Here is a 110,661-nt window from a genome sequence, read left to right on the forward strand (position 1 = left end):
ACGTGCGGCGCTTCATGTCGCAGTCGACACGGGTGCCGGCGATCAAGGCGGCAACGCTGGGGGAGTAGGCGCGGCGAGGCTTGGGCGTCAGGCGTCCGTTTCGGCGTGGGCCTGCGCGTCGGCTGGTCGAGCGCGGGCTGTGGTCTACGCGGCGCGGGTGGCGCAGCTCGCCGCGAGGTCGGCGAAGAGCTCTTCGGTGAGCCGATACGCGAGCGCCACCTCGTCGAGAACGCGGCCTCGTTCCTCCTCGCTCCAGCCGACCCGGTCCAGCTGGGCTCGGTACGTCGACTTGAACTCCTTGGGCTTGGCGATGCCGGCGAAGAGGTAGAAGCCGACCCCGTTCGTCTCGAAGCCGAATCGGCGCTGCATGAGCGTCCGGACGATCGCGCACCCCGACAGATCGCCGAGATAGCGCGTGTAGTGGTGCGCGATGAATCCGCCCGCGGTCGTGGCGGCCACCGTGTCGATGCGCTCGACGTAGCGGGTTGTCGTGGGCAGCGGCACGATGATCTCGCGCCAGTCCTCGCCGAGCAGGAACCGCAGATCCTCCCGGATCGCCGGGATGCGCGTCAGCGCCGGCTCGATGAAGAGGCTGGCCACGGGGTCGTCGGCGCGCGCCGCCGCGGCGCGCTCGAGGGCGTCGTACACGAAGAAGTTCTGCGCGACCATCGCGATGTAGTCCTCGCGCGAGCCGGGGCCGGTCAACAGAGAGGTCATGAACCTCTCGGAGGCGCTCCGGCCATTGGCGCCGATGCCGTTGCGCTCCTCGTTCGCGCGCTCACGCAGGGCTTCGGAGAACGGGATGGCCACGCCCATCTGCCCCTCCTCGGTTAGGTGACCCTAACCCTAGCCTGGTCCGCGCGGGGGCGGTACCCGTCCGCCCCTCCGGCAATTCAGGTTCCGCGTGCGCGTGCCGCCTGCGGGCCCGCGAAAGTACGCGAGCCGGGCGCGGGCGTACCGGGCGGGGCCTGAATTGCCGGGCGGCGTGGCCGCCGTGAGCGCGGCGTGGGCGGGCGGGGCCTGAATTGCCGGGCGGCGTGGCCACCGTGCGTGCGGCGTGGGCGGGCGGGGCCTGAATTGCCGGGCGGGGTGCCGCGGCTCCTGCGATAACGCGGAGTGCTAGGCGGTCGCCGGCCGTGCCATGAGTCGACCCGAGGCCAGTCCGACGACGGCGAGCGCGAGGCCGAACAGCAGGTGCAGGACGATCGTGGCCGAGTTCTCGGCGATGATGTTGGCGCTCGTGTGAACGAGGAACACGCCGAAGACGCCGAGCAGGAACAGGCCGATGCCGACGAGCATGTTGACGACCTTCGAGACGCCGGCTGCGCCGAGGGCGGAGAGCAACATGAGCGCGCCGATCAGCACGTGGATCAGGGCGAGGAAGCCGTTGCCCGCGAACAGCCCGATCACGGTGGCGCCCTGAGTGCTCGCGAAGGGGAGCGGGGTCGCGACGAAGAAGCCCAGGAATCCCAGCAGCAGGAACACGATGCCGCCGAACAGGCCGAGCAGGCGGTTGGGGGACTGGATCATTGCGGGGGCCTCCACGAGCGAACAGGTCCCCTAAGCCTAAGCGGTCGCGATGCGCCCGTGCGACGGGCCGTGTCGCGCGGGGGCCAGGACGCGGCGCCGGACGAGCGGTCGAGGTGGCCTCGCGTGTGAGAGCCGTGTCGCGTCAGCGCCGCGTCGGCGGATCACCGGAAGGCGCCACCGCCGTCGACCTCCCGGACGAGGCGCGTCTCGCCGCGGCACGCTGTGGGGGAGCTCCGCCACGCCGACTCCACCGCTGCTCCGAACGTGCATGGCCACCGCGCGGCCGAGAGCTCTCTCGACCGACGCCCAGTCGCTCTCGATCATCGAGTAGGTGAGACGCAGGGGGATCTCGCCGTCCAGGACGATCTCGAGGTCCTTCCGGCGGTCTCGCTCGAACTTGTTCTCGTGGTACTCCTTGCCGTCGACCTCGACGCCGACCACGCCGTTGACCACGAGGTCGATTCGCTCGTTCGTTCGCAGGACTCGCTGGATCACGACGGAGTAGCCCGCCAGCCGGGCGCGCGTGCGCACGATGCTCTCGAGGAAGCTCTCGCACTTCGGATCGACCCAGCCGACGATGCCGCGGACGTCCGTGGGAAGGCCCTGAACGATCCTTTCCAGATCATCGAGACGCAGGATCTGGAAGTGCAACGCCCAGTCCAGTGCCGCCACCGCCTCCTCGAACGGCACCTCGGTGATCGCCTCGCGCAGGGCGTCCTCGAGCGCGACCGACCACGACGAGCCCCGACCGACGACCTCGGGGCGGACCCAGACGACTCGTACTCGCCTCTTCCAGCGGAGTCGAGCGGCATTCGCCGGGACCGACACCGTGATCCGCGGGTGATGATTCCAGGCCCACGCGCCCAGCTCGGCCAGGGCCGATGCCCCGGTCAGCCGGCCTCCGACCCGCACGGCGACGAATCGCCGATCGTGCGGCGGCCAGGTCGTGTACCACCCTCGCCGCGGCCGTCGGACCTCGCCGCCGCGAACGGCCTCGGTCAGGTGGTGGTCGGCCGCGCCCAGCCGCACCAGCTGACGCTTGTGCAGCAGCCCGCTCCCGTGGCGGTCGACGAGTTCGGCGATGGTGGTCATGGCAGCAGGATCACGCGGCACGGCCGGTCGCTCCTCGGACCCGGGCGCTGATCTGTGCAGCAGGGTCCCGACCTCGTCGATGTGGAGGAGTCGTTGGCGGACGTGTCCGCCCGCCCGCTTCGGCAATTCAGGCCCCACGTGTCGGCGTCGTGGGGGCAGCCGCAGATTTCCAGGACGGCGCGTCCATGCCGGACGCGTGGGGCCTGAATTGCCGAGGGGGTGCGACGCCGGCCGCGCCGGGCGGAGTGCGACGCGGGCGACGCCGGCCGGGCCGGGCGGAGTGCGACGCGGGCGACGCCGGCGGCGCCGGGCGGGGTGCGACGTCTGCGACGCGTCGGGCGCGGCCGGGCCACAGGGCCGCCCGCTACCGTGGAGCCATGCGCATTCTCGTGGTCGGCGCCGGCGCGGTCGGCGGCTATTTCGGTGCACACCTCGTCGCCGCGGGTCGCGACGTCACCTTCCTCGTCCGCGAGGCCCGCGCCGAACGTCTCCGGGCCGACGGCCTCACGGTGGCCCGCCTGAACGACGACCTCACGGTGACGCCCCGGGCGACGACAGCCGCCGACCTCGTCGGCGAGCCCCCATTCGACCTCGTGCTCCTCAGCGTGAAGTCGTTCGCCCTCGACCAGGCGATCGCCGACATCGCGCCCGCCGTCGGCCCCGAGACGGCGATCGTCCCGCTCCTCAACGGCCTGCGCCACATCGAGACTCTTCAGGCCGAGTTCGGCGACCGCGTCCTCGGCGGCCTCTGCTTCGTGGCGACGATGCTCGACGGCGACGTGGTCCGCCAGCTCAGCCCGCTGCAGACGATCATGTTCGGCGAGCTCGACGGCTCCCGGACGCCGAAGGTCGACGCGATCCTGGCCGACCTCCAGGACGCAGGATTCGAGGCCACGGCCTCCGACCACATCCGACACGCCCTGTGGGAGAAGTGGTTCATCCTGGCGTCCGGCGGCGCCGTCACCACCCTGCTCGGCGGCGACGTCGGCACGATCGAGAGCGTGCCGAACGGCACGTCGACCGCCCTCGCGATCGTCGCGGAGGCCGCGGCAGTGGCCGCCGCCCACGGCTTCGAGCCTCGCCCGGCCATGCGCGAGCGCGCCGAGTCGACGCTCACCGAACGGGGTTCGGACTTCACCACCTCGATGTTCCGCGACATGTCGCAGGGGCTCGAGGTGGAGTCCGACCAGATCCTGGGCGACCTGGTCCGCCGAGGGCTCGAGAAGGGCGTCCCGGTGCCGCTGCTCGCAGCAGCCTCCGCGCGCCTCGAGGTCTACCGCGCCGGTCGCGCCTGATCGGCGCAAGCCGCCGCCGCGAGCCGGCGCCCGCAAGCCGCCGCCGCGAGTCGGCGCCCGCTCAGCCGCCGGCGCGGGCCGGCGCCCGCTCAGCCGGTGCCCGGCGCGCGCCGCCGCAGCGCCCGCAGCCGCCCCAGGTAGTACCGCTGCGGCGCTGTCCGCACCACGGCGGGCAGCCGCGGGTACACGGCCGCCACGACCGTCCACAGCCGGTCGAATCGGCGCTGCCTGCGCGGAGACCACGAGAGCCCGAACCCGTCTCGCACGTCAGGCGGCAGCAGCCCCGCGGTGACGAACCGGTTGAGAGGCATGAGCCGCCGCACCCACCACGGGGCAGCGGTCGCGCGCCAGAGTTCATCGGCCTGGGCGCGGATCGCGGGGTCCACGTGCAGCGATTGCGAGGCCGATCGCCAGTAGGCCGAGAAGGCCTCCCGATCCTGCGGCCAGGCCTCGCTTGGCACGTCGAGCGCCGTGCCGAGTGCGGCGTAGCGCCGGTACAGTTCGTCCTCGATGCTTGTGGGCGGGTTGCCGAGCGCCCGGCGGTACACGAGCAGGGCCGTGTCGTAGAGCGTGGCGGCCACCCACAGTTGCAGCCCGGGGTCGCGGGCGTCGTACGCGGGCGCCTCGTCGTCGCCCGGGCCGTGCACGGGCGTGTGCATGCGCGAGACGAACGCCGCGGCGAACTCCCGATCGGCGTCCGAGCCCGTCATCACGGCGTACACGTACATCAGCGTGCCGTTCAAGCGGCCCATCGGGTTCCGCGCGAAGTCGCTGTGGCGGGCGACCCCGTACCCGACCTCCGGCCGAGCCAGCTGCAGCAGGATCGCGCGCCCCGCCCCGGCGAGGATCACTCCTTCGGCGACGGGATCGATGCGCGGCGACACAGGCGAGACGCTACCGGCTACCGCCTGAGGGCCACCAGGGATCGCGCGTACGACGCGAACCACTGCCCGGCCGCCGGCCCGCCGTTGCACGTGCCGTCGCTCGATCCCGGCGTCTTCACCCAGAGCAGGGCGTCGAGCCTGCCCGTGCCGGAGGTGACGTGCGGGTCTTGGCCGAGGCCGGCTCCGGGGGCATTGCACCAGGATCCGCGATACCCCTGGCCGTTCCGAGAGACGTCGATCACGAAGTGAGCCCCGCCCGTCAGCGCCGACACCTTGCCGGCGTAGGCGCGCTCGTCGTCGACGCCGATGTAGTTGGAGACGTTCGTGAAGAAGCCTCGGGCGTACTGGACGCCCGCCCGGTTCAGCAGCGACGCCATCTCCGCGGGCTTCAGCCACCGCGAGTTGCCGCCGTCGAGGTAGGTGGTGACGCCGTTCGACGCGAGCGTCTCGACGGCGCTCCGGACGAGCGCGATGCGGGACGACGCGATGCTCGCGCAGCCCGTGGTCGTCTGGCCGAGCGAGTCGGGCTCCACCAGCACCACGGCGCGATGGCCGCGGAGGGTGGTGGCGATGCTGCGGTTCCAGGAGAGGTACTCGGAGTCGCTGAGGCCGCCGGACGAGTAGCCGCCGCAGTCGCGGTCGGGTATTGCGTAGGTGACGAAGACCGGAGTCATGCCGGCCGCCTCGGCCGCGTCGACGTTCTGGCGCACGTAGTCGGTGAGTTTCGCGCCCTGGAAGTTCGGGCCGAGCCAGATCGCGACGGGGCGCTTCGCGATGTACGACGCGGCCGCTGCCTCCGCCGTGTCGCCCTGCGCGGACAGCCGGGCGGCCGCGATCGCCGCGACGCTCTGCGACTGCCGGTACAGGCCGCCGCGGTAGAGCGCGGTCGGCGTCGCGCTCCGGATCTGCGACTCGGTCAGCACCGATGAGCCAGCGGCGCTCGCCGACGTCGTCGCGGCGCTCGCCGTCGTCGTCGCGCCGACGGTCGCGGTCGCGACCAGAGCGGCGGCGAGGAGGAGGGCGACGCGCTGGCGGATCATGGGTCTCCCGGCGGGGTCGGTGGGGTGATGCGGCCCGGATATCCCACCATGCTGGCCGTCGTGCCTCTATGGGCATTTCGGGGGACATAGAGTCGACGGGTGACCTCCGACGACCGAACCCGTTCGTACTCCTGGCCCGATCCGCTGTCGATCGCTGCGACGGCCCCCACCACGTCGGGGCTCGAGTTCCTGCGCCGCCTCGTCTCGGGAGACGTGCCGCAGGCGCCCGTCTCCGCGACCCTCGACTTCGCGCTCGTCGCCGCCGACCTGGGCACTGCGACCGTCGAGGCGAACCCGGCGGAGTACGCCTACAACGCCATCGGCACGGTGCACGGCGGGGTGATCGCGACCTGGGCGGACACCGCCATCGGCTATGCGATCCAGAGCCATCTGCCGGCGGGTTCGGGCATCACCACGCTCGACCTGCAGGTCCGCTACCTGCGCGCGGTGCGGGCCGACACGGGAACGGTGACGATCGTGGCGACGACCGAGCACGTGGGTCGTCGCACGGGCACGGCGCGCGCGACGGTCACGGATGCGGCCGGCAAACTGCTGGCGACGGCGACCTCGACCTGTCTGGTGGTTTAGCCGGGCGCCTGAGGGACCTCCTCGGCGGCCGGGACTCCGCGCGCCGGGCTCCGACCGCCCGGCAATTCAGGCTCCGCTCGTCGGCCTCGGGCGGGGCTCCGCACGGCGGCGCGGCCTCGCGGGCATGCGGCGCACGTGGAACCTGAATTGCCGAGGGGCCCGACGCGGGACGGACGGTGCGGCCGGGCGGCCCGGGGCGGCGGGCTGTGCGACGGAGACGGCGGCGCGTCAGCCAGCCGCGTCGAGGGCCCTCAGGAGCTCGGCCCCCGTCATCGACCCCGGCCCCGCGCCCGCCCCGGCCGCCTGCCGGGCGAGCCGCTGCACGGTCGCGTTGAGAGGCGCCTGGTGCCCGACCAGCCGCGCCATCAGAGCGATCTCGCCGTTGAGGAAGTCCGATTCGATCGAGCCGCCGCGCTTCATCGACTGCCACGAGGAGCCGCCGAGGTCGCCGGTGACGCCCGAGACGGGCCGCACGTCGAAGGCGTCACCGCGCCAGGCCTCCTCCTCGGCGTCGCTCGGCCAGGTGATCCCCGAGGCCTCCAGGACGGAGCCGCCCTCGGCCGCGAGACGGTCGTGAATGGACTTCGGCGCTGATGGCCCGACGAGAGCCTGGACGGCGTTCCCCAGGTTCGACAGCAGTTTCCGGTGCTTCCACGCCATGACGTCGTCGGTGAGGAAGATCCGGAAGGTCGCGGCCGTCCAGTCGGCTTCGAGGGCGGCGAGGAGCGCCCTGTCGGCGTCGTCGGCGGCGCGCCCGTAGCGCCCGATGATGAAGGTGCCGCTCGACGGCGCGATCCGCACGACGACCTCGCCCGGCGTCAGATGCACCGCCGGCAGCCACACGCAGACTGCGAAGACGCGCGCGAAGTAGCGCGACGCGATGCGCTCGCTGGCGACGCCGTTGAGTGCCGTGAACAGCGGCAGGAGATCGCCGGCCGAGCCGAGCGAGGCCTCGGACGGGTCCGAGAACACCGGCTGGTCCACCCAGTCCTGCAGCGCCGCCTCGACGGACTGCGTCTTCGTGGCGATGACGAGCACATCGTCGACCAGCAGCCGGACGTCGTCGGGTGACGACGCCGTCACGACGGGCACCGTCACGTCCTCATCGGGCGAGCGCAACCGGAGACCCGTCGAGGCGAGCGCCTCGCCGTGGGCACCGCGGGCGATCAGCAGCGGGGGAGTGGACGAGTGCTGGGCCAGCCGGCCGCCGAGGGTGCCGCCGATGGCTCCGGCGCCGATGATCACGTATCGCATGCCCCCAGCCAACCACCCGAGCCCAGAAGCCCCGGGCCGAGAAGCCCCGGGCCGAGAAGCCCCGGGCCGACCGAGAAGCCCCGGGCCGACCGAAGAAGCCCCGCAGCAGAGCCCGACGCTCCCTCAGCCCCGGTGCACGATGAGCCACGTGGCCACCGCCGCGACGGGTCCGTCGTTGTGCATGCGGTGCGGCAGGTCGCACGGGAACGTGATCGAGTCGCCGCCCCGCAGCACGACGCGTTCGTCGGGGAAGTCGATCGTCAGCTCGCCGGCGGTCACCGTCCCGACCTCGTAGCCCTCGTGCGTGATCAGCGTGTTGAGGTCGGTGGCGACGGCGCCCGGCGGGTAGGTCGACTCGAAGAAGTCCACGCCGGTGGTGTGGGCGGGCGAGAGCCGTCGGAACACGACGCCGGTGCCGAGTTCCACCGGTTTCGAGGCGCCGGCCCGCGCGAGGACGTAGCCCGTCGGCTCCTGCGCCCCGGCCTTGGTCACGGAGGCGGAGGGCTCGTCGAAGACGTCGGCCAGCGGCTTGCCCAGCACCTGGACGATGGCGAGAAGTCGGCTGACGCTCGGCCGCCGCACCCCGCGCTCGATCTGCGAGACGGCGCTCGGCGAGATCTCGAGCGCGCGGGCGAGGTCGCGCAACGACATGCCCGACTCGAGGCGCAGCGCGCGCAGGCGGGCGCCCAGCGCAGCAGGGTCGAGATCGACAACGGATGTCGCGTTGTCGCTCATCGCATCCCTTCGGGCAGACCGCGCGGTGGATCGCTCGGCAGATCGCAGGCGACGTGTGAAGCAGGTGCTGTCACACGCTTGTTACAAAGCCGAAATGAGGGCGAAAGCGTGAAGCAATAGGTTCACATTCCAAGAACCAGTGAATGCCTCGGGCTCGCAGGAGCCGCGAAAACCCGCACGTCCTCTTTCTTGCCCGCAAGGGTACAACGTCACCCACGGAGGTTGCCTTGGCAACGAACACCGTCCCACCCACGAGCTCCACCGCACCTCTCACCGGCCCGCACGACATCGTCGAGGCGGCCGGGCACCCGGTCGGCGCAGGCCTGATCAAAGACACGTACGACCCCGCGCTCACTAACGAAGACCTGGCGCCGCTGCGCAAGCAGACCTGGGGCGGCTACAACTTCTTCGCCTTCTGGATGAGCGACGTCCACTCGGTCGGCGGCTACGTCACCGCCGGCAGCCTCTTCGCGCTCGGCATCGCCAGCTGGCAGGTGCTGATCGCCCTGCTCGTGGGCATCTTCATCGTCATGGCCTTCGCCAACCTCGTGGCGAAGCCGAGCCAGAAGACGGGCGTGCCGTTCCCCGTCATCAACCGCTCGGTGTTCGGCGTGCTCGGCGCCAACATCCCCGCGATCATCCGCGGCCTCATCGCAATGGCCTGGTACGGGGTGCAGACGTTCCTGGCGGCGCAGTCGCTCAACATCATCTGGCTGAAATTCCTGCCAGGATCCGAGGGTCTCCTCCACCACTCCTTCCTCGGCCTGTCCGCCCTCGGCTGGATCTCGTACGGGGTGCTGTGGATCGCGCAGGCCGCCCTGTTCTGGCGGGGCATGGAGACGATCCGCCGCTTCATCGACTGGGCCGGCCCGGCCGTCTACGTGATCATGATCGCCCTCGCGATCTACCTCGTCGCGAAGGCCGGCTGGGGCAACATCAGCCTCAACCTGTCGGTCGGCAAGCCGCTGTCCATGGCCGCGGCGATCCCCGTGATGATCTCGGCGGTGGCCATCGTCGTGAGCTACTTCTCGGGCCCGATGCTGAACTTCGGCGACTTCTCGCGCTACGGCAGGTCGTTCCGGTCGGTGAAGCGCGGCAACCTGCTCGGCCTGCCGCTCAACTTCCTCTTCTTCTCGATCCTCACCGTGCTGTGCGCCTCCGCGACCGTCCCGGTGTTCGGCAAGCTCATGACCGACCCGATCGAGACCGTGCAGGCGATCGGTGCGCCGTTCGCGATCCTTCTGGGCGGCCTCACCTTCGTGACCGCGACCGTCGGCATCAACATCGTCGCGAACTTCATCAGCCCGGCGTTCGACTTCTCGAACGTGGCGCCGAAGAAGATCTCGTGGCGCATGGGCGGCATGATCGCGGCGGTCGGCTCCGTCCTGCTGACCCCCTGGAACTGGTACGGCAACGCGCAGGCGATCCAGTACACCCTCGGTGTGCTCGGCGCTCTGATCGGCCCGCTGTTCGGCCTGCTCATCGCCGGCTACTACCTCGTCGCCAAGCAGAAGGTCGCCGTCGACGACATGTTCACGCTCTCGCCGACCGGTCGCTACTGGTACCGCAAGGGCTTCAACCCGAACGCGGTCTGGACCATGGTCATCGCCGGCGTCATCTCGGTCGCCGCGGCCCTGGTGCCGTCGATCGTCGCCCAGAACGGCGGGCCGAACTTCACCTGGCTCGGCAACTACGGGTGGTTCATCGGCTGCGGCCTCGGGCTCGTGATCTTCTGGGCCTTCGAGACGGTCTCGCCCCGCATGCCCGTGCTCTCGGGCGACGACCCGACCGTGAGCGACGGCACGCTCGACGAGGGCGACAGCGAGACGGCCCTGGCCGCGGCTGGCATGACAGCCGGCACGGGCGCAGCGACCGGCACCGGCTCGGCGGCGTAGGGGGCCGCCGTGCGCATCCGCGTCATCAATCCCAACACCACTGCGAGCATGACCGAGACCATCGGCCGGTCGGCGAGCGGGGTGGCGGGGCCGCTCACCCTCGTCGAGGCCGTCAACCCCACCATGGGGCCGGCGTCGATCGAGAGCCACTACGAGGAGGCGCTGGCCGTGCCGGGGCTCCTCGAGCAGGTGGCGATCGGTGAGCGGGAGGGCGCGGACGCCTTCGTCATCGCCTGCTTCGGCGACCCCGGGCTCGACGCCGCGCGAGAGATCGCGACCGGCCCCGTGCTCGGGATCGCCGAGGCGGCGATGCACGCCGCGGCGATGCTCGGGCGCTCGTTCGGCATCGTCACGACGCTCGGCCGCACGGTGGGGCGGGCCGGCGAGCTCGTCCATCGCTACGGGTTCGCCGACGTGTGCACCGAGATCCGGGCGTGCGAGATCCCCGTGCTGGCGCTCGACGATCCGGCCTCCGACGCCAGGAACGTCGTCGTCGACGAGTGCCGGAGGGTCGTGGACGCAGGAGCCGACGCGGTCGTCCTCGGCTGCGCCGGAATGGCCGACTTCTGCTCCTGGGTCTCGGGCGAGGTGGGCGCCCCGGTCGTCGACGGCGTCTCGGCCGCGACCGTCCTCGCCGAGTCGCTCGTGCGGCTGGGGCTGGCCACCGGCAAGCGCGGGGAGTACGCGTCGCCGCCCCGGAAGGCGATGACGGGGCTGCTGGCATCGTTCGAGTTGGGTGCCCCTGCTCCTGCGCCCTTCTGAACCGGCTGCGGGCGCGCGCGGCCTAAGGGCTGATCGCGAGGAAGACGAAGGCCGCCAGGATGATCAGGTGGATGATGCCCTGCAGCCGCGTCGACCGACCGGGCGCCACCGTGAGGACGCTGACGACCAGCGTCATCGCGAGGAGCACGATCTGCACCGGCCCGAGGCCCAGCACGAGCGGCCCCTCGATGAACAGGCTGGCCACGGCGATCGACGGGATCGTCAGGCCGATGCTCGCGATCACCGAGCCGTAGCTAAGGTTCAGGCTGATCTGCAGACGGTCGCCGAGCGCCGCACGCGACGCCGCGATGCCCTCGGGCAGGAGCACGAGGAACGCGATCACGACGCCGACGAAGCTCGCCGGGATGCCGGCGGCCGAGAGCCCCTCCTCGATGTTCGGCTGCACGGCGTGCCCGAGCTGCACCACGGCGAGCAGCGAGACCACGAGCAGCACGAGGCTGATGACGGTCGCGCGGGTGGTCGGCGGCTCGGCGTGCGCGCCGGAGTCGGTGTCGTCGGGCTCGGACGCACCCGACGCGAATCCGGCCGACGCGGGCATCGTCACGGGCAGGAAGAAGTCGCGGTGCCGCCCGGTCTGCGTGGTCACGAAGGCCACCCAGAGCGCGAGGGCGAGGACGGCGACGAAGGCCAGCTGGACGCCCGTGAAGCGGCCGCCCGACGCGCCGGTCGTGAACGCGGGCAGCACCAGGGTCACGCCGGCGAGCGTCGCGACGACGCCGAGCGCGGCGCCGGTGCCCTCGCGGTTGAAGCGCGGCAGCCCGTGGCGGAGCGAACCGAGCAGCAGCGAGATGCCGACGATGCCGTTGCAGCAGATCATCACCGCGGCGAACGCGGTGTCGCGCGCCAGGGTGGAGGCGTTGTGGCCGCCGCCGAGCATGATCGTCACGATCAGCCCGACCTCGATGATCGTGACCGACACCGCGAGGATGATCGATCCGAGCGGTTCGCCGACCTTGTGGGCGACGACCTCGGCGTGGTGCACGGCGGCCAGGACGGCGCCGATGAGGATCACGCCGACGAGGATCGCGACCCCGGTCGACAGATGGCGGTGATAGGTCGCGACGAGCGCGACGAGGGCGATGACGGGCATCGCGATCGGCGACAGGGCGCGAAGACGGGCGGCCATGGGTCTCCCTTCAGATGACCCTCAGCATACGGAATGTCGCCTGAGAGAGTGCGGCTAGCGCGCCTCGCTCATCACCACTCGCTCGGCCGTGAGCAGCAGTGACGCCACCTCGGCGGCCGACTCGGCCTCGCGGTCGTTCCACCGCGTGAGGTCGCGCACGTGCTGCATGCGGGTCATCGGCGGCGGGCCCCACTGCACGGGGACGCCCTCGGGCGCGTTGAGCGCGTGCCACACGGCGTCGAGCGCGCGCTGCACGGGCTGCTCCTGCACGGCGCCCGTGCCGCCACCCGCGCGGATGATCGCCCCGACGAGGCAGGAGCCGACGATCCTCGCGTCGTCGATCAGCAGAGCGCTCCCGCCCCGGACCAGCCGCTCGCGGCCGTCGTCGGTCCGCACCGCGAACCACGCCCCCTGGATCCAGCTCGTCTCGACGTAGGCCCGTGCCGCCGACAGGAGCGCCTGGAGCTGGTCTCGTTCGAGGGTCTCCTCCATCTCGATGCGCGCCCGGGCGACCTCGCGGCGTCGGCGCCAGCGGTCTCGCCAGGTCGGCGGCGCGGCCGGAGCGACCTGAGCAGGGGAGTGGACGGGCAGTCGGGGAATGCTCATGATGCTCCTTCGCATCGGCACGGTGACCTCCGCGTGATCGGGCGCGGTGGAGAAAAGCATCGTCCCGGAGAGCGCAGGATGCAAGGGGTTCAGCCGGTCTGCAGCCCCGGTTTTCGAACGGGTTCTCCGACGGGGGTGACGCGCCGGCCCGGCGAGGCGAATACTGAGCCCATCGGTATCCCCAAGCGGAGGGCAAGACAATGGCAGGCTTCGACGACATCGCGAAGAAGGCGCAGGAGTTCTTGAAAGACCCGAAGGTCGAGCAGGCGCTCCACAGCGAGCAGGCGGAGGGCGTCAGCGACAAGCTGCTCGACGCCGTCGCCGGCGCGGCCGACAAGGCCACGGGCGGCAAGTTCCACGACCAGATCGATCAGGCCAAGAAGACGGCCGACGAGAAGATCGGCGACAAGTAGCCGCTCTCACCACCGAAGGCCCGGCGAGCAGTGCTCGCCGGGCCTTCGTGCGTGGAGGCCGGTGCGGGGCCTAGTAGTCGTTGGGGCCGCTCTTGTTCATGGCCGAGAACGCCATGCAGACGAAGACGAAGCCGACCAGGGCGATCGCCCCGATGAGGCACCAGAGTGCGATGTCCATGTGAAGCCTTCCGACGAAACCTGTGCCGCCAGTCTATTGCTCTCCGGCTGTAGTGCTCTGCGGCCGTCTTGTTGTCCGGCCGGGGTCGAGGCCTGGCTCAGGAGCCGAGGCGCTCGCCCACGATCCGGGCCGCCGCCCCGGGGTCGAGGCGGTGGTCGACCGATTCGGGTGACACCACCAGCTCCGCGCCGGGCAGGGTGGCCGCGAGGCGATCCGCCGCCGTGATGAGCATGGGGAACGTCCGCTCCCCTCGCAGGACGGTCACAGGCACCGTGACAGCGAGCATCCCTGGCGTCGGCGTCGACACGGACGAGACGAGCGTCTGGTCGTACACCGTCGACTGGGCGAGGGGGAGGAGGTGCTCGAAGATCGGGCTCTGCCGGATCTGCTCGACCGCCTCGGCGGGGAGCCCGACGCCCTCGAGCTGGAACGCCGTGACCGCGTGGCCCGGGCGGCCCTCGTCGATCGACGACTGCATGCGGGCGGCGAGGTCGGCGGGGGGCTCGTCGACGCCGAAGCGGAAGGGCGGCTCGGAGAGGAAGAGGTGTCGGATCCTGCGCCCGCCCTGCTCTGACGCGGCCGCGAGCAGCGACAGGACGGCGCCGGACGAGTGCCCGAGCACGGCCGCCTCGCCCCCGACGGCGTCGATGACGGCCAGGAGGTCGTCGATCTCGCGTGCCGGAGCGTAGGGCGCGGTGTCGCCGGATTCGCCCCTCGCTCTGCGGTCGTAGATGATGGCCATGAGGTCGTGCTCGGCGAGGCGCGCGGCGATCTCGCGGGCGTCGCCCGACGTCGAGAACGCGCCGTTGACGATCACGACGGGCCGCCCCTCGCCCACGCCGTCGTACGCGATCGCGGTGCCGTCTGCCGAGAGTGTGCGCTCCATCGTCGTCTCCGTTCGCCTTCGTCACGCCGAGCGGAGTGACCGCCGACTGTGAGCCGAGTGTATGACGCCCGGACGGGCGGTCCCCGAACGGGGTCGTTGTCCCGGACTACGTAGTGCGGATAGGTTGCGAAGGCCGGCTGGTTACCGGCCCCGGTCGACGCCGGCGTGTGACGCCGGCTTCTCCTGATCCGAAGCGCGGACAGCGCCGTCGGCGTCGGCCCCATTCTTCCGCCGCCAGGCCGGTCCTCGGGCGCGCGCGAGACGCGCGGCTCGAGGGTGGTGAGTCCTCGGGCCGCGCGTGGCCCGTCCTGATCCGAACTCCGGGTGCAGCAAGTCTGCGCCCGTTTCGAGGACGCGCCATGCCCCCGTTCTGGGCGTCGACGTCGGTGATGTCATGTGACCTCGGCCGCACCGCTGTCGTTTTCTGACCGACTGCGCTAATATTTGACCATGCGGTCAGAAAACAACGTCACGCGGACTCAGCGAGCCCGTCGAGATGACATCCTCCGCGCCGCGATCGACGTGATCGCGGCCGAGGGCTATGCCGCCGGGTCGATCGCCGCGATCGCCGAGTCCGCGGGCACGAGCAAGGGCACCGTCCTGTATCACTTCGGGTCGAAGGCGGCCGTCGACGACGCCGTCGTCACGACGCTGTTCGAGTCAGGAGCCGAGTTCATGCGCTCGGCCATGAGTGACGCAGCCGGTCCTGCGGCCGAGTTCCGCGCGTACCTCACCTCGAACCTCCGCTTCATCGCCGAGAACGTCTCGCACGTGGTCGCCGTACACCGGATCCTCGAGAATCGGCCGCCGGTCGATCCGGCCCCCGCCGCGGTCGACCAGCTCGCGAGCCGGCTCCGCGCGGGCCAGGAGGCCGGCGTCTTCGGCGACTTCGATGCGGTCGTCGTCGCGAAGACCGTCCGCGCGGTCATCGACGCCGCGTCGTTCCACCTCACGGATCCGGACGGCCCGGGCGGCGACCCGGTCGACGTCGACCACCACATCACCGAGGTCGTGGCGCTCTTCGAGCGCGCGATCGGATCGGAGGAGTCATGAAGTCCCTCACACCGCTCGCCGTCGTCTACGCCGGCCTCAGCGTCGCCGCGGTCGCCGCGCTCGCCGTCCTGACGGCGGTCGCTCCGCACGAGGTGTCGTCGGCGGCCTGGATCCGCGGCGTCATCGTCGCACTCACGTCGCTCCTCACGCTGCGCTTCGCCGTTGCCGCGACGCGTCGTCGCCCCCGCGCCCTGCTGCGGCTCCGGATCGTCTCGGTGATCCTGATCGTGGCCTTCGCGGTGGTCCTGTTCGTGCTGCCGCTGCCCGCCTGGATGGTGGTCGAGCAGCTGGCCTGCCTCGTGGTGCTCGCCGGTCTGGCGGTGGTGGCGTTCCGCGCGCGGGCGAACGCCTGAAAAGCGCTGGCGCAGGCGGCTGAAGAGAGCGAGTGACGGGAATCGAACCCGCGCTACCAGCTTGGGAAGCTGGAGTTCTACCATTGAACTACACTCGCGCACCGCGACGAGCCGCGGTCGTACCAGCATAGCGAAGGCGGGCGGGAGGTCGTGCCGGGGCCGCGTTGTCGGCTCCTGCGTCACGACTCTGCGGCCGCGCCAGAGGCCGGAAACCGGCGCAATAGACGATTAATCGCCGGGCCATACGCGGGAAACGCCGGAGCGGTTGACTGGGCCTGACCTGCAAGCGCCCAACCAGAGGACACCCATGATCGTCACCGTCGTCGCCGGCAATCCGAAGCCCCAGTCGCGCACTCTCGAGGCCGCGCACCACGTGGCCGAGTCGCTCACCGGGCAGGCGGCCACCAGCGAGGTCGATGTGGTCACCCTCGGCCCGTCGCTGCTCGGCTGGGGCGATGACACGGTGAAGGCGGCCGTCGAGACGGTGGCCGGCAGCGACCTCGTGATCGTGGCCTCGCCCACCTACAAGGCGACCTACACGGGTGTCCTGAAGTGCTTCCTCGACCAGTTCGCCGGGGCCACGGGCCTCGCGGGCGTCACGGTCGTGCCGCTGATGCTCGGGGCCGGCCCGGCCCACGCGCTCGCCCCCGAGGTGCACCTCAAGCCCGTGCTGGTCGAGCTGGGCGCGACGTGCCCGACGCAGGGCCTCTACCTCAACGAGAAGGCCTACGCCGAGCCCGACGCGTACGCCGGCTGGCTCGGCCAGTGGAAGGACATCGTGCTGGCTTCGGCCTCCGCCACGTAAGGATTTCGTCACATCCTGGGAGGCGCCCATCGGGTTGAGTGAGAGTGTTCGCATCTGACATATCACTCCAGGAGCCCGCATGGCCACCGCCCACATCGTCGCCCCCGTCCCCACCGAGCCGCCTCGGGCTCGCAGCACCGAGCCGCACGCGATCGACCGTCTCCTCGCGGAGGTCTGCGGCACGTTCCTCCTCGTCTTCGCGGTGGTCGGCACGGCGACGTTCTCGGCGGTGTTCCCGGCGACCGCCGAGGGGGCCGTCATCAATCCGCTCGGCGTGGGCCTCGTGGGGGTCGCCCTGGCGCTCGGCCTGGCCGTGATGGTCGGCGCCTTCGCGTTCGGCCCGATCTCGGGCGGCCACTTCAACCCGGCCGTCTCGCTCGGCCTCGCCGTCGCCGGCCGGTTCGAGTGGTCGCGGGTGCCCGGCTACGTCGCGGCGCAGGTGATCGGGGCCTGTGCCGGCGCGTCGACCGTCTTCGTCCTGGCCGCAGGATCCCCGGGCGCCTTCTCCCTGCTCGCGGCGGCGCTCGTCGAGGTCGTCGCGACCGGCGTTCTGGTGACGGTGATCCTCCGGGCGACGTCCGCCCGCGGCGCCGGCCCGCTCGCGCCGATCGCGATCGGGTTCACGCTCACCGCGATGCTGCTGGTCTCGATCCCGATCGACAACGCGTCGCTCAACCCCGCCCGCTCGCTCGCGACCGCCCTCTACGGCGGCGGCGACTGGCTGGCTCAGCTCTGGGCGTTCGTCGTGTTCCCGGTCGTGGGCGCCGTGGCCGCCGGGGCGATCCACCGGCTCCTGCGTCGCTAGCGCGTCGCTCGCGTCAGCCGATCGCGACGACCCGCACCCCGACCTTCGCGGGCGGGAGGTCCTCGAGGTCGAGCCGCGCGAGCACGACCGTCGCCACCTCGCGAGCGACCGCAGGAGCCGACCGGTCGCCCCCGACGACCAGGTCGACCTCCAGCGTGGTCGCGCGGTCGTCCGCCGCGACGGTGATCGCGCCGTGCGACGGGGCGGCCCCGAGGGGGAGTGCCGAGGCCAGGCGGCGGGTCAGGCGGGCGAACGCCGGCCGATCCTGCGCCCGGATGACGCCGGGGACATCGAGGATGAGCGCCTCGAGCTCGCCGCCGAGGGTGCTGAGCGCTGTGGCGTCGATCACGGGCGTCCTCCGTCGGCGAGGAGGTGGACGTCGCCCACCACGATGTCGATGGCCTCGACGGCGAGCTCGGTCTGGGCGGCGAGGCGGAGGCCCACGGCCGCGCGGACCTCGTCGGCCATGGCGGGCACGAACTCGCCCCGGAGTGCGCTGATCGTGACCTCGACCCTCACGGGTGCGCCGATCGTCGACACGTCGCCGCGCAGCACGCACGAGATGACGATGGCGCCGTGCACGCCGTCTCCGGCCTCGCGGATGAGGCCGCGGACCGCGCCCTCGGTGACCTGGAGCACGGCGCGCGGGTCGTCTCCGGCGATCGGGAGGTCGCGGCCCGAGCGGGCCTCGCGGCGCACGCGCTCCATGACCCCGCTCAGCCAGCCCGAGTCGGGTGCCGGGACGGCGTCGGCGTCGTCCTCGACCAGACGCGCCGAGAGGGAGCGCAGCCGCGCGAGCGCGACGAGCTGCGCCTGGTTCTCGGGGTCGTCCTCGATCGCCGGGTCGTACGGCAGCCTGCCGGCGTCGAGGTAGTCCGAGATGCGCTCGAGCGTCACGGTGTCGTCGCTCATCTCCACTCCTCCATCTCGTTGGTCAGTGTCTCGCGGGCCCGGGCCAGCTGGCCTCGCGCGGCGGCGACGGACAGCCCCAGGTGCTCGGCGATCTCGGCGTACGACTCGCCGCCGATCTCCCGGAGCAGCCAGCTCTGCCGCTGCAGGTCGGGCAGCCGCGCCAACGCCTCGCGAAGGCCGTCGACCGCCGCCGTGGCGCCCACGATGCGGGCCGGGTCGGCGGCGTCATCCACCGGCAGGATCGCCGACACCGCCTCGTCGTCCACATCCGCGGCCGGCTTCCTCGCCCGGATCAGGTCGAACGCCTTCCGAGACACGATCTTCATCATCCACCCCTTGGCGGCGGCGGGCTCCGCGAGTCTCGGCAACTCCCGCCAGATCGTCACGGAGGCCTCCTGGACGGCGTCGTACGCGTCGGCCCGCGAGCCGGTCAGTCGCGTGGCGTACGCGGTCATGAGGGGGAGGTGTCGCCGCAGGAGGCTTTCGAACGCCGCCGCGTCGCCGTCCGCGGCCCGGATCGCGAGCGTGGAGTCGGGCAGGTCGGCGCCGGCGAGGGCCGCTCCGGTCGGGGCGGAGGCGCGCACGCGAGGCTCCTCGGCGAGGTTCATCGGCCCAGCCAACTCCCCGATCCTGCGTGCCCGAAAAAAATCTCGAGAAAGTGCGTGACGAATCGCGAGGTCGATGCGTCCTATCCATGAGGCGCCACCGATTCGACGCCTCGACGACTTCACGAAGGAGCACCACCATGGCTGACAAGACCACCACGCCGATCACCCCGACCGAGACCGCGCCCCGGGTCGACCGAGCCGCCACCGCGGTCACGACCACCAGCACGGGCACCGCGGCCCCCGGCAAGACCGTCATCGCCGACAGCGTCATCTCGAAGGTCGCCGGCATCGCCGCCCGCGAGGTGCCCGGCGTGTACGCGCTCGGCGGCGGCGCCGCTCGTGCGTTCGGCGCCATCCGCGACGTGATCGGCTCGACCGACCTGTCGCAGGGCGTGCGCGTCGAGGTCGGCGAGACGCAGGTCGCCGCCGACGTCACCATCGTCGTCGAGTACCCCACCCCGATGAACGCCGTCGCCGAGGCCGTCCGCGCCGAGGTGGCTCGCGCCATCGAGCAGCTCGTCGGCATGGAGGTCGCCGAGGTCAACGTCGCGATCAACGACGTGCACATCCCCGGTGACGACGACGACGAGCAGGCACGCGAGAGCCGCGTCGCATGAGTGCGACCGTGACAGGCATGGCCGTCGGCGCCGTCCTCGGCGTCGTGGCCGTGGCCTTCGGCTTCTGGGCCTTCGTGCTGGTCGCCGTCTTCATGGCGGTCGGCGCGCTCGTCGGCCGCATCGTGAGCGGCCGGATCGACGTCTCGAGTCTCGTCGACGCCCTCCGCGGACGGCGCTCGTCGTCATGACCGACCTCCCGACAGCCCGTGGCGACGGCGCCGGTGTCCGCACCGGCACTGCCGACGGCTACGGCTCAGACGGGTGGTCGCCGGTTCCTGATTCCCTGGCGGCCACCTCCCCCACCTGGGCGCTCCCCGGCCACGTCAGCATCGCTCCGCGGGTCATCACTCGCGTGAGCGGGGCTGTCGTCGGCGAGGCGCTCGACATCGACCGACGTGACGTACGCGTCGAGGCATACGACGATTCCGGTCGCCTGGGCCTGCGCGTGTGGACGCCGGTGGGGATCTCCCCGCTCGCCGCCGACGCCGACGTGCCGGCAGGCGGCGTGCTCGGACTGCTGCGAGAGCTGCAGGCCACCGTGGCCACGCGGCTCCTGAGCATCGCCGACCGCGAGGTGTCGCGAGTCGACGTCACGGTCACCGGAAGCACCGTCGAGCGACCGTCCACGAGGAGAGTCCGATGAGCGCCACCACACCCATCGTTACGGGCGTCGCTGCTCCGGACGACGGAGTGCGGCCCGGGGGAGACAATGCCCGGGCGTACCGTCGGATCCTGCGACGCGAGACCCATTCGTCGCGATCGCGAGCCACCATCACGGTGCTCGTCGCGCTGATCGTCGTCGCCGCCTGGACCGGCCTCGAATCCGTCTATGCCGCTCTCGGCATGAAAGCGATCCTGTACTCGCCCGTCGACGTGCTCTCCACGCTCGCCGCCGCGGCCCGCCACCAGGGGGCCCTCGTGATCGCCGTCGGCATCGCCTGCGCGATCGTCGGCGTGATCCTCATCGTCATCGCCCTCGCGGCAGGCCGTCGCGGCCGCCACACCATCGACGACCCGCGACTCGCCGTCGTCGTCGACGACCATGTGGCGGCCGCCGTGCTCGCCCGGAAGACCCGCGTGGCCGCCGGACTCGCACCCGGACAGGTCAACGCCTGGGTCGCCCGCCGGTCGGCACGAGTCACGCTCACCCCGTCGACCGGAACCACGGTCGACCGCGAACGCGTGCTCGACGCAACGCGCGAGCACCTGCTCGAGACTCCATATCTCCCCCCGATCACCGTCGACGTGCGCGTCACCGACTCCGGAAGGCTGGGCGCATGACCTCGTCGAACCGTTTCCTCAACCGCCTCTTCCTCGCGGTCGTCGGCATCGTCACGCTCGCCGTGGGCGCTGCGCTCGTGCTGGTCGCCCTCCCGGGCGTCGCTGCGGGGCGCGACGCAGTCTCGACCTGGTCCGATGCGCAGGCGACGGCCCTCCGCGACACCCCCCTGACCGGTGTCGGCTCGCTGACGGGCAGCTCTCTGCCGTGGCTCCTCGCGATCCTGTGCCTCGTCGTCATCGTCGTCGCGGTGCTCGCGGCGGCGACCCGGGGTCGTGGCCGGACCGACCGCATCCTGGAGTCCGAGAGCCCCGCGGGCGGCATCGTCATCGGCGCCCGCTTCGCCGAGACCGCCCTCGAAGACGCGCTCTCAGGCCGTCGAGACATCGCCGGCGTGAACGTCGCCGCCTATCGGCTGCGCGGCTCGGCCGCCCTCAAGGTCAAGGTGCGGCTGGCAGCAGGAGCCGAGCCCGGTCCCGTCGTCGACGCCACCTCCGGTGCGGTCACGGGGCTCGACCGGGTCCTCGGCGGCGGTGCGCACGTGCCGGTGCTGCTGGAGGTCGTCGGCGCCTCGGCGATCCGGCCGGGTGCGGACTCGCGCGTCCGCTAGCGACGCGCCCCGTTCGTCACCGGCGGTTGGGACGCCCTAGCTCTTCAGCGCACCCGAAGAAGGAACTTGCCGATGTGCCCGCCGGCCTCGAGCTGCCGGTGGGCCTCGGCCGCCTCGGCGAGCGGCAGCACGTGGTCCACGACGGGTCGCACGGCGCCGCCTTCGATCAGCGGCCAGACGTTCTCGCGGACTCCCGCGATGATGGCGGCCTTCTCGGCCAGGGGTCTCGGCCGGATGGTCGTGCCGTGGATCCTGCCCCTCTTCATCATCAGCGAGCCGAGCGCGAACGTCGACGGCTCGCCGCTCTGGTTCGCGATGACCATGACGCGGCCGCCGACCGCGAGGGCGGAGACATTGCGAGGCAGGTAGTCGCCGCCGACGAGGTCGAGGATCACGTCGGCGCCGTGGCCGTCTGTGGCCGCCTTGACCTCCTCGACGAAGTCCGCCTCGTGGTAGTTCAGGCCCCTCGCGCCGAGGCTCTCGACGAACGAGACCTTCGCGGCTGATCCCACGGTCGTGATCACGTCGGCCCCGAGAGCCCGGGCGACCTGGATCGCCATCGACCCGATGCCGCTCGTGCCGCCGTGGACGAGGAGAGTCTCGTCGGCGGCCAGCTCGCCGAGCATGAACACGTTCGACCAGACGGTCGCGGCGGCCTCGGGCAGCGCGGCGGCGTCGACCAGCGACACGCCCTCGGGTCGGGGGAGGACGAGTGAGGCGTGGACGGCGACCCGCTCGGCGTAGCCGCCGCCGGGCAGGAGGGCGCAGACCTCGTCGCCGACGGACCATCCGACCACGTCGACCCCGACATGCGCGATCGTGCCCGACACCTCCATGCCCAGCCACGCGGGCGCACCCGGCGGCGGTGGATAGCCGCCGGCCCGCTGCGACAGGTCGGCGTGGTTCATGCCCGCCGCTGCGACGTCGATCAGCACCTCCGCGGAGCCGGGTACGGGGTCGTCGACCTCGCCCGCCTCGAGCACCTCGGGTCCGCCGCTTCGGGAATTCAGGATCGCCAGCACACGCACGATTCTGCTCCGCCTGCCTTCGGGCCTTCGCAGGAGGGCGCGACGGGCGAAGCCTGAATTGCCGCACGGGGCCGGCCGTGACGCGCGGTGGCGCGACGGGCGGAACCTGAATTGCCGAACGGGGCCGACCGTGACGCGGGGCGGCGCCACGAGCGGAGCCTGAATTGCCGTCACACCCGGCGAGTCGCCCCGCCGTCGCCCTAGGCTGTTCCCGTGCTGCTCTCCGACCGCGACATCAAGGCCGAACTCGATCTCGGGCGCATCGGCCTCGACCCGTACGATCCGGCCCTGATCCAGCCGTCGAGCATCGACGTCCGTCTCGACCGGTACTTCCGGCTGTTCGACAACCACAAATACCCGTTCATCGACCCGGCGGAGGACCAGCCCGAGCTGACGCACCTGGTCGAGGTCGCGCCCGACGAGCCGTTCATCCTGCACCCGGGCGAGTTCGTGCTCGGCTCCACCTACGAGCTGGTCACTCTGCCCGACGACATCGCGGCGCGACTCGAGGGCAAGTCGTCGCTGGGCCGCCTTGGCCTCCTCACCCACTCGACGGCGGGCTTCGTCGACCCCGGCTTCTCGGGCCACGTGACCCTCGAGCTGAGCAACGTGGCGACCCTGCCGATCAAGCTCTGGCCCGGCATGAAGATCGGCCAGATCTGCTACTTCCGGCTCTCCAGCCCCGCCGAGAACCCGTACGGCTCGGAGATCTACGGCAGCCGCTACCAGGGCCAGCGCGGGCCGACGGCGTCGCGCTCCTTCCAGAACTTCACGCGGACCGACACCGGCGCGGCCCCGTCGCGGCAGTGACCGCCACCCGATGAGGTCTCGGTGACGTACCCGCGGCGACTCGAGCGGACCGGCGGCCCGCGACGACGAGCGCTCGCCGCCGCCGTCGCGCTGGCGGTCGCGGTGACGGCGGCCGGCTGCACGTCGTCCGACACGACCGCCGACCAGAAGGGCCCGACCCTCACCGTCGACACGGCGTTCGACCTCACCGCGCTCGACCCCGGCCGCATGTACGAGTCGACGGGCGAGCTGATCGACCACGCGCTGTATGAGACCCTGCTCACCTACGGCGGCGCGCACCACGACGACGTGACCCGCGTCGAACCGGGCCTGGCGACCCTGCACGAGTCGTCCGACGCGAAGACCTTCACGCTCACTCTGCGAGGCTCACCGCGGTTCTCCGACGGCACGCCACTCACCGCCGACGACGTCGTCTTCTCGCTCGATCGAGTGATCGGGCTCAAGGCCGGCCCGGCGTTCCTCCTCGCCGGCGTGCGGGTGAAGAAGCGGAGCCCGACGTCGGTCGTGCTCACGACCGCGAAGCCGACCCCGGCGCTGCCGGCGATCCTGGCGAACCCGGCCACGGGCATCCTGAACGCGAAGGTCGTGAAGGCGCACGGCGGCACGACCGGCCAGGGCGACACGGCGCGGCGGTATCTCGACCGCCACTCGGCCGGATCCGGGCCGTACGAGCTCGTCTCGTCGATGCCCGGCCAGCAGGTCGTGCTGCAGGCGAATCCGGACTACGCGGGCCCCGAGCCGACCTACGGGCGCATCGTGGTGCGCGACGCCGCGTCGACCAGCCAGGTGGGAGACCTGCGGCAGGGTCATGCCCAGGTGGCCCTTGACCTGTCTCCGTCGGACGCGAGCGGTCTCGGCCGCTCGGCGAGGGTGACCGCGACCGCCTCGTCGACCCTGGTGTTCCTGTTCCTCAACCAGGATCCGACGGTCTCCTCGATCACGAGCAACCCGTACTTCGTGCGCGCCGTGAAGGAGGCGCTGGACTACCCGGCCCTGGCGAAGGCCGCGGGCCGCGGAGCCCGCCAGGCGAACGGTGTCGTGCCCAGCCTCTTCGTCGGCGCTCTCCCCGACGCCGACGCCCTTACGCAGAACACCGCCGCCGCGAAGTCCGACCTCTCCCTCTCGGGCTACGCCGGCCAGCAGATCACCCTCGACGTCCCGAGCGACGTGACGGTCGGCGGGGTCTCCCTCACCGAGCTGGCGTCGCGCGTCTCCGACCAGCTCGCGGCGGTCGGAATCGACGTCGCCGTCGACGACGCCCCGCAGTCCACGCAGCTCGACGACTACCGCAACGGCCTCGAGCAGGCCGGGCTCTGGTATTGGGGCGCCGACTACCCCGACCCGAGCGACTACCTCGGCTTCACACCCGGCGGCGCACTCGGCACCCGGGCGGGTTGGGGCGCAGGAGCAGACGACACCGTCACCGACCTCGCCACCCTGGCGTCCCGCCCCGCCTCCTCGGCCGACCGGGCGAGTCGTTTCGGAGCCCTGCAGCGCGCCCTGAACGCCACCGGCCCGTTCGTCCCACTGATCCAGCCGGCCGCCACCATCGCCGCCCGCCCCCGCGTCACCGGTGTCGCGTACAACCCGGTTTGGACGCTGGACCTCGCCACCCTCGGGCGCGCGAAGGGCTGACCCCGGCCGCGCCTACTGCAGCCGCACCTACCGAAGCCGGACCTACCGCGGCAGCCCCGGCCACTGCTCGAGCTGCCAGCCGAGCCACGGGCTCCACGCGAACGGCGCCGCCGCGACGGCCTCGCGGAGCGCCGCGGGCTCGATCCACGCCCACTCCGCGACCTCGTCGGGCGAGGGGTCGGGGTCGCCGTCGATCACGGCGGTGAAGACGGGGCAGATCTCGTTCTCGACGATGCCGGAGGCGTCGACCGCGCGATAGCGGAAGTCGGGGAGGATCTCGGTCACCTGTGAGACGGTCACCCCGAGCTCCTGCATCGACCGTCTCTCGACCGCCTCGGCGGGCGTCTCGCCCGGGGCAGGGTGACCGCAGAACGAGTTCGTCCACACACCCGGCCAGGTCGCCTTGCTCAGCGCGCGTCGGGTGACCAGGATGTACCCCGTTTCGGAGTGGCGGACGTGGCAGGAAAAGGCCAGGTGAAGCGCGGTCTGTGTCGTGTGGACGTCTTTTTTGGGGTACGTTCCGGTCGGATTTCCGCGCTCGTCGAGCAATACCACCGATTCGTCGGAAAGGGTGGTCGCAGAAGGCTCAGCAGGCTGAGGAAGTGCCGGAGGTTCGGGTTTCATCGGGAGGTAGTCTGCCTGAATGGACGGTGATCACGTGCTCGCGAGGTCGCGGGCCGGGGGTGCCGCGTCTGGCCTGCACTCCGCCGACAGTACCCGCGGTCGGGCCGCCGAGCGCCCAGGCGCCGCCACCGCCGAGCGTCCCGACGCCACCGCCCGCGTCGACCGGGTGCTCGAGACGTTCTTCCGCGACGCCAAGAACCGCGCGCTCACTCTCGGCCCGCGCTACGTCGACCTCTGGTCGACGCTCGAGCGCGGCAGCGTCGGCGGCAAGCGGTTCCGGCCCCGGATGGTCATCGCCGCCTACGAGAGCCTCGGCGGCACCGACGACGAGTCGTGCGCGCTCGTCGGGGCGGCGTTCGAACTGCTGCACACGGCGCTGATCGTCCACGACGACGTCATCGACCGCGACTTCTCTCGGCGCGGGATCCCGAACGTGTCCGGGCGCTATCGCGACACGGCCACGACCGCCGGCATCCCCATCCCGACGGCGGAGCACCGCGGCATGTCCGCCGCCGTGATCGCGGGCGACCTGGCCTTGACCGGTGCCAGTCGGCTCCTGCTCGACGTCACCTGCGACCACGCCGTCCGCGCGGCCCTGCTCGACCTGCTCGACGAGGCGATCTTCGCGAGCGCCGGGGGCGAGCTGCTCGACATCGAACTCGCGCTGGCGACCGAGATGCCGAGCGTCCCCGAGATCCTGCAGATGGAGCGCGCGAAGACCGCGGTCTACTCGTTCGAGGCGCCGCTGATGGCCGGGGCGGCCCTGGCCGGCGCGGCACCGTTCGTGCTCGACGCGCTGCAGGAGTTCGGGCGTGAGATCGGTGTGGCCTACCAACTCGTCGACGACCTCCTCGGCGTCTTCGGCACCGAGGCCGAGACCGGCAAGACCACCCTCGGCGACCTGCGCGAGGGCAAGCGCACCGTGCTCGTCGCGCACGCCGCGACGACCGACGACTGGTTCGCGATCCGGCCGTTCATCGGCAAGCCCGACCTCACGGAGGACGAGGCCGCGCACGTCCGTTCGCGCCTCGAGCTCTGCGGCGCCAAGGCCGCCGTCGAGAGCCTCATCGCCGACCACGTCGCCCGGGCCCGGCTCGTGCTCGAGCGGTCGTTCGTGCCCGACGACCTCCGCGACGTGCTCCGCCCCGTCATCGACACCGTCGTCGAGCGGGTCCGATGAGCCGTCTCGCCCTCTACGACCGGGTCGCCGAAGAGACCTCGTCGGGCGTGATCCGCCGGTACTCGACCTCCTTCGGCCTCGCGTCGCGCCTGCTCGGGTCGGGCGTGCGCCAGCACGTCGAGAACATCTACGCCCTGGTGCGCGTCGCCGACGAGATCGTCGACGGCCCAGCCGCAGAGGCGGGGCTGGCCGGCGACGGCGAGGCCCGGATCCTCGACGGCCTCGAGGCCGAGGTCGAACGAGCGATCGACTGCGGCTTCAGTGCCAACCTCATCGTCCACGCCTTCGCCCGGACGGCCCGCGCCACGGGCTTCGGCAGCGAGCTCACCCGCCCGTTCTTCGCGTCGATGCGCGACGACCTCAGCGCGACCGTCCACGACCAGGAGTCGTTCGACACCTACGTCTACGGCTCCGCCGAGGTCGTCGGCCTTATGTGCCTCCGCGCGTTCCTCGCCGTCGAGTGCGGCGGCCCGGGCCTCGTCGCCTCTCACTACGACGAGCCGACGCGCGACCGGTTCGAGCGCGGCGCCTGTGCGCTCGGCGCCGCCTTCCAGAAGGTGAACTTCCTCCGTGACCTCCACGACGACTTCGAGACTCTCGGCCGCAGCTACTTCCCCGGCGTCGACCCCTCGTCGTTCTCCGACGCCGAGCGCGACCGGCTCGTCGCCGACATCGACGCCGACCTGCGTCTCGCCGGCTCGGTCATCCCGCAGCTGCCCGCCTCCTCACGCCGAGCCGTCGCCCTGGCGCACGGGCTCTTCGCCGAGCTCAACCGCCGCCTCGCCGTCACCCCGGCCTCCGAGCTGATGGTGAGCAGGATCCGAGTGCCGAACCCCGTCAAGCTCCGCATCGCCGCGGCGTCCGCCGCGGGCCACGTCACGCCGATCGGCGCAGGCGACCGGTCGGGCGCCCCCGCATGAGCCGCATCGCGATCGTCGGCGGCGGCATCTCGGGGCTGGCGTCGGCCGGGCTCCTGGCGCGCGAAGGCCACGAGGTCACGCTCTTCGAACAGGCGCCTCAGGTCGGCGGGCGCGCCTCGTCGTGGGAGCACGACGGCTTCCGCTTCGACCTCGGACCCTCTTGGTACCTCATGCCCGAGGTCTTCGACCACTTCTTCCGGCTCATGGGCACCTCCGCCGCCGAGCAGCTCGACCTGGTGCCGCTCGACCCCGGCTACCGCGTCTACTTCGAGGGGCAGCGCGAGCCGCTCGACATCCCGCACGGGCTCGAGCGCAACGTCGACCTGTTCGAGAGCGTCGAGAAGGGGGCGGGGAGCAGGATCCGACGCTATCTCGCCTCGTCCCGCGACACCTACGACATGGCGAAGAAGCGCTTCCTCTACACGTCGTTCCCCACGTGGGCGCCCCTTTTGCGCGCGGATGTGGTGAGGCGCCTGCCGACGCTCGCCCGTCTGCTCCTGCAGCATCTCGACACCTTCGTCGCGGGGACGGTCAACGACCCACGGCTCGCGCAGGTGCTGGGATACCCCGCCGTGTTCCTCGGATCGTCGCCGTACCGGACGCCGAGCATGTACCACCTCATGTCGACGCTCGACCTCGACGACGGAGTGCTCTACCCGATGGGCGGCCTGACCCGGGTGATCGAGCGGATCGCCGCGCTGGCCGTCGAGGCCGGCGTGCGCGTCGAGACCTCCGCGACCGTGACCCGCATCCGCACGAGCGACGCGGCGCCGGGGCGCCGACCGCACGCGACTGGTCTCGACTGGACCGACTCTTCGGGCGCGACCCGCTCGTTCGCCGCGGACCTCGTCGTCTCGGCCGCCGACCTGCACCACACCGAGACGGCCCTGCTGCCGCGAGAGTTGCAGACGTACGGCGAGGCGTACTGGCGGCATCGCGACCCGGGGCCGAGCGCTCTGCTGATGTACCTCGGGGTGTCGGGCGAGCTGCCCGAGCTCGAGCACCACACCCTGCTCTTCTCGCGCGACTGGCACGACAACTTCGAGCGGATCTTCGGGCGCTCGAAGAGCATCCCCGAGCCGCCGTCGCTCTACGTGTGCAAGCCGAGCGCCGTCGACGCGTCGACCGCGCCGGCGGGGCAGACGAACCTCTTCGTGCTCGTGCCGCTGCCCGCCGACGTGTCGCTCGGGGCGGGCACCGGTCTTGCGGCGTCCGCCGCCCCCGCCGCCCCCGGCACCGACTCGCGTTCCGGCAATTCAGGCTCCGCTCGTCTCGACCTCCTGGCCGACGCCGTCATCGCGCAGATCGCGGAGTGGACCGGCGTGAGCGACCTGAGTTCCCGGATCCTGTTCCGCCGGACCAGGGGCCCGCAGGACTTCGTCGACGACTACAACTCGTGGTCGGGCAGCATGCTCGGCCCCGCGCACACCCTGCGGCAGAGCGCGATGTTCCGCGCCGGCAACGTGTCGAAGAAGGTGCGCGGCCTCTACTACGTCGGAGGCTCGGTCCGGCCGGGCATCGGCCTGCCGATGTGCCTCATCAGCGCCGAGATCCTGGTGAAGAACCTGCGCGGCGACACCTCCACCGAGCCGCTGCCCGAGCCGACCGCCGAAGCCGCCCCGGCCCCCGTGCGCGCCTCCGGTTCCGGCAATTCAGGTTCCACGCTGCGCGCGTCGAAATCCTGAGGCCGCCGATCGTGGGCGTCCTCTACCTCCTCGGCCTGCTCGTCGCGCTGACGGGCATGGTCGTCCTCGACCGCCGCTTCCGCCTCTTCTTCTGGCGCGACTGGCGCCGAGCCGTCGTCGTCCTGCCTGTCGGAATCGCGATTTTCCTGGTCTGGGACGTCATCGGCATCCACGCCGGGGTCTTCTTCCGCGGCGAGACGTCATTCATGACCGGCGTCGAGGTGGGCCGCGAGCTCCCGCTCGAGGAGCCGTTCTTCCTCGCCCTGCTCTGCTACCTCACGATGAACCTGCTCGCCGGCCTTCCGATGCTGATCGAGCGGAGCCTGAATTACCGGAAGGGCCGGGCCGACCGGAAGGGCGGCGGCGACCGGAGCGACTCCACCGGCCGCAGACGCCGACGCGACGACCGGGCGACGGCGGGGCGCCGATGACGTACTGGGGCGTGAACGCGTTCTTCCTCGCGGCGGTGGCGATCCCGGGCATCATCGCCCTCGCCGTGCACGCTCGCCGGGCCCGAGCCGCGCTGACGGAGACCACGCAGACGCAGACGACGCCCACCACGGCCCGACGGGCCAAAACCCTCGGCACCGTCATCGCCGTCGCCGTCCTCCTCGTCATGACCGCCGTCTTCGACAACGTCATGATCGGCATCGGCCTCGTCGGCTACGACCGCGAGAAGATCAGCGGCGTCTTCATCGGCATCGCCCCGGTGGAAGACTTCTCGTACGCCGTCGCAGCCCTCGCCCTCCTCCCCAGCCTCTGGGTGCTGATGGGCGCAGGATCGCGGACACCCCGCCACCCGAAAGCCCCCTCCGCATGAGAACCCTGCGCGCCCTCGCCCTCGTCTCCCGGCCCCTGTCGTGGATCAACACGGCGTTCCCGTTCGCGGCGGCGTTCATCCTGGCGAGCGCGCAGAAGGGGTCTGGTGCGGTTCCCGGCGCGTTCATGACCCGAACGGCGGCTGGTCAGCCCGACTGGTTCATCACATTTCCGACAAGTCCGTTCGACTTCCACCAGGTCCCCTGGCTCACCGCCGTCGTCGGCATCGTCTTCTTCCTCATCCCCTACAACCTCGCGATGTACGGCATCAACGACGTGTTCGACTACGAGAGCGACCTCCGCAACCCCCGCAAGGGCGGCGTCGAGGGCGCGATGGTCGACCGGAGCTTCCACCGCACGATCCTCACGGCGGTCGTGGTGGTGTGCGTGCCGTTCGTCGTGTTCCTCGTGCTGGTCGGCGATGCTGCCTCCTGGCTGGTGCTCGCGATCAGCCTCTTCGCGGTCGTCGCGTACTCGCTGAAGGGCCTCCGCTTCAAGGAGCGCCCGTTCCTCGACTCGATCACGTCGTCGACGCACTTCGTGAGCCCCGCCGTCTACGGTCTGGCGCTCGCCGGGGCGACGGTGACGCCTCGCCTCGTTGCGTTGCTGGCGGCGTTCTTCCTGTGGGGCATGGCGAGTCATGCCTTCGGCGCGGTGCAGGATGTGATCGCCGACCGCGAGGGCGACATCTCGTCGATCGCCACGGTGCTCGGGGCGCGCACCGTCGTCCGGGGTTCGCTCGTCGCTTACCTTCTCGCCGGCGTCCTCATGCTGTTCACCAGCTGGCCGGGGCCTCTCGGCGCTCTGCTCGTCGTCCCCTACGCGGTGACCGTGGCGCCGTGGTGGAACGTCTCCAACGAGGAGGCCGACACGGCGAACCGGGGGTGGCGGCGGTTCCTCGCCCTGAACTTCGGCTGCGGGTTCCTGTCGACGCTCCTGCTGATCTGGTGGGTCGTCGCCGCCTGACCGGCCGGGGGCTGCCGCCTGACGACGCCACGGCGTACCCCTCCACCCGTACGTCCGCCCCGGATCTGGCCCTGCCGGCCGCCCGAGTGCCACCGTGGAATGTCAGACCGAACCCGAAGGAGAATCCCATGAGAGGCAGAATCCTGTTCGTCGCGGGCCTCGCGACCGGATATGTGCTGGGTGCCCGCGCGGGCCGTGCACGCTACGAGAAGATCAAGAGCCGCGCCGACCGCATCTGGCACGACCCAAGCGTGCAGCGGCAGGTCACCAAGGCGGAAGACTACGTGGCCGAGAAGGCTCCCGAGGTTACGAAGAAGCTGGCCGATGCCGCGCAGGATGCCGCCCACGCCGCCACCGAGAAGGTGAAGTCGGCGACGTCGAAGTCCGACCCCGCCACGAGCTGACGCCCGGCGACACGACTCGGCGACTTGACACAGGAGACACCCCGATGAAGGCGACCTTCACGCGGACGCTGCGGCAGTTCGGCAGCGACAGTTGCACCGACCTGGCGGCCGCGCTGACGTACTTCGCCGTGCAGGCGCTCTTCCCCGGGCTCCTGGCGGTCGTGTCGCTGCTCGGCCTCTTCGGCGAGGCGCAGAACACGACCGACACGGTGCTCGACCTCGTGAAGCACTTCGCGTCGCAGGACATCGTCAACGGCATCAAGGGTCCGATCGAGTCACTCACGACGTCGAGTGCCGCCGGCGTCACGTTCGTCGTCGGCGTGCTCGGCGCCGTCTGGTCGGCCTCCGGCTACGTGGGGGCGTTCGGCCGCGCGCTCAACCGCATCTACGGGCGGCCCGAGGGCCGCCCGATCTGGAAGCTCCGCCCGACGAACCTCCTGGTGACGGTCATCGCGGTGGTGCTCGTCGTGATCGCGGGGCTGATCCTGGTGCTCTCCGGTGGCATCGCAAAGAGCGTCTTCGACGTGATCGGCCTGGGCACCCAGGCGGAGTTCGTCTGGGGCATCTTCAAGTGGCCGGTGCTGGCGTTCGTCGTCGTGCTCGTGGTCGCTGTGCTGTACCACTTCGCCCCCAACGTGAAGCGTCCGCGCTTCCGCTGGATCAGCGCCGGCGCGATGCTCGCGATCGGCATCTGGCTTCTCGCGTCGATCGGCTTCGCCTTCTACGTCGCGAACTTCGCGCACTACAACAAAACTTACGGCGCCCTGGGCGGCGTGATCATCTTCCTGCTCTGGCTCTGGATCACGAACAACGCCCTGCTCTTCGGCGCCGAGTTCGACGCCGAGCGCGAGCGCATGCGCGAGCTCGAGGCCGGCGTGCACGCCGAGGAGGAGATCCAGCTGCCCCCGCGCGACACCCGCCAGAGCGACAAGAAGGCCGCGAAGCACGAGGAGGACGTCCGCGAGGCCGTGGAGGTGCGCGAGACGGCCGTGGCCGAGCAGCGCGCAGCCGCCGAGGCGGAGGCGGAACGCCCGCGCAACCCGGTCGGCGATCCCGCCGACTTCGTCTGAGGCTCCGCGCCGGACCGCGCCGCGACGCGACGCGCGGGAAGAGCGAACCGCCTACAGCGACGGCATGTCGGCGACGATCTTGAGGTACGCGCCGGTCGGGTCGGTGAAGGCGGCGAGACGGCCGAACGGGGTGTCCTCCGGCTGGTCGACGACGGCGCCGCCGAGCTCGACGGCGCGAGCCAGCGTGCCGTCGACGTCGGCCACCGCGATGTAGACGACCCACATGGCCGGGTCTCCGGCCGGCCAGTACGCGGTGGCGTCCATGACGCCGGCGTACGGCTGCTCGTCGACCATCAGCTGCGTGTAGCGGAACTCGGGGCTGTCGGACATCGTGTTGGTCTGCCAGCCGAAGGCCTGCCGGTAGAACTGCAGGGAGTCCTCGTAGACGGTCGTGTGCAGCTCGAACCAGGCGGGTGCGCCCGCCTCGGCCATGACCTGCATGCCGCGGTTGAGGCCGCGCTGCCAGGCGCAGACGATGGCGCGACCCGGGTCTTCGGCCACGAGCATCGAGCCGAGCGGCCCGACCTCCTGCGGCCCGAAGTGGACCATGCCCCCGGCGCCCGTGATCGCCGACGCGGTCGTGTCGGCGTCGTCGGTGGTCAGGTAGACCTGCCACAGGTCGGGGCGTGCGCTCTCGGGCGGTGCGTCGGCCGGGTTGGGGCCGATGCCGCCGAACGATTTGTCGCCGAGCTCGAGGCGGATGTAGCCGCCGAAGTCGGGCCCGGTGTCGGTCGCGGTCCACCCGAAGAGCTCGGAGTAGAACGCCGCCGACGCCTTCGGGTCGGACGAGGCGAGGTCGATCCAGAGCGGTGCACCCGTGGGGAAGTCAGTCGGCGTCGGCATGGCACCAGTGAACCAGTCCGCCGACCCCGCCGCCAGGTCAATCGGGGCAGGGATCCTCAGAAATCAGGATCGCCGAACACCCGCTGGTCAGAGGCCTCCCCGCCGTACACCGGCGCGTCAGAAGTACGTGATGCCGTAGACCGGCCGATCGGGCATGAACATCGCCGTCGCCAGTCGCACCGCCGCGGGGTCGCGGTGCTCCACGAGGCCGGCTGCGGCGAGCGCCGTGACGGGGGTCCCGCCGACGAAGGCGCGTGCGAGCGTGGCCGTGTCGAGGGCCAGGTCGGCGATGGCCGTGGAGTCGTTCGCGTCGATCCTGCGCACCGATGCCGCCCCGTGCGACACCGACAGCTCGAAGACGCCCGCGCTGAAGCCGAGGTCGTCGTGGATCTTGATCGTGAGAGTGCCGTCGCAGGCGTAGGGCCGGGCGGAGAGGGCGGCCACAGGGTCCAGGATCCGGAACCACACGTGGTCCTCCTCGCCCGTCGTCTCGAGCGTGCGGCTCTCGACGAGCGCCTCGAGAAGCGGGTCGACGACGGGGGCGACGCCGTAGGTGATGCGGTCCACGAGGTCGACCGTGCCGATGAACTGCCAGAGGCCGAGGTACGCCTCGTCGGTGGCCGGCACGAGGTCGATGACCTCGAGCGCGGCGGTGTGCCCCTCTTCTTTCAGGCGGTAGGTGACGTACCCGTCGATGTCGCCGGCGGGCGAGTAGTACAGCGCGGCGCGGACGCTCTCGTCGAGCTTCGGCTCGTCGCCGCCGAGGCCGAGGCGGCGGTTCCAGAGCTGGTGCTGGCGGTCGACCGAGCCGGGGGTGCGGGCGTGGAAGCGCGCGAACACGTCGCGGGCGATCTCCTGGATGTCCGACGCGCGAGCCAGCTCACAGCGCCCGGCCGGGGGCGTCAGGAGCTCGAACCGCTTCTCGGGGCGGATGCTGATGCGCCGCACCCGGGTCGACGCGCCGAACCCGAAGCGGCGGTAGATGCCGGACTCGCTCGCCGTGAGGGCGGCCAGGGGGATGCCGTCGTCGGCGGCGTGCGTGAGGCGGGCCGTCATCATCCTGCGCAGCATGCCCTTGCGCTTGTGGGTCGGGCGGACCGTCACGTCGGAGATGAGGAGGGCGTCGAGCAATGCCCCGCCGCCGACGTTGATCGTCTTGACGTAGTCGGCGTAGGTGGCGACCGGCCAAGTGGCGTCGAGCGAGCCGGTCAGGGGCCGGCGGTCGTAGATGCCGGTGTAGGTGCGGCCGTCGGCGACCGCGGCGACGGCGCCGACGGTGACGCCGGAGGCCGAGTTGGTCTCGTGGAACGCGACGCGCGTGGCGGCGATCCAGTCGCGCGTGGCGGCGTCGGGCTCGCCGTCGATCACCACCGGGGTGAAGGTGCGGGTCTCGTACTCGTCGTCGAAAGCGGCCATGCCCCGAGCCTATCGAGGCGACAGGGGGCACCGCCGAGCGGCCGCGCTCACGAGATCGTCGTCTGCGTCCCGCGCACGCGCAGCATGATCAGGAGCCCGGCCAAGAGCACGATGGCGATGCCGATCGCGCCGTACCGGGTGTCGCCGGTCGCCGAGACGAAGACGGTGAACAGCAGCGGCGCCAGGAAGCTGACGGCGCGACCCGTCGTCGCGTAGAGCCCGAACACCTCGCCCTCGCGCCCGGCCGGCGTGACCCGGGCGAGGAACGACCGGCTCGCCGACTGCGCCGGGCCCACGAACAGCGACAGGAACAGCCCGATGATCCAGAAGCCGAGCTGCGCGTGGCCGACGAAGAGGATCGCGACCGCCGACACCACGAGCCCGCCCAGCGACACGAGGATGATCGTGCGCGCCCCGAGCCGGTCGTCGAGGCTTCCCGCCGCGAAGGCCCCGGCGCCCGCCGCGACGTTGGCGACGACCGCGAAGTAGATCACCTCGGCCGAGGTGAAGCCGAACACCTGCGCGGCGATGATCGCGCCGAAGGTGAAGACGGCGGCGATGCCGTCGCGGAACACCGCCGACGCGATGAGGAAGGTCAGCACCTGCCGGTTCGTCCGCCAGAGGCCCGCGATGGTGCGGAACAGCCGCCGGTACGAGCCGATGACGCCGACGTGCTCGCGAACCCCGTCGTGCCGCGGGATCTCGGGCACCGACAGCATGAGCGGGATCGCGAAGACGCCGAACCACACCGCGGCCACCAGGATCGCGATGCGCACGCTCCACACCCCGCCGGCCGGCGTCGACGAGAGGCCCAGCAGGCCCGTCTGCCCCGCGACGCCGAAGCTCTGAAGGAACAGCACCAGCAGGATCAGCAGAAGCACGATCCCGCCCAGGTAGCCGGCGCCCCATCCCCAGCTCGACACCCGCCCCACCGTCTTCGGCGTCGACACCTGCACGAGCATCGCGTTGTAGTTGACGCTCGCGAACTCGAACACGAGGTTGCCGACGGCGAGCAGCGTGGCTCCGAGGACGAGGTACGGCGGCGCGGGCGCGACGAAGACCATGGCGGCCATGACCAGCACCAGGATCCCGGAGGTGATCCCGAGCCACCGCTTCCTCCGCCCCGAGCCGTCCGACCGCTGCCCGAGGATCGGCGCCAGGAGAGCGACGAGGATGCCCGCGATCGTCAGCGCCGTCGAGATGACGGTCGCGTTGTGCGACTTGGCCGCCACGAGGGCTGGGTTGGTCGTGTCGTCGCCCGCCGCCGCGACGATCGCCGGAGCCACGAACGAGCTCGATGCGAGGTAGGTCGAGAAGACGAACGTCGTCACCACGGCGTTGAACGCGGCCGAGCCCCAGTCCCAGAGGGCCCACGACACGATCCGGCGGCGCGGGATGGGGGCGGTGTCGGCGAGGGTTCCGGCGGCGTCCTGGGGCGCGGCGTCGGGCGTGACGGTCATGGCGTGACGCTACCGCTCAGCGGTGAACGGGCGGTAGCCCCGGGTCCGCCGCGATCGTCACGCGCTGCGTCTCCTCGCCGTCGGTGGCCAGCACGGTGGCGACCGTCTCGCGCCCATCTGGCAGCAGGCGCGCCACGACGCGCCCGCCCGTGGCCGCGTCGAGCTGCTCCACCAGCGCGGTCTCGATTCGGTGGCGCACGTGGCCCGGCACCTCGGCCCCGGCGCGGTCATCGAGGAGGGAGACGTCGACGCCGCGGTGGCGGGCCCTCGTCGCGGCCTCCGCGACCGGCGTCGAGACGAGGCCCCCGGCCCGCAGGGTGTCTCGCAGGGAGGCCTCGACGATGCGGAACCACCTCCGGTCGTCGTCGGTGAGCTCATCCTGCGACAGGATCTTCTCGAGCGCAGGCGTGGCGAGCGCGCGCAGCTGCTCGAGGCGGGCGTTCTGCTCTTCGAGTGCGGCTGAGGCGGACGCCTCGTCGCGCACGCTCTCGATCTCGGCGAGCTGGAGGCGCCGCACGCGGGCGCGGGTCCGGGCGAGGAAGGTCGCGAAGAGCGAGACCACGAGCACGAGTGCGGCCGAGCGGATCACGTAGTTGACGCCCTCGAGCACGCCTCGGCCGACCTCGGCGCACCAGACGAGGGTGACGGCGGTCATGAGGCCGAACCCGATCCAGGCCCAGAGCGTGCGGCCGCGCATCGAGAGCATGAAGGTGATGAACGAGACGGCGCCGAAGTTCCAGGTCGCCCAGCCGGTCGGCCCCGACGACGGCAGGTTGAAGACGTTGAACGAGCTCACGACGGCGAGCACCACCACCGGGATCGTGAGACGGGTCGGCAGGCGGTCGCCGTCGGTGCGCGTGAGGAGGAATCCGGACGCCAGGGTGCAGGCGAGCGAGACGAAGGTGAGGGCTGGCACGGTGTCGTAGCCGAGGCTGTCGAGCACAGCCGCGATGTGCACCACGGCGAACAGGCCGAAGAGCACGTTCGTCCCGACGCCGGTGAGGCGCAGGAACGACTCCTGCGACGGCGGGGTCGAGGCGACGGTCACGGGGGAGGGCGCCCCCGTCGCGCCGCTCACGCCGCAGGCCTCTCCGCGCCCGCGCGCCAGCCGATCGTGACGGCCGTGCCGACCCCGCGGGAGCTCTCGATCGCCGCGAAGCCGCCGTCGATGGTCTCCATCCTGCTCAGGATGCTGACGCGCACGCCGAGCCGCTCGGGCGGGATGCGGCGGCTGTTGAAGCCCTGCCCGTCGTCGGCCACGCCGATCTCGACGCCCTGCGGGTCGGCGCTCACGGTCACGGTGCGCAGGACGCCGGCGGCCCCGTCGCGGGGCTTCGCGTGCCGGAGCGTGTTCCGCACGGCCTCGGCCGCCGCCTCGAGGAGGGCCTGCGCGATGTCGGCCGGGACGGTGCCCGCTCCGTCGAGCTGCGTGACGAACCGGATGCCGTCGCTCTGCGACGTGACCGACGAGCGCAGGCGGCTGACGAAGTCGTCGTCGGTGAGCGGCTCGGCGCCGAGCGGGCTCTCGTCGCGGAGGGTGTCGAGGGTCGAGGCCGCCAGGGCCCGGAGGGCGTCGCGCGATGCCGGCGCCGGCCGCGAGGCGATCAGGAGGGCCGACAGCACGTGGTCGTGCACGAGGGCGTCGATGCGCACGCGCTGCTGCACCCGGGCCGAGGCCTCCGCCTCGCGCGAGGTCTCGAGCCTCGCCGCGACGGCCGCGGCGTCCTGTCGAGCGGCGCTCTGCCGCGTCACGACGACCAGCGCGGCGAAGGTGCAGTTCATGAGGAGGTTGTACGTGGCGTCGAGTGCCGCGAGCCGTGCGCCGACGGCGGGGTCCGACATCGCCCGCACGTAGCCCGACAGCGCCGCCGACAGGATCACGTAGACCCACAGCGGCCTCGTCCGCCAGCTGATGGCGACCGCGATGGCCGGCACGGTGAGGATGTCGTTCGTCCATGGAGAGTCGAGATGCGGCAGCCCGACCGAGATCTGCTGCGTCGGCCACAGCACGAGCAGCAGCAGGAACACGATCCCGTAGATCGAGCCGATCCATCGCATCACCCTCAGCGGCGCCCAGAGCGCCAGGGCCGCCAGGATCAGGGGACACCCCGACGTGAAGATCCACCCGCCCCAGCCGAACCACGGCGTGAGCAGCGGCAGCTGCGTCAGCGTCTTGCCGAGGCCGACCGCCGAGTAGACCAGGCCGCCGATGCCGACGGCGAGGTACAGGACCCGCAGGATGCGCTCGCTCGCGCCGCCCTCGTCCGCATGCCGCACGGCGGTCTCCGTCTCGGCGCCGATCCGCCGGTCCGCTCGCCCGAGGGCTCGCCGCACGCCGAGGGTCGTCATCAGGCGCGCCCCGGCCCCCGCCGGATCCCGTCGCCGAGCCGCTGTCCGCCCTCGGTGATCAGGCCGTCCTCGGCCGCGCGACGGTGGAGGTCGACCTTGGTGTGGGCCGGGCGCCCGGCGTTGGCGTACTTCGCCCGGATCCGGGAGACGTAGTTCGCGACCGTCGATTTCGACAGGTTCGTCAGGTAGGCGACCGACTGGGCCTTCTCGCCCGAGGCGTAGAGGGCGAGGATCTCGCGCTCGCGGGCGCTCAGGCCGGCGTCGGCGAGGCCGGCGTCGCCGTCGATGGCCGCCGCCCAGTCGAGACCGGCCACGGTCGCACCGCTCGCGGCGTCGCGGATCGCCTCGACGAGCTCCTCGACGGGCTGCGACTTGCGCACGATGCCGAGCACGCCCGCCTTGGCGGCGGCCCGGATGAGGTTGGGGTCCTCGGCCGCGGTGAGGATGAGCACGTCGACCCCGGCGTCGAGGAGGCTGCGGATGTTGTCCGTGGCGCTCGATCCGTCGCCGAGTCGGAGGTCGAGGACGACCAGGTCGACGGGGGTGGCGGCGAGATCGAGTGCGGTCACGGTCGACGACACGGTGACCACGTTGATGTCGGGGTACTCCCGCAGCAGTTCGGCGAATCCGACGGCGACGATCTGGTGATCCTCCACCAGCGCCACGCGCAGGACGGGCAGCTCGGCGGTCTCTCCCATGCATCTCCTCCAGTCGAAAGTCTAAAAGCCTCAGGTTCACCGTCCGACCCCACCGTACCCCCCGTTCGGGTGCCAACATTTCTGTCCCTACCGCCGAACTGAACAGGCTGGAAGACTTTCTCGAGTCGGACGCGACCCCTGGTCGAGGCCGACCTCGATGCCCGAACATCGAGAGCGCCGGAACACGACAGCGCAGAGGGGCTGCCGCGACATCTGCGGGGGAACGAGACACGATCGGTGGGGGGCCACGATTGCTCTCGTCGCCAGTCGCGGCAGCTCCAGCCGGCGCCTTCAGGCCGGGGGAATCAGTGCAAGGGGCAGGATCCGCGGATCCTGCCCCTTCTTCTCGTCCCCGGGCGCTCTCGATGCCTCTCAGCAGAAGTTGAGCCCGTTCGACTCAAGTTCTTGGCTTTCCGACTTGACTCCCCCACACGTGTGCGTAAACTTGAGTGCATCGGGCTCAACCCCGATCCTCACGCTTTCATCAGCCCAGGCAACACGCACAAAGGAGAACAGCCACATGGCACGTGCAGTAGGAATCGACCTCGGTACCACCAACTCGGTGGTCGCGGTCCTCGAGGGCGGCGAGCCCACGGTCATCGCCAACGCTGAGGGCCTGCGCACCACCCCGTCGGTCGTCGCGTTCACGAAGGACGGCGAGGTGCTCGTCGGCGAAACCGCCAAGCGCCAGGCCGTCACGAACGTCGACCGCACCATCTCGTCGGTCAAGCGCCACATCGGCACCGACTGGAAGGTCGACATCGACGACAAGAAGTACACGCCGCAGGAGATCTCGGCGCGCATCCTCGGCAAGCTCAAGCGCGACGCCGAGCAGTACCTCGGCGAAGACGTCACCGACGCGGTCATCACCGTCCCCGCCTACTTCAACGACTCGGAGCGCCAGGCCACGAAGGAGGCCGGCGAGATCGCGGGCCTCAACGTCCTGCGCATCATCAACGAGCCGACCGCCGCCGCTCTCGCCTACGGCCTCGACAAGGGCAAGGAGGACGAGCTCATCCTGGTCTTCGACCTCGGTGGCGGCACGTTCGACGTCTCCCTCCTCGAGGTGGGCAAGGACGACGACTTCTCGACCATCCAGGTCCGCGCGACCGCCGGCGACAACCGCCTCGGCGGCGACGACTGGGACGAGCGCATCGTCGAGCACCTCGTCAAGAAGTTCAAGGACGCCCACGGCGTCGACCTCTCGAACGACAAGATCGCGAAGCAGCGCCTCAAGGAGGCCGCGGAGCAGGCGAAGAAAGAGCTGTCGTCCTCCACGTCGACCAGCATCCAGCTCCCGTACCTCACGCTGACCGCCGAGGGTCCGCTGAACCTCGACGAGACGATCACCCGCGCGCAGTTCGAGCAGTGGACCTCCGACCTCCTCGACCGCACCAAGAAGCCGTTCAACGACGTCATCGCCGAGGCCGGCGTCAAGGTCTCCGACATCTCGCACGTCGTGCTCGTCGGCGGCTCGACCCGCATGCCCGCGGTCACCGAGGTCGTCAAGCAGCTCACCGGCGGCAAGGAGCCCAACAAGGGCGTCAACCCCGACGAGGTCGTGGCCGTCGGCGCCGCGCTCCAGGCCGGCGTGCTGAAGGGCGAGCGCAAGGACGTCCTCCTCATCGACGTCACCCCGCTGTCGCTCGGCATCGAGACCAAGGGCGGCGCGATGACCAAGCTCATCGAGCGCAACACCGCCATCCCGACCAAGCGGAGCGAGACCTTCACGACGGCCGACGACAACCAGCCGTCCGTCGCGATCCAGGTCTTCCAGGGCGAGCGCGAGTTCACCCGCGACAACAAGAACCTCGGCACGTTCGAGCTGACCGGCATCGCTCCGGCTCCGCGCGGCATCCCGCAGATCGAGGTCACCTTCGACATCGACGCCAACGGCATCGTGCACGTGTCGGCCCGCGACAAGGGCACCGGCAAGGAGCAGTCGATGACCATCACCGGCGGCTCGTCGCTCTCGAAGGACGACATCGACCGCATGGTCCGCGAGGCGGAGGAGCACGCCGCGGAAGACAAGGCGCGCCGCGAGGCCAACGAGATCCGCAACAACGGCGAGCAGATGGTGTACTCGATCGAGAAGCTCCTGAAGGAGAACGACGAGAAGCTGCCCGCCGACGTGAAGAGCGAGGTCCAGGCCGACGTCGACGCCCTGAAGTCCGCCCTCGCCGGCGACGACGACTCGGCCGTCAAGCCGGCCGTCGACAAGCTGTCGGAGAGCCAGCAGAAGATCGGCCAGGCGCTCTACGCCTCCGAGCAGGCGAACCCGCAGGCCCCGACCGACGGCGCCCCCGCGGGCGACGCTCCGGCCGACGACGAGGACATCGTCGACGCCGAGGTCGTGGACGACGACGACGACAAGAAGTAGTCGATGAGCGACGACAACACGACCCCCGACGGCAGCACCGGTCCCGACGACCGCGTCGACCCTCAGGCGGAGCCCCAGCCCCAGTCGGCCGGGGCCCCGTCGGAGGACGGCGGCACGGCCGACGTCGACGACGCCTCCGAGCTGATCGACGCCGAGGGCCCCGACGTCGAGCTCCCCGAGACCGAGGGTCTCAGCGCCGACGACGAGGCGATCCTCGATCAGGCCTCGGCGGACCTCGTCGCCGAGATGCGTCAGGACATGCTGCGCGCCCAGGCCGAGCTGGTGAACTTCCGCAAGCGCGTCGAGCGCGATCGGGAGGCCAATCGCGATGTCGTGATCGCCGAGGTCATTCGCGCGATCCTGCCGGCCCTCGACGACCTCACGCGAGCGGAGGCTCACGGCGACCTCGACGAGGGGCCGATGCAGGTCATCGCGCAGAAGCTCCGGTCGGGCTTCGACCGATTCGGCCTCACTCAGGTGGGGGCGAAGGGCGACGTGTTCGACCCGAAGTTCCACGAGGCGATCGTGCAGCTGCCGAACCCCGAGGTGACCGTCAACACGGTCGCCGACGTGATCGAGCCCGGCTACGTCCTCGGCGAGCGCGTGCTGCGCGCTGCCAAGGTCGCCGTCTCGGTCCCGGCGTAGCAACCCCCGGCGCCTCTGGCGCCACCGGCGGCGGGCTCCTCGACGGGGCCCGCCGCCCCCATACTCTTCACACACGCGAATCGCGTGTGCCCCACACGAAAGGCTGCGACGCTTGGCAAGCCAGGACTGGTTCGACAAGGACTTCTACGCCGTTCTGGGCGTCTCGAAAGACGTCACGCCCGCCGAGCTGAAGAAGGTCTACCGCAAGCTCGCGCGCCAGTACCACCCCGACTCGAATCCCGGCGACGCCGCGGCCGAGGCGAAGTTCAAGGAGATCAGCGAGGCGCACTCGGTGCTCTCGGACCCGGAGCAGCGCAAGGAGTACGACCAGATCCGCGCGATGGGCTCCGGAGCCCGGTTCACGGCCGGCTCGGGCGCACAGGGCGGCGGCGGCTTCGAGGACGTCTTCGGCGGCATGTTCGGCCAGGGCGGCGGCGGAGGCGGTCGTCGTGGCGGTTTCGAGGACATCTTCAGCGGCATGTTCGGCGGCGGCGGCTTCGGCCAGACCTCCGGCGGCTTCCGCGGCTACGGCGGCCCGACGAAGGGCAACGACATCGTCGCCTCGACGACCCTCGACTTCAAGACGGCGGTCACCGGCGAGACGATCACGCTCAGCCAGTCGCAGGGCAAGCCGATCAAGGTGCGGATCCCCGCCGGTGTCACGAACGGCCAGAAGATCCGTCTCCGCGGTCGCGGCGAGCCCAGCCGCGACGGTGGCGAGGCCGGCGACATCGTGCTCACCGTGGCGGTCCGCCCGCACCCGGTCTTCGAGCGCGACGGCCTGAACCTGCGCCTCGACGTGCCGGTCACCTTCGCCGAGGCCGCGCTGGGCGCGACCATCGAGGTGCCGACGCTGGCCGGCGACCCGGTTCGCCTCCGCGTGGCGCCCGGCACCCCGTCGGGCCGCGTCCTGCGAGTCAAGGGCCGCGGCGTCGACGCCAAGGAGGGCAAGGGCGACCTGCTCGCCACCGTCCAGGTGGCCGTGCCGTCGCACCTCAGCGACAAGGCCCGCGAGGCTGTCGAGGCTTTGCGCGACGCCCTGCCCGACGAGAACCCCCGTGCCGATCTGCTCGATCGGGCGCGCCAGTAGCTACCCTCGTGTGAAGGAGGCCAGGCAGTGGACGAGAACTCCCCGATCTTCGCGATCGCGGTCGCGGCCGAGCTCGCGGGCATGCACCCGCAGACGCTCAGGCAGTACGACCGACTCGAGCTCGTGGTGCCCACCCGCACCGCCGGCAAGAGCCGCCGCTACTCCATGCGCGACGTCAATCAGCTCCGCGAGATCGCACGGCTCAGCGGCGAGGGCGTGAGCCTCGAGGGAATCCGCCGGATCCTGGAGCTCGAGAACCACGTCACCGCGCTGACCACGCGCGTCCGCGAGCTCGAGTCGGCCCTAGCCGACGAACTCCTCAATCGCCCGGGCTCGCGCGTCTTCGCGGCCGGGTCGTCGGGCGGCGTCGTCCCGCTGCGCCACGGCACTCGCCCGCAGCGGCAGACCTCCGTCGTGCTCTGGCGCCCGAACCGGTGAGCCCGCGCCCGGTGGTGGCGCAGCTGCTGGGCCTCGGCGACGTCGAGACTCCGCCCCGTGTGGCCGAGCTCGCAGGAGCCGACACGGTCACCCCGGTCTGGCGCAACGAGGTCGGCGGCCTGACCTTCCAGCTCGGCGAGGGCCCCACACGTCGCTTCGCGAAGTGGGCGCCTCACGGCCGCGGGCTCAACCTCGTCGCCGAAGAAGCCCGCCTCCGCTGGGCCGTCGACTACGTCACGGTGCCGCGTGTGCTGGCCTCGGGCCGCGACGACGATGCCGGCTGGCTCGTGACGCAGGGCCTCGCCGGGACGAGCGCGGTCGTGCCGAGGTGGCAGTCGGATCCTGCGACCGCGGTGACGGCCTGCGGCCGAGCTCTCCGGGCCTTCCATGACGCTCTGCCCGTCGACGACTGCCCCTTCGACTGGTCGGTGTCGGCTCGCCTCGCGGCCAGCGACAAGGCCAGGGCGCAGGAGCCGACGCTGCCCCCGGTGCCGCCGATCGATCGTCTCGTCGTGTGCCACGGCGACCCCTGCGTGCCCAACACCCTCCTCGCCGACGACGGCACGTGGTCGGGCCACGTCGACCTCGACGCGCTCGGCGTGGCCGACCGCTGGGCCGACGTCGCCGTCGCGACGATGAGCCTGGAGTGGAACTACGGGCCGGGGTGGGACGGCGCCTTCCTCGACGCATACGGCATCGCTCCCGATGTCGAGCGCACGGACTTCTACCGGGCGCTCTGGAACGGCACGTAGGCCGGGCCACCCGCGCCTTTCACACGAGTGCGCCCGCCGGAAGCCGGTGCAGGGCCTCCGCGGCGAGCTCGGCGCCGATGGCGTCGCCGTCGACCGTCGCCTGACGCAGCCTCGAATAGGCGTCGTCGAGCGAGGACATGTCGAGCAGGTCGAACAGGTTCGGCAGCCGGAGGCGGTAGGCCAGCCCGGCGGTGATGTCGCGGCAGACGCGCTGCAGCTGCGAGTTGCCGCAGGCGTCGACGAACAGGTCGAAGAGGGCGATGGTTCGCGCGTTGAGCCCGAGAGCGTCGTGGCTCGCGAGGTCGTCGCGGGCTGCGTCGATCGTCATCACGATGGAGTCGCGTGCCGTGTCGTCGAGCCTGCCGACTGCCAGGCGGACTGCGCCGCCGTACAGCACACCGAGCGTCTGGAGCACCTCGAACGCCTCGTCGTCGCGGGGCTGGGCCACCCTCGTGTACTTGTTCGGCTCGATCTCGATGAACCCCGCGTGCATGAGATCGTTCAGGGCCTCGCGGATCGGCGTGCGCGAGCAGCCGAGCCATTCGACGAGCTCGTCGTCGACGAGTCGCTCGCCGGGCTCGAGCGTGCCGTTCAGAATCGCCTCGAGCAGTTCTTCACGGATCTGGTCGCGCAGCAGCCGGCGCGGGGCGAGCATCTGGGGTCGTGGGACGGGCATCGGTCATTCATCCTCTCGGCGAATAGCGGCGGGGGTTGTACGGCCCTCGATGTTCCCATCACACTTTCAGACTGATGTAATACCTGTCAAGTACTAACGCGGAACAAAATATTCCTAGTAATATCGTGATCATGAGACCACGCGATCAGGCCATCCGCACGTCCATGGCGCTCCGTCTCCGCGAGCATCGCGAGCGCGTCGGCCTCAGCCCGAAAGAGGCGGCAGACCGCGCCGGCGTTGCGCTCGGCAACTACTATCAGCTCGAGCGCGGCGACGGTAACCCGACGGTCACGACCCTGGTCAAGCTCGCACGCGGCCTGGGCGTCGACCCGTCCGACCTCCTCACCGGCCTGCACCCCTGAGACATGGGGCGTACCCCGTTCTGTCGGTGCCTCTGCGTACTCGACAAGCCGCGACGAGCACTCCTAGAGTCCCTGTATGAAGAAGCTGACTGGTGTGATGGCGCAGGCGCTGACCATCGACGAACCGGTCGTTCTCACCGGAACGGCTCCGCACGGCATCCTCGTCTGCGACGGCGGGTCTCTCGACCTCCGCGGCGGAGTCGACGACCGACTGACCATCGAACCGGGCGGCTACGTGCTCCTCAGCGGCTCGTGCCAGGCGACCGTCTCGATCCACGAGGGCGGCCTGCTCGAGGTCGCGGGCACGCTCTCGGGCGCCGTCTCGCGCAACGACGGTGAGCTGTGGGCCATGTCGGGCTCGTGCATCCACGGCCGGACCCTGAGCGCCGCCGGCTTCTTCATCGACCTCGAGGCCGACGCCACCCCGCAGGAGGACGCCCCGCGCTTCCGCCTCACCGGCACCGGCCACGACCTCGGCATCGCCGACTGACCACCCGCCCTTACGCTGGGTCGATGCCCTTCGACTTCGACACGCTCCGCCGACGCCCCGACTTCGAGGCGCCGAACCTCGTGGCCGTCGACGCCACCGACCGCCTGCTCCTCGACGAGGCGGCCACGTCGCTGGCCGCCGCCGAGCCGGGCGAGGTCGTCGTCATCGGCGACCACTACGGCGCGTTGACGCTGGGCGCGGCCGCGCTGCACGGTTCCACGGGCATCAGGGTGCACCAGGATCCCCTCGTCGGCGAACGGGCACTCGACCTCAATGCCGCCGAGTCGAACCTGTCCGCCGTCTTCACGCACCATGCGCTCGACGAGTCGCTCGTCGCGGGCGCACGCGTCGTGCTCCTGCAGCTGCCGCGGTCGCTGTCGGCCCTGGACGAGATCGCCGGCCTCGTCGCGCGGCACGCCCACCCCGAGGTCGCGGTCTTCGCCGGTGGCCGGATCAAGCACATGACGCTCGCGATGAACGACGTCCTCCGCGAGCATTTCCAGGTGGTCTACGCGGGCCTCGCCCGCCAGAAGTCCCGGGTCGTCACGGCGTCGGAGCCGGTCGTCCCACCGGTCGAGTCGACCTGGCCCCGCATCGAGCGGCACACGGACGTCGAGGTGCCGGGCGGCGCCCTCGCGGTGGCGGCCTACGGCGCGACCTTCGCAGGAGCCAGGGTCGACATCGGCACCCGGGCCCTCCTCGACGTCCTGCCGCAGGCCATGCCCGGCGCGGCCGTCGTGGCGGATCTCGGCTGCGGTTCCGGGGTGCTCGCCACCGTCGCGGCGCTGTCTCGGCCGACGGCGCGCATCATCGCGTCGGATCAGTCGGCCGCGGCGGTCCGCTCCACCGCCGAGACCGTGCGCCTGAACGGAGTGGCGGAGCGCGTGGAGGTGCTGCGAGAAGATGCGTTCGCATCGGTGTCCGCCGGATCCTGCGACCTGGTGCTTCTCAACCCGCCGTTTCACGTCGACGCAGCGGTCGAACCCGGTGTGGCTCGCAAGCTCTTCGAGGGGGCGGCGCGCGTGCTGCGGCCCGGCGGTGAGCTGTGGACGGTGTTCAACTCGCACCTCGGGCACCGGAGCGTGCTGGAGGAGACGGTGGGAGAGACCCGTCAGATCAGCCGCAACCCGAAGTTCACGGTGACGGCGTCGGTTCGTCGAGGCTCAGCGACGCCGTGATGTAGGCGAGCAGCGCCTTCCCGTAGGCGTTCTCGGCGTCGGCGTCGGTGTGATCGCCGTCGCGGGCAGCGACCGTGAAGCCGTCGCCGACGCGCGTCAGCGACCGGAACGACGGGCCGAGCAGCGTGCGCATCTGGTCCTCGCGCGGCAGCCAGAGCGAGTCGTCGGCCTCGACCGAGTCGAGTGCCCACTCCGTCGTCCCGTTGAATCCGAGCACCGTGGTGCCCGAGTAGTCGTGAGCCTCGATCGTCATCTCGCTGATCGTGAAGACCTCGTCGCCGAACTCGTCGCCGTCGATGGTGAAGCGGTCGCCGGGCACGGGATGCCACCTGAGGCCGGCTTCGCGGAGGTCACGGGCGAGAGCGACGCTGATCATCCCTCCATTCTGCCCGGGAGGGCGGCGGCCGCGCTCAGGTGCGGCCACCGCCCTGCCGGTTCACCGGCTCACTGAGCCCTGACCGTGAACGGGCCGATCGTGGTCGTCGCACCGGACGAATCCACCTGGACGAACTGGATCGTGTAGGGGCCCGAGCCCATGTTGCGCGTGAGGCTCCACGTGCCGTCGCTCGCGACCCGTGTCGTCACCGAGGCGAATCCGTTCGGCACCACGACCCGAAGGGTGACCGTGGCCTGCTGCTGACCGTTGGTGATCCCGTCGCCCGTGCCGGTGAACGTGACGATTCCCTCGCGATAGCGATCGCCGTCACGCGTCGTCGTCGTGAACTCCTTCTTCACACCTGCCCCTGCGGGGGTGAGGGTGATGCCGGTGATCGAATCGGTCGAGCCCTGCGCCGACTGCGTGATCGACATCACGTACGTGCCGTTGCCGAGATTGCGCGCGACGGACCAGGTGCCGTCCGTCTTGACCGTCGTCGACACTGATCCGGAGGCGAAGTTCGTGACGGCGAGCGTGATGGTGCCGCCGGGAGTGCCCGTGCCCGTGAACGTGTTGGTGCCCACTCTGAACGTGCTTCCGTCGAACAGGTTCGTCTGCCGGACGTCCGCGCGCGCCACGGCTCCGGGGTTGATGCGGATGGTCTGCGTCGTGACGTTGGCGCCCGGGGCCGTCTGCGTGACGACGTAGGTGTGCTCGTTGCGGTCGGCTGCGAACGGGGCGATCGACCAGCGGCCGTTCGCAAGCACCGTCGTGGCGCCCAGGAAGCCGGGCCTGCCCTGCTCCTGCACCGTGATCTGCGCGTCGTGCGCGCCCGTCCCGGTGAAGCCCACGGTGCCACCGGACACGATCAGGTCGTTGATCGGACTCGTCACGTCGAGCTCGTCGCCGTAGTCGATTCCGAGCAGGATCGGCGCAGTCTCATCACCGCCGACGATCTGCGCCACGCTCACGCTGACCGTGCCGGGAGCGTTCGGCGCCGCGATCGCGATGCTGTATCGCCCCGTGGTGCCGTTCGCCGTCGTCCGGCCCAGCTCGTGACCGCCGGCGTCGCGCACCACGACCGTGGCGCCGGTCTCGGCGCTACCGCTGACGGTGGCACGATCCGTGACCCGGGTGCCGAACGTGGCGGCGGCGGTGAGGGGTGTGACGTCGATGTCGGCGTTCGCGTACTGCGTGCCGAGGAGGTTGCCGCCGGTCCACGCCTCGACGCGCACGCGGTTGACACCGAGGTTCAGACCTCGCACTGTCGCCGTCCACGTGCTGTCGGCCGCCACGGTCACCTGCACGTCGTCGTCGAGCACCAGCACCTGGCCGGGGACGCCGTGGCCGGTGATCGAGGCCGTCCGCGTCGCGGGGTCGACACGCGACCCGTCGACCGAGAACGTGGAGAACACGATGCCCGCCGCCGCGCCGCCGAGCGCGATCGCAGTTCCACTCGGCGGCCCCCAGTACTGGACCTCCATGCCTCGAGAATCGACGTATTTCACTCCCGTCCCCCAGGCGACGGCCATGAACGACTGCGACGCCGCACCGGTGCAATCCTGGAGGTAGTAATAGTCGCTCCCCGTTCGAATCGTGAGGCAGCGGCCTCCCGTCGCAATGGTGCCCGTGTCGCCTGGGGCCGGCGCTGTGAAGATCGCGCCGTTCGAGGCGGCCGTGCCCCAGCTCGAGTATCTCTTGCCGAGCACGGAGCCGTCGCCGGCGACGGTTGTCGATCGGACACCGTCGCTCATCTGTTGCGTCAGAAGCGTCGTGATCGTCGTCTGCGCCCGCGAGTGATCGGCCGTCGCAGCCTCTGCAGCGGGGGCATGAAGGGCGCTGCAGGCCACGACCAGGGGCATGGCGAGCCCGATTCCGATCCAGCGTGGAATTCTCATCTCTTCCTCATTCCTTCCGGTAGACGAAGTCGTCTGTACTGGAGTTGAAGATGCTAGTGAAGTATTCCAGTCGAGCAAAGGGGCGCGGCAAAATTGCCACGCCCCTCGACGTGTGCGCTAGCCGCACCGTGCTCGCTTCTCAGCTCGACGGAGTCAGCGTGTACGGGCCGAGCACCTCGGTCGATCCATCGCCCTCCGTCTGCGTGAATGTGACCGTGTAGGGGCCGGACCCCATGCTTCGCCGGAGGGTCCACGTCCCATCCGGATCGACCGGAACCGTCACGGACGCGAGACCTGACGGGCTCACCACCTTCAGGGTGACTGTCGCCGTGTTGGTGCCGTCGCCCGTGCCGGTGAACGTGACGGTGCCCATGCGATATGTGTCGCCGTCTCGCGTGACCGTCGTGAAGGGCCGCTTCACCCCGGAGCCCTCGGGGCGGAGCGTGATGTCCGAGATCGAGTCGCTCGACCCCTTGGCATCCTGCGTGATCGTGAACACGTACGTGCCGCTGCCCAGGTTGCGGTCGACGGACCACGTGCCATCGGCCTTGACCGTGGTCGTCACAGAGCCCGACGCGAAGTTCGTGACGGCGAGCGTGATCGTGGCCCCGGGTGTTCCGGTGCCCGTGAACGTGTTGGTGCCCGGCCGGAACGTCGAACCGTCGAAGAGGTTCGTCTGCGTGACGTTCACCCGAGTGGCGTTGCGGGTCACCGTGAGGGTGTCGGTGGTGACGACGTTGCCGCGCGCTGTCTGGGTGGCCGTGAAGGTGTGTGCGCCATCCTGCAGCCCGGTGGCCTCGATCGACCAGGTGCCGTTAGCGGCCACCGTGGCCGTGCCGATCGTCGCGCCGCCTTCCTTCAGGATCACGGTGGCGCCGGGTGCTCCCGTGCCCGTCACGGCGGTGGAGGGGCCGCTGAACTCGGCCGTCGGGCCGGTCGCGTCGACCGCGGCACCGAAGTCGGCCGTCGCCGTCGTCGAGCCGGCGGCTGCGCCGTTCAGCGTCTGCGTCACGGTGAACGTGTGCGACCCGGCGCCGATGCTCGCGGGGATCGGCAGCGACCAGGATCCGCCCGAGACGACCACGGGTGATCCGATCGGGGTGCCGTTCACCGACACGGTGATCGTCGCGCCTTCGGCGCCGGTGCCGCTGATCGTCGCGAGGTCTGTGACCGCTGCACCGAACGAGACGGTCGCCGTCGGTGCATCCTCGTCGACGACGGGCGTCATCTTTGCGAGGTCGAGCTGTGAGGCGCTCGAGTTGATGATCCCGAGCGTCTGCCCGACGATCGCAGACGAGTCGTAGGCGATGACCCAACCTCCCGCACCGACGAGATTGATGTAGCCCTGCGAATTGACGACGAACGTCTGGGTCGCGGTCGCGGCGTCGAACGAACCGCACGGTTGGAGCGATGTATTGTTCACGATCGGGCTGCCGCCCGCGGCGGTGAAGCAGAGGCTCGGATCGCTGGCGGGGCTGATCGGACCCGTTGTCCCCACGGCGGGAAACGTGAACTGTTCGCCCGGAATAGCCGGTGTCGTCGCGCCGGGCGTCACGCTGACGTTGGCCAGTGGTTTGCCCGATCCTGCGCTCTTGAACGACAACGCGGTGCTTCCGGTCGCAGTATATGTGTACAGCAGGTTGAACGGCCCCTGCATGCGGCCTCCGTCGGCCGCGTGGGCGGCGCTGGCCCCGCCCAGGATCAACGCCGCGATTCCGGCGGCCGCCGCGATCTTCGCCCATGGTCGAATCGATCTCATCGATCTCTCCTTCTTCATTAATACGTAACATTCTGACCATACCGACAGTTCGGTCTAGTGTCCGCCGAAATCAGACGCTAAACTTGAGTCAGATCAACTCAAGTTTCGCGAAAGGGCCACCATGGCGAACATGCAGGGCGCACCCGCCTCCGACGAGAAGCAGAAGAGCGCCCTCGAGCAGTACGGCATCGACCTCACGGCGATCGCCTCCAGCGGCAAGCTCGATCCGGTGATCGGGCGGGACTCCGAGATCCGGCGCGTCAGCCAGGTGCTCACCCGTCGCACGAAGAACAACCCCGTGCTCATCGGCGAGCCCGGCGTCGGCAAGACCGCCGTGGTCGAAGGGCTGGCCCAGCGCATCGTCGCCGGCGATGTCGCCGACTCGCTCAAGGGCAAGCGCCTCATATCGCTCGACATCTCGGCCCTCGTCGCCGGCGCCATGTATCGCGGTCAGTTCGAAGAGCGTCTCAAGGCCGTTCTGAAGGAGATCACCGACTCCGACGGTCAGGTCATCACGTTCATCGACGAACTCCACACCCTCATGGGCGCAGGAGGCGGTGAAGGCTCGGTCGCAGCAGCCAACATGCTCAAGCCCATGCTCGCCCGGGGCGAGCTCCGCCTCATCGGGGCGACGACTCTCGACGAGTACCGCCAGTTCATCGAGAAGGACGCCGCGCTCGAGCGCCGATTCCAGCAGGTCTACGTCGGCGAGCCCAGCGTCGAGGACACCATCGCGATCCTCCGCGGCCTGAAGGAGCGCTACGAGGCCCACCACGGCATCACCATCGCCGACAGCGCCCTCGTCGCCGCAGCCGCTCTCAGCAACCGCTACATCACGGCCCGACAGCTTCCCGACAAGGCGATCGACCTCATCGACGAGGCCGGTTCTCGCCTCAAGATGGAAATCGACTCCTCGCCCGTCGAACTCGACGAGCTCTATCGGTCGCTCGCGCGAATGCAGGTCGAGGAACTCGCACTGAAGAAGGAGAAGGATCCCGCGTCCGAGGCCCGCCTGGCTGCGCTGCGCGAGGAGATGACCCTCCGCCAGCAGGAGTACGCCGATCTCAACCGCCGCTGGCAGGCCGAGAAATCGGCGCTGCAGGGCGTCGGCGAGCTCAAGGGCAAGCTCAACGACGCGCGCATCGACCTCGACCGCGCCATGCGCGAGGGGCGCTACCAGGACGCCTCGAAGATCAACTACGAGACGATCCCCGAGATCGAGAAGAGCCTGGCCGAGGCGGAGCGCATCGAGGAGTCGGGCGACCGTCTCGTCAACGACCAGGTCACCGACAGCGACATCGCCGAGGTCGTCGCGTCGTGGACGGGGATCCCGGTCGGTCGGCTCATGGCCGGCGAGACCGAGAAGCTGCTCCATCTCGAGACCGAGCTCGGCCAGCGCATCATCGGCCAGCGCGAGGCGGTCACGGCCGTCAGCGAGGCCGTTCGGCGCACCCGCGCAGGCATTTCCGATCCTGACCGCCCCACCGGCTCGTTCCTCTTCCTGGGCCCCACCGGCGTCGGCAAGACCGAGCTGGCGAAGGCGCTGGCGGCGTTCCTCTTCGACGACGAGAAGGCGATGATCCGCATCGACATGTCGGAGTACGGCGAGAAGCACTCCGTCGCCCGACTCGTCGGCGCCCCTCCCGGCTACGTCGGCTACGAGGCCGGCGGGCAGCTCACCGAGGCGGTGCGGCGGCGGCCGTACAGCGTCGTGCTGATGGACGAGGTCGAGAAGGCTCACCCGGAGGTCTTCGACATCCTGCTCCAGGTGCTCGACGACGGGCGACTGACGGACGGCCAGGGTCGCACGGTCGACTTCCGCAACACGATCCTGATCCTCACGTCGAATCTCGGAAGCCAGTTCCTGACCGACCAGACCCTCACGCGAGCGCAGAAGGAAGAAGCCGTCGACGCGATGGTGCGGCAGGCGTTCAAGCCTGAGTTCATCAACCGACTCGACGACATCGTGATGTTCGACTCGCTGTCGCAGGACGACCTCGGTCAGATCGTGTCGCTCTACGTCGACCGGCTCGCGCGGCGCCTCGCCGACCGCCGCCTCGAGCTCGCCGTCACGCCCGACGCCCGAGCGTGGCTCGGAGAACGGGGCTACGACCCGATCTACGGCGCGCGACCCCTGCGTCGTCTGATGCAGCGTCAGATCGACGACAACCTGGCGCGGGCTCTGCTCGACGGCTCGATCACGGACGGTGATACCGTGCTCGTCGACGTGGCGCCCGGCGGCGAGGCCCTCGTCGTGACGAAGTCCGACCTGAGCGATGAACCCCTCGACGTCGACGAGCTCGAGTCGTAGCGAGCCGGCCGGCGGTCGTCGTCGAGGCGGGACGCCGACGGGTGTGCTTGAACGTCACGCCACCGGCGCACCCGTGGCCTCGCGGAGGGCTGCGGCATACTCGCGCCGGTGGTTCTCCCACACCACGCGGTGATCGAACTCGCGACGGACGTGATCGCGGGCCGCGCTGACTAGGGCGTCGCGATCGCGGCGAGCCGCCTCGAGCGCTCGCGCGAGATCCGCCTCGTCGTCGACCCGCGCTCGGACACCCGTGACGCCGTCGTCGATGAGGGCGTCGAACGCCGCGACGTCGCTCGTGACGACGGGGACCTCCGCCGCCCAGGCTTCGAGCACGACGGTCGGGAGACCCTCGCGGCGTGACGGCAGGCAGAAGATGTCGAATAGCGTGAAGGCCTCCGACGGATCGTCGAGTTCGCCCAGTCGGAGAACCCATCCCTCACCCAGGTCGGCACGCGTGGCGGGAGTGAGCCCGGCCACTCCGTCGTCGGGCCCGACGAGGGCCACGACGACGTCGCGGCCACCGTCGCGAAGCCGCTTCACCGCGCCGAGGAGGGCATCGACGCCCTTGTCGGCCGTGAGTCGCCCGACGAAGCCCACCACGACGGTCTCGGGCCCGAGCTTGTGGTGCTCGCGGCACGCGCGTCGTGTCGCAGGATCGGCAGGCCCGAACCTCGCGAGGTCGACTCCCCCGACCGACCCCGACCCCACCACGGTCATGTGCGTCGTGTCGAGGCCCAGCTCGCGGCAGCGACGCACGAGCGAGTGCCCGACCGCGATAGTGCGCGTCGAGAGTCGAAGTGTCAGCGCCTCTGTGACGAGCAGGACGCGTCGGAGAAGACCCGTCGCTGTGTCGAGACGCATGCCGCGCAGGAGGTGGATCCGAACGGGCGTCTTCGTCATGACCCCCGCCAGGGCGGTCAGGAGGGAGGCCTTCGGTGTGCCGTAGACGACGACGGCGGGGCGCAGCGCTGCCAGGAGCGCGAGGAGACGGACGAAGCCGATCAGGTCGCTCAGCGGGGAGGGCTTGCGGCGGAAGGGCAGCGCGAAGGATCGGATGCCCTCGCGCGCGGCCACCGACTGCAGCCTGCCCGTGTCGGCCGCGGCGATCGCCAGGGGCGAGATGCCGTGCTCGTGGAGATACCTGAGCTGCCCGCGCAGCATCATGTCGATGCTGAGGTCGATGGTCTTGACGACTAGGACTCCCCGTCGAGCTTGCCGCGCGCGGCCGCTCATGCTGACAGTGGCTGCGCGTCACCGCGCACACAGCCGGCGCTCGAGCCGCGCGGGACGTAGCCGAGGAGCAGGCGGCGGTCGAGGTCTTCGGGGGCGAGCGGTTCGACACGAGTGTGCGAGATCTTGGGATGCTTCGAGCGGTGCACGATCTCGCCGGCGCCGATGAGCTCCTCGTGGATCTTCTCGCCGGGACGCAGCCCGGTGAAGATGATCTCCGTCGGCCGACCCGTCTGCTCGATGACGCGATTGACGACGTCGAGGATGCGAACGGGCTGCCCCATGTCGAGGACGAGGATCTCGCCCGGTTCGGCGATGGCGCCGGCGTGGATGACGAGCTGGCTCGCCTCGGGGATGGACATGAAGTAGCGCGTGGCGTCGGGGTGCGTCACGGTCACGGGCTTGCCCGCATTGATGAGGTCGACGAGCAGCGGGACAAGGCTGCCCCGGCTGGCGAAGACGTTGCCGAAGCGGACGGAGGCGTATCGCTCGCCCTGGTCGCCGGCGAAGGCCGCGGTCAGGCGCTCGGCGAGATGCTTGCTCGAGCCGAGCGTGCTGGTCGGGTTGGCCGCCTTGTCGGTGGAGATGTTGACGAATCTCTCGGCGCCGGCGGCGCGCGACGCACGGAGGACATTGAGTGTGCCGAGCACGTTGGTCTTCCACGCCTCGTCGGGATAGCGCTCGAGGAGCGGAAGATGCTTGAGCGCGGCGGCGTGAAACACGACGTCGGGTTTTCTGTCGACGAACGTGTCGGTGAGCGCGTCGCCGTCGCGGATGTCGGCGAGGAGGAGGTGGGGGGAATCGAGCAGCCCGTGGCCGGAGAGCGACACCTGTGTCTGCTGCAGGCCCGTCTCGTCGCGATCGAGCATGATCAGCTCACTCGGGCGGAAACGCGCGATCTGCCGACAGAGCTCACTTCCGATGGAACCGCCGGCGCCCGTGACCAGCACCCGGCGACCGGTCAGGAACGTCGCCGCCGACTCGACGTCCGTCCCGCCGATCGATCGACCCGTGATCTCGTGGAAGTCGATGTCGTCGGCCGAGAGGTGGATCGACGGCGCGAGGGGCGCGCCGGGAAGGTGGCCGGACCGGTTGGAGGCTGCATCGAGGGTCGTCACGGGGGCTCCTGCTGAAAGTATGAAATGTGGAATATGTCTAGTGTATGCCGGGCGATGTCGGATCGGAAGGGGTCAACGTGACTTCGTGCCGCGGAGGTAGTGCGGCCTGCGGAGCCCGAGGTGACGGACGAGCTGTGCCGACAACCACAGGGCGTCGTCGAGGCGCTGTGCAAGCCCCGATCGACCCAGGTGCGCAGCCAGACGGCGGCGCGACCGCAGGATCGTTCGGGTCGAACTGCCCCACGGCGGCGTTCGGCGGCTGTGCTGGCCCGGGTGGACGCGGTAGGCCGTGAGCGGTTGGGTAAGGACTTCGACGCGCCCCTCACGGGCCAGGCGGAGCCAGAGGTCGTAGTCCTGCATTCGCACACACGACGGGTCGTAGCCGCCCACGGCGCGAACGGCCGACCGACGGTACATGGTCGACGAGTGGGTGAGGACGTTGCGCCGCAGGAGCGCCGACGAGACATCGCCCCGGTGGGCTGCCAGGACGCCGAGATGTCTGCCCTGGCCGTCGATGATGTCGACCGCGGAGGCCACGCAGACCGTCGCCGGGGAGGACGCCAGCCGGTCGGCCTGGACATGGAGGCGCCCCGCGCGGGCGAGGTCGTCGGCATCGAGCCGCGCGATGAATTCCGCCGAAGCGGCTTCGATGCCCGCGTTGAGCGCGGTGGCCGTGCCTCGGCGCTCGGGCAGTTCGACGACGAGGATTCGTGGATCGTCCGGCAGGGGGGTGTCGCGGACGTCGACGCCGTCGAGCACCACGACCACCTCGAGGTCGATGTCGTTCTGTGAGAGGACGGAGTCGAGTGCGTCGACGAAATGACTGTCGGCTCGAACGGTCGGGATGATCACGGAGACTTCGGGACGGGTCATGAGGCTCGGCTTTCGCTGAGGGGGATTCGCGGACGGGCTCGGGCAGCGGACACCAGGGCCGGGATCGTGACGGCGAGGGCGCTCTCGATCCTGTCGATGGCCTGGTCGAAGGCGGCATCGCTGCGACCGAAGGGATCGGGCACCTCGTCGCTCTCCGGATCGGGCAGCGCCGGCACCAGCCCGCGGAGAGAGCTCGTCACGGAGACGAGGGCCTGCACCGAGTCGGCCACGGGCACGCCCGCGGATGTCGAGAACCGGATGAGGCGGGCGAACTCCGGGAGAGTGAAGGTGCGTCGGGTCGCGGCCGGTGCCAGCTGAACGACCTGGCGCCGCTGGTCGAACGACATCGTGAGGACCAGGTCGGCCGCTGCGGCCGACCTGTTCGTCAGACGGCGTGTGGCGTGGCCGGCGAGCGAGAGGCCGATTCGCCGCGCCGCTGCCTCCGACTGCGCTGCGGCGGGGTGGCCGTCGTCGGCCCGTGTGCCCGCGCTGGCGAAGGTCAGGACGCCTCGGGTGTCGCCTCGGGCTCGACTCGAGGCTTCGGCAAGGGGAGATCGGCACAGGTTGCCGGTGCAGACGAAAAGGACGCCGGCCGGCCTGCCCGTGGTCATCGGCCGTCGGCCTTCGCGCGGCGGGGCACTCGCTTCTCGGCCGGCGCGGCGACAGCCGACATCTCAAGCGTCTCAGGGCTGTAGGCGTACGCGTAGGCGTCGAGCTTCTTCGCCTTGGTCATGGTGAGGATCAGGCCGAGTCGAGGCGCCCCGGCGGCGTCGAGCGTCGCCACGGCCGAGGACAGCTGCCTGTGCGTGGTGCGGTTCATGGCGGTGACGAGGAGGGCGCCGTTGGTTGCATTCGCCAGGATGGCCGCGTCGGTGACGGGCAGGAGAGGCGGGGCGTCCAGGATCACGAATTCGAACGACTCGCTCAGCTCGCGCAGGACGAGCGCCATGCTCGGCGAGCCGAGCAGCTCGGTGGGATTCGGCGGGATCTGCCCGGCGGGAAGAACGGACAGGCTCCCGAGGCCCCAGGGCTGGAGGACGTCGACGAGCTCGGCGCGACCGGCGAGGACGTCGGTGAGGCCCGCGCCGCCCTCGATGCCCATGAGCGTCGCAACCCGCGGCCGGCGGAGGTCGGCGTCGACGAGCGCGACGCGGGCGCCCGATTCCGCGAGCGTGATCGCGAGGTTGGTCGCCGTCGTGCTCTTGCCCTCTCGCGGAAGGGCGGACGTGACGACGAAGCTGCGCGATTCGCTGCCGATGTCGAGGAACTGGAGGTTCGTGCGGAGGCGTCGGAAAGCCTCGGCGCGCGGCGACCTCGGATCCGTCTGGATGACGAGGGGTTTCGTGACGGCGGACCTGTCGAATGCCATCTCGCCGAGAATCGGGGACTTCGCGGCGGAGGCGACGTCATCTCGATCGCGCAGCTTTGTGTCGATCGCCGAGCGCAGAGCGAGGACGCCCACCCCGAGCATGAGCCCGACCATGCCGCCCGCGCCGATGTTCAGAAGCGGGCGGGGCGACGTCGGCGCCGTGGGCGTCGTGGCCGGCGTGACGACGCTCAGGCCGACGGGCGTCGACGCCGCTCCGCTCGACGGCTCGAGCTGCTGAGTCACGACGGCTGCGAGCTGCTTCGAGATGGCGTTCGCGATCTGAGCGCTCAGGACCGGATCGAGATCCTCCACGCGGATGTCGATGAGGACCGTCTGAACCGGGGTCGAGGCGGTGACACGCGACGCGAGATCGGCGGGAGTGGTCTTCAGGTGGAGCTCGTCGATGACCGGCTGGAGAACTCGCGTGCTCGTCGCGACGCTCACGTACGACTGCACCTTCTGCTCGGCTGCGCTGCCGCCCTGGAGGAGGTCGATCGCTGTATTGCCGCCGCCGACTGTGACGTAGAGCTCGGCTGTGGCCGTGTACTGAGGGGCTGCGAGCGACGTCATGCCGTAGCCGGCACCGAGTCCCGCGGCTACGCCGAGCGCGAGGACGACCCAGCCGCCTCGGAGGAGCCGGAGCAATCGTGCGATGTCCATGGGGTGTCCCTGCGGTCGAGAGGGCCCGCTCGGGTGACCGGGCATTGGCCCATAGAATATCAGATATAAATGCGAATGACTAGTGCGCGGCCGCGAGCGCCAGCATGTCGGTGTAATGGCCGAATCGGAATCCTGCGACGACGACGAACGCCACGACGCCGACGGTGGCGACCCGCGATCGCGCGCTCTGGCTGCGCGCAAGAGGCGCAGCCAGGAGCAGCGGTGCCAGCAGCCAGGAGTAGGCGCCGAGCCGGTCGGAATAGGCGATGAAGCCGAAGAGCAGGAAGTAGACGTTGAGGCACGCGAACAGGGTGACCAAGCGGGTGTACCACGCGGGGGTCGTCGACAGTCGCCGGAAGAAGAGTCCTGTGGCGAGAAGGATCGCGCTCAAGAGGAGGAAGTCGAGCCGATTGACGCCTCCCGTGTAGTGGGCGACGACCGACGGGTCGGTGTACTCGGCGATCTCGGGCATCGCGGTGGCGATCGGCCCCAGCACCCGCGTCTGTAGACCCGTGAGGAAGAGCGCCGCGGCCAAGCCCCAGACGACGAGGGCCACCCGGAGGGGAAGTCGGATGAGCGCGAGGAGCGCGAGCAGGATCGTCAGCGGCAGCACGGAGTGATGGAACAGGGTCGCCACCGCGAGGAACGGCGCCCAAGCCCATCGATGGCCGCGCAGGATCAGGCAGATGGCGATGAACATGAACGACATCGCCATGCCCTGCCGCACCACCACGCTGGCGAACGAGGGCATGAACCCCAGGCTCACGGAGACGAAGAGCACCAGCGGAAGGCGCCACGTCGGCAGAAGGAGGCGCGCCCCGAGCACGACCGCGACGACGCTCACCAGCCCTACGACGCCGAAGAGACCCGTCGATTCGATGCCGAGTCGGCTCAGGACCCAGAAGAAGATGACGTACGCGGGCTCGCCGGACGTCGTCAGTCGCGCCGAGAACGCCTGCGAGAGGGTCCCGGCGCCAATGGCGCGCAGCTCTCGCACGTAGATCCACTTGTCGGGTGTTCCCGGATTGGCCTGGAGCGCGTAGACGACGGTGAACCAGCCGAGGACGGTCAGCGGGATCAGGGCGACCACCGAGGAGCGCAGCAGCGACCGCGCGCGGCTCCACAGCGGAAGGACGCTGGCGAACGCGGAGGAGAGACCGAGGGCGATGATCACGCTGCCGCCCTCGAGACGCGTGCGGCATTCACCCGGACCAGGATCAGTGCGCTGAGGCTCGCCCGCACAGGGATGGTGAGGACGTAGGCCCAGAGCGCCCCGGTGTGTCCGGCCCACGGGACGATGGCCAGGGCGAGCGCGAGTGCCGCCAACGTGGTCAGGGCGCTGACCAGCAGCGAGGACGAGTACCGGTTGAGCGAGCTGAGGGCATTGGCACCCGCGAGGTTCAGCGGCAGCGCGATCGCGGCGAGGAGGATCGCTGCGGCGTCGGCGAGCGAGAGCGCGTAGTCGGGAGTGAAGACGAGCGGCAGCAGGAGCGCGCCCGCCACGACCGCCCCGAGAGCGAGGGGCGTCGTGATCCTCGCCCACGTCAGGCCCGCGTGGGCGGCGTCGCGGACCGTGAGCCGGCCCTCGAGCGCGAGACCGCGTGCACGCGGAAGCCAGGACTGAGCCAGCGCGCTGGCGACGACCTGGAGGGCGACGATGAGGTAGAGGTGCACGGACAGCACGCTGAGGTCGGTCGGCGACGCGTGAGCCGCCAACACGTACTGAGGGATCGCCGTGAGGAGCGTCACGAGCCCGGAGGCGAGTCCGGTCGGGAGGCCGGCCCGGAGCAGTGTTCGCCAGTCGGCGAGTCGACTGGATGCGGGTCGGGCGTTGTCGCGGGTGCCCGGGGACCTCAGGACCAGGCCGAGGGCGACGAGGACCACCGCGGACATCGTCGCCGATGCGAGCAGAGTCTGGACCAGCGTCGCGTGCACGAGAGTCGAGACGCCGACGGCCGCGAGCTGGCAGGCGGCCGTTCCGGCCGTGAGGGCGGGGATGAGGCCCGCGCGACGGTCGGCCTGGAGGAATCCCGACCGGAGATCGGTGAAGGCGTCGACCACTTTCTGCAGACTCACCGCTGCGACGATCCCTGCCGTCGCGGGCGCCACCGCGACGGCGATGACGACCGTCACGAGCAGAACGGTGCCGCTCGCGGCTGCCCTCAGCGCCAGGTAGCGCGAGGCCGGGATAGGGCGGTGCAGGGTGAGCCGGACATCCCGGAGCCCCAGGTCGAGGACGATGAACCCCGGAGCCGTGACCGCGAGCGCCAGCGCGTACTCGCCTGCGGCCCCGCTGCCGAAGACGCGAACGACGATCACGAGCACGCCGAGTTGCGCGGCGTACCGGGAGGCGCTCGCCGCCATGAGGAACACCGGAGTGAGGCGGCGGTTCATCGCGTCGCGGACTCTCGCTCGGATGGTGCCGCCAGGAGCTCGTGCAGGCGGTCGGGGCAGGGGGATTCGTCGTAGTCCGGCCAGGTCGCGGGCTGTCGCTGCCCGAACCACATCATCTCGAGGCGTCGTGTGAGACCTCGCGCGCGGGCGCTTCCGAGCCGGCCGACGCCCTCGCCGAGGGCGACGACGATGCGGCACAGGATCGCGGGAAGCACGATCGGGGGCCTGCCGCCCGCCGCGTGGAGCACCGACGCCGCACTCGCCCCCTCCCAGGGCTGCAGTGCGATGGTCGGGGGGTCGGGAAGGACTCCGGCGGAGTGGATGAGGTCCACGAGCCCGTCGATCGAGCTCACGGCACTCGGCTGAGTGCCCGGCGAGGCCACCGAGGCGAGGCGCGATCGAGCCACGCGCTGCAGCGCGAGAGTCGTGGGGCGGCCCGGACCCTGCACCGAGGTGGCACGCACGATCGTGAGGCGCGGTGCCGAGTGGCCCAGTCGGTCGAGGGTCTCGAGCAGAGCGGCCTCGCCGAGCGCCTTGCTGCGCGAATACGGGCTGAACGGGAACGTGGGTTCGTCGGCTGACAGCTCAGGGGCGTGACCGAGAACGGCGGCGGAGCTGAGGTGGATGACACGAGAGACGCCGGCGGCGGCGGCCGCACGCAGGATCGTGGCCGGCACGAGCGCGTTGGCGCCAGTCAGCACATCGCTCTCTGCGGCGTCGGGGGTTGCGAGGCCACCAGCGATGACGATCACGCGAGCGCCGGCCAGGGCGGCGGTCAACGCCGAGCCGGCTTCGGCCTCGGCGCGCCTCGCGATGCCCGCGGCGCTGAGGGTCGGCTCGGCTCGGAGGCGCGGCGTCGGCACCTCGCGGACCTGGTGACCGGCCGCGCGGAGACGCGCGGCGACGGCGCGCCCGACGAAGCCGGTGGCGCCGACGACGGCCCATTCGGTGCGCTCGACGTTCACGGTGCGCCCGTCGCAGTCGGCACGCGTGCGGCGGCCGTCGCCGGACTCGACGCGGAAGACGTGTCCGCGTCGGCGCTGAAGGCGGAGAGCGCGCGCGGCAGGACGACGTGCACGACACCGAGCGCGAGGACGCCTGCCAGGCAGGCTGCGACGCCGAACGGCGTGGCGCCGAGGGAGGCGAGACCGAGGAGTCCGCAGCCGACGGTGAGGACGAAGGTGAGCGCGGCCGAGAAGAGGTGGCTGCGGCCTGCCACGACGTGAGCCTGGTAGGCGTGTTCGCGGTGCGCCTCGTGCCAGGAGGCACCTCGCGCGAGCCTGCGGAAGAATGTCGATGCGGTGTCGGCCAGGTAGACGGCGAGCGGGGCGAGCGCGGCCAGCGGAGGGACGCCGGTGGCGACCGCCACCAGACTCAGCGACGCGACCGCGGCGCCGAGCGCGTAGCTTCCGACGTCGCCGAGGAACATGCGGCGCCCGAAGAGGTTCCAGGGCAGGAACGCGAGATAGGCGGCTGCGAGAGCGAGCCCGGCCACGACGAGCCACGAGGTCTGCGTGACCGCGCCGACGAGTGCGAAGACACCGCCAGTGGCCAGCCCGTGCAGTGACGAGATGCCGTTCACGCCGTCCATGAAGTTGGCGACGTTGATGTAGCCGGCGACGGCGATCGCTCCCAGCGGCGCGAGCCACCACGGTGCACCGTGGACGAGGACGACGCTGAGGGAGCAGCCGAGTCCGATCGCCAGCTGGCAGGCGGCGCGGACGCGCACGCTCACACCCCGGATGTCTTCGAGGGCGCCGAGGACAGCGGCCGACAGGACGGTCAGTGCGACGATGGCCACTCCGTGCGGGGTGTGGCCGAACAGGATGGCCCAGGCTGCGGCGACCGCGGCGACGACACCGCCCGCGGGGGCGATGCCGCCGCCTCGGAGGACGGTCGTCGAATGCGACGATCGGTGATTCGGCGTGTCATAGGTGCCGAGGGACCGGAGCAGCGGCCGGAGGAGGGCCGGTGCCCCGAGACCCACGAGCAGAGCGACTGCTGGCACGAGGATGAGGTTGTGATCCATGCGCGGTCGGGCTCCCTGCTCTCGGCATCGATTGTTACATGATACATCCAGAATATCAGATTGATCGGTTCGAGAACAGCCCTGTCAGGAGGCGGGTGTGAGGGTGACGCCCGTGATCGTCGTCGACACGCCTCCTGCGGTCTGCGTGATGTCGAACACGTAGGCGCCGTCTCCCATGACGCGGAGGAAGCTCCAGTGACCGGTGTCGTCGACGGTGGTGGTGACCACGCCGGTGCTGAAGTTGGTCGCGGTGATCGAGACCTCGGCTCCTGGTGTCCCCGTGCCCGTGAACTCGAGGTGGCCTGGGGTGAACGTCGAACCGGAGGCGGGCGACGTGAGACGGAACGTCGAGTCGACCGCCAGGTCGACGGCGACCGTGACGGAGTCCGTGCGGTCCGTGCCGACCCACTCCTCGAAGGTGATGCGAGTCCGCCCGGGCTGGAGCGCCGTCGCCGAGTACGACCACACTCCGTCGTTCGCCACCGGGACTCTTAGGGTCGGGTCGCCGTCGATGAGGATGGTCGAGTTCGGGCGCGCGCGGCCGGTGATCGCAGCGGTACGCGCCGCCGAGTCGACCGACGAGACGGTCGCCCGGAGGGGGAGCATCCTGTTCTCGGCGCCCTTGAAGATCGTGTACTGGGCGCCGGCCGCGAGCATCGCGATGCCGAGCGACGTCGGGTACGCGTAGGTGAGGGCCGGCTGCCCCGCGACCACGGGGTCTGCGGTGGACAGCATGGAGGCGTTGACGGTCCACAGCTGTCGAGACGGAGTCGGGGACGCACAGGGGCGGGCGGCCGCGCGCTGGCCGGTGCCGTCGGCGATGTTCGTCAGGCATGAGCCGTCGGCGAGGACCACCTTGGTCGGCTCGGAGAGGGCGTCGACGTGCACCCAGCCGGCCTTCCGTCGGGCCTCGTCGAGCGACAGATAGCCGACGGCCTGGAGGTCGTCGTCGAAGGCGAAGTAGAGGCTGGGATCCTTCGTGCCGAAGATCAGGGGGACCAGCATGGCCTCTTGTTTGGCCGAGGCTGGAGCGATGCTCGTCGAGGCGGCGAGGAGGGCTGCGATGCCCAGTGTGGTGAGGCCGGCTGCTGCGCTGCGGAGGCGATTCACGATTCTCGTTTCTGCCGGGGGTACGGATCCGGCGTCAGACAGGCTGGCGTGAAAAACGAGGCATATCAAGTACTAGACGGAATCTCCTGTCGATGGCAGACTGATCGACGTGACGACGACGCTCTGGGTCAAGATCTGCGGCCTCTCGACGGCAGAGGCGGTCTCCGCGGCCGTCCTCGGCGGTGCCGATGCCGTGGGCTTCGTGCTCGCCCCGGGCAGCCCTCGAACGGTCTCGCCCGAGGCAGCGTCGGCTCTCGCGGCGCTGGTGCCCGACGGGGTCGAGAGCGTCGGCGTCTTCCGTGGCCAGACCGCTGTCGAGGTGATCGCATCGGCTCGAACCGCCGGTGTGCAGACGGTCCAATTGCACGGCGGCGAGGCACCCGACGTCTTCGACGCTGTGCGGTCGGCCGGGTTCGGCGTCATCCGTGCCACGAGCGCCGAGACCTACGGGCTCGAGGCGCAGGAGCACCGAGAGCTCTACGGCGACGCTCGCCTCCTCCTCGACGCACCCGATCCCGGGGCCGGCGAGACCTTCGACGCCGACGCGCTCACCGGCGTCGAGCCTCCGTCCGGCTGGATCCTCGCCGGTGGCCTGCGACCGGGCAACGTGGCGGCGCTCGCCGAAGCGCTCCGACCCGGCGGCGTCGACGTGTCGAGCGGCGTCGAGATCGCGCGCGGTGTGAAGGACCCCGAACTGATCCGCGAGTTCCTGGCCGCCGCGCGCGCGTGAACGACGAACGCCGCCGCCCCGAGGGGCGACGGCGTCGAAGAAACAGGTCGCGGCTCAGTCGCGGGCGAGCACCAGCTCGTCCAGCGCGAGGCGGGTGCGCGGCAGTACCTCGCGCTCGGCCAGCTTCTCGGGCAGCTTGTCGGCCGTGTCGACGACGCCGATCGCGGTGACGGTGACGGGCAGCAGGTTGGGCGCCAGGTGGAAAGCGGCGCGCAGGCCCTCGACCTCGATGCCGGCCATCTGGTGGGTGTGGAGGCCCTCGGCGTGCGCCTGCACGCTCAGGGCGGACACGGCGAGGCCGAGGTCGTACTGGGCCCAGGCGCGCGGCTTGCCCTCGGCGTCCGTGGTCTCGGCGACCGCGACGAGCAGGGCGGCGGCGTTGCCGGCCCAGACGGTGTTGAAGCCCATCAGGTTGGCGAGGATCGTCTCGAAGGTCGCGGTGCCGCGCCGGCCGACGAGGAAGCGTCGGGGCTGCTGGTTGGAGGCCGACGGAGCCCAGCGCGCTGCCTCGAGGAGGGCGGTGAGCTGCTCGTCCGAGATGGTGGCCCGGGGGTCGTAGGAGCGGGGGCTCCAGCGCTCGTCGAGGAGCGGGACCAGCGGCACGCTGGTGTCGGATGTGCGGGTGGTGGAGCTCAGGTCGGTCGTGGTCATCGTGCCTTCTCGTGAGTGCTGGCTTGCGGGGAATCGTTCGCGAGCCCCGCACCCTTGAGGAGCTTCGATGCATGCAACACCCTACGCGGCGGAACTATGCCCGCAACAGGTGTCGGGTGGAGGTGCTCCGGGGCGCCTAGCCGACGGAGTGGTTCAGCACCGCCTGGTCGAGCATGGCGCCGGTCACCGAGTAGAGCGCGACGATGAGGATCATGGCCATGACCGGCAGCCAGAACGCCAGCCGCCGCCGCAGGATCAGGAGGATCGAGAACACGGTCGAGAACACCGCCAGCACCAGGGGCGCCACCACCGCGAGGATCGTCGCGAGCGTCAGGCCCCCCGTGAAGGCGGCGTGCTGGTGCCCCCGGTCGATCGCATAGACGACGTACTGCTCCGTGAGGGCGTAGAGCACCACCGAGAGGATGATCGTGAGGACGAGGTCACCCTTGCGAGGGCGGCGGCGGCCGGGGTAGCGGCCCAGGGATTCGACGGTCGTGGTGTCACGGTGCTCCTGCGGCCTGAAGCGGGGGTCGGTCACGCGGCTGCCTCGATCTCGGCGCGGACGGAGGCCAGCAGAGCGTCGACGTCGGCCTCGGTGGTGTCGAACGAGCACATGAGGCGGACCTCGCCGGTGTCGCGGTTCCAGTCGTAGAAACGGTGCTTCGCACGGACGGGCTCGATGGCGTGCTTCGGCAGGATCGCGAACACCGCGTTGGCCTCGACCGCCTGCGTCACCGTCACGCCGGGCAGCCCGACGAGGCCATCGCGCAGCCGGGTCGCCATCGCGTTCGAGTGCGTGGCGGAGCGCAGCCAGAGGTCGCCTTCGAGCAGCGCGACGTACTGCGCCGAGACGAAGCGGAGCTTGGAGGCGAGCTGGGCGTCCATCTTGCGGATGTAGGTGATGCCGGGCAGCTCGACGTCGGTGAGGCTGACGACCGACTCGCCGAGCATGAGCCCGTTCTTGGTGCCGCCGAACGAGACGACGTCGACGCCGGCGTCGCGAGTGAACTCGCGCAGGCCCGTGCCGAGGGTGGCGGCGGCGTTGGCGATCCTGGCGCCGTCGAGGTGGACTCGCATGCCGAGCGAGTGCGCATGCGCCGTGATCGCGCGGATCTCGTCGACCGTGTAGGCCGTGCCCATCTCGGTCGTCTGCGTGATCGTGACGGCGAGGGGCTGCGGCCTCTGCTGGTCGCCCCAGCCGTAGGCCTGCCGGTCGACGAGCTCGGGCGTGAGCTTGCCGTCGGGCGTCGGCACGGTGAGCAGCTTGATGCCGCCGAGACGCTCGGGAGCCCCGCCCTCGTCGGTGTAGACGTGCGCGGTCGTCGCGCAGATCACCGCGCCCCACCGCGGCACGAGGGCCTGCAGCGCCACGACGTTCGCGCCCGTTCCGGTGAGCACCGGGTGGACGGTCGAGCCCTCGCCGAAGTGCTGCACGACGAGCTCGGCGAAGCGCGCGGTGTAGGGGTCGGCGCCGTACGACCCGACGTGGCCGCCGTTCGCGTCGGCCACCGCCTGCATCACCTCGGGGTGCACCCCCGAGTAGTTGTCGGACGCGAAGCTCTTCAGGGCGGGGTCGTGCAGCATGCTCACTCCGGCATTCTCCCGCACGCGGCCGGGAGGTCCGTCCAGGCCCGAGGCTCGAGGCGCAGGATCAGGTACCCGCCCTCACAGACCGTGCTCGGCCAGCCACCCTCCGAGGGCTCGCGCGAACTCCTCCGGCCGCTCGACGCTCGGCAGGTGAGCCGAGTCGGGGAACCGGGCCTCGGTCGAGTCGGGCACCGTCGACAGGAGGTACTCGGTCGCGGCGATCTCGCCCGCGAGGTCGTGCTCGCCGATCACGAAGAGGGCGGGCACCTCGATGTCGACCGTGCGGTCGTAGGCGGGCGGCTCGATCTGGAGGGGTCTGGCCTTGACCGTGGCCTGCTTCACGTTCTCGGCGTTCAGCGCGTAGGCCAGCTGCAGGAAGTGGTCGTCGACCTCGACGACGTCGCGGGTCGGGCCCACCGCCCAGAGCTCAGCCTCGCGCCGGTACATCTCGTCGAAACGCCCGGCGGCGAGCAACTCGTCGAGCTCGTCGAAGAGCTCGTTCTCGCGTTCGGTCAGCTCGGTGTCGGGAAATCCGCTGGGCGTGGAGCCGATCGTGACGAGGCCGGTAACCCTACGAGGAGCTTCGACCGCGGCGTCGATCGCGATCCTGCCGCCCCTCGACGCGCCGATGAGGGTCGCCTTCTCGAACCCCGCCGCGTCCATCACGGCCAGCAGGTCGTCGAGGTCGCTGAAGTCGCCGTCGTCGGCCATCGAGCGGCCGAAGCCGCGGGTGTCGTAGCGCAGGATCCGATGGGTCGCGGCGAGGCTCGGCACGAGGTCGTCCCACATGCGCAGGCTGGCGACGCCGGCGTGGATCAGGACGACCGCAGGGCCGTCGTCGCGGCCCTCCACCTCGTAGTGGATGCGGGCGCCGGGGAGTGTCAGCTCAGGCATGACCCGAGGCTAGCCCGGTCAGAAGATCATCGGGCGGTCGTCGTCGTCGCCCGAGTCGACCGCGAGGTCGACGACGACCGGGACGTGGTCGCTGGGGGCGTCGCCCTTCCGCTCGTTGCGGTCGATGCGCGCACTCGTGACGAGGTCGGCGAACGGCTTCGACCCGAGGATGAAGTCGATGCGCATTCCTTCGTTGCGCGGGAAGCGGAGTTGCTTGTAGTCCCAGTAGGTGTAGCCGTCGGGCAGGCGGGGGCGAACGACGTCCGCCAGCAGCCCTGGCTCCTGGAAGGCGGCGAAGGCGGCGCGCTCGGGCGGGCTGGTGTGCGTGTGGCCCTCGAACACCGCGGGATCCCACACGTCGGTGTCGAGCGGCGCGACATTCCAGTCGCCCATGAGCGCCAGCGGGAGGTCGGGCTGCGCCTTCAGCCAGCCCTCGGTCTCGTCGCGGAGGCGCGCCAGCCAGTCGAGCTTGTAGGCGTAGTGCGGGTCGTCGAGCTCGCGGCCGTTGGGAACGTAGAGGCTCCACAGCCGCACCCCGTCGACCGTGACGCCGATCGCCCGCGCCTCCTTCGGCGCGTCGGCGGACTCGACGCCCTTGGCGAAGCCGGGCTGCGACGGGAAGGTGATCTCGACGTCGCTCATCGGCAGTCGGCTGGCGAACGCCACGCCGTTCCACTGGCTGAGGCCGTGCAGCTCGATGTCGTAGCCCGCCTCGGTGAAGAGGTCGTAGGGGAACTGCTCGGGCTTGCACTTGATCTCCTGCATGCCGAGCACGTCGACGTCCTCTCGGACGAGCCAGTCGACGACACGGCCCGCCCGGGCGCGGATGGAGTTGACGTTCCAGGTGGCGACACGCATGAGAACACGGTATCGCCCGCCACCGACGCCCCGGTGACCGATCCCGAGGCTCGGGCCCGTGTCGGCCGTCACGCCCGGCCACAGCCGATCAGGCCACGGTGAGGAGTGCGATATTGCAGGGGCAGGTACCATGGCGGCGTGACCGACGCACGCCAGAAGCTCATCGACTACATCTCGGAGCTCGCCGTCTTCCACGGCGACTTCACGCTGACCAGCGGCAAGAAGGCGACGTACTACGTCGACCTGCGCAAGGTGAGCCTGGACCACCGCGTCGCCCCGCTGATCGGCCAGGTGATGGTCGACCTGATCGAAGACGTCCCCGATGTCTTCGCCGTCGGCGGCCTGACGATGGGCGCCGACCCGATCGCAGCGGCCGTCCTGCACCAGGGCGTCGCCCTCGGCAAGACCTACGACGCCTTCGTCGTCCGCAAAGAGCCCAAAGACCACGGCCGCGGGCGCCAGGTCGAGGGCCCCGAGCTCGAGGGCAAGCGCGTCATCGTGCTCGAAGACACCTCGACCACGGGCGGCTCGCCGCTGAAGGCGATCGAGGCGCTGAAGAAGGTCGGCGCCGAAGTGGTCGGCGTCGCCGTCGTCGTCGACCGGGCCACCGGCGCCCGCGAGGTCATCGAGAAGGCCGGCTACCCCTACTTCGCCGCGATCGGCCTGGAAGACCTCGGGCTCGAGCCGTGAGCGACGAGCGGCCCTTCGGCGACGAGACGCCGGGCGACGAGAGCGAGGCCAGGGCGCAGGATCCGAACGCGTCCGCGACCGACACGCCCTCGTCGGCGCTCGGTGCGCCCGGGGAGCCGCAGCCGTCGTCCGGGCCCGAGTCGCCGGCGCCCACGACCCCGCTCTCGGACGACGACGTCGAGCCGGAGTTCGGGCAGACGATTCCGATCGTGTCGCGCCGCCTCCCGTCGGCGTCGTCGTACTTCGGCGAGCCCCGGGCGCCGCGGCACTCGGCGCACGTCGAGCCGCCGGCGTCGGCTCCCGGCGCCCCCGCGACGCCGGCCGCGCCGAGCACTCCGGCCGCCGCGCCCGTGACGCCTGCCGCCGTCGAGCCGCCGGCGGGGCTGCCGCGGGAGGAGCCGGCGGAGGAGGCCCCTGCCGAGGAGGCCTCCGCTGCTCCTGCGCCCGAGGCCGACGCCGTCGAGACCGCACCCTCGGCACCGGCTTTCGCCGTGCCGCCCGCCCCGAGCGAGCGGGTGACGTCGACCGCGCCGCACCCGATGGCGCTCGATCTCTCGGCGCTTCAGGGCGGCGAGGACCTGGTCGGATCGCCCCGCCAGCCCGACGAGGCCGGCCCGCCGCCGCAGCCGTGGCACCTGGGTGACGACGCTCCGGTGCTCGACACGGGTGCGCTGCCCACGCACGACGCCGCGGGCGAGACTCCGACGGCGGCCTTCGGGGCGCTGTTCGGGTCGACGCCCACCGCGTCGGTGCCCCACGTCGCCACGCCGCCTGAGTCCGTCGACCCCGCCGAGGCGGTCGACCCCGCCGAGGCTTTCGCGAGCCCCGGCGTCGACGACCCCGCGCCCGAGACCGCGGGCCCGACGTCGTTCACCGAGCTCATCTCGGTGCCCGAGGCCGCTCCCGTGCCGTCCGCCGAGCCGGCCAGCTTCAACTGGAGCGAGCTGCCCGAGCCGCGCACCTCCGAGATCAGCCTCCCCGGCCTCCACCACGACGTCGTCGACCCCGGGGCGCAGGAGCCCGCGACACCCGCCGAGCCCGAGGCCGAGCCGACCGCCGAGTCCGCCGCCCCGACGGCAGCATGGTCGCTCGGGGACGACGTCGCGGCCGCCGAAGCGCAGCCCGCCGACGTCGAGTCCGCCGCCGCCGAGCCCGTTGACGCCGGTCCTGCCGAAGCGCAGCCCGCCGACCCCGAGCCCGCCGACGCGGAGCCGTCCGCGCCCGACGAGCGCCGCCCGGCGACCTTCACCGAACTTCTGGGGCTGATCCCGCAGGACGATGCACCGGCAGCCCCCGCCGCGTCGCCCGCGGGCGAGCCTCCGCTGCCCGACGAGTCCACGCCGACCACGGTCTGGTCGCTCGCGGACGACGACGACTGGGATGCCCCGGCCTCCGACGAGTCGGCTGCGCCTGCGGTCTCGGCGGAGGCCGAGCCCGCCCCGGCCTTCGACGGGCCGGCCGAGTCCGGCCCCGCCGCGCCGTCCCCGGCTCCTGCGACCCCTCCGGCCGCGACACCCGCGGGCTGGGACGACGCCTCGAGCCCCCTCACGGACCCGTTCCAGGCTCTGTTCGGCGACCAGCTCGACGACTCCGCCGACACCGCCGCGGCGCCGCATGCCGACCCCGAGGCCACCGCCGCCTGGCCGATCGTCCCCACCGAGTCCGGCGGCCCGGACAGCTCGTGGGCCGACGAGGTGCGCGACCCGATTCCGCCCGCACTCACCGAGGAGGAGCAGCGCGCCGCGGCCGAACGCGCCGCGCTCGCCGAAGCCGCGGCGTCCGGGCTCGAGCCCGCGCCCGCCGCGGAAGCAGCGGAGCCCGCCGCCGCCGCCGAGCCGACCGACGACCCCTTCGCCACCCAGCTCATGCCCGTCGCCCCCGAGCCGACGACGCCACCCGCCGCCGGCGACGCGCCCACCACCGCGTACTACCCGTCGACGTCCGACGACCCGACGGCGAATCGCTTCACCCCGCCCGCCGTCTATCGCGGTCCGAGCTCGCGGTCGGTGACCCCGATCGATGCCGCCAACGTCCCCGCCTCGTGGGCCGCCGCCGCACCCGCGTACTCGCCGCAGGGGTCCACCCCGGCGACACCGGCCTGGCAGCCCGCCCCCGGCGAGAGCGGCGGGTCGTCCGGCGGAGGCTCGGGCGCGGGCGGAGGGTTCGCGTCGTGGCCGCGCGAGCGCCGGCTCCTGCTGTTCATCGGCATCGTCGCCGCGTTCGTCGTCGTGCTCGCCGTGCTCCTCCTGTTCCTGCTCGGCCGGTCGCTGGCGAGCAACGGCGCGACGCCGGCCGCGCCTCCGACGACGTCCGCCGCGAGCACGCCGAAGCCCACCCCGACGCCGACGAAGACGAGCACCCCCTCGCCCTCCTCCACGGCGGCGAGCGGCCCGGCGTCTCCGGGCACGCACCAGTGGAACGAGCTCAACGGCGGCGAATGCCTCTCGTCGTTCTCGAACGCCTGGCAGCAGACCTACGACGTCGTCGACTGCTCGACGGCGCACGCGGCGCAGATGATCGCCAAGGGCTCGGTGACGGCCACGACCTTCCCCGGCTCGGCCGCGCTCGCCGCGCAGATCGCGCCGCTGTGCCAGTCGAACACCGTGATCGACTTCAGCAAGGCCGCCGCGTACACCGACATCCAGGTGTCCGAGAGCTACCCCGCGACGCAGGCCCAGTGGGACGCCGGCAACCGCTCGTACTACTGCTTCGTCAGCCGTGCGTCCGGCCAGGCCATCGACGGCAGCCTGAAGGCGGGTTCGTAGGGCCGGCCGGCGCCGCCCGGCTCAGGCGCTCAGGGCGCAGGATCCGAGACGCTCCCGGCTACAGCCGCCCGTCGGCGTCCGGCCCCTCGTTGAGGGTCGGCTCCGCGCGCACGAGCTCGTGGACCCCCGCCACGATCTCGGTCGGCCGGAACGGGTAGCGCTCGATCTCGGCCTGGTCGCTGATCCCGGTCAGCACGAGGACGGTGTGGAGGCCTGCCTCGATGCCGGCGATGATGTCGGTGTCCATGCGGTCGCCGATCATCGCGGTGTTCTCGGAGTGCGCCCCGATGCGGTTCATGGCCGAGCGGAACATCATCGGGTTCGGCTTGCCGACCACGTAGGGCTCCTTGCCGGTGACCTTCGTGATCATGGCGGCGATCGCGCCGGTGGCGGGCAGGATCCCTTCGGCGCTCGGGCCGGTCGCGTCGGGGTTCGTCACGATGAAGCGCGCGCCGCCCATGATGAGGCGCGCGGCCTTCGTGATCGCCTCGAACGAGTAGTTGCGGGTCTCGCCGACGACGACGTAGTCGGGCGCCGTCTCGGTCATGATGAAGCCGGCCTCGTGGAGCGCCGTCGTCATGCCGGCCTCGCCGATGACGAAGGCCGAGCCGCCGGGGATCTGCGAGCGGCAGAAGTCGGCGGTCGCGAGCGCGGAGGTCCAGATGCGGTCCTCCGGCACCTCGAGCCCCGAGGCGCGGAGTCGAGCACTGAGGTCACGCGGCGTGAAGATCGAGTTGTTGGTCAGCACCAGGTAGGGCGTGCCTTCGTCCTGCCACTGCTGGATCAGTTCGGCGGCGCCCGGCAGGGCCTGGTTCTCGTGGACGAGCACGCCGTCCATGTCGGTCAGCCAGCATTCGACCTCGTCGCGGGGAGCCATGCGTGAAGCGTAGCGCTCCGGCCGGTGCAGCCGATTCCACCGTTGAGGATATAAATATCAGACAGTAGACTGGGGTCATGCCCGAGTCCCGAGAGCCCGCCGCCCACGATCGTGTGCTCGTCGTCGGCGCATCCGGGGCCCTAGGCGCGAGTGTCGTTTCGGCGCTGGGCGCCACCAGGCGGTGGGACGTCGTCCGGGGCGGCCGTCGGCCGGATCCTGCGACCTCGACGCGACCCGCCGTGACCGTCGACCTCGCCGACGAGGCCTCGGTGCGCGCGGCGATCAGGCTGGTGAGGCCGCGCGCCGTGGTGATCGCCGCCGGCGTCGAGCCCGAGCTCTGCGGCGCCGACCCCGAGCTGGCTCGCCTCGTGCACGCGACGAGCCTGGGCTGGGTGCTCGAGGAGGGCCAGAGCTGCGGCGTCGAGCGGGTCGTCGTGCCGTCGAGCTCGGCGGTCTACGGCGACGCGTACGACGTGCCGGCGCGCGAGGACCACCCGCTCGACCCCCGTACGCTCTACGCCGAGACCAAGGTCGCCGCCGAGGCGGTGGTCTCCGCGTGGAACAGCTCGCACTCGCCGCTCCGTGCGACGGCCCTGCGAATCTTCAACGTGTACGGCGACGGCTTCTCGCGGTCACTCGTCCAGCGCCTCCTGCACTCGCGCGCGGCCGAGCCCGTCGGGCTCGCTGGCCTCGACGGCTTCCGGCGCGACTACGTCAGCTCGCGCGACACCGCCGACGCCGTACTGCGAGTCCTGGAGTCGCCGGGCGACCTGCCCGACGTCATCAACATCGGCTCGGGCACCGCCGTCTCGAATCGAGAACTCGTCGCCTCGCTGTCACGCAGGGTCGTGATCGCCTGGCGCGAGACCGCAGCGCGCTCCAGCTATTCGTGCGCCGACATCAGCCTGGCCCGACGCGTGCTCGGCTTCGCCCCTGCGAGCATCCTGGCCTGAGGTCGCCGGGCTCCTGCACGCTTGCAACAATGGGGTGTGAGCGACGACACGGAGGCGTTAGAGGGCACGACGCCGATCAAGGGCACAGCGGCGATCGACGACACGACGACGATCGAGCGCACGACGCCCGTCGCCTCACGACCGGAACCCAGTGTCGAGCGGACCACCCACGGCGTCGGCCCGTGGCCCGCGCCCGAGGCCGAGTGGCCCGCCGACGACCGCTACGACCGCGAGCTGCTGGCCGAGGGCGACACCCGCAATGTCATCGACCGCTACCGCTACTGGACCATGGAGGCGATCGTCGCCGACATCGACGCCCACCGCCACCCGTTCCACGTCGCCATCGAGAACTGGCAGCACGACCTCAACATCGGCTCGATCGTGCGCAGCGCCAACGCCTTCGCCGCCGACACCGTCCACATCATCGGGCGCAGGAGATGGAACAAGCGCGGCGCCATGGTCACCGACCGCTACCAGCACGTCCTCCACCACGAGACCATCGCCGACTTCACCGCCTGGGCTCGCGAGCACGACCTGCCCGTGCTCGCCGTCGACAACGTCGACGGCTCCGTGCCGATCGAGACGTTCGACCTGCCCGAGCGCTGCGTGCTGCTCTTCGGTCAGGAGGGCCCGGGGCTCTCGGCCGAGGCGATCGCCGCCAGCGACGCGATCGTCGAGATCGTGCAGTTCGGCTCGACCCGCAGCATCAACGCGAGTGCCGCCGCCGCGGTGGTCATGCACGCCTGGATCCTGCAGCACGTCTCGTTCACCTGAGGCGCAGGAGCCGAGGCGCCTCCCGGCCGCTACCGTGGTCTCATGCCTGCCACCAATCTGCTCGGCGTGCCCGAGACCCTCCTTCCCGAAGAACCCGAGGTGCTCTCCGCGCTCGCCGCGGGCACGCCCGTGGCCGAGGTGGTCGCCGCGCACCCCGAGTCGTCGCTCGCGTGGGCGCTGCTGTCGGACGAGACGAGCGCGGCAGGTCGCGACCTCGAGGCCTACGCGTACGCACGGGTCGGCTATCACCGCGGGCTCGACGCCCTGCGGAAGGCCGGCTGGCGAGGTCAGGGCCCGGTGCCGTGGTCGCACGAGCCGAACCGCGGTGTGCTCCGGGCCCTCTACGCGCTGCGTCGCGGGGCCGCGGCGATCGGCGAGGCGGGCGAGGTCGAGCGCCTCACGACCTTCCTCGACGACTCCGACCCGACCGCGGCCGCGTCGATCGAGGCCGCGTGACGCCCCTCGCTTGACGCGCGTGCCCCGCGGAGGCGGGGCTGACGTGCGCTCGACCCTCCCGCTACAGTGAGCGGATGCCGACCCGAACGACATCGAACCGAACGGTCGCCCTCATCGGCACGCGGGGGTACCCCAGCTACTACGGCGGATTCGAGACCGCCGTCCGACGCATCGCGCCGTACCTCGCCGACCACGGCTGGGACGTCACCGTCTACGGACGCGACGGCGCGCAGCGTGAGGACGACCCCACCCGCGACCCGCGCGTGGCGACTCGGATCACGCGCGGCGTCGAGACGAAGTCGCTCTCGACGCTGTCGTACGGGTTCACCGCGGTGCTCGACGCGGCCCTGCGCAAGCCCGACGTGGCCCTGGTCATGAACGTCGCGCACGGATTCTGGCTGCCGCTGCTGAAGCTCCGCGGCGTGCCCACCCTCGTCAACGTCGACGGCATCGAGTGGGAGCGCGCCAAGTGGGGCACGCTCGCCAAGGCCGTGTTCCGTGCGGGCGCCCGCACCACGGCGTGGTGGGGCGACGGGCTCGTCTGCGATGCGAAGGCGATCGCCCGCTACTGGTCGCGCGTCTTCGGGGTCGACGGGACCTTCATCCCCTACGGCGGCGACGAGCCCCGATCGTTGCCGGTGCCGCCGGAGTCGACGCATCGCGGCTACGCCCTGGTCGTCGCGCGCTTCGTGCCGGAGAACACGATCGAGCCCTTCATCGAGGCCGCAGCGGTCATCGCGAAGACCCACGACGTGATCATCGTCGGGTCGAGCGGCTACGGCGGCGAGCTCGACGAACGGGTCGCGCAGCTCGCCGACGCGAACGACCGGGTGCACTGGCTCGGCCATGTCAGCGACGACGACCGGCTCTTCGCGCTCTGGCAGCACGCCGGCGCGTACTTCCACGGGCACAGCGTCGGCGGGACGAACCCGGCCCTCGTCCAGGCCATGTTCTGCGGCATCCCGATCGTCGCCCGCGACACCGTCTACAACCGGGAAGTGCTCGACGACACCGGGCTGTTCGTCGAGCCGCGCGCCGACGCGATCGCCGAGGCCGTCACCGCCGTCCTCGACGACCCCGCGACGCAGGATCGACTCGCCGCCGCGGCTCTCGCCCGGGCCCGCGAGCACTACACCTGGGACGGCGTCTGCGCGCGCTACGAGGAGGAGCTCGCCCGCCTGGCCGGCCGCTGACCCGCCCCCGCGCCGCTAGCCGATCAGGCTCGGGCGGAGGTCTCTCAGGGTGCGGCTCTTCGTCATCCTGCGAGCCGCGACGAAAGTCACGAGCAGGGCTCCGAGGAGCCAGGCGAGAAGCACGAGCGCGTCATGCCCGGCCGCAGCGCCGCTGCCCCCGTACATGAGCTGCCGGATTCCGTCGACCGCGTAGCTCATCGGCAGGGCGAAGTGCAGCGCGGCGAGCGGCCCCGGCAGCGTCTGCCAGGGGAACGTGCCGCCTGCCGTGACGAGCTGGATCAGCATGAGCACGAGGCCGAGGAACTGCCCGACGCTGCCGAGCAGCACGTTGAGCATCATGATGATGGCGGCGAACGTGGCCGACGCGAGGATCATGATGCCGATCATCCCGGGCCAGGAGTGCACGTCGAACCCGAGCGCGAACTTCACGATGGCGAAGAGGGCGAGCATCTGGACGACGCCCAGCACGACGGGGGTCAGCCATCCTGCGAGCGTGATGCGCGCCGGCGCCTTGATCGCCGTGATCGCCCGCTTCGAGATCGGCTTGATGATGAGGAACAGCGCGTACATGCCGATCCACGCGGCCAGGCTGATGAAGAACGGTGCGAGGCCCGCGCCGTAGTTGCCGGCGCTGGCGATCGAGGAGTCCTTGATCGACACCGGGTCGGCGATCGCCGCGGCCTGCTTGTCGCGCGTCGCGGCCGTCGTCGCCGGGATCTTCTTCACGCCGTCGTTGAGCCCGCCGGTGAGCTTCGCGGTGCCGTCGACGAGCTGCCCCGCGCCGGTGTCGAGCGTGCCGAGGCCGCTCTTCAACGATGCCGCGCCGCTGGCGACGGAGGCCGCGCCGCTCGACACCTGCTCCGACCCCGATGCCGCCTGCGAGATGCCCGAGGTGAGCGCAGGAGCCGAGGCGGCGAGCGTGGCCGCACCGCCCGAGACCTGCGCCGAGCCCGTCGCGAGCTGATCCGTCGCACTCTTCAGCGTCTTCAGCTGCCCGTTCGCGGCGTTCGCCGCGTTGCTCAGCTGGGCGTACGAAGCCTCGCCCGCCGACGTCGCGTAGCCCTCGATGAGTCTCTGCTGCTCGGGAGTGAACGGCGTGCCCGCTTCGGCGGCCTGCGTGAAGATCGCGGTGAGCGCTTTCGTCTGCGCGGCCGTCGCGGCCGCCTTCGCGGCGGGCAGCCCGTCGACGGTCTTCTGCGCGGTGGAGGCCGCGTCGTCGACGGACGACGCGAGCGACTTGTCGCCCTGCGCCACCTGCGCCGCGCCCGTCGCCAGCTGCTGCGTTTGCGACGGCAGCGCCGCGGTCTGCGACTTCAGCGACTGCAGCCCTCCGTTCAGGGAGGCGGCGCCGGAGGCGAGGGAGGCTGCTCCCGACGAGAGTGTCGCGGACGCTGCGCTCGCCGTGTCGAGCCCCGACTTCAGCTTCGTGGCCCCGTCGACGAGCTTCTGCGACCCGTCGGCCGCAGTCGCGAGGTTCGTGCGCACGTCGTTCAGCCCGACGAGGAGGGTCTTCGCGGCGGTCTTGCCGACCTCGGCCGTGACCGCGGCGCGAATGGTGTTGCCCGCCTGGTCGGCGATCGTCGACGAGAGGTAGCTCGTCGTGTCGTTGGTGGTCAGGTGGATCTTCGCGGCCGTCGGGTCGGTCGACGATGCCGAGGTGAGGTCGCGCGAGAACGACGAGGGGATCGTGAAGACGAAGTCGTACGTCTCAGCCGCAAGGCCCGAGGCGGCCTGCGAGGCGCTCACGACGTGCCAGTCGAAGTCCTTGCCGTCGACGAGCTGCTTCTCGACCTTGTCGCCGTAGTTGACGGCGTGGCCCGCGGAGTCGGTGCCGCCCGAATCCTGGTTCACGATCGCGGCCGGGATGTGGTCGAGCTTCGCGTACGGGTTCTGGTTGGCCCAGAGGTACATGCCGCCGTAGAGGAGCGGCACCGTCATCAGCGCCACGAAGGCGAGACGGGCGAGCGACGACGCCGTGAGGCGGGCGAGCTCGGAGCGGACGAGGGTGACGATCTTCATCGTGCAGAGCTTTCGGGTCGGAGGTTCTCGATGTGGAGGGCGGCGGCCACTCCGGTGACGACGAGCACGGCGTAGCCGCGCGCCGACATGTCGGTGACGACGCTCCACCACGCCGACGTGTCGCCGCCGTGGCGCTCGGGGCTCGTGACGATCAGGCCGCGCACTCCGGGGCGCAGGATCGCCAGCTCGCACAGCAGCCGGATCCGCGCCTCGGTCGGCAGCGCGCGCACGCGGGTGCGCTCGTGCTCGGCGAGTCCGATGGCGTCGAGCAGGAGCCGCGCATTCTCGCGCGACGACACCTGGTCGGCGAGCGCGAGCTCCTCCCGCACCACGGTCGCGACGGTGAGGTCGGCGAACGGCTCGGCGACGGTCGGCGTGTCGACGAGGGCGAACGCCTCGCGGATCGCGGCGGGGTCGTCGGCGTCGTCGAGGAGCACTCGGCCGGTCTCGGGTCGCATCCTGCCCCCTGCGATGAGCGAGGCGAGCGTGGGGGCGCCCTCGGTCTCGACCGCGGCCACACCCGGGCGGTCGGCGGTGGCCTCGGCGCTCGTGGCGGGAAGGGCGGCACCGGGGCCGTCGCCGATGCCGATGCTGTCGAGGGTGAGTCTCACGGGAGGTCTTCTTTCTGAGTGTCGAGAAGCAGGGCGGCCTCGAGGTAGGGCGCGGCCTCGCCGTACGAGAAGCCGGCCATCGAGAGGGCGGAGAGGGCGACGAGTCGCCGCCCCTCGCCGGTGGTGAGCCCGTGCCGGGTCGCCTCGTCGAGCACCGAGATGGCGGCGCTCTCGACGAGTCGCGACAAGCGCTCTGGGTCGATGTCGGTGCGGAACGAGCCCGCCTCGACGCCTCGCTCGACGATCCCCTGCACGTGCTGGCGCAGCGGCGCGAGGGCGTCGCCGACGAGCAGCATGTGGGGCCCGCGCACGGTCACGAGGGCCATGGTGCGCACGTGGTCGACCTCGTTCCAGAGGCGCACGGCGACCAGGGCGAGCCGGGTCGCAGGATCGGTGGGCTCGTCGGGCGCTCCGTCGCTCACCACGGCCGCGTTGATCCGCGCCGCCCCGTGCAGGGCGAGCTCGCGCAGCAGGTCGTCGCGCGTGGCGAAGTGGCCGTAGACGGCGCGGCGCGAGAGTCCGGCCTCGGCGGCGATGGCGTCGAGGGAGGCACCGGGGTCGCGATCGAGGAGCGTCGCGGCGGCCCGGATCAGGGACTCGCGGTTCTCGGCGGCGTCGCGGCGGGGGGCGCGGACGCGAGCGGGCGCGTGATCCTGCGAGGTCATGCTTTGAGTGTACGCCTAAAGTGCACGCTCATGTGCAAGTTAAGGATGGGGGTGCAAGTGCCCACACTCCAACAGGGGGCACCCGCACTGGGAGGTCCGAAACATACCGTGCGGTCAGTAGCGTCTGAGGAATTGTCGTCTGCCGTTGCGAATGTAGGGATTCCACCGACGTGAAGAAAATACTGACGGGGCTGAAGTACGCCTCCGCCACCGTGGGCGCGCTCGCGCTCGCCTTCGTGAGCCTGACCGTCGTCGGTCAGGCCGAGCCCGCGCAGGCGGCCACCGACGGCCCCGCCTTCTCGTGCACGGCCGACTTCTATCAGGCGTCCGCGGGCAACATGTACAGGTACTCGCCCTCGTCGAACACCTACACGCTGCTGCCGAACAACAGCACCATCGCGAGCCTCAACGGAATCGGCTACAACCCCGCCGACGACTACATCTACGGCGTCTCGGGCTCCACGCTCTACAAGATCGCGAGCGACGGCAGCCACACGAGCTCCGCCCTGAGCGGCGTCACGGCCCAGAACACGGGTGGTGACTTCATCGCACCGAACCAACTGCTCACCGCGAGCGCGAAGAGCGCCTGGACCAGCATCGACGTGACGACCGGAGTCGTGTCGACATACGGCTCGTCGGGCACGTGGGCCGCCTACGACCTCGCCTACAACCCGACGAACGCCACCGTCTACGGCATGGGCGGCACGAACATCTACATCGGCGTCGTCAACGCGCAGAGCAACACCGTGACGGTCACGTCGAAGCCCGTCTCGAACTCGGGTGGATCGTCGGGCGACTCGTGGGGCGCCGCGTACGTCGACTCCGCCGGTAACACGTACTTCTTCGACAACACGACGCACGCCCTCGTCGAGATCTCCGCGTCCCAGCTCACCCAGGCGAGCCCCGCCGCGGTGCAGATCACGACGGCCAACTCGCTCAACACCCCGAACGACGGCGCCAGCTGCCCCACCGCCTCGTCGCCGCTCGCTCCGACTTCCTCGGCGCCGGGGACCTCGGACGTCGGCACCACGACCGCCACGCTCACGGCCACCGTGACGACGGCGAACACCACCGGAGCAGACGTCCCCGCGGGCGGCATCCAGTACTGCTACTCGACCAGCGACACGCTGACGAACGGTGCTCTCTCGGACTCTCCGATCTGCTCGGCGACCACGCCGTCGGCGGCCGCCGCGAACTCGACGACGAACGTGTCGCTCGCCGTGGCCGGCCTGCAGCCGGGCACGACGTACTACACGCAGGTGAAGGCGACGAACTCGCAGGGCCTCACCGGCTACAGCTCTCTCGGCACCTTCACGACCGACTCGCAGCCGCAGACGCTCCAGGTGCCGACGACGACGTCGATCGGACTGCTCGGCGGCGACCCGTCGATCGGCGACAGCGCGACGATGCGAGCCACGATCTCGACCATGCCGTCATCCGGCACCGTGACCTTCACCGACCAGACGACGGGCGCGACCCTCTGCGCCGACGTCGCCGTCTCGAACGGCTACGCCGACTGCGACTACACGCAGGCCGGCCCGATCGGCTCGCACACCGTGCACGCCGCCTACTCCGGTGACGACGCCGATCTGGCCTCCGACGGCTCCTCCACCTACCCCGTGGGCAAGACGGCCGCCCCGACCCTCACCGGCACGGCCACGCCGAGCACCGTCGCCTTCGGCTCGACCTCGACCCTCGCGGCGTCGGGAATCCCCACCGGCTACCCGGGCACGGTGACCTTCTCCGCAGGATCCGCGACGCTCTGCACCGCCACGCTCCCCGCGACCTCCTGCCAGACCGCGACCGACCTGGCCGCCTCCGACTACACCGTGACGGCCGCCTACTCGGGCGACGACACCCACACCGGAGCCACGAGCACGTCGTTCGACCTCGCCGTGACGAAGGCCACAGCCTCCCTCGAGGCGTCGGTCGACTCGAAGTCGTCCGACACGGTGGTCTACGGCACGAAGGCGACGTTCGACTCGACCGGCTTCGCCGCTGGCTCCATGGGCAAGGTCCAGTACGCCGTCGGCGACACCGTCCTGTGCACGGCGACTCTGCCCACGACGACCTGCCAGTCGTCCGCCACCCTCGTGCCGGGCACGTACCAGGTCACCGCGAACTACCTGGGCGACGCGAACCACGCCGCCGCCTCCAGCGCCGCCGTGCAGCTCACCGTCGCGAAGGCGTCCTCCACCCTCTCCGACACCGTCGACGGCGCTTCGTCGGCCACCGTGCCGTTCGGCTCCGCGGCGACGCTCGCGGCGACCGGCGTCGCTTCCGGCGCGACGGGTACCGTCGAGTTCACGGACCAGAGCGGGAACCAGCTCTGCATCGCGACGCTGCCCGCGAGCTCCTGCGCCACTGCGGCCACGCTCGCCCCGGGGTCGTATCAGGTAACTGCGACCTACCTCGGCGACGCGACGCACTCGCCGTCGACCACGGCGGTCACGGCGACGCTCGGCGTGACGAAGGCGGGCGCGCCCGACCTCGGCACCACGGTCAACGGGCTCCCGTCGGCCACGACCGTCCACGGCACCGCCGCGCGGCTCACCGCCACCGGCATCCCCGCAGGAGCCACCGGAAAGGTCTCGTTCGAGCTCGCCGACGGCACGGTCCTCTGCACGGCGACCCTGCCCGACACCTCCTGCGCGACCCCGGCCGGCCTCGCCGGCGGCAGCTACGCGGTGACCGCGCACTACTCGGGCGACGACAACCACTCGGCCGCGGTCGGGCCCGTGATCCGTCTCACCGTGGCGCCGCAGAGCACCGTCGTGAAGGGTGCCGCTGCTCCTGCGCCCGCCGGCTCGGCCATGACGACCTCGACCGGCACGACGCTGACCGCGAAGGGCCTGCCCGCAGGAGCCACCGGAACGGTCACGTTCAGCCTGCCCGACGGCACCGTGCTGTGCACCGCGACGCTGCCCGACACCTCGTGCTCGACCACCGACCTCGCGGCCGGAACCCACAGCGTCGTCGTGTCGTACTCGGGTGACCCCTCGTTCGCGGCCAGCCGGTCGACCGTCTCGGTGACCGTGCCCGCGACGGCCGTGGCGGCCGCAGGATCAGCGCTCGCCTTCACGGGCTCCGAGTCGGTCGGCCCCTGGCTCGCCGCCGGGGTGCTCCTGCTGCTGCTCGGCGGAGTGCTCGCGATCGGCTCGCGTCGCCGCCGCGGGGGCGCGCACCGCGCCTGACGCTGACACGTCGAGGGCCCCGCACCGTGTGGTGCGAGGCCCTCGGCATCTACGCCGCAGATCTGAGAGAGCCTCTTCCGTTCCGCGACGGAGCACCGCTAGGCTCGGTTCTCCGTGCCGATCCCGGCACGTGCCCCCGGAAGGAGTCGTCATGGCGAAACAACGCCTGATGCACCCGCGCTATGAGCTCGAGCTCAACCAGCGCGACTTCCGCGAACCCATTTCGGGCTAGGGCCCCTCGCCGACCACGTGTCGGCATCCGCCCCGGCCCGTCATGAGGCCCGGGGCTTCTCGTTCTGTTCGACCACTGCAGGGTCGAGCCGGATGCGCCTCCCCGGGTGCATCCCGCTCCACCTCACAGAATCGAAAGGACAATGAAGAAGATCACGAACCGGCTCATCAGCTGGGCGAGCATCCTCGAAGAGAACACCGAGGCCCAGGCTCGCACCACGTCGACGATGCCCTTCATCTTTCCGCACCTGGCGCTCATGCCCGATGCCCACCTGGGCCTCGGCGCGACCGTCGGGTCGGTCATCCCGACCCTCGGCGCGGTCATGCCGGCTGCCGTCGGCGTCGACATCGGCTGCGGCATGATCGCCGTCAAGACGCAGTTCACGGCGTCCGACCTCCCGACCGATCGGAAGCCGGTCCGGGAGGCGATCGAGCGCGCCGTGCCGACGTCGGCGGGCTCGTACAACAGCAAGATCGTGGCCACCGCCGAGCCTCGAGTCGCCGAGCTCACCGCGAAGGCGGAGGCCGCGGGATTCGACCCCGGTCAGTACGCCGGCAACTGGGCTCTGCAGCTCGGCACCCTCGGCTCCGGCAACCACTTCATCGAGATCTCGCTCGACGAGAACGACGACGTGTGGCTGTTCCTGCACTCGGGGAGCCGGGGAGTGGGCAACAGGATCGCGCAGAACCACATCAAGGTGGCCAAGTCGCTGATGAAGCGCTACTGGATCACGCTGCCCGACGACGACCTCGCGTACCTGGTCGAGGGCACGCGGGAGTTCGGCCGGTACATCTCGGAGCTGAACTGGGCGCAGCACTTCGCCCTGCTCAACCGCGAGGAGATGATGGACCGCGTCGTCAGGCAGGTCTCGGAGTGGGTCGGGACGCCCGTGCAGGAGCTCGAGCGGATCAACACGCACCACAACTTCACGCAGAAGGAGCACCACTTCGGGCGTGACGTCTGGCTGTCGCGGAAGGGCGCGATCTCGGCGCGGAAGGGTGAGGCCGGGCTGATCCCCGGCTCGATGGGCACGGCGTCGTACGTGGTCGAGGGCCTCGGTAACCCGGTCGCGCTCGAGTCGTCGCCGCACGGCGCGGGCCGGCAGTACTCGCGGTCGAAGGCCCGGAAGACCTTCACGCACGAGCAGCTGCGGGAGGCGATGGTCGGGATCGAATTCCGCGACACCGACGCGTTCCTCGACGAGATCCCGCAGGCGTACAAGCCGATCGACCAGGTGATGGCGGACGCCGCCGAGCTGGTGTCGATCCGGCACACGCTGTGGCAGATCGTCAACGTGAAGGGCGACTGATGCGCGAGGGCCCCGCACCGTGTGGTGCGGGGCCCTCGTGTGAAGGTGCGGCAGCTCAGACGGCGGCGCGCACCACGATCGGGAAGTGGTCGGACGCACCCTTCGGCAGAGCGCGGAGCTCACCGAGCGTCGCCCCGATCGACGTGACCACGTCGAACTTGCCGCGCACCACGCCGTAGTTACGGTACGTGCCCGACGACGGCCGCGTGAGCGTGTGGCCGGTGCCGACGAGCATCTTCGCCAGGCCGCCGGCGAACCACGGGTAGTTGTAGTCGCCGATCATGATGTGCGGCAGGCCCTCGCCGAGGTCGGCGAGGTGGTCGTGCGCGGCTCGGATCTGCGCGCGACGGACCGAGTTGCGGGCGCTGAGCGGAGCGGCGTGGAACGACGCCACCACGAACTCGCGCGACGTCGACCGGTCCAGCAGGCGCGCGGCGACGAGACGCTCGGCCGTCGGCGACATGACGCGGTCGTGCATCGACTTGCCGAGGGCGATGGTGCGGGTGTCGACGACGGCGAATCTCTCGTCGCGGCTGTAGATCGCGAGGCCCAGCCGGTTCGCCCCGGTCGCCACGACGCGGTGGAGACCGTGCAGGGTCTCGGGAAGAGCCGCGGTGGTGGCCTCCTGCAGGCACAGGATGTCGGCATCCTGCGTCTCGACCAGATGCCCGAGTTCGGAGGCGCCCTTGTTGTGCCAGAGGTTGTAGCTGACGATCGTGAAAGCGTGGGGGTGATGCGGCTCGTCGGGGCCGGGAGCGGACGACGACGGGCTGGGGGAGGTTCGGGACACCAAGGTTCCTTCCGGGAGGGCTCTGCAACCGTATTCGGAGCGGACCCCGGATGCGAGGTGCCGCGCAGACGAACGGGTGTCGAGTGCCCTAATCTTTGGCCAGAGCGAGCGCGCCTGGTCGCGCCTGAGCACTCCGGAGGTGGGCGCATGAGCAATCCGCTGATCGTCGTCGGCGTCACGTCGCACCAGTCGTCGGCCGTGATCGACCAGGCCCTCGTCTTCGCCCGGAAGTTCGACGCGACCCTCCTGTGCGTCCACGTCGACGCCTCGCGCTTCGTCGTCGAGACCCGCGACGACGGCACGGTCGTCGCGGCGCCGTACGACCCCGACGCCGGCGAGGCCATCGACGAGGTCATGGACCCAGCGATCGTCGAGCGCGCCGGCGCCCAGGCGGCCGCGGCGTCGACGCTCATCGAGTTCCTCGAGACCGCCGGCGACCCCGCGCGCACCCTCGGCCGCATCGCCGACGAACGCGACGCCGCCCTCATCGTCGTCGGCGCCCGCCGTGCGTCGCTCGGCGGCAGCATCCGCGAGTTCTTCGCACGCTCGGTCGCGGCGAACCTCACGCATCGTCAGACCCGCCCGGTCGTCGTGGTCCCGGTCGAGACCGTCGGCCCGAAGGACGCCCTGCCGTGGGACGAAGCGCGGTGAGGCCGCTTCACCAGAGGCCGTCTCTGATCCTGCTGGTCGCCCTCGGCGGAGCCTTCGGCACGGGTGTCCGCGAGGCGCTCGCCCTCGCCTGGCCGGCCTCGACGACGGGCTTCCCGTTCACGGTCTTCGTGATCAACGTCGTGGGGGCGTTCGCCCTCGGCCTGCTGCTCGAGACCCTCACCCGGCGCGGGGCCGACGAAGGCGGTCGCAGGATCGCCCGACTCGCCCTCGGCACCGGTGTGCTCGGCGGCTTCACCACCTACAGCTCCCTCGCCACCGACGTCGCCTCCCGACTGCCGCACGCGACCGGAGTCGCCCTCGGCTACGCCGCGGCGTCGCTCGTGCTCGGCGCTCTGGCCGCGTTCGCCGGAGTCGCCGTGGCCGCCGCCGCGAGGTCCGCGGGCGCATCCCGTCGCCGCGTCCCGGAGACCACCCCGTGACCGCACCGCTCGTCTTCGCCGCCATCTGCGTCGCGGGCGGCGTCGGTGCCGCGCTGCGCTTCGTGGCCGACGGGCTCATCCGCTCGCGGATCGCGCTCGCCTACCCCCTTGCCACGACGATCATCAACGTGACCGGGTCGTTCGGGCTCGGGGTGTTCACAGGCCTGGGGGCCACGGCGGGCCTTCCGCACGAGTGGGTCTTGATCCTCGGCGGGGGAGTGATGGGCGGCTACACCACGTTCTCGACGGCCTCCGTCGAGACGGTGCGCCTGATCGAGCAGCGGCGGTGGGGCCTGGCGCTCCTCAACGGCGTCGGAATGCTCGTCCTCGGCGTCGCCGCGGCCGCTCTCGGCCTCGCCGTCACCGGCGCCCTGCGATTCTGTACCACAGATAAATCATCTGTGATACGTTTTTGCGTCGTGATCGGGCCGCCTCACGGGCAGACCGATCGGCTCCTCGAGATCCTCGTGCGCGCTCTCCCCTCTGGAGACAAGCGCGTGTTCCACGCGATGGAGCTCGGGCCGAAGTATCGACCGTTCTACGAAAGGGCACTGGGTTGATGGACAAGCACACCGACGAGGAACTCTCCGATCCTGTACGCCCTGTCGACGAGTGGGCCGAACGTCCCGAGGCCGTCACGGGTCTCGAAGCGGTTGCCATCGGCCGACTTCTCCTCGACGACGTGGTGCCCGGGAGCGAGGTCGTCCGTCGGGCGCGTCGAGGTCCGGCGTCACTCAGCCGGAGCGGCGCCGAGTCACCCGTCCTGCGGTTCCGCGTGCCCGCCGAGGACGCCGACGAACTCGATGCGGTTGCTGCCGCTTCGCACCTCCAGAAGAGCGAACTCCTCCGTCAGGGGCTCCGGCTCGTGCTCGACCAGTACCGCGACGTCGAAGGGCGCGTCGCAACGCGCCCCGCGGCCGAAGCGGCAAGAACGATCGAGCTCAGCGAGACCGAGGCCGCAGTGCTCCGGGCCGTCGCTCAGCGGGTCGCTTCCTAGCGGCCGCAACAGGGCAGGGCGCAGGGGCAGGAGCCCGCACAGGGCCGCACCGGGGCAGTACTCTCGCGGCATGGACCCCGTCACCGCGATCGCCTGGATCGTCGCGTTCGTCGTCGTCACCGTCGCCATCACCGGGCTCACCGGCCGCTTCGGCCTGTCCGCCCCGGTCACCCTCGTCGTCGTGGGGGCGATCGCGTCGTTCGTGCCCGGCGTGCCGCGCGTCCACATCGAGCCCGACCTCATCCTGTTCGGGCTCCTGCCGCCGCTCCTGTTCGCGGCGGCCATCCGCACGTCGCTCATCGACGTGCGAGCCCGCAACGACAGCATCCTGCTGCTCTCCGTCGCGCTCGTCGCGTTCACGGTCGTGACGGTCGGCTTCGTCGCCTGGTGGGCTGTGCCCGGCATCACGATCGCGGCCGGGCTCGCGTTCGGCGCCGTCGTCGCGCCGACCGACGCGGTGGCGGTCACCGCGATCACGGGGAAGGTGCCGCTGCCCCGACGGGTCGTGACGATCCTCGAGGGCGAGAGCCTGCTCAACGACGCCACCGCCCTCGTCGCCCTGAACGCCGCCGTCGCCGCGATCGTCGCGCCCGTGACGCCGTTCCAGGTGGGCGGCGACTTCGTCCTCGCCGTGGTCGTCGGCGCGGCCGTGGGCCTGGCCGTCGGCGTCGGCATCGCCTGGATCCGCAAGCGCCTCCACTCGGCCGTCCTCGACACCTCGCTCTCGCTCGTGACGCCGTTCATCGCCTTCCTTCCGGCGCAGGAGCTGCACGGGTCCGGCGCACTCGCCGTCGTCGGCGCCGGGCTCTACCTCGGCTACCGCTCGCCCGTGGTCCTCAGCGCCGAGGCTCGCGTGGCCGAGCGGCTCAACTGGAAGACGATCCAGTTCCTGCTCGAGAACGCCGTCTTCCTCTTCATCGGCCTCAACCTCGCCGGTGTCCTCGAGGGCGTGGTGAAGCACGGCCCCGGCCTCTGGCCGACGGTCGGCATCAGCTTCGCCCTGCTCGCCGCCGTGATCGCGTCGCGCTTCGTCTGGATCTTCGCCACGATGATGCTGTACCGCTACGGCCCTCAGCGGCTCCGCGAGCGCGCCTGGAACATACCGTCGTCGACGGTGACCGCCGCGGCCGGGATCCGCGGGGTGGTGACGCTGGCAGCCGCATTCCTTCTGCCGGCGGACACGCCGCAGCGCCCGCTCCTGCAGTTCCTCGCCTTCGTCGTCGTGCTCGGCACCCTGCTGCAGGCGCTGCCGCTGCCGCGCCTGATCCGCGCGGTGCACCTGCCGGCGCCGAACCTCATGCAGGAGTGGACCGAGCGCCAGATGCTCACGGTCGAGGCGAAGTCCGCAGGCCTCGAGCGCCTCGACGAGGTCGCCACCGACGACGACGAGGAGCGAGTCGTCGAGCAGCTGCGCGCCGCGTCGAGCTTCCTCGCCGACGCCCTCGAGAACCCGGCCGCCGAGGGCCGCGAGCCGCTGTCGGCGGAGTTCAACCGCCTCCGCAGCGCCATGATCGACGCCGAGCGCAAGGCCGTCCTCGACGCGCGGCACGAGGGCCGCTACCAGGAGAACGCCGTCCAGGCCGTCCTCGCGGCGATCGACGCCGAAGAGACGGCGCTGCGGGCGCGCCACCCGAAGGCGATCGGCGAGTAGTCGCGCGGCTCTCGCCGGGTGCGGGTCAGTCGAGGTGCGACAGCAGGATCCGGGGAACGTCGACCGGGCGGACCACTGTGCCCGCTTCGGCTCCTGCGCCCACCGCCTCGACCCCGCTCGGCGTGAACCGCGCCAGGGCCAGGAACGACGACGTCAGCACCGGGTCGTCACCCCCGTGGCCGCCCTGGTCGAGGTGGCCGTGGTCGGTGGTGACGCCGACGAGCCAGTCCTCGTCGGCGCTCGCCGCCCGGGCACGCACGACGTCGACGATCGAGCCGAGGTGCTCGTCGACGCGACCGATCGCCGCCGTGTACTCGGGCGAGACGCCGCCGTAGAGGTGGCCGGCCTCGTCGACCTCGCCGAGGTAGACGAAGCTCGCGTGCGGCCCGGCGTCGCGGATCGCCAGCCGGGCGAACGCGGCCACGTCGCCGTCGGCGTAGCGGTAGCCGTATGTCTCGCCGTCGCGGATCACGATGCGGTGCAGGCCGACCCGCTGCTGGTCGAGCCGCGTCGCGATGATCGGCCCGGGCCCCTGCGGGTCGGCGATCGGCGGCCATCCGGTCGCGACGAACGTGCCGCGGAGGGGGTCGCCGGCGAACGCCTGCGTGAGCAGGTCCGTCCCGCGGAAGAGCGTGTGGCCGTGGAACGAGTTGTCGAAGACGCCGTGCTCGGCGTGGCTGAGGCCGGTCAGCAGCGACGACCAGCCGGGGCCCGAGATGGTCGGCACCTCCATCGTGAGGCGGTGCAGCACGCCGTCGGCGAGGAGGGCGGCGAGGTGGGGCGCTGCTCCTGCGCCCAGGGCGTCGTCGAGGCGCAGGCCGTCGATTCCGATCAGCAGGATCTTGCGGGTGCTCATGTCGGCGAGTGTGGCCGCGCGACATGACCCTGCGGTGAACGCGCCACTGCCCGAAAGGCCGCCTGACCCCTACTCTCGTGTCATGGACCAGGCTCGCTGGCGCAAGATCTCGGACGTCCCCCTCATGGTCGTCTCGGTGGTGTTCCTCGCCGCCTACTCGATCGAGGTCATCGCGAACCTGCAGGGGCACGCCTCGGATGGCGTCGAGGTCATCATCGCGATCACCTGGCTCCTGTTCGTCATCGACTACGTCGTGAACCTCGTGCTCGCCGAGCGCCGCGGCCGCTGGTTCTGGCGGCACCTGCTCGACCTCGCCATCGTCGCGCTGCCGCTGCTGCGCCCGCTCAGGCTGTTGCGGCTGGTGACCCTCCTGGCGATCCTGCAGCGGACCGCGGGCCGGACGTTCCGCGGTCGCGTCGTCGTCTACGTCGTCGGATCGGCCGCACTGCTCGTCTACGTGTCGGCGCTCGCCGTGCTCGACGTCGAGAGGCCGCTGCACGGCGCGACGATCGTCAACTTCCCCGACGCCCTCTGGTGGGCGTTCGTCACGATCACGACGGTCGGCTACGGCGACTACACCCCGATCAGCCTCGAAGGGCGGATGATCGCGGTCGCCCTCATGCTCGGCGGCATCGCCCTGCTCGGAAGCGTGACCGCCACGCTCGCTTCGTGGATCGTCGAGCGCGTCCAGATCACCGAGGACTCGTCGCAGGCGGCCACCCGCGGCGACCTGCGCCGGCTGTCCGAGCAGGTCGACGAGCTGAAGGCGATGCTTGCCGCGAGGGACGAATCGCCGTCGCGCGAGGTCGACAAGGGCTGACGCCTGATCTCTCGGGCCTGTGGACAACTCGCCGGGCCTCGCAGTCCCATTCCGTATCATGACGGGGTGACCCACCAGATCGACGATCTCGACTTCGAGACCCGGCAGCTGTCGCTGTCGTCGTCCGGTCGTGGTGCGGGCACGGACGGCGCTCCCGAGCGACGCACCTCGACGGTCGCGTGGGTGCTCGGCCTGTGCATCCCGCTGGGCGCCGGTCTCGCGCTGGTCGCCATGTACTACAGCGGCGCCTTCGCGGGCCTCATCTCGTCGCCCGGCGCCGTCGTCAGCAACGGCCTGCCGCTCGTCACGGCGCTCTTCGACGGCAGCGCCACCGTGACCATCGGGCTCCTCGCCATCTCGGCGCTCGCTCTCCCCGGTCAGCGGAAAGACCCCCGCCAGGCCAGCTTCTCGCAGTGGTACGCCTCGCAGTGGGCGATCGTGGCCGCCGTCGTCTGGCTCGTCAGCGCCATCGCGACGCTCATGTTCACCGCGGCCAACACGCTCAGCGTCCCGTTCACCTCCCCGCTCTTCCGCAGCCAGTTCCTCTTCGTGACGTTCCAGCTCGAGATCGGGCAGACGTGGCTGGTCACGATCGGCTGCATCCTGGTCACGCTCGTGATCCTCCTCGCGACGAAGAACGTCTCGTGGCTCGCGACGGCCGCCGTGTTCTCGATCCTCGCCCTCCTTCCTCTGTCGCTGTCCGGCCACTCGGCGGGCACGCTCGAGCACGTCAACGCGGTCAACAGCCTCGCGATGCACCTCGTGGGCGTGACGCTGTGGATGGGCGGGCTCATCGCCGTGATCCTGCTCCGCAAGAAGGCCGGCAAGAACCTAGCCACCGTCGTCGGCCGCTACTCGACCATCGCGCTCTGGTCGTTCGCCTTCGTCGCGTTCTCGGGTGTCATCAACGCCAGCCTCCGGCTCACCGGCCCGCTCGACCTGTTCCGCACGACCTACGGGCAGCTGATCCTGGCCAAGTCCGTGATCCTCATCGGCCTCGGCATCGCGGGGGCGTATCAGCGGCGCCGGATCATCCCCGCCCTCGTCCGAGAGCCCACCCGCACGCGCTCGTTCGTCCGCCTCGCCGTCAGCGAGGTCGTCTTCATGTCGATCGCGATGGGCCTGTCCGTGGCCCTCTCGAAGAGCCCGCCCCCGGTGCCGCAGACGACGTCCACGAACCAGCAGTCCGCGCTCCTGGGTTTCCCGTACCCGAAGCCGGTCACGCTCGAGCGCTTCCTCACGGCGGTCCACCCCGACTGGTTCTTCATCGCCGTCGCCGTGATCATGGCGGCGCTCTACCTCGCCGGGGTGCGCAAGCTCCGCGCGCGCGGCGACTCCTGGCCCCTCGGCCGGACCATCCCGTGGCTCGTCGGCTGCTTCGGCGTGCTCTACGCCACCAGCGGCGGGCCCAGCGTCTACGGCGCCGTGAACTTCTCGACGCACATGATCCAGCACATGGTGCTGATGATGTACGTGCCGCCGCTGCTCGTGCTCGGCGCCCCGATCCTGCTCGCCCTCCGCACCCTGCCCAAGCGGCGCGACAACAGCCGCGGCGCCCGCGAGTGGATCATGATCATCACCCACTCCCGCTACGCGTCGGTCATCACCAACCCGGTCGTCGCCGCCGTCATCTTCGCCGGCAGTCTCGTGGCGTTCTACTACACCGGCTGGTTCGAGGCCTCGCTGCAGACCCATCCCGGCCACTTCATCATGGAGGTCCACTTCCTCCTCGCGGGCTACGTCTTCTTCTTCGTCGTGATCGGCGTCGACCCCGGCCCGAAGCGACCGCCGTACCCGCTGCGCATCATCCTGCTGCTGGCGACCCTCGCCTTCCACGCCTTCTTCGGCCTGGCGCTCATGTCGGGCACCGACATCCTCGCCGCCGACTGGTGGCACGCGCTCGGCAAGACGAACTACCAAGAGCTCCTGCAAGACCAGCACACCGGCGGTGCGATCGCCTGGGGCGCAGGCGAGTTCCCGACAGTCCTCGTCGCCCTGATGGTGGTGCGTCAGTGGGTGCGCTCCGACGAGCGCATCGCGAAGCGCTACGACCGCCGGGCCGACGTCGACGGCGACGCCGAGCTCACCGCGTACAACGAGCGACTGGCCCGCATGGCCGGCCGGCCGTCGAACGTCGAGGCCGTCTCGGCGCAGGAGCAGGCGGACACCTCCACACCCACCCCTCGCGGGCCCGAAGACTGACCCGGCCACGGCGATGAGCACGACGTCGACGACATCGCGGGCCGCCCGCGTCGCCCGCGGGCTCGGCATCGCCGTCTCGTCGGTCGTCATCGCGGCGTTCTCGCACGTGGCCGCGGGCGGCGCCGCGCCCGGCGTGCTCGGCGCGGTCCTCGCGCTCGTGTTCGCAGCACTCGTCAGCATCGCCCTCGCCGGGCGCCGGCTCTCAGCCCCGCGCGCCGTGGTCGCCGTGACGCTCAGCCAGGTCGTCTTCCACGTCCTGTTCAGCCTCGGCGCCGCGATCCCCACGGCGCACGGCCACGACGTGAGCATGCTCGGCATGGTGATGTCCGGCGGTACGACGTCGACCCTCCCGGCGCTGTCTTCACCCGGCGCGACGTCGGCCCTCGCCGCCGAGGGCGCGCGGATGTGGGCCGGGCACACGGTGGCCGCGGCTCTCACCGTCGTGCTGCTGTTCCAGGGCGAGCGCGGGTTCTTCGCCGTGCTGCGTGTCGCCACCGAGCGGCTGGCGGTGCTGGTGCGAGCGGCGGAGGCCGTGCGGCCGCGCCCGGCGGCGGTGCCGCGACGGGCGGCTGTGGCGGCGGCGGAGTCTCGGATCCTGCGCCCTCTCGAGGTCTTCCTCTCGGCCCGGCCTCATCGTGGGCCGCCGCGGGTGCTCTGACACCCCAACCCACCATTCGCTGCGACGGCAGTGCACCCGCCCGACCCGGGCGGGTCGTTCGCGCGTGCCGTCGCGACAGCAGAGAGAACCCATGAAGAAGAGAACACTCGTCCGTGCCGCCATCGCCCTCCCGGCGGCCGGACTCCTCGCGCTCGCCGCGCCGCTCTCGGCATCGGCGCACGTGCACATCGCGCCCGAGACGGCGCCGCCGGGCGACTACGCGACGATCGCGTTCAAGGTGCCGACCGAGTCGGCGACCGCGTCGACCGTGAAGCTCGAGGTCGACTTCCCGACCGATCACCCCTTCACCTCGGTGGAGTACCAGCCGATCGACGGCTGGACCGCCGTCGTCACGACGTCGAAGCTGCCGAAGCCGGTCACGGCGTCGGGCGGCACCATCACGACCGCCGTGACGAAGGTGGTCTGGACGGCGGAGGCGGGGCACGGGATCCAGCCGGGCGCATTCCAGCAGTTCTACGTCACGGCCGGGGCCGTCCCCGACACGGGCAAGGTGATGCTGCCCGCGACGCAGACGTACAGCGACGGCAGCGTCGTGAAGTGGAACGAGCCGACGCCCGCCTCGGGGGACGAGCCCGAGCATCCTGCGCCGACGCTCTACATCAACGACACCCCGCCCGCCGACCCCGACCAGGGCGTCGTCGCGGCGACCAGGACCGCGGCGCCGGTCGCGGCGGGTGCGTCGGCCTCCACCGGGAACGGCCTCGGGCTGGGGCTCGGCATCGGCGGCCTCGGCCTGGGCGTCATCGCGCTCGTCGTCGCGGCGCTCGCCTACGCCCGGGCGGGGCGTTCGCGCGCATGACCCGGTCGGCATCCCCGCGTCCCGGTGCCGGTCGGCGCGTCCGCGGTTCGGGCGGTCTCGTCGCCCGGGTCGTCGCGGCGGCCGGCGCCCTCGTGGTCGCGGGGGTGCTGGCCCTGGCCCCCGCGGCCTCGGCCAGCGCGCACGACTACCTCGTCGCATCGACCCCGAAGAGCGGCTCGACGATCACGGCCCCGCCGAAGAAGATCGTGCTGACCTTCGACGACCGGGTGCTCGATCTCTCGGGCGACGGATCGTCGAACGTGGTCGAGGTGACCTCCGGAGCGAAGCACTACGAGACCGGATGCCCGGTGATCGCCGACACGAACGTGACCGTGCCGGTGTCGCTCGGCGACTCCGGGAAGTACACGGTCACCTGGCAGATCGTCTCGGCAGACGGCCACGTCGTCTCCGCCTCGATCTCGTTCACTTACGACCGGCCGCAGGATGCACCAGCCGCCGCAGGGAAGCCCTCTCGTCCGGCCTGCGGCGACCAGGCCACGTCCGGCTCGGGCTCGTCGGCCGCGGGGTCGTCGGGCTCGGGATCGTCGTCGGGCTCCGCGAGCACTTCGGCGTCGTCGAGCTCGGCGCTCCCGATCGCCCTCGGCGTCGGCGGAGGCATCATCGTGGTGGCGCTCGTCGCCGTCGTGCTCGTGCTGCGCCGCAGCCGCGCCGCGGACGCGGCCGGCGCCGGCGCCCGCACCGAATCCGACGGCCACGGCGAGTCGGGCCAGCGCGCCCAGCCGCGCCGCGCCCCGCGCAGCCGGCGGCAGCCGCCGCCCCCGCCCGGCGACTAGCGCACGCCCCTGCGGCCTACCTGGCGCAAAATCGCGACCGATTCCGGCGTCGCGCCCCCGTTTTACGGTCACGGGTCTGGCGACGAGCCGGAATCGGTCGCGAAATGCGGCGACGGGAGGTTCGAAGGCAGGGAATACGGCGGGCTACGAGGGACGCGACACCGACCCGAGCGCCTGCGCCTCGCGGTAGCGCTCCCGGATCGCGGGCACCACGTCGGGCGTGAGCGTCGCGGCGATCGACAGCTCCCACGCGGGGCGCGCCCCCGTGAGCACCCACGCGGCCTGGCGCGCGGCGCCGTCGGCGACGTACTCGCCCGGGGCGGGCACAGCGACCGGCACGTCGAACACCAGCGCCGCCACGGCCTGGACCGCCGGGTTGAGCGCGGCACCCCCGACGAGCAGGACCCGAGACGCCGACACCCCGAGAGCCCGAACGGCGTCCATCCCGTCGGCGAGCGAGCACACGAGACCCTCGACGGCGGCACGGGCCAGGTTCTCCCGGGTGGTTCCGGCCAGCGTCAGCCCGGCCAGCGTCGCCGTGGCGTCGGGGAGGTTGGGCGTGCGCTCGCCCTCGAAGTACGGCACGAGGGCGAGTCCGCCGGATCCTGCGCCCGCCGCCAGCGCCAGCCGCGCGAACTCGTCGTGGTCCACGCCCAGCAGGGTCTCGACGGAGGTGAGGATGCGCGCGGCGTTGAGCGTCGCGATGAGCGGGAGGAAGGCGCCCGTCGCATCGGCGAAGCCGGCCACGACACCCGACGGGTCGGTCGTTGGCGACGACGTGACGGCGAAGGCGGTGCCGCTCGTGCCGATCGAGATGACGACGTCGCCGACGGTGGCGTCGAGCCCGAGGCCGGCGCCCGCGTTGTCGCCCATTCCGGGCCCCACGACGATTCCCGCGGGGACGCCGGGCTGGGCCACGGTGGTGCCGGCCGGCTCGGAGGGGCCGAGGACTCGGGGGAGCACGACGGCGTCGGCCGATCCTGCGACCGAAGAACCGGCCGACCCCGACGACCCAGAAGAACCCGACCCCGCCTCGCGCGCCGGCCGCCCGAACGCGTGCTCGAAGAGCTCGAGGTCGTACGTTCCGGTCGACGGCGTCCAGTACGACGTGCCGCTCGCGTCGGAGCGATCGGTGACCAGAGCGTCGAGGTCGGGCCCGAGCGGCGACGACGACTGCGAATCGTCCGCAGCGGACGGCCCGTAGCCGAGCAGCCGCCAGGTCAGCCAGTCGTGCGGCAGCGCGACCGCGGCCACGCGCGCGGCGTTCGACGGCTCGGCGTCACGCAGCCACCGCACCTTCGTCGCCGTGAACGACGCGACGGGAAGCGATCCCGTGCGCGAGGCCATGGCGTCCGCCCCGATCTCGTCGAGAAGCGCTGCGGCCGCAGGAGCAGAGCGAGTGTCGTTCCACAGCAGTGCGTCCCTCACCACCGCCCCCGACGAGTCGAGAGTGACCATGCCGTGCTGCTGCCCGGCGACCGAGATCGCCGCGACGTCGTCGAGCCCGCCCGCGGCGGCGACGGCCTGCTGCAGGGCGTCCCACCAGGTGTTCGGGTCGACCGAGGTGCCGGCGGGGTGCGGCGCGCTGCCCGAGCGGACGAGCGCGCCCGTTCCGGCATCGCGGACGACGACCTTGCAGCTCTGCGTGGACGAGTCGATGCCGGCGACCAGCGTCATCGGCTAACCCCGAGCGCCCATGAGGTGCTCGACGGCCAGCTGCTGCAGGTGCACGAACGCGAACGACTTGCCGCCGAAGTAGGGCTCCGGGTCGAAGTCCTCGAACGCCGAGCGGTCGGCGAGCAGGTCGTCGTAGGTCTCGCCGTCGTTCAGCGTGGGCACCGAGAGCTCGGGCACCTTCGACGCCTCGAGCGCGGCCTGCACCTCGGGGTCGGCGCGGAAGGCCTCGGCGCGCTCCTTGAGCAGGAGGTACATGCGCATGTTGGCCGCGGCCGACGCCCAGACGCCGTCGATGCCGTCGGTGCGCGAGGGCTTGTAGTCGAAGTGGCGCGGGCCGGTGTAGGCCGGCCCGCCGGCGGGGCCGCCGTGCTCGAGCAGGTCGACGAGGGCGAAGGCGTTCTGCAGGTCGCCGTGGCCGAAGACGAGGTCCTGGTCGTACTTGATTCCGCGCTGGCCGTTGAGGTCGATGTGGAAGAGCTTGCCGTGGTAGAGCGCCTGGGCGATGCCTGCGGCGTAGTTGAGGCCCGCCATCTGCTCGTGGCCGACCTCCGGGTTGATGCCGACGAGCTCGGGGCGCTCGAGCGAGTCGATGAAGGCGAGCGCGTGGCCGAGCGTCGGCAGCAGGATGTCGCCGCGGGGCTCGTTCGGCTTCGGCTCGATCGCGAACTTGATGTCGTAGCCCTTGTCGGTGACGTAGTCGCCGAGCAGGTTGACGGCCTCGCGGTAGCGGTGCAGGGCCTGCTGGATGTCCTTCGCCGAGTCGTACTCGGCGCCCTCGCGGCCGCCCCACATGACGAAGGTCTTTGCGCCGAGCTCGGCGGCGAGGTCGAGGTTGCGGAGCACCTTGCGCAGGGCGAAGCGGCGCACGTCGCGGTCGTTCGAGGTGAAGCCGCCGTCCTTGAAGACGGGGGCCGAGAAGAGGTTCGTGGTGATCATCGGCACGATGAGGCCGGTGGAGTCGAGGGCGCCCTTGAGGCGGTCGATCTGGTTCTGGCGCTCGGCGTCGGTCGAGCCGAAGGCGAAGAGGTCGTCGTCGTGGAAGGTGAGGCCGTAGGCGCCGATCTCCGAGAGCTTGTTGACCGCCTCGACCACGTCGAGCGGCGGACGGGTCGGCCCGCCGAAGGGATCCGTGCCGTTGTAGCCGATGGTCCAGAGTCCGAACGAGAAACGGTCTTCGCGGGTGGGCGTCGCTGCCATGATGATCCTCAAAGTCGTGGTGATTTGTTGTCCCGCAGAACATATCGCGGCATCATGGGAGTTGCAAGAGCGGATAGCCTGCACCTAGGCCGTGCCAGAGAACCACGCCCCGACTGACGAAGGAGTCATCCATGCCAGAAACGCCCCTCAGAGTCGCGATGGTCGGCCACGGCTTCATGGGCGCAGCCCACTCGCAGGCGTTCCGCGTCGCCCCCCGGTTCTTCGATCTTCCGCTCGCCCCGGTGATGTCGACCCTCGTGGGGCGCAACGTGGCCGCGACGAAGGCCGCCGCCGAGAAGTGGGGCTGGGCGAAGACGGCGAGCGACTGGCGCGACGTCGTGAACGACCCCGACATCGACCTCATCGACATCTGCTCGCCCGGGTCGACCCACGTCGAGATCGCCGTGGCCGCCCTCGAGGCCGGCAAGCACGTGCTCTGCGAGAAGCCGCTCGCCAACACCGTCGCCGAGGCCGAGCAGATGGCCGCCGCCGCCGAGAAGGCCGCCGCGAAGGGCGTCTTCGCCATGGTCGGCTTCACCTACCGCCGCGTGCCCGCGATCACGTTCGCCCGAGACCTCGTGCAGGCCGGCCGGCTCGGCGAGATCCGCCGCGTGCAGGCGAACTACCTCCAGGACTGGCTCGTCGACGAGGACGGCCCGATGACCTGGCGTCTCGACAAGGCGAAGGCCGGATCCGGGTCGCTCGGCGACATCGGAGCCCACGCGATCGACGCGGTCCAGTTCATCACCGGCCAGACCCTCGACTCGGTCTCGGGCCTCCTCCACACCTTCGTCACCGAGCGGCCCCTCCTCGACGAGTCGGCGACCAAGTCCGGCAGCATCGCAGGAGTCGCGGGTTCCGAGTGCGGTCAGGTCACCGTCGACGACTCCGCCCTCTTTACGGCCAGGCTGTCCGGCGGCGCGGTCGGTCAGTTCGAGGCCACCCGCTTCGCCACGGGCCGCAAGAACGCGTTCCGGATCGAGATCTCCGGGTCGGAGGGGGCGCTCGCATTCGATCTGGAGCGGGAGAACGAGCTGGAGTTCTACGATGCCGCGGCTCCTGCGAACGAGCTCGGCTTCAAGCGGATCCTCGTCACCGAGCCCGAGCACCCCTACTTCGCCGCGTGGTGGCCCACCGGGCACACCATCGGCTACGAGCACGGCTTCAGCCACCAGCTCGTCGACCTCGTGAACGACCTCGCGGCTGCGCGTCAGCCGCACCCGTCGTTCGCCGAGGGCCTGCAGGTGCAGCGCGTGCTCGACGCGGTCGAGCGGTCGTCGGACGACGGCAGCGCCTGGACCTCGACGAACTGACGCCTCGAACCCCGAGCAACCCCCACCTCGCGAAGGAGCGACACGCATGGCCAGCATCACCCGTCCCGTCACCCTGTTCACCGGCCAGTGGGCCGATCTGCCGTTCGAGGAGGTCTGTCGGCTCGCCGGCGAGTGGGGCTACGACGGCCTCGAGATCGCATGCTGGGGCGACCACCTCGACCCCGACCGCGGCGCCACCGACGACGAGTACATCAAGAACCGCAAGGAGATCCTCGAGAAGAACGGCCTGCAGGTCTTCGCGATCTCGAACCACCTCAAGGGGCAGGCCGTCTGCGACGACCCGATCGACCAGCGCCACCGCGACATGCTGCCCGACTCCGTCTGGGGCGACGGCGACCCCGAGGGCGTGCGCCAGCGCGCCGCCGAGGAGGTCAAGAACACCGCCCGCACGGCCGCGCGTCTGGGCGCCGCGACGGTGACCGGCTTCACCGGCTCGTCGATCTGGAAGTACGTCGCGATGTTCCCGCCGGTGCGCGACGAGCTGATCGAGGCCGGCTACCAGGACTTCGCCGACCGCTGGAACCCGATCCTCGACGTGTTCGAGCAGGAGGGCGTCCGCTTCGCCCTCGAGCCGCACCCGTCCGAGATCGCCTACGACTACTGGACAACGCAGAAGACTCTCGAGGCGATCGGCCACCGCAAGTCGTTCGGCATCAACTGGGACCCGTCGCACATGGTCTGGCAGGACCTGGATGCCGTCGGGTTCCTCTGGGACTTCCAGGACGTCATCTTCAACGTGCACTGCAAGGACACCAAGAAGCGCCTCAACGGGCGCAACGGCCGCCTGTCGTCGCACCTGCCGTGGGCCGACCCGCGTCGCGGCTGGGACTTCATCTCGACCGGCCGCGGCGACGTGCCGTGGGAGAACGCGATCCGCATGCTGAACGCGATCGGCTACACCGGCCCGCTGTCGGTCGAGTGGGAGGACGCCGGCATGGACCGCCTCGTCGGAGCACCAGAGGCGCTCCAGTTCGTCAAGGGCCTGTCGTTCCCGCAGTCGTCGACGGCGTTCGACGCCGCCTTCGCACAGGAGCGCTAGCGGCGACCTCGATCGGGGCGGCCACGGGCGCAGGATCCGAGAGCAGCACGCTCGAGGCCTCCTCGCGCACCGGCGCCGCCCCCGTCGACTCCGCCACCTCGAGCTTGCAGGTGATGAGCACGTGCGGCATCTCGGCGAGAGTGCCCTCGAGCTGCCCGATGAGGCTCTCGGCGGCGAGCTGACCGAGCTCGCGGCTGGGCGAGACCATGACCGACATGGCGGGCTCGTGGTGGGCCCCCTCGGCGCTCGACGAGGCGAGCGACAGGACGGAGACGTCTTCCGGGATCCGCTTGCCGAGCTCGCGGAGCCCGGCCATGAGGCCGAACGTCGACTCGTCCTTCATGATCAGGATGGCGGTGACGTCGGGGTCGCGCTCGAGCAGCTGCTTCGCGGCCTCGCGGCCTCCGGCGGTCGAGTACCCGCAGTATTGGATGGTCGACGTGAGGCGCCGCCGCCTCGTGGACTCGACGAACGTCGCCTGCGTGCGCAGGTGCGGCGCGTAGCCCGCCATGACGGTCTTCTCGAGGTCTTCGATCACGAGGCCGAAGTGGCTGTGACCGAGTCGCTGGAGGTAGTCGAGGCTCTCCTCGACGGTGTTCTCGAAGTCCATGTCGACGAACGGCAGGTCGGTGGTGTCGCGCGTGCGACCGATGGCGGCGAAGGGGACTCCCAGTTCGCGGAGTTTCACGATCCTGGGGTCCTCCATCCGGACCTCCATGAGGATCACACCGTCGACGAGGCCGCCCGAGATGAGGTCGTCGAGGTCGTCGCCGGAGGGGGCGTCGGGCCACAGCACCAGGTGGTAGCCGAGCTCGGACGCCCGGTCGACGGCCGCCATGAAGAACTCCAGGGCGCTGCCGCGCATGCGGTTCTCTGCGGTGGGGAAGAGGAGGGCGATGATTCTGGTCCTGCGACTCGCCAGAGCCCTCGCCACGACGTTGTTGCGGAACCCCAGCTCTTTCATCGCCTTGTGCACTCGTTCGGCGGTCTGGGGGGAGACGCGCTTGGTGCCGTTGACGACGAACGAGACCGTGGCGATCGAGACGCCCGCGCGGTCGGCGACCTGCTGCATGGTGGCCACGCGCGGCTCCTTCCGCTCGATCGGACGACGCCGGTCGGAGTCGTGTCGGCCAGCGTAGCCGTTTCGCGACGAAAAGAAATGGCTGAAAAAACTTTAGCAAAGCGCTTTACCATCTAAGCGCTTTACTGCTAGCTTCACTGCCACAGAGAACGCAGCGAGGCGCTCAGCTCCGCTGCGAACCCGCACCTGCAGTGTTCAGCAAAGGAGCTCACTAGCATGAAGAAACCCCGCCTCATCGCCGCGGTTGCCGCCGCGGCGTTGATTCCTCTCGCGCTCGCCGGTTGTTCCGGCTCCGGGTCGTCCTCCGGCAGCGCGAAGTCCCTCACGATCGAGGACTACTTCACGTCCTCGTACAACCCGATCTACAACAAGTGCGCCAAGCAGCTCGGCATCACTCTGAAGATCAACCACGTCGCCGGCGCCGGCCTCATCTCGAAGGTCCTGCAGCAGGCCTCCTCGAAGACGCTCCCCGACGTGCTCATGCTCGACAACCCCGACGTGCAGCAGATCGCCGAGTCGGGCGCCCTCTCGCCGCTCTCCGACTACGGTCTGAGCGCCAAGGGCGACGTCCCCGCTGTCGAGAAGGCCAACACCTACAAGGGCAAGCTGTACGGCCTCCAGCCGGTCACCAACTCGATCGCGCTCTACTACAACAAGAAGCTGCTCTCGGCCGCCGGCATCACCCCGCCGAAGACCTGGGACGAGCTGCGCGCCGACGCCAAGAAGCTCACCAAGGGCTCGACCTACGGCTTCGCGATGAGCAACATCAACACCTACGAGGGCACCTGGCAGTTCCTGCCCTTCATGTGGGGCAACGGCGGCGACGAGAAGAACATCGACACCACCGCGACCACCGAGGCGCTCCAGTTCGACCTGTCGCTGCAGAGCGACGGCTCGATGTCCAAGAGCTCGGTCAACTGGGCCCAGGCCGACGTGAACAACCAGTTCATCGCCGGCAAGGCCGCCATGATGATCAACGGCCCGTGGCAGCTGCCCGCGCTGAACGCCGCCAAGGGCCTCGAGTTCGACTCGGTGCCGATCCCCACCAAGACCGGCTCGCCGACCGTCGCCCCTCTGGGCGGCGAGGCGTTCACCGTTCCGGAGACCGGCAACAAGGCCTCGATGACGACCGCCGGCAAGTTCGTCGGCTGCCTCAACACCTCGAAGATGCAGACCTACAACGCCGGTGTGACGGGCAACGTGCCCACGAACATCGTCGCGTCGAAGGCCTGGGGCGCCTCGCACCCGCAGGTCGCCTCGTTCGTCACCACGGTCCAGACCGCTCGTGCCCGCACCGGTGAGCTCGGACCCGACTGGCCCAAGGCCGCGACGAAGATCTACACCGCCGTGCAGCTCGCGCTGACCGGCAAGGCGACTCCGGCCGCAGCCCTCAAGCAGGCGCAGTCTCAGAGTCAGTGAGTCGAGGGGGAGCCGGCCAGACCGGCCGGCTCCCCTTCCCCCACCCGCGTCGAGGCAAGAGGAGAGAGTAATGAGTGTCACCGCACAGCCGAGGGTCCGGCCGACGGCCACCCCGCTGCCGATGAGGCCCGGTCAGCGCCGAGCCAGGATCCTGGCGAACACCATGCGATGGCTGTTCGTGATCCCGGCCGCGATCTTCGTGGCCGTCTTCTTCGGCTACCCGATCGTCAAGAACATCGTCATGTCGTTCCAGGACTACGGAACGCGCACCTTCTTCACGGGCGAGGCCCCGTGGGTCGGAATCAGCAACTACGTCCAGGTCTTCTCGAGCTCGTTGTTCACCACGAGCCTCATCAACACCGGCCTCTTCACGGTCGGCTCGATCGTGATGCAGTTCGCGATCGGCCTCGGGCTCGCCCTCTTCTTCAAGCGGAACTTCCCGCTCTCCGGATTCCTCCGCGGCCTTCTCCTCCTGCCGTGGCTGATCCCGCTCATCGCCTCCAGCGCCATCTGGAAGTGGCTGCTCGACCAGGGGTCGGGCGCCCTCAACCAGGGCCTCGCGCTCTTCGGCATCCCCGCGGTGCCGTGGCTCGTCGACCCGAACCTCGCGCTCGTCGCCGTCATCGGCGTGAACATCTGGCTCGGGATCCCGTTCAACACGACCATCCTCTACTCGGGCCTCCAGGCGGTCCCCGAGGAGCTCTACGAGGCGGCGTCGCTCGACGGCGCGACCGGCTGGAAGGCGTTCCGCCACATCACCTGGCCGAGCATCCGCTCCGTCGTCAGCGTCGTGATCGTCCTCGGCGTGGTCTACACGCTCAAGGTGGTCGACCTGATCCTGGGCCTCACCGGCGGCGGCCCTGCGAACTCCACGCAGACCCTCGCCACGAACGCCTACCACCAGTCGTTCGTCAACTTCGAGTTCGGCGTCGGCGCCGCGGTCAGCAACGTCCTCATCGTCGTGTCGTTCGTCTTCGCGATGGTCTACCTCGCTATCACCCGAAAGGCGGTCGACGAATGAGCGTCGGAGTCGTCAACCCGTCCGAGAGCCGTCGTCGCGCTGCTGCGACCACTCGCGAGGTCACGGCCACCGGCCGCCGTCCTCGCCGGAGCAAGCGCGCCCGGACCCTCCCCATGACCATCCTCGGGTGCATCTTCCTCGCGATCATGATCTTCCCGATCTACTGGATGATCAACACGAGCCTGCAGAACACCTCGGGCGCGGCCACGGCGACGTGGCTCCCGTGGCACCCGACCTTCGCCGCCTACCAGGCCGCGCTGTCGCAGCAGGGCCAGAACTTCGTCACGAGCCTCGTGATCGGCCTCGGCACGGTGCTCATCACGCTGATCATCGCGACGCCGTGCGCCTACGGGCTCGCGCGCTTCAAGATGAAGGGCACGGGCGCGCTCCTCCTCGTCCTGCTCATCACGCAGATGGTGCCGACGATCGTGGTCGCTAACGCGCTCTACACGCTGTTCAACAACATCGGCCTGCTGAACTCGTACGTCGGCCTGATCCTCGCCGACAGCGCGGTGCAGATCCCGTTCGCCGTGCTGCTCATGCGCGCCTTCATGGAGTCGCTGCCGCCGAGCCTCGTCGAGGCGGCGCTGGTCGACGGCGCGGGCGACTTCCGGGCCTTCGTCTCGATCGTGATCCCGATCAGCCGCAACGCGATCGTCACGGCCGCGCTGTTCACCTTCCTCGGCGCCTGGGGCGACTTCCTCATCGCCCTGACACTGACGTCGACCGATGCCGTCCGCCCGATCACCCTGGGCATCTACAACTACATTGGCTCGAACGTCACGGCCTGGGGCCCGGTCATGGCCACCTCGGTGCTGGCGTCGCTGCCGGCGGCCGCCCTGCTCGTGTTCGCGCAGAAGTACATCGCGGCGGGAGCCCTCGGCGGAGCGGTCAAGTGACCTTCCCGACGATCCCGGGCGACGGGCCGCTGCCCGTCGTGCTGGTCGGCGCCGGGCTGATGGGGCAGGCGTGGATGCGCATGCTCCAGACCAGCCCCGACGCCGACCTGGTCGGGCTCGTCGATCTCGACCAGGAGCTCGCGCACAGCGCCGCGGCAGAACTCGGCTACGACGGCCTCGTCATCGGCACGAGTGTCAGCGACGTCGCGTCGCGGTCCGGGGCGAAGGCCGTGATCAACGTCACGGTTCCCCGGGCCCACGTGCCCGTCACCCTGGAGGCGGTGTTCGCGGGTCTTCCTGTGCTCTGCGAGAAGCCGCTCGCCCCGACGGTCGGCGAGGCCCTCGCCATCGTCGCCGCCGCGGAGGCGTCGGGTCAGCTCGTGGTCACGAGCCAGAACCGGCGCTTCTACGACTCCCTCGCCTCCTACCGGCAGGCGGTAGCGGAGGTGTCGCCGCTGGCGCTCCTCACGACGGACTTCGCCCGCGAGGCGCACTTCCCCGGCTTCCGCGAGACCATGAGGCACCCGCTCCTGGTCGACATGGCCGTCCACGCGTTCGACGTGTCGCGCTACCTGCTGCTCGACGACCCCGTGTCGGTCTGGTGCGAGACGTTCAACCCGTCATGGAGCTGGTTCGACGGCGACACCGTCGCCACGGCCGTCTTCGAGTTCGCCGGCGGCGTGCGCTACCGCTACACCGGCAGCTGGACGACCCGCGGCCTCGTCACGAGCTGGAACGGCTCGTGGCGCGCGGCCGGCGAGCACGGCACGGCGACCTGGGACGGCGAACGCGAGGTGCGCGTCGAGCGCGCCGACGCCACCCGGTCGCTTCCCGGCACCGGCCACAGCGTCGTCACGTCGTCCGGGCTGTCCGCGCCCATGGCCGCCGGCGGGGCCGAGGAGATCGCCGGGTCGCTCGCCGACTTCGTCGACGCCCTCCGCACGGGCCGCACGCCGGAGAGCGAGGTGCACTCGAACGTGCACAGCCTCGCCATGGTCGAGGCGGCGGTCAGGTCGGCCGACACCGGTGAACGCGTGCACTTCGACGACGTGCTCGAGGAGGGCCATCGCGAGGCGCTCGCCCTCGACCTGCCCGAGGCCGTCGCGTCGGCTCTCGCCGGGTGGGGTTCGGCGCGAGCGGCAGTCGACCGAGTCGCCGTCGGATCCTGAGCCCCCAGATTTCTCATCACTTCCCTGCGAACAAGAAGGAACACCCATGAGCGACACCACCGCACCCCTCCGCGTCACCGTCTGGGGCGAGAACATCCACGAGAAGGTCGAGGCGCACGTCGCCGAGCGGTACCCCGACGGCATGCACGGCGCGATCGCCGCCGGCATCCGCGAGAACCTGCCGGGCGCCGAGGTCCGCATCGCGACGATGGACCAGCCCGAGCACGGCCTCACCGACGAGGTGCTCGAGAACACCGACGTGCTCACCTGGTGGGGCCACGCCGACCACGCCGGCGTGGACGACCTCATCGTCGATCGCGTGCACCGGCACGTGCTCAGCGGCATGGGCCTGCTCGTGCTGCACTCGGGTCACTGGTCGAAGATCTTCGGCAAGCTCATGGGCACGACCTGCACCCTGCGCTGGCGCAGCGAGCACGACCAGGAGCTCGTGTGGACGGTCAACCCGCAGCACCCGATCACCATCGGGGTGCCGAACCCGATCGTGATCCCCGAGCAGGAGATGTACGGCGAGTACTTCGACGTGCCCACCCCCGACGAGCTCATCTTCATCTCCGGCTTCACCGGCGGCGAGGTTTTCCGGTCGGGCATGACCTACCGTCGCGGCTTCGGCAAGATCTTCTTCTTCTCGCCCGGCGACCAGGACTTCCCCGTGTACCACCACAAGGACATCCGCCGCGTGATCGCGAACGGCGTCGAGTGGGCCCGCCCCGAGCGCGAGCGCGTCATGCCGAACCTCAAGCGCTACGACCTCGGCGAGTACTTCGACGGCCAGCACTACGCCGGCCCGTTCGACCACCCGCTCGAGGCTCCGGTGCAGGCATGAGCACCTTCCGCACGCTGGCCTCCGCCGACGCGCCCGTCCGCGTCATCCAGGTGGGCGCGGGCGGCATGGGCCAGGCGTGGCTCCACAACGACCGCGCCAACCCCGACGTCGAGCTGGTCGGCATCGTCGATCTCAACCTCGAGGCGGCGCGCGCAGGAGCCGAGGTCTACGGTTCACCTTCGCTCCCCGTGTCGACGGACCTGCTGTCGCTCGTGGCTTCCGTCGAACCGGACGCGATCCTCGACATCACCGTGCCCGTCGCCCACCACCCGGTGACGACCGACAGCCTCTTCGCCGGCCTGCCCGTGCTCGGCGAGAAGCCCGCGGCCCAGAACGTCGCCGAGGCGCTGTCGCTCGCCGCCGCCGCCGAGGTCACCGGCGAGCTGTTCATGGTGTCGCAGTCGCGCCGCTACAACGACCAGCTCGTCGCGTACCGGCAGCAGGCGGGCCTCCTCGGCTCGCTCGGCACGGTGTCGACGCAGTTCGCCAAGGCGCCGCACTTCGGCGGGTTCCGCGAGGAGATGGACAACGTCCTCCTGCTCGACATGGCGATCCACCCGTTCGACTCGGTGCGGTACCTGCTCGACCGCGACCCGATCGCGGTCTACTGCGAGTCGTACAACCCGTCGTGGAGCTGGTACCGCGGCGACGCCGCCGCCAGCGCGATCTTCGAGTTCGAGGGCGGTATCCGCTACACCTACGACGGCTCGTGGTGCGCGCCCGGGCTCGAGACCTCGTGGAACGGCGCCTGGCGGCTCTCGGGCTCGCAGGGGTCGGCGCTCTGGGACGGCGACCACGAGCCGACGGTCGAGGTGACCGACTCCGCCTCACGGCCGGTGGCTCCTGCGGAGTCGGGCGCTGCCGATCTGCCCACGCTCCCCTCCGTCGGCGACGGGATCGAGGGGTCGCTCGCGGCGTTCGTCTCCTCCCTGCGCACCGGTGCGGTGCCCGACGGCGAGGTGCACGGCAACGTCATGAGCCTGGCGATGGTCGAGGCGGCGATCGAGTCGAAGGAGTCGGGCTCTCGGATCCTGATCGACGACGTCCTCTCGCGCGCCTACGAGACCGCGCTCGCCACCGAGAAGCGCGACGACGTGCGCGCGCAGCTCGAGTCGTGGAGCTCGGTGCGCGGGGCGCTGCAGGCGGTGGCGGTCAGCGCCTGAGCGTCTGCACCCCTCCCGTGTGCGACAAAACGCGACACCTGCGACGCCCTCATGCGTCGCAGGTGTCGCGTTTTGTCGCAGTACGCTCGCTAGAAGTGCGTGCTGTGTGTCGTGCGTGTGCAGAGGAGGCGACGTGAGCAGTGACCGGGTGCGGCAGCGCAACCTCTCGACCGTGCTCTCGCTCGTCCACCGCGCCCAGGGCGCCTCGCGCTCGCAGCTGACGCAGGCGACCGGCCTCAACCGCTCGACCATCGCCGCGCTCGTCGGAGAGCTCGCCGACTCGGGGCTCGTGGTCGAGACCGAGCCGCCCGCGTCGAACCGGGTGGGCCGCCCGAGCCCCGTCGTCACCGCCGACCCGTCGGTCGTGGCGTTCACGGTCAACCCGGAGATCGACGCGGTCACCGTCGGCGCCGTCGGGCTCGACGGCACGGTGCATCGCAGGATCCGTTGCGAGACCGACCGAGTGCCCTCGGCCGCCGAGGCGGTCTCCTTGGCGGCCGCGACCATCGGCTCCCTCGCCTCGTCCCTTCCGCCCGGAACCCGCGCCGTGGGGGTCGGAGTCGCGATGCCCGGCCTCGTCCGCCGCGACGACGGCCTCGTGCGCCTCGCCCCGCACCTCGGCTGGGTCGACGAGCCGTTCGTCGACCTGCTGCAGAGTGCGACCGGCCTGCCCGTCGTCGCCGCGAACGACGCGTCGCTCGGGGCGCGCGCCGAGAGCATCTTCGGGGCCGGTCGCGGGGTCGGCACCATGGTCTTCCTCAACGGCGGCGCTTCGGGCGTCGGAGGCGGTGCGATCGTCGACGGGGTGCCTCTCGCCGGAGTGGACGGTTACGCCGGCGAGCTCGGCCACACCCTCGTCAACTCGAATGGTCGCCGCTGCCACTGCGGCGCGATCGGCTGCCTGGAGACCGAGGTCGGGCAGCAGGCGCTGCTGGCGGCCTTCGGCGTGGCCCGCGGCGACGACGACGACCTCGACGCGCTGCTCGCGTCGTCGCGCGACTCGGCGGTGCTCGACGAGGTGACGCGGCAGGTGGGCTTCCTCGCCATCGCGCTGCGGAACATCATCAACGTGTTCAACCCCGAGGTGATCGTGCTCGGCGGGTTCCTCGGGGCGCTCCACGGTGTCGCCGGCGATCGGATCGCCGAGCTGGCGACGGCGACGGCGCTTCCGGGGCCGCGCGAAGGAGTCGTGATCAGGCGTGCGGAGCTGGGGAGCCGGCGGCTGCTGATCGGGGCGGCCGAGCTCGCGTTCGCCGGGCTTCTCGCGGATCCTGCGCCCGTCCCCTAGCCGACGCACCCCGCTGCCACCGCGCCCCTGGCGCCATCGCGCTTCTCCGCGCTTCTCCGCGCTTCTCCGCGTTGCCCCGCCCTCGGCGACTCCTGACTCTGCGGGAGGAGAAGGGCGCTGGGGGAGGAGAACGCGTCCTCGGGAGGACGTCGCGCTATCGCGGTGGCGCGCCTCGGGAGGAGAACGTCCGAGTCGATCCGTTTGAAGCGGTGACATCGGTTGCGAATCCCTCCCGCAGGCTCGTGGAGGGCGGGATCCCCTCCCGGGCGAGACACACTTCCGCCCGAGGGTGACGGAGCCGCCGCCCGATGTTCCTCCCTGACCGGCGAACTCCTCCCAGAAGTGCGGCGGCGCGACTACGCGAAGAGGACGCAGCTCGGCGAGCCGAGGCGGATCCGCGCGGCGACGGGGCCGGGGATGCCCGAGACCGGGTCGAGCGGCAGCACGGTGACGTCGTCGGAGAGCTGGTTCGCAACGTACAGAGAACCCGCGTCGACCGCGAAGTGGCGGGGCCAGTGGCCGCCGCACGGCACCTCGGCGCGCACCGCGAGTCGGCCGTCGGCGCCCCGCGCGAGCACCGTGATCGTGTCTCGGCCTCGCACCGCCACGTAGACGACGGGAGTGCCGTCGTCGAGAGCGCGGACCTCGACGTGCGAGAGCAGCGCCTCGTCGGTCGCGTCGGCCGAGGTCGACGGCGTGGTCGCGCCCTCGGCGTACGCCGGCACGGAATGGTCGACGACGAGCGCGCCGTCGGCCCGTCGCGCGAGCACGTGGACCCGCCCGTCGAGCTCGCCCGCGATGACCAGCCGGGCGCCGGAGCCGGCGGACGCGTCGCCGGTCGTCGAGCCGACCGCGCCCAGAACGCCCGAGCCCGAACCGCCCGAGCCCGAACCGCCAGAGCCCGAACCGCCCGTACCCGGCAGCCACGCGAAGTGCCGCGGACCCGACCCGGACGGCAGCGCGTGCGTCGCCACGATGGACGGGTCGAGCGTGACCGGGTC

111 protein-coding genes, 1 tRNA gene and 1 pseudogene (2 of these 113 only partly in view) are annotated in these 110,661 nt (G+C 70.9%); 62 read left to right on the forward strand and 51 right to left on the reverse strand.

From position 1 onward, the window contains the following. Positions 1-68, forward strand: partial view of an ATP-dependent DNA helicase gene (locus C8E83_RS15890; RefSeq protein ID WP_425454771.1) — the 3' end only. The gene continues 1,255 nt to the left of window position 1, outside the view; 68 of the gene's 1,323 nt are visible here — the last part of the coding sequence; its start codon lies beyond the left edge, outside the window; its stop codon occupies positions 66-68. Positions 69-144: 76 nt separating this feature from the next. Here the strand turns inward: C8E83_RS15890 and C8E83_RS15895 are convergent, their stop codons facing one another. From C8E83_RS15895 to C8E83_RS15905, 3 genes are all read right to left on the reverse strand, one after another. Then, positions 145-816 carry a biliverdin-producing heme oxygenase gene (locus tag C8E83_RS15895; RefSeq protein ID WP_121370970.1) on the reverse strand — a complete coding sequence of 224 codons (672 nt, stop codon included), beginning with the start codon at positions 814-816 and terminating at the stop codon, positions 145-147. 303 nt (positions 817-1,119) lie between these two features. Beyond that, positions 1,120-1,530 (reverse strand): DUF4383 domain-containing protein, encoded by a 411-nt coding sequence (locus tag C8E83_RS15900; RefSeq protein WP_121370972.1) that lies wholly within the window; start codon positions 1,528-1,530, stop codon positions 1,120-1,122. A gap of 36 nt (positions 1,531-1,566) precedes the next feature. Then, positions 1,567-2,622, reverse strand: coding sequence for a glycyl-tRNA synthetase (locus C8E83_RS15905; RefSeq protein ID WP_121370974.1), 1,056 nt, complete (start codon positions 2,620-2,622; stop codon positions 1,567-1,569). 377 nt (positions 2,623-2,999) lie between these two features. On the opposite strand from C8E83_RS15905, the gene C8E83_RS15910 reads away from it, so the two are divergent. After that, positions 3,000-3,917 carry a ketopantoate reductase family protein gene (locus C8E83_RS15910; protein WP_121370976.1) on the forward strand — a complete coding sequence of 306 codons (918 nt, stop codon included), beginning with the start codon at positions 3,000-3,002 and terminating at the stop codon, positions 3,915-3,917. An 89-nt stretch (positions 3,918-4,006) separates the two neighbouring features. On the opposite strand, the gene C8E83_RS15915 is transcribed toward C8E83_RS15910, so the two are convergent. After that, a complete protein-coding gene (locus C8E83_RS15915) occupies positions 4,007-4,801 on the reverse strand; it encodes an oxygenase MpaB family protein (RefSeq protein ID WP_121370978.1) in 795 nt (264 codons plus the stop codon). A gap of 17 nt (positions 4,802-4,818) precedes the next feature. Then, on the reverse strand, positions 4,819-5,841 hold the full coding sequence (locus tag C8E83_RS15920) for a glycoside hydrolase family 6 protein (protein WP_121370979.1): 1,023 nt from the start codon (positions 5,839-5,841) through the stop codon (positions 4,819-4,821). Positions 5,842-5,940: 99 nt separating this feature from the next. Between C8E83_RS15920 and C8E83_RS15925 the strand changes: the two genes are divergently transcribed. Then, positions 5,941-6,429, forward strand: a complete 489-nt coding sequence (locus C8E83_RS15925) for a PaaI family thioesterase (RefSeq protein ID WP_121370981.1) — start codon at positions 5,941-5,943, stop codon at positions 6,427-6,429. 228 nt (positions 6,430-6,657) lie between these two features. Here C8E83_RS15925 and C8E83_RS15930 read toward each other — a convergent pair whose 3' ends face one another. Next, a complete protein-coding gene (locus C8E83_RS15930) occupies positions 6,658-7,683 on the reverse strand; it encodes a ketopantoate reductase family protein (RefSeq protein ID WP_121370983.1) in 1,026 nt (341 codons plus the stop codon). Between the two features lie 123 nt (positions 7,684-7,806). Further along, entirely contained in the window at positions 7,807-8,418 is a 612-nt protein-coding gene (locus tag C8E83_RS15935) for a helix-turn-helix domain-containing protein (protein WP_121370985.1), read from the reverse strand. Between the two features lie 227 nt (positions 8,419-8,645). Between C8E83_RS15935 and C8E83_RS15940 the strand changes: the two genes are divergently transcribed. Both C8E83_RS15940 and C8E83_RS15945 read left to right on the forward strand, forming a co-directional pair. Then, positions 8,646-10,313, forward strand: coding sequence for an NCS1 family nucleobase:cation symporter-1 (locus tag C8E83_RS15940; RefSeq protein ID WP_245981745.1), 1,668 nt, complete (start codon positions 8,646-8,648; stop codon positions 10,311-10,313). A 9-nt stretch (positions 10,314-10,322) separates the two neighbouring features. After that, positions 10,323-11,075 (forward strand): aspartate/glutamate racemase family protein, encoded by a 753-nt coding sequence (locus C8E83_RS15945; protein WP_121370989.1) that lies wholly within the window; start codon positions 10,323-10,325, stop codon positions 11,073-11,075. A gap of 22 nt (positions 11,076-11,097) precedes the next feature. On the opposite strand, the gene C8E83_RS15950 is transcribed toward C8E83_RS15945, so the two are convergent. Then, positions 11,098-12,222, reverse strand: coding sequence for a calcium:cation antiporter (locus C8E83_RS15950; protein WP_121370991.1), 1,125 nt, complete (start codon positions 12,220-12,222; stop codon positions 11,098-11,100). A gap of 54 nt (positions 12,223-12,276) precedes the next feature. Then, positions 12,277-12,828: a DUF6197 family protein gene (locus C8E83_RS15955; RefSeq protein ID WP_147430209.1), complete on the reverse strand. Its 552-nt coding sequence runs from the start codon at positions 12,826-12,828 to the stop codon at positions 12,277-12,279. Between the two features lie 200 nt (positions 12,829-13,028). On the opposite strand from C8E83_RS15955, the gene C8E83_RS15960 reads away from it, so the two are divergent. Continuing rightward, positions 13,029-13,241 (forward strand): Rv0909 family putative TA system antitoxin, encoded by a 213-nt coding sequence (locus tag C8E83_RS15960; RefSeq protein ID WP_121370994.1) that lies wholly within the window; start codon positions 13,029-13,031, stop codon positions 13,239-13,241. Between the two features lie 275 nt (positions 13,242-13,516). On the opposite strand, the gene C8E83_RS15965 is transcribed toward C8E83_RS15960, so the two are convergent. Continuing rightward, on the reverse strand, positions 13,517-14,305 hold the full coding sequence (locus C8E83_RS15965; RefSeq protein WP_121370996.1) for an alpha/beta fold hydrolase: 789 nt from the start codon (positions 14,303-14,305) through the stop codon (positions 13,517-13,519). Between the two features lie 450 nt (positions 14,306-14,755). Between C8E83_RS15965 and C8E83_RS15970 the strand changes: the two genes are divergently transcribed. Beyond that, positions 14,756-15,358 carry a TetR/AcrR family transcriptional regulator gene (locus C8E83_RS15970; RefSeq protein ID WP_121370998.1) on the forward strand — a complete coding sequence of 201 codons (603 nt, stop codon included), beginning with the start codon at positions 14,756-14,758 and terminating at the stop codon, positions 15,356-15,358. Beyond that, positions 15,355-15,711, forward strand: a complete 357-nt coding sequence (locus tag C8E83_RS15975) for a hypothetical protein (protein WP_121371000.1) — start codon at positions 15,355-15,357, stop codon at positions 15,709-15,711. Before C8E83_RS15970 ends, C8E83_RS15975 begins: the two co-directional genes overlap by 4 nt. 27 nt (positions 15,712-15,738) lie before the next feature. On the opposite strand, the gene C8E83_RS15980 is transcribed toward C8E83_RS15975, so the two are convergent. Continuing rightward, positions 15,739-15,809 (reverse strand) — tRNA-Gly (locus C8E83_RS15980). A gap of 209 nt (positions 15,810-16,018) precedes the next feature. Between C8E83_RS15980 and C8E83_RS15985 the strand changes: the two genes are divergently transcribed. Both C8E83_RS15985 and C8E83_RS15990 read left to right on the forward strand, forming a co-directional pair. Beyond that, positions 16,019-16,516 (forward strand): NADPH-dependent FMN reductase, encoded by a 498-nt coding sequence (locus C8E83_RS15985; RefSeq protein ID WP_121371001.1) that lies wholly within the window; start codon positions 16,019-16,021, stop codon positions 16,514-16,516. Positions 16,517-16,595: 79 nt separating this feature from the next. Then, entirely contained in the window at positions 16,596-17,321 is a 726-nt protein-coding gene (locus C8E83_RS15990) for an aquaporin (RefSeq protein WP_121371003.1), read from the forward strand. A 13-nt stretch (positions 17,322-17,334) separates the two neighbouring features. Here the strand turns inward: C8E83_RS15990 and C8E83_RS15995 are convergent, their stop codons facing one another. Genes C8E83_RS15995 through C8E83_RS16005 form a run of 3 tightly spaced genes read right to left on the reverse strand, consistent with a single transcriptional unit; the run spans position 17,335 to position 18,841 of the window. Further along, entirely contained in the window at positions 17,335-17,670 is a 336-nt protein-coding gene (locus C8E83_RS15995) for a hypothetical protein (RefSeq protein WP_121371005.1), read from the reverse strand. Continuing rightward, positions 17,667-18,233 carry a hypothetical protein gene (locus tag C8E83_RS16000; protein ID WP_147430210.1) on the reverse strand — a complete coding sequence of 189 codons (567 nt, stop codon included), beginning with the start codon at positions 18,231-18,233 and terminating at the stop codon, positions 17,667-17,669. Before C8E83_RS16000 ends, C8E83_RS15995 begins: the two co-directional genes overlap by 4 nt. Continuing rightward, positions 18,230-18,841: an RNA polymerase sigma factor gene (locus C8E83_RS16005; RefSeq protein WP_121371009.1), complete on the reverse strand. Its 612-nt coding sequence runs from the start codon at positions 18,839-18,841 to the stop codon at positions 18,230-18,232. Before C8E83_RS16005 ends, C8E83_RS16000 begins: the two co-directional genes overlap by 4 nt. Before the next feature lie 137 nt (positions 18,842-18,978). Here C8E83_RS16005 and C8E83_RS16010 point away from each other — a divergent pair, with 137 nt between their 5' ends. The 5 genes from C8E83_RS16010 to C8E83_RS16030 are packed head-to-tail and all read left to right on the forward strand — an operon-like array spanning position 18,979 to position 21,347. After that, positions 18,979-19,458 (forward strand): Asp23/Gls24 family envelope stress response protein, encoded by a 480-nt coding sequence (locus C8E83_RS16010; RefSeq protein WP_121371011.1) that lies wholly within the window; start codon positions 18,979-18,981, stop codon positions 19,456-19,458. Then, entirely contained in the window at positions 19,455-19,646 is a 192-nt protein-coding gene (locus C8E83_RS16015; RefSeq protein WP_121371013.1) for a DUF2273 domain-containing protein, read from the forward strand. The genes C8E83_RS16010 and C8E83_RS16015 overlap by 4 nt, the downstream gene beginning before the upstream one ends. Further along, positions 19,643-20,101 carry a hypothetical protein gene (locus tag C8E83_RS16020; RefSeq protein WP_121371015.1) on the forward strand — a complete coding sequence of 153 codons (459 nt, stop codon included), beginning with the start codon at positions 19,643-19,645 and terminating at the stop codon, positions 20,099-20,101. Before C8E83_RS16015 ends, C8E83_RS16020 begins: the two co-directional genes overlap by 4 nt. Next, a complete protein-coding gene (locus C8E83_RS16025; protein ID WP_121371017.1) occupies positions 20,098-20,739 on the forward strand; it encodes a hypothetical protein in 642 nt (213 codons plus the stop codon). Before C8E83_RS16020 ends, C8E83_RS16025 begins: the two co-directional genes overlap by 4 nt. After that, entirely contained in the window at positions 20,736-21,347 is a 612-nt protein-coding gene (locus C8E83_RS16030) for a hypothetical protein (protein ID WP_121371019.1), read from the forward strand. The genes C8E83_RS16025 and C8E83_RS16030 overlap by 4 nt, the downstream gene beginning before the upstream one ends. A gap of 44 nt (positions 21,348-21,391) precedes the next feature. On the opposite strand, the gene C8E83_RS16035 is transcribed toward C8E83_RS16030, so the two are convergent. Next, positions 21,392-22,369 carry an NAD(P)H-quinone oxidoreductase gene (locus C8E83_RS16035; protein WP_121371021.1) on the reverse strand — a complete coding sequence of 326 codons (978 nt, stop codon included), beginning with the start codon at positions 22,367-22,369 and terminating at the stop codon, positions 21,392-21,394. A 219-nt stretch (positions 22,370-22,588) separates the two neighbouring features. Between C8E83_RS16035 and dcd the strand changes: the two genes are divergently transcribed. Continuing rightward, positions 22,589-23,185, forward strand: a complete 597-nt coding sequence (dcd, locus tag C8E83_RS16040; RefSeq protein WP_121371023.1) for a dCTP deaminase — start codon at positions 22,589-22,591, stop codon at positions 23,183-23,185. Between the two features lie 21 nt (positions 23,186-23,206). Beyond that, positions 23,207-24,820, forward strand: coding sequence for an ABC transporter substrate-binding protein (locus tag C8E83_RS16045; protein WP_121371025.1), 1,614 nt, complete (start codon positions 23,207-23,209; stop codon positions 24,818-24,820). 42 nt (positions 24,821-24,862) lie between these two features. On the opposite strand, the gene idi is transcribed toward C8E83_RS16045, so the two are convergent. Continuing rightward, entirely contained in the window at positions 24,863-25,444 is a 582-nt protein-coding gene (gene idi / locus C8E83_RS16050; RefSeq protein ID WP_121371027.1) for an isopentenyl-diphosphate Delta-isomerase, read from the reverse strand. A 19-nt stretch (positions 25,445-25,463) separates the two neighbouring features. On the opposite strand from idi, the gene C8E83_RS16055 reads away from it, so the two are divergent. The 8 genes from C8E83_RS16055 to C8E83_RS16090 all read left to right on the forward strand — a co-directional run bounded on the left by C8E83_RS16055 (position 25,464) and on the right by C8E83_RS16090 (position 32,488). Continuing rightward, complete coding sequence (locus C8E83_RS16055; RefSeq protein ID WP_121371030.1) at positions 25,464-26,624, forward strand: polyprenyl synthetase family protein; 1,161 nt, start codon at positions 25,464-25,466, stop codon at positions 26,622-26,624. Beyond that, a complete protein-coding gene (locus C8E83_RS16060; protein WP_121371032.1) occupies positions 26,621-27,544 on the forward strand; it encodes a phytoene/squalene synthase family protein in 924 nt (307 codons plus the stop codon). The genes C8E83_RS16055 and C8E83_RS16060 overlap by 4 nt, the downstream gene beginning before the upstream one ends. After that, positions 27,541-29,229 carry a phytoene desaturase family protein gene (gene crtI, locus C8E83_RS16065; protein WP_121371034.1) on the forward strand — a complete coding sequence of 563 codons (1,689 nt, stop codon included), beginning with the start codon at positions 27,541-27,543 and terminating at the stop codon, positions 29,227-29,229. Before C8E83_RS16060 ends, crtI begins: the two co-directional genes overlap by 4 nt. An 11-nt stretch (positions 29,230-29,240) precedes the next feature. After that, positions 29,241-29,660, forward strand: a complete 420-nt coding sequence (locus C8E83_RS16070; RefSeq protein ID WP_121371036.1) for a lycopene cyclase domain-containing protein — start codon at positions 29,241-29,243, stop codon at positions 29,658-29,660. Further along, entirely contained in the window at positions 29,657-30,049 is a 393-nt protein-coding gene (locus tag C8E83_RS16075) for a lycopene cyclase domain-containing protein (RefSeq protein WP_121371038.1), read from the forward strand. The genes C8E83_RS16070 and C8E83_RS16075 overlap by 4 nt, the downstream gene beginning before the upstream one ends. Further along, entirely contained in the window at positions 30,046-31,014 is a 969-nt protein-coding gene (locus C8E83_RS16080; protein ID WP_121371039.1) for a prenyltransferase, read from the forward strand. Before C8E83_RS16075 ends, C8E83_RS16080 begins: the two co-directional genes overlap by 4 nt. A 128-nt stretch (positions 31,015-31,142) precedes the next feature. Further along, positions 31,143-31,418, forward strand: coding sequence for a hypothetical protein (locus C8E83_RS16085; RefSeq protein WP_211331716.1), 276 nt, complete (start codon positions 31,143-31,145; stop codon positions 31,416-31,418). A gap of 44 nt (positions 31,419-31,462) precedes the next feature. Continuing rightward, a complete protein-coding gene (locus C8E83_RS16090) occupies positions 31,463-32,488 on the forward strand; it encodes a YihY/virulence factor BrkB family protein (protein ID WP_121371041.1) in 1,026 nt (341 codons plus the stop codon). A 51-nt stretch (positions 32,489-32,539) separates the two neighbouring features. On the opposite strand, the gene C8E83_RS16095 is transcribed toward C8E83_RS16090, so the two are convergent. From C8E83_RS16095 to C8E83_RS16120, 6 genes are all read right to left on the reverse strand, one after another. Beyond that, complete coding sequence (locus C8E83_RS16095; protein WP_121371043.1) at positions 32,540-33,331, reverse strand: VOC family protein; 792 nt, start codon at positions 33,329-33,331, stop codon at positions 32,540-32,542. A 117-nt stretch (positions 33,332-33,448) separates the two neighbouring features. Then, positions 33,449-34,747, reverse strand: coding sequence for a GNAT family N-acetyltransferase (locus C8E83_RS16100; protein WP_121371045.1), 1,299 nt, complete (start codon positions 34,745-34,747; stop codon positions 33,449-33,451). A 47-nt stretch (positions 34,748-34,794) separates the two neighbouring features. Beyond that, complete coding sequence (locus C8E83_RS16105; RefSeq protein WP_121371047.1) at positions 34,795-36,207, reverse strand: MFS transporter; 1,413 nt, start codon at positions 36,205-36,207, stop codon at positions 34,795-34,797. Between the two features lie 16 nt (positions 36,208-36,223). Continuing rightward, on the reverse strand, positions 36,224-37,285 hold the full coding sequence (locus tag C8E83_RS16110; RefSeq protein WP_121371049.1) for a hypothetical protein: 1,062 nt from the start codon (positions 37,283-37,285) through the stop codon (positions 36,224-36,226). Then, positions 37,282-38,556, reverse strand: a complete 1,275-nt coding sequence (locus tag C8E83_RS16115) for an ATP-binding protein (protein ID WP_121371051.1) — start codon at positions 38,554-38,556, stop codon at positions 37,282-37,284. Before C8E83_RS16115 ends, C8E83_RS16110 begins: the two co-directional genes overlap by 4 nt. Next, positions 38,556-39,254 (reverse strand): response regulator transcription factor, encoded by a 699-nt coding sequence (locus C8E83_RS16120; protein WP_121371053.1) that lies wholly within the window; start codon positions 39,252-39,254, stop codon positions 38,556-38,558. Before C8E83_RS16120 ends, C8E83_RS16115 begins: the two co-directional genes overlap by 1 nt. 520 nt (positions 39,255-39,774) lie before the next feature. Between C8E83_RS16120 and dnaK the strand changes: the two genes are divergently transcribed. The 5 genes from dnaK (at position 39,775) to C8E83_RS16145 (ending at position 44,559) form a co-directional block, all read left to right on the forward strand. Further along, positions 39,775-41,634, forward strand: a complete 1,860-nt coding sequence (gene dnaK / locus C8E83_RS16125) for a molecular chaperone DnaK (protein ID WP_121371055.1) — start codon at positions 39,775-39,777, stop codon at positions 41,632-41,634. 3 nt (positions 41,635-41,637) lie between these two features. Further along, complete coding sequence (locus C8E83_RS16130; protein WP_121371057.1) at positions 41,638-42,279, forward strand: nucleotide exchange factor GrpE; 642 nt, start codon at positions 41,638-41,640, stop codon at positions 42,277-42,279. Positions 42,280-42,391: 112 nt separating this feature from the next. Next, positions 42,392-43,369, forward strand: coding sequence for a DnaJ C-terminal domain-containing protein (locus C8E83_RS16135; RefSeq protein WP_121371059.1), 978 nt, complete (start codon positions 42,392-42,394; stop codon positions 43,367-43,369). Between the two features lie 27 nt (positions 43,370-43,396). Next, the gene (locus C8E83_RS16140; RefSeq protein WP_121371061.1) at positions 43,397-43,807 is read left to right on the forward strand and encodes a heat shock protein transcriptional repressor HspR; all 411 of its coding nucleotides are present in this window, start codon (positions 43,397-43,399) and stop codon (positions 43,805-43,807) included. Further along, on the forward strand, positions 43,804-44,559 hold the full coding sequence (locus tag C8E83_RS16145) for an aminoglycoside 3'-phosphotransferase (protein WP_245981747.1): 756 nt from the start codon (positions 43,804-43,806) through the stop codon (positions 44,557-44,559). Before C8E83_RS16140 ends, C8E83_RS16145 begins: the two co-directional genes overlap by 4 nt. 19 nt (positions 44,560-44,578) lie before the next feature. Here the strand turns inward: C8E83_RS16145 and C8E83_RS16150 are convergent, their stop codons facing one another. Continuing rightward, positions 44,579-45,235, reverse strand: coding sequence for a GntR family transcriptional regulator (locus tag C8E83_RS16150; protein ID WP_121371063.1), 657 nt, complete (start codon positions 45,233-45,235; stop codon positions 44,579-44,581). Positions 45,236-45,366: 131 nt separating this feature from the next. Between C8E83_RS16150 and C8E83_RS16155 the strand changes: the two genes are divergently transcribed. The 3 genes from C8E83_RS16155 (at position 45,367) to C8E83_RS16165 (ending at position 47,265) form a co-directional block, all read left to right on the forward strand. Next, positions 45,367-45,597, forward strand: a complete 231-nt coding sequence (locus C8E83_RS16155; protein WP_121371959.1) for a helix-turn-helix domain-containing protein — start codon at positions 45,367-45,369, stop codon at positions 45,595-45,597. A gap of 76 nt (positions 45,598-45,673) precedes the next feature. Next, positions 45,674-46,087: a hypothetical protein gene (locus C8E83_RS16160; protein WP_121371064.1), complete on the forward strand. Its 414-nt coding sequence runs from the start codon at positions 45,674-45,676 to the stop codon at positions 46,085-46,087. Between the two features lie 23 nt (positions 46,088-46,110). Then, complete coding sequence (locus C8E83_RS16165; RefSeq protein ID WP_121371066.1) at positions 46,111-47,265, forward strand: class I SAM-dependent methyltransferase; 1,155 nt, start codon at positions 46,111-46,113, stop codon at positions 47,263-47,265. On the opposite strand, the gene C8E83_RS16170 is transcribed toward C8E83_RS16165, so the two are convergent. The 3 genes from C8E83_RS16170 to C8E83_RS16180 all read right to left on the reverse strand — a co-directional run bounded on the left by C8E83_RS16170 (position 47,222) and on the right by C8E83_RS16180 (position 51,298). Further along, positions 47,222-47,641, reverse strand: a complete 420-nt coding sequence (locus tag C8E83_RS16170; RefSeq protein ID WP_121371068.1) for a pilus assembly protein CpaE — start codon at positions 47,639-47,641, stop codon at positions 47,222-47,224. The genes C8E83_RS16165 and C8E83_RS16170 overlap by 44 nt on opposite strands. Positions 47,642-47,709: 68 nt before the next feature. Beyond that, complete coding sequence (locus tag C8E83_RS16175) at positions 47,710-49,539, reverse strand: Ig-like domain-containing protein (protein WP_147430211.1); 1,830 nt, start codon at positions 49,537-49,539, stop codon at positions 47,710-47,712. Positions 49,540-49,678: 139 nt separating this feature from the next. Continuing rightward, a complete protein-coding gene (locus C8E83_RS16180) occupies positions 49,679-51,298 on the reverse strand; it encodes an Ig-like domain-containing protein (protein ID WP_170159971.1) in 1,620 nt (539 codons plus the stop codon). Between the two features lie 121 nt (positions 51,299-51,419). Between C8E83_RS16180 and C8E83_RS16185 the strand changes: the two genes are divergently transcribed. After that, positions 51,420-53,609, forward strand: a complete 2,190-nt coding sequence (locus C8E83_RS16185; RefSeq protein ID WP_121371073.1) for an ATP-dependent Clp protease ATP-binding subunit — start codon at positions 51,420-51,422, stop codon at positions 53,607-53,609. Between the two features lie 54 nt (positions 53,610-53,663). Here C8E83_RS16185 and C8E83_RS16190 read toward each other — a convergent pair whose 3' ends face one another. From C8E83_RS16190 to C8E83_RS16230, 10 genes are all read right to left on the reverse strand, one after another. Beyond that, entirely contained in the window at positions 53,664-54,842 is a 1,179-nt protein-coding gene (locus tag C8E83_RS16190; RefSeq protein ID WP_121371075.1) for a glycosyltransferase, read from the reverse strand. Further along, on the reverse strand, positions 54,839-55,957 hold the full coding sequence (locus C8E83_RS16195; protein ID WP_425454772.1) for a UDP-N-acetylglucosamine 4,6-dehydratase family protein: 1,119 nt from the start codon (positions 55,955-55,957) through the stop codon (positions 54,839-54,841). Before C8E83_RS16195 ends, C8E83_RS16190 begins: the two co-directional genes overlap by 4 nt. A gap of 72 nt (positions 55,958-56,029) precedes the next feature. Continuing rightward, a complete protein-coding gene (locus C8E83_RS16200) occupies positions 56,030-56,830 on the reverse strand; it encodes a glycosyltransferase family 2 protein (protein ID WP_121371079.1) in 801 nt (266 codons plus the stop codon). Beyond that, positions 56,827-57,441: an arsenate reductase/protein-tyrosine-phosphatase family protein gene (locus tag C8E83_RS16205; RefSeq protein ID WP_121371081.1), complete on the reverse strand. Its 615-nt coding sequence runs from the start codon at positions 57,439-57,441 to the stop codon at positions 56,827-56,829. The genes C8E83_RS16200 and C8E83_RS16205 overlap by 4 nt, the downstream gene beginning before the upstream one ends. Next, complete coding sequence (locus tag C8E83_RS16210) at positions 57,438-58,859, reverse strand: tyrosine-protein kinase domain-containing protein (protein ID WP_170159972.1); 1,422 nt, start codon at positions 58,857-58,859, stop codon at positions 57,438-57,440. Before C8E83_RS16210 ends, C8E83_RS16205 begins: the two co-directional genes overlap by 4 nt. A gap of 79 nt (positions 58,860-58,938) precedes the next feature. After that, positions 58,939-60,033, reverse strand: a complete 1,095-nt coding sequence (locus tag C8E83_RS19615; RefSeq protein WP_170159973.1) for an EpsG family protein — start codon at positions 60,031-60,033, stop codon at positions 58,939-58,941. Further along, positions 60,030-61,253: a lipopolysaccharide biosynthesis protein gene (locus C8E83_RS19620; RefSeq protein ID WP_170159974.1), complete on the reverse strand. Its 1,224-nt coding sequence runs from the start codon at positions 61,251-61,253 to the stop codon at positions 60,030-60,032. The genes C8E83_RS19615 and C8E83_RS19620 overlap by 4 nt, the downstream gene beginning before the upstream one ends. Next, positions 61,250-62,218 (reverse strand): NAD-dependent epimerase/dehydratase family protein, encoded by a 969-nt coding sequence (locus tag C8E83_RS16220; protein ID WP_170159975.1) that lies wholly within the window; start codon positions 62,216-62,218, stop codon positions 61,250-61,252. The genes C8E83_RS19620 and C8E83_RS16220 overlap by 4 nt, the downstream gene beginning before the upstream one ends. After that, positions 62,215-63,282, reverse strand: a complete 1,068-nt coding sequence (locus tag C8E83_RS16225; protein ID WP_121371087.1) for an MraY family glycosyltransferase — start codon at positions 63,280-63,282, stop codon at positions 62,215-62,217. The genes C8E83_RS16220 and C8E83_RS16225 overlap by 4 nt, the downstream gene beginning before the upstream one ends. Before the next feature lie 84 nt (positions 63,283-63,366). Next, positions 63,367-64,392: a hypothetical protein gene (locus tag C8E83_RS16230; RefSeq protein WP_121371089.1), complete on the reverse strand. Its 1,026-nt coding sequence runs from the start codon at positions 64,390-64,392 to the stop codon at positions 63,367-63,369. Positions 64,393-64,501: 109 nt separating this feature from the next. Here C8E83_RS16230 and C8E83_RS16235 point away from each other — a divergent pair, with 109 nt between their 5' ends. Continuing rightward, positions 64,502-65,122, forward strand: coding sequence for a phosphoribosylanthranilate isomerase (locus C8E83_RS16235; RefSeq protein ID WP_121371090.1), 621 nt, complete (start codon positions 64,502-64,504; stop codon positions 65,120-65,122). A gap of 54 nt (positions 65,123-65,176) precedes the next feature. Here the strand turns inward: C8E83_RS16235 and C8E83_RS16240 are convergent, their stop codons facing one another. The 5 genes from C8E83_RS16240 to C8E83_RS16260 form a co-directional block, all read right to left on the reverse strand. Beyond that, complete coding sequence (locus tag C8E83_RS16240) at positions 65,177-65,773, reverse strand: nitroreductase family protein (RefSeq protein ID WP_121371092.1); 597 nt, start codon at positions 65,771-65,773, stop codon at positions 65,177-65,179. 136 nt (positions 65,774-65,909) lie between these two features. Further along, a complete protein-coding gene (locus C8E83_RS16245) occupies positions 65,910-66,311 on the reverse strand; it encodes a hypothetical protein (protein WP_121371094.1) in 402 nt (133 codons plus the stop codon). Beyond that, a complete protein-coding gene (locus C8E83_RS16250; RefSeq protein WP_121371096.1) occupies positions 66,308-67,357 on the reverse strand; it encodes a threonine aldolase family protein in 1,050 nt (349 codons plus the stop codon). The genes C8E83_RS16245 and C8E83_RS16250 overlap by 4 nt, the downstream gene beginning before the upstream one ends. Before the next feature lie 81 nt (positions 67,358-67,438). Beyond that, positions 67,439-68,254, reverse strand: a complete 816-nt coding sequence (locus C8E83_RS16255; protein ID WP_121371098.1) for an alpha/beta fold hydrolase — start codon at positions 68,252-68,254, stop codon at positions 67,439-67,441. Positions 68,255-68,272: 18 nt separating this feature from the next. Continuing rightward, on the reverse strand, positions 68,273-69,112 hold the full coding sequence (locus tag C8E83_RS16260) for an exodeoxyribonuclease III (RefSeq protein ID WP_121371100.1): 840 nt from the start codon (positions 69,110-69,112) through the stop codon (positions 68,273-68,275). 138 nt (positions 69,113-69,250) lie between these two features. Between C8E83_RS16260 and pyrE the strand changes: the two genes are divergently transcribed. Both pyrE and C8E83_RS20050 read left to right on the forward strand, forming a co-directional pair. Further along, positions 69,251-69,802 carry an orotate phosphoribosyltransferase gene (pyrE, locus tag C8E83_RS16265; protein ID WP_121371102.1) on the forward strand — a complete coding sequence of 184 codons (552 nt, stop codon included), beginning with the start codon at positions 69,251-69,253 and terminating at the stop codon, positions 69,800-69,802. Next, positions 69,799-72,567, forward strand: coding sequence for a hypothetical protein (locus C8E83_RS20050; RefSeq protein WP_121371104.1), 2,769 nt, complete (start codon positions 69,799-69,801; stop codon positions 72,565-72,567). Before pyrE ends, C8E83_RS20050 begins: the two co-directional genes overlap by 4 nt. A gap of 58 nt (positions 72,568-72,625) precedes the next feature. Here the strand turns inward: C8E83_RS20050 and C8E83_RS16275 are convergent, their stop codons facing one another. After that, positions 72,626-73,444: an HAD-IIA family hydrolase gene (locus tag C8E83_RS16275; protein WP_121371106.1), complete on the reverse strand. Its 819-nt coding sequence runs from the start codon at positions 73,442-73,444 to the stop codon at positions 72,626-72,628. Positions 73,445-73,521: 77 nt separating this feature from the next. On the opposite strand from C8E83_RS16275, the gene C8E83_RS16280 reads away from it, so the two are divergent. From C8E83_RS16280 to C8E83_RS16295, 4 genes are all read left to right on the forward strand, one after another. Continuing rightward, the gene (locus C8E83_RS16280) at positions 73,522-74,397 is read left to right on the forward strand and encodes an NAD-dependent epimerase/dehydratase family protein (RefSeq protein WP_121371108.1); all 876 of its coding nucleotides are present in this window, start codon (positions 73,522-73,524) and stop codon (positions 74,395-74,397) included. Between the two features lie 111 nt (positions 74,398-74,508). Further along, entirely contained in the window at positions 74,509-75,171 is a 663-nt protein-coding gene (locus C8E83_RS16285) for a TrmH family RNA methyltransferase (protein WP_121371961.1), read from the forward strand. Positions 75,172-75,213: 42 nt separating this feature from the next. Continuing rightward, positions 75,214-75,627, forward strand: a complete 414-nt coding sequence (locus tag C8E83_RS16290; RefSeq protein WP_121371110.1) for a DUF3151 domain-containing protein — start codon at positions 75,214-75,216, stop codon at positions 75,625-75,627. A 74-nt stretch (positions 75,628-75,701) separates the two neighbouring features. Continuing rightward, the gene (locus C8E83_RS16295; RefSeq protein ID WP_121371112.1) at positions 75,702-76,820 is read left to right on the forward strand and encodes a glycosyltransferase; all 1,119 of its coding nucleotides are present in this window, start codon (positions 75,702-75,704) and stop codon (positions 76,818-76,820) included. A gap of 15 nt (positions 76,821-76,835) precedes the next feature. Here the strand turns inward: C8E83_RS16295 and C8E83_RS16300 are convergent, their stop codons facing one another. From C8E83_RS16300 to C8E83_RS16310, 3 genes are read right to left on the reverse strand one after another with little or no spacing between them, the layout of a single operon-like run. Beyond that, a complete protein-coding gene (locus tag C8E83_RS16300; RefSeq protein WP_121371114.1) occupies positions 76,836-78,839 on the reverse strand; it encodes a YhgE/Pip family protein in 2,004 nt (667 codons plus the stop codon). Next, a complete protein-coding gene (locus C8E83_RS16305; protein ID WP_121371116.1) occupies positions 78,836-79,450 on the reverse strand; it encodes a hypothetical protein in 615 nt (204 codons plus the stop codon). The genes C8E83_RS16300 and C8E83_RS16305 overlap by 4 nt, the downstream gene beginning before the upstream one ends. Then, on the reverse strand, positions 79,447-80,115 hold the full coding sequence (locus tag C8E83_RS16310; protein WP_121371117.1) for a TetR/AcrR family transcriptional regulator: 669 nt from the start codon (positions 80,113-80,115) through the stop codon (positions 79,447-79,449). Before C8E83_RS16310 ends, C8E83_RS16305 begins: the two co-directional genes overlap by 4 nt. A 170-nt stretch (positions 80,116-80,285) precedes the next feature. On the opposite strand from C8E83_RS16310, the gene C8E83_RS20055 reads away from it, so the two are divergent. Beyond that, entirely contained in the window at positions 80,286-83,309 is a 3,024-nt protein-coding gene (locus tag C8E83_RS20055; RefSeq protein WP_147430212.1) for an Ig-like domain repeat protein, read from the forward strand. A 374-nt stretch (positions 83,310-83,683) separates the two neighbouring features. Then, complete coding sequence (locus C8E83_RS16320; protein ID WP_121371121.1) at positions 83,684-84,850, forward strand: RtcB family protein; 1,167 nt, start codon at positions 83,684-83,686, stop codon at positions 84,848-84,850. A gap of 55 nt (positions 84,851-84,905) precedes the next feature. On the opposite strand, the gene C8E83_RS16325 is transcribed toward C8E83_RS16320, so the two are convergent. Next, a complete protein-coding gene (locus C8E83_RS16325) occupies positions 84,906-85,640 on the reverse strand; it encodes an endonuclease/exonuclease/phosphatase family protein (protein WP_245981749.1) in 735 nt (244 codons plus the stop codon). 147 nt (positions 85,641-85,787) lie between these two features. Between C8E83_RS16325 and C8E83_RS19625 the strand changes: the two genes are divergently transcribed. From C8E83_RS19625 to C8E83_RS16350, 5 genes and pseudogenes are all read left to right on the forward strand, one after another. Beyond that, on the forward strand, positions 85,788-86,291 hold the full coding sequence (locus C8E83_RS19625) for a universal stress protein (protein ID WP_170159976.1): 504 nt from the start codon (positions 85,788-85,790) through the stop codon (positions 86,289-86,291). Continuing rightward, complete coding sequence (locus C8E83_RS16335) at positions 86,288-86,731, forward strand: fluoride efflux transporter FluC (protein ID WP_245981752.1); 444 nt, start codon at positions 86,288-86,290, stop codon at positions 86,729-86,731. Before C8E83_RS19625 ends, C8E83_RS16335 begins: the two co-directional genes overlap by 4 nt. Continuing rightward, positions 86,728-87,105, forward strand: a pseudogene (gene crcB, locus C8E83_RS16340) (fluoride efflux transporter CrcB); the annotation flags it as partial. The gene C8E83_RS16335 and the pseudogene crcB, both read left to right, overlap by 4 nt. 185 nt (positions 87,106-87,290) lie before the next feature. Further along, a complete protein-coding gene (locus C8E83_RS16345) occupies positions 87,291-87,728 on the forward strand; it encodes a hypothetical protein (protein ID WP_121371126.1) in 438 nt (145 codons plus the stop codon). 70 nt (positions 87,729-87,798) lie between these two features. Continuing rightward, on the forward strand, positions 87,799-89,379 hold the full coding sequence (locus tag C8E83_RS16350) for a Na+/H+ antiporter (protein ID WP_121371128.1): 1,581 nt from the start codon (positions 87,799-87,801) through the stop codon (positions 89,377-89,379). Between the two features lie 25 nt (positions 89,380-89,404). On the opposite strand, the gene C8E83_RS16355 is transcribed toward C8E83_RS16350, so the two are convergent. After that, the gene (locus C8E83_RS16355) at positions 89,405-90,235 is read right to left on the reverse strand and encodes an alkaline phosphatase family protein (protein ID WP_245981754.1); all 831 of its coding nucleotides are present in this window, start codon (positions 90,233-90,235) and stop codon (positions 89,405-89,407) included. Positions 90,236-90,317: 82 nt separating this feature from the next. On the opposite strand from C8E83_RS16355, the gene C8E83_RS16360 reads away from it, so the two are divergent. From C8E83_RS16360 to C8E83_RS16380, 5 genes are all read left to right on the forward strand, one after another. Beyond that, positions 90,318-91,055, forward strand: a complete 738-nt coding sequence (locus C8E83_RS16360) for a potassium channel family protein (protein WP_121371129.1) — start codon at positions 90,318-90,320, stop codon at positions 91,053-91,055. Between the two features lie 66 nt (positions 91,056-91,121). Next, a complete protein-coding gene (locus C8E83_RS16365; protein WP_121371131.1) occupies positions 91,122-93,257 on the forward strand; it encodes a bifunctional copper resistance protein CopD/cytochrome c oxidase assembly protein in 2,136 nt (711 codons plus the stop codon). Between the two features lie 13 nt (positions 93,258-93,270). After that, positions 93,271-93,915, forward strand: a complete 645-nt coding sequence (locus tag C8E83_RS16370) for a hypothetical protein (protein ID WP_121371133.1) — start codon at positions 93,271-93,273, stop codon at positions 93,913-93,915. A 91-nt stretch (positions 93,916-94,006) separates the two neighbouring features. Beyond that, positions 94,007-94,735 carry a YcnI family copper-binding membrane protein gene (locus C8E83_RS16375; protein WP_121371135.1) on the forward strand — a complete coding sequence of 243 codons (729 nt, stop codon included), beginning with the start codon at positions 94,007-94,009 and terminating at the stop codon, positions 94,733-94,735. Beyond that, positions 94,732-95,529 carry a copper resistance CopC family protein gene (locus tag C8E83_RS16380; protein ID WP_121371137.1) on the forward strand — a complete coding sequence of 266 codons (798 nt, stop codon included), beginning with the start codon at positions 94,732-94,734 and terminating at the stop codon, positions 95,527-95,529. Before C8E83_RS16375 ends, C8E83_RS16380 begins: the two co-directional genes overlap by 4 nt. A gap of 144 nt (positions 95,530-95,673) precedes the next feature. Here the strand turns inward: C8E83_RS16380 and C8E83_RS16385 are convergent, their stop codons facing one another. Further along, positions 95,674-97,206: a xylulokinase gene (locus tag C8E83_RS16385; protein WP_121371139.1), complete on the reverse strand. Its 1,533-nt coding sequence runs from the start codon at positions 97,204-97,206 to the stop codon at positions 95,674-95,676. 3 nt (positions 97,207-97,209) lie between these two features. After that, complete coding sequence (gene xylA, locus C8E83_RS16390; RefSeq protein ID WP_121371141.1) at positions 97,210-98,403, reverse strand: xylose isomerase; 1,194 nt, start codon at positions 98,401-98,403, stop codon at positions 97,210-97,212. Between the two features lie 131 nt (positions 98,404-98,534). On the opposite strand from xylA, the gene C8E83_RS16395 reads away from it, so the two are divergent. After that, a complete protein-coding gene (locus C8E83_RS16395; RefSeq protein ID WP_245981755.1) occupies positions 98,535-99,716 on the forward strand; it encodes a Gfo/Idh/MocA family protein in 1,182 nt (393 codons plus the stop codon). Positions 99,717-99,771: 55 nt separating this feature from the next. Then, the gene (locus C8E83_RS16400) at positions 99,772-100,776 is read left to right on the forward strand and encodes a sugar phosphate isomerase/epimerase family protein (protein WP_121371965.1); all 1,005 of its coding nucleotides are present in this window, start codon (positions 99,772-99,774) and stop codon (positions 100,774-100,776) included. Here C8E83_RS16400 and C8E83_RS16405 read toward each other — a convergent pair. Continuing rightward, positions 100,712-101,848 carry a LacI family DNA-binding transcriptional regulator gene (locus tag C8E83_RS16405; RefSeq protein WP_121371966.1) on the reverse strand — a complete coding sequence of 379 codons (1,137 nt, stop codon included), beginning with the start codon at positions 101,846-101,848 and terminating at the stop codon, positions 100,712-100,714. The genes C8E83_RS16400 and C8E83_RS16405 overlap by 65 nt on opposite strands. A gap of 225 nt (positions 101,849-102,073) precedes the next feature. On the opposite strand from C8E83_RS16405, the gene C8E83_RS16410 reads away from it, so the two are divergent. From C8E83_RS16410 to C8E83_RS16440, 7 genes are all read left to right on the forward strand, one after another. After that, positions 102,074-103,276, forward strand: coding sequence for a sugar ABC transporter substrate-binding protein (locus C8E83_RS16410; protein WP_121371146.1), 1,203 nt, complete (start codon positions 102,074-102,076; stop codon positions 103,274-103,276). 70 nt (positions 103,277-103,346) lie between these two features. Beyond that, entirely contained in the window at positions 103,347-104,297 is a 951-nt protein-coding gene (locus tag C8E83_RS16415) for a carbohydrate ABC transporter permease (RefSeq protein WP_121371148.1), read from the forward strand. Next, entirely contained in the window at positions 104,294-105,196 is a 903-nt protein-coding gene (locus tag C8E83_RS16420; RefSeq protein ID WP_121371150.1) for a carbohydrate ABC transporter permease, read from the forward strand. Before C8E83_RS16415 ends, C8E83_RS16420 begins: the two co-directional genes overlap by 4 nt. Then, the gene (locus tag C8E83_RS16425; protein WP_245981757.1) at positions 105,193-106,365 is read left to right on the forward strand and encodes a Gfo/Idh/MocA family protein; all 1,173 of its coding nucleotides are present in this window, start codon (positions 105,193-105,195) and stop codon (positions 106,363-106,365) included. The genes C8E83_RS16420 and C8E83_RS16425 overlap by 4 nt, the downstream gene beginning before the upstream one ends. A gap of 46 nt (positions 106,366-106,411) precedes the next feature. Continuing rightward, the gene (locus C8E83_RS16430; protein WP_121371152.1) at positions 106,412-107,209 is read left to right on the forward strand and encodes a ThuA domain-containing protein; all 798 of its coding nucleotides are present in this window, start codon (positions 106,412-106,414) and stop codon (positions 107,207-107,209) included. Further along, entirely contained in the window at positions 107,206-108,372 is a 1,167-nt protein-coding gene (locus tag C8E83_RS16435) for a Gfo/Idh/MocA family protein (RefSeq protein ID WP_121371154.1), read from the forward strand. The genes C8E83_RS16430 and C8E83_RS16435 overlap by 4 nt, the downstream gene beginning before the upstream one ends. Before the next feature lie 115 nt (positions 108,373-108,487). Further along, entirely contained in the window at positions 108,488-109,660 is a 1,173-nt protein-coding gene (locus tag C8E83_RS16440) for an ROK family protein (protein WP_121371968.1), read from the forward strand. A 356-nt stretch (positions 109,661-110,016) separates the two neighbouring features. On the opposite strand, the gene C8E83_RS16445 is transcribed toward C8E83_RS16440, so the two are convergent. Continuing rightward, positions 110,017-110,661, reverse strand: the 3' portion of a protein-coding gene (locus C8E83_RS16445) for a lactonase family protein (RefSeq protein WP_121371156.1). 543 nt of this gene lie beyond the right edge of the window; the window shows 645 of its 1,188 coding nt (coding positions 544-1,188); its start codon lies off the right edge, out of view; it ends in the stop codon at positions 110,017-110,019.

The organism is Frondihabitans australicus (assembly GCF_003634555.1).
In the GTDB taxonomy this organism is placed as follows: Bacteria; Actinomycetota; Actinomycetes; order Actinomycetales; family Microbacteriaceae; genus Frondihabitans; species Frondihabitans australicus.

Coding starts and splice junctions, on each gene's coding strand:
- C8E83_RS15895 (WP_121370970.1), bottom strand. CDS start 816: ATGGGCGTGGCCATCCCGTTCTCCGAAGCCCTGCGTGAGCGCGCGAAC.
- C8E83_RS15900 (WP_121370972.1), bottom strand. CDS start 1,530: ATGATCCAGTCCCCCAACCGCCTGCTCGGCCTGTTCGGCGGCATCGTG.
- C8E83_RS15905 (WP_121370974.1), bottom strand. CDS start 2,622: ATGACCACCATCGCCGAACTCGTCGACCGCCACGGGAGCGGGCTGCTG.
- C8E83_RS15910 (WP_121370976.1), top strand. CDS start 3,000: ATGCGCATTCTCGTGGTCGGCGCCGGCGCGGTCGGCGGCTATTTCGGT.
- C8E83_RS15920 (WP_121370979.1), bottom strand. CDS start 5,841: ATGATCCGCCAGCGCGTCGCCCTCCTCCTCGCCGCCGCTCTGGTCGCG.
- C8E83_RS15930 (WP_121370983.1), bottom strand. CDS start 7,683: ATGCGATACGTGATCATCGGCGCCGGAGCCATCGGCGGCACCCTCGGC.
- C8E83_RS15935 (WP_121370985.1), bottom strand. CDS start 8,418: ATGAGCGACAACGCGACATCCGTTGTCGATCTCGACCCTGCTGCGCTG.
- C8E83_RS15950 (WP_121370991.1), bottom strand. CDS start 12,222: ATGGCCGCCCGTCTTCGCGCCCTGTCGCCGATCGCGATGCCCGTCATC.
- C8E83_RS15955 (WP_147430209.1), bottom strand. CDS start 12,828: ATGAGCATTCCCCGACTGCCCGTCCACTCCCCTGCTCAGGTCGCTCCG.
- C8E83_RS15960 (WP_121370994.1), top strand. CDS start 13,029: ATGGCAGGCTTCGACGACATCGCGAAGAAGGCGCAGGAGTTCTTGAAA.
- C8E83_RS15965 (WP_121370996.1), bottom strand. CDS start 14,305: ATGGAGCGCACACTCTCGGCAGACGGCACCGCGATCGCGTACGACGGC.
- C8E83_RS15970 (WP_121370998.1), top strand. CDS start 14,756: ATGCGGTCAGAAAACAACGTCACGCGGACTCAGCGAGCCCGTCGAGAT.
- C8E83_RS15975 (WP_121371000.1), top strand. CDS start 15,355: ATGAAGTCCCTCACACCGCTCGCCGTCGTCTACGCCGGCCTCAGCGTC.
- C8E83_RS15985 (WP_121371001.1), top strand. CDS start 16,019: ATGATCGTCACCGTCGTCGCCGGCAATCCGAAGCCCCAGTCGCGCACT.
- C8E83_RS15990 (WP_121371003.1), top strand. CDS start 16,596: ATGGCCACCGCCCACATCGTCGCCCCCGTCCCCACCGAGCCGCCTCGG.
- C8E83_RS16000 (WP_147430210.1), bottom strand. CDS start 18,233: ATGAGCGACGACACCGTGACGCTCGAGCGCATCTCGGACTACCTCGAC.
- C8E83_RS16005 (WP_121371009.1), bottom strand. CDS start 18,841: ATGAACCTCGCCGAGGAGCCTCGCGTGCGCGCCTCCGCCCCGACCGGA.
- C8E83_RS16010 (WP_121371011.1), top strand. CDS start 18,979: ATGGCTGACAAGACCACCACGCCGATCACCCCGACCGAGACCGCGCCC.
- C8E83_RS16015 (WP_121371013.1), top strand. CDS start 19,455: ATGAGTGCGACCGTGACAGGCATGGCCGTCGGCGCCGTCCTCGGCGTC.
- C8E83_RS16020 (WP_121371015.1), top strand. CDS start 19,643: ATGACCGACCTCCCGACAGCCCGTGGCGACGGCGCCGGTGTCCGCACC.
- C8E83_RS16025 (WP_121371017.1), top strand. CDS start 20,098: ATGAGCGCCACCACACCCATCGTTACGGGCGTCGCTGCTCCGGACGAC.
- C8E83_RS16030 (WP_121371019.1), top strand. CDS start 20,736: ATGACCTCGTCGAACCGTTTCCTCAACCGCCTCTTCCTCGCGGTCGTC.
- idi (WP_121371027.1), bottom strand. CDS start 25,444: ATGAAACCCGAACCTCCGGCACTTCCTCAGCCTGCTGAGCCTTCTGCG.
- C8E83_RS16055 (WP_121371030.1), top strand. CDS start 25,464: ATGGACGGTGATCACGTGCTCGCGAGGTCGCGGGCCGGGGGTGCCGCG.
- C8E83_RS16060 (WP_121371032.1), top strand. CDS start 26,621: ATGAGCCGTCTCGCCCTCTACGACCGGGTCGCCGAAGAGACCTCGTCG.
- crtI (WP_121371034.1), top strand. CDS start 27,541: ATGAGCCGCATCGCGATCGTCGGCGGCGGCATCTCGGGGCTGGCGTCG.
- C8E83_RS16075 (WP_121371038.1), top strand. CDS start 29,657: ATGACGTACTGGGGCGTGAACGCGTTCTTCCTCGCGGCGGTGGCGATC.
- C8E83_RS16080 (WP_121371039.1), top strand. CDS start 30,046: ATGAGAACCCTGCGCGCCCTCGCCCTCGTCTCCCGGCCCCTGTCGTGG.
- C8E83_RS16085 (WP_211331716.1), top strand. CDS start 31,143: ATGAGAGGCAGAATCCTGTTCGTCGCGGGCCTCGCGACCGGATATGTG.
- C8E83_RS16090 (WP_121371041.1), top strand. CDS start 31,463: ATGAAGGCGACCTTCACGCGGACGCTGCGGCAGTTCGGCAGCGACAGT.
- C8E83_RS16095 (WP_121371043.1), bottom strand. CDS start 33,331: ATGCCGACGCCGACTGACTTCCCCACGGGTGCACCGCTCTGGATCGAC.
- C8E83_RS16100 (WP_121371045.1), bottom strand. CDS start 34,747: ATGGCCGCTTTCGACGACGAGTACGAGACCCGCACCTTCACCCCGGTG.
- C8E83_RS16105 (WP_121371047.1), bottom strand. CDS start 36,207: ATGACCGTCACGCCCGACGCCGCGCCCCAGGACGCCGCCGGAACCCTC.
- C8E83_RS16115 (WP_121371051.1), bottom strand. CDS start 38,556: ATGACGACCCTCGGCGTGCGGCGAGCCCTCGGGCGAGCGGACCGGCGG.
- C8E83_RS16120 (WP_121371053.1), bottom strand. CDS start 39,254: ATGGGAGAGACCGCCGAGCTGCCCGTCCTGCGCGTGGCGCTGGTGGAG.
- dnaK (WP_121371055.1), top strand. CDS start 39,775: ATGGCACGTGCAGTAGGAATCGACCTCGGTACCACCAACTCGGTGGTC.
- C8E83_RS16130 (WP_121371057.1), top strand. CDS start 41,638: ATGAGCGACGACAACACGACCCCCGACGGCAGCACCGGTCCCGACGAC.
- C8E83_RS16150 (WP_121371063.1), bottom strand. CDS start 45,235: ATGCCCGTCCCACGACCCCAGATGCTCGCCCCGCGCCGGCTGCTGCGC.
- C8E83_RS16155 (WP_121371959.1), top strand. CDS start 45,367: ATGAGACCACGCGATCAGGCCATCCGCACGTCCATGGCGCTCCGTCTC.
- C8E83_RS16160 (WP_121371064.1), top strand. CDS start 45,674: ATGAAGAAGCTGACTGGTGTGATGGCGCAGGCGCTGACCATCGACGAA.
- C8E83_RS16165 (WP_121371066.1), top strand. CDS start 46,111: ATGCCCTTCGACTTCGACACGCTCCGCCGACGCCCCGACTTCGAGGCG.
- C8E83_RS16170 (WP_121371068.1), bottom strand. CDS start 47,641: ATGATCAGCGTCGCTCTCGCCCGTGACCTCCGCGAAGCCGGCCTCAGG.
- C8E83_RS16175 (WP_147430211.1), bottom strand. CDS start 49,539: ATGAGAATTCCACGCTGGATCGGAATCGGGCTCGCCATGCCCCTGGTC.
- C8E83_RS16180 (WP_170159971.1), bottom strand. CDS start 51,298: ATGAGATCGATTCGACCATGGGCGAAGATCGCGGCGGCCGCCGGAATC.
- C8E83_RS16185 (WP_121371073.1), top strand. CDS start 51,420: ATGGCGAACATGCAGGGCGCACCCGCCTCCGACGAGAAGCAGAAGAGC.
- C8E83_RS16190 (WP_121371075.1), bottom strand. CDS start 54,842: ATGAGCGGCCGCGCGCGGCAAGCTCGACGGGGAGTCCTAGTCGTCAAG.
- C8E83_RS16200 (WP_121371079.1), bottom strand. CDS start 56,830: ATGACCCGTCCCGAAGTCTCCGTGATCATCCCGACCGTTCGAGCCGAC.
- C8E83_RS16205 (WP_121371081.1), bottom strand. CDS start 57,441: ATGACCACGGGCAGGCCGGCCGGCGTCCTTTTCGTCTGCACCGGCAAC.
- C8E83_RS16210 (WP_170159972.1), bottom strand. CDS start 58,859: ATGGACATCGCACGATTGCTCCGGCTCCTCCGAGGCGGCTGGGTCGTC.
- C8E83_RS19620 (WP_170159974.1), bottom strand. CDS start 61,253: ATGAACCGCCGCCTCACTCCGGTGTTCCTCATGGCGGCGAGCGCCTCC.
- C8E83_RS16225 (WP_121371087.1), bottom strand. CDS start 63,282: ATGGATCACAACCTCATCCTCGTGCCAGCAGTCGCTCTGCTCGTGGGT.
- C8E83_RS16240 (WP_121371092.1), bottom strand. CDS start 65,773: ATGACCACGACCGACCTGAGCTCCACCACCCGCACATCCGACACCAGC.
- C8E83_RS16250 (WP_121371096.1), bottom strand. CDS start 67,357: ATGCTGCACGACCCCGCCCTGAAGAGCTTCGCGTCCGACAACTACTCG.
- C8E83_RS16255 (WP_121371098.1), bottom strand. CDS start 68,254: ATGCCTGAGCTGACACTCCCCGGCGCCCGCATCCACTACGAGGTGGAG.
- C8E83_RS16260 (WP_121371100.1), bottom strand. CDS start 69,112: ATGCGTGTCGCCACCTGGAACGTCAACTCCATCCGCGCCCGGGCGGGC.
- C8E83_RS16275 (WP_121371106.1), bottom strand. CDS start 73,444: ATGGCTCCCCGCGACGAGGTCGAATGCTGGCTGACCGACATGGACGGC.
- C8E83_RS16280 (WP_121371108.1), top strand. CDS start 73,522: ATGCCCGAGTCCCGAGAGCCCGCCGCCCACGATCGTGTGCTCGTCGTC.
- C8E83_RS16290 (WP_121371110.1), top strand. CDS start 75,214: ATGCCTGCCACCAATCTGCTCGGCGTGCCCGAGACCCTCCTTCCCGAA.
- C8E83_RS16295 (WP_121371112.1), top strand. CDS start 75,702: ATGCCGACCCGAACGACATCGAACCGAACGGTCGCCCTCATCGGCACG.
- C8E83_RS16300 (WP_121371114.1), bottom strand. CDS start 78,839: ATGAAGATCGTCACCCTCGTCCGCTCCGAGCTCGCCCGCCTCACGGCG.
- C8E83_RS16310 (WP_121371117.1), bottom strand. CDS start 80,115: ATGACCTCGCAGGATCACGCGCCCGCTCGCGTCCGCGCCCCCCGCCGC.
- C8E83_RS16320 (WP_121371121.1), top strand. CDS start 83,684: ATGAAGAAGATCACGAACCGGCTCATCAGCTGGGCGAGCATCCTCGAA.
- C8E83_RS19625 (WP_170159976.1), top strand. CDS start 85,788: ATGAGCAATCCGCTGATCGTCGTCGGCGTCACGTCGCACCAGTCGTCG.
- C8E83_RS16345 (WP_121371126.1), top strand. CDS start 87,291: ATGGACAAGCACACCGACGAGGAACTCTCCGATCCTGTACGCCCTGTC.
- C8E83_RS16350 (WP_121371128.1), top strand. CDS start 87,799: ATGGACCCCGTCACCGCGATCGCCTGGATCGTCGCGTTCGTCGTCGTC.
- C8E83_RS16355 (WP_245981754.1), bottom strand. CDS start 90,235: ATGAGCACCCGCAAGATCCTGCTGATCGGAATCGACGGCCTGCGCCTC.
- C8E83_RS16360 (WP_121371129.1), top strand. CDS start 90,318: ATGGACCAGGCTCGCTGGCGCAAGATCTCGGACGTCCCCCTCATGGTC.
- C8E83_RS16370 (WP_121371133.1), top strand. CDS start 93,271: ATGAGCACGACGTCGACGACATCGCGGGCCGCCCGCGTCGCCCGCGGG.
- C8E83_RS16375 (WP_121371135.1), top strand. CDS start 94,007: ATGAAGAAGAGAACACTCGTCCGTGCCGCCATCGCCCTCCCGGCGGCC.
- C8E83_RS16380 (WP_121371137.1), top strand. CDS start 94,732: ATGACCCGGTCGGCATCCCCGCGTCCCGGTGCCGGTCGGCGCGTCCGC.
- C8E83_RS16385 (WP_121371139.1), bottom strand. CDS start 97,206: ATGACGCTGGTCGCCGGCATCGACTCGTCCACGCAGAGCTGCAAGGTC.
- xylA (WP_121371141.1), bottom strand. CDS start 98,403: ATGGCAGCGACGCCCACCCGCGAAGACCGTTTCTCGTTCGGACTCTGG.
- C8E83_RS16395 (WP_245981755.1), top strand. CDS start 98,535: ATGCCAGAAACGCCCCTCAGAGTCGCGATGGTCGGCCACGGCTTCATG.
- C8E83_RS16405 (WP_121371966.1), bottom strand. CDS start 101,848: ATGCAGCAGGTCGCCGACCGCGCGGGCGTCTCGATCGCCACGGTCTCG.
- C8E83_RS16410 (WP_121371146.1), top strand. CDS start 102,074: ATGAAGAAACCCCGCCTCATCGCCGCGGTTGCCGCCGCGGCGTTGATT.
- C8E83_RS16415 (WP_121371148.1), top strand. CDS start 103,347: ATGAGTGTCACCGCACAGCCGAGGGTCCGGCCGACGGCCACCCCGCTG.
- C8E83_RS16420 (WP_121371150.1), top strand. CDS start 104,294: ATGAGCGTCGGAGTCGTCAACCCGTCCGAGAGCCGTCGTCGCGCTGCT.
- C8E83_RS16430 (WP_121371152.1), top strand. CDS start 106,412: ATGAGCGACACCACCGCACCCCTCCGCGTCACCGTCTGGGGCGAGAAC.
- C8E83_RS16435 (WP_121371154.1), top strand. CDS start 107,206: ATGAGCACCTTCCGCACGCTGGCCTCCGCCGACGCGCCCGTCCGCGTC.